Origin of the sequence: Streptomyces sp. NPDC046909 (genome assembly GCF_040644695.1) — a bacterium.
GTDB lineage: Bacteria > Actinomycetota > Actinomycetes > Streptomycetales > Streptomycetaceae > Streptomyces.
The window spans coordinates 56347-168387 of the sequence record NZ_JBEYXC010000022.1 but is presented as its reverse complement, the minus strand read 5'-3'; the positions used below and the strand labels follow the sequence as shown (position 1 = coordinate 168387).

The following is a 112041-nucleotide window of genomic DNA, read 5'->3' as shown; positions in this document are numbered from 1 at the left end:
AGAACGGTGGAGATCCACGAAGGATGCGCCATCCGGGGGACATTCCCACGACGGTATGAATCTCAGTCCGGAGCGGAACCCTCCGTATTGCCGCGCGTCCGAGGATGCCCGGTGGATCAACCGGCCACACCGTGACGTACCGCCCACAACGCGGCCTGCGTGCGGTCCGCCAGGTCGAGTTTCATCAGGATGTTCGAAACATGCGTCTTGACGGTCTTCTCGGAGAGGACGAGGGCGCGGGCGATCTCCCGGTTGGAGCGGCCGTCCGCTATCAGGCCGAGGACCTCGCGCTCCCGCTCGGTGAGCGAACCCGCCCTCCCCTGGCCGTTGTTGGCCTCGTCCTGGGAGAGCAGGGCGCCGGCGACCTCGGGCTGGAGCAGGATGTGCCCGGCGTGGACGGAGCGGATGGCGCCGGCGAGGGCGACGGGGTCGATGTCCTTGTAGACGTAACCGGCGGCGCCGGCGCGCAGGGCCGGGATCACCGTGCGCTGTTCGGTGAAGCTGGTGACGATCAGCACGCGCGCGGGGTTGTTCAGTTCGCGGAGCTTGCGGAGCGCGTCCACGCCGTCCATGCCCGGCATCTTGACGTCCATGAGGACGACGTCGGGTTTCAGCTCCTCGGCGCGGGCGACTCCTTCGGCGCCGTCGGCCGCCTCGCCGACGACCTCGATGTCGTCCTGTACTTCGAGGAAGGTGCGCAGGCCGCGGCGGACCACCTGATGGTCGTCGACGAGCAGCACCTTGATTGCGTCAGCCACCAGGGACCTCCATCTCGATCGTGGTGCCCTTGCCGGGCGCCGATTCCACGGTCAGGCCGCCGCCGACGCCGCTCGCCCGGTCCCGCATGGAGACCAGTCCGAGGTGGCGTCCCGCGCGGCGGGTCTGCTTCGGGTCGAAGCCGCTGCCGTCGTCGGTGACCCGGAGGACGGCACCACTGGCCCGGCGGGCGAGCGTCACGTCGACGTGCTCGGCGCCGGAGTGCCGCAGGGCGTTGTGCAGGGCCTCCTGGGCGACGCGCAGGACGGCTTCCTCCTGGGCGGCGGGCAGGGCGCGCACGCCGCGGCTGTCGAAGGTCACGCGCGCGGTGTGGGCGCGGTCGAGGACCTGGACCTGGGTGCGGAGGGTGGCGATGAGGCCGTCCTCGTCGAGGGCGGCGGGGCGCAGTTCGACGACGGCGGCGCGCAGTTCGTCGGCGGCCTCGGCGGCGAGCGCGGCGACCTGCTGGAGCTCGCCCTTGGCGCGGGAGGGGTCGCGGTCGACGAGGGCGGCGGCGGCCTGGGCGGTCAGCCGCAGGGAGAACAGTTTCTGGGCGACCGCGTCGTGCAGTTCGTGGGCCAGGCGGGAGCGTTCCTCGGCGATGGTCAGTTCGCGGCTGCGCTCGTACAGGCGGGCGTTGGTCAGGGCGATCGCGGCGTGCTGGGCGAGGATGGAGAGGAGTTCCTCGTCCTCGGCGGTGAAGCCGCAGCTGCCGTCCTGTTTCGGGCACGGGGGGTGTGGGGGGTTTCCCCCCACAGGACGCAGCTTGTTGGCCAGGAACAGCGCGCCGATGACCTCGTCGCCGTCGCGGATGGGCAGGCCCAGGAAGTCGGACATGTCGGGGTGGGCGGAGGGCCAGCCCTCGAAGCGGGGGTCCTTGCGTACGTCCGCGAGGCGCTCGACCTTCGCCTCCTGGAGCATCGCGGCGAGGATGCCGTGCTGGCGCGGGAGGGGGCCGATGGCCTTCCACTGCGCGTCGCTGACTCCGTCGACGACGAACTGGGCGAAGCCGCCGTGGTCGTCGGGGACACCGAGCGCCGCGTACTGGGCGTCGAGCAGTTCGCGGGCCGAGGCGACGATCGTCTTGAGGACGTCGCGCACCTCGAGATGCCTGCTCATGGCCAGCAGCGCGGAGCTCACCGCGGCGAGGCCGGACCTGGGGCCTTGACTCATGCCCTCACGGTACCGGCGGGGTGTGACAGTCCGTATCGGACCTGTGGCGGCGGCCGCCTAGGGCGGTGGGCCTAGGCCGAAGGACCCCGCTCTCTCGCGACCCCCGTCCGACGCGTCGGGCGCGGTCCGGTTCCTACGTTGAAGTCACGCCGATCTGGAGGCGTCGAGTTCAGCGAGGGGACGTTGTCATGGCGGTAGCGATCATCACGGGGGCCTCGAAGGGTCTGGGGCGGGCGCTCGCCGAGGTGCTGGCCGCGCGCGGCTGGGATCTGGTGCTGGACGCCAGAGGGCCGGAGGGGCTGCGGGAGGCGGCGGAAGGGCTGGAGAAGTACGGCACGCGTGTGAGGGCGCTGCCGGGGGATGTCACGGACCCCGGGCACCGGGCCGAGCTCGTCGGCGCGGCGCGGGGGCTGGGCGGTCTCGGTCTGCTGGTGAACAACGCGGGGGTCCTGGGCGCCGAGCCCCTGGTGCCCCTCGACCGCCATGCGCTGGACGCCTTCCGCGCGGCGCTCGAGGTGAACGTGGTGGCGCCGCTGGGGCTGCTCCAGGAAGCGCTGCCCCTGCTGCGCTCCTCGCCGGACGGTGCCGTGGTCAACGTGAGCTCGGACGCGGCCGTGGAGGCGTACCGGACGTGGGGCGCGTACGGGGCGACGAAGGCCGCCCTGGACCAGCTGTCGGCGGTGCTGGCGGTGGAGGAGCCGGAGCTGCGGGTGTGGTGGGTCGACCCGGGCGGGATGCGCACGGACATGCTGGCCGCCGCCGAGCCCGAGGAGGATCTGTCGGTGACGCCCGCGCCGGCGGACGTCGCCCCTGCCTTCCTGCGGCTGCTCGACCGGCGCCCGGCGAGCGGGCGGTACACGGCCGACGCGTTGCTGGAGGCACGGTGACCCTGTCGCTGCGGGTGCCGGAGGAGCTGTCCGCCCGGATCCCGGCCGAGCAGCGCGGCCCTGGGCTCGACCGGGACGCCGTACGACTGCTGGTGTCGTCCGGGACGGAGGTCTCGCATCACGCGTTCGCGGATCTTCCGCGGCTGCTGCGGGCCGGGGATCTGCTCGTCGTCAACACGTCGCCGACGCTGGCCGCGGCCGTGGACGGGCGGATCGGGCACGCACGCGTGGTCGTGCACTTCTCCACGCGCGGCGACGACGGGCGCTGGGCGGTCGAGCTGCGGGACCCCGACGAGCGAGGCACCACGCGCGCGCGTACGGGCGGCCCCGCGGGTACGGAGGTACGGCTGCCCGGGGGTGTGCGGCTGTGCCTGGAGGGGCCTCTGAGCGCCACGAGCGGGCGGCTGTGGTGGGCGCGAGTGTCGGGGGCCGGGAGCGGCGGAAGCGCCTCCGAGCGCGCGGCGGTCGCGCGCGGCGGGCCGGGTGGCGTGGTCGCCGGGCTGTTGCGGGAGTACGGGCGGCCCATTCGCTACTCCTACACCGAGCGGGATCAGCCGCTGTCCGTCTATCAGACGGTGTTCGCGCTGCCCTCCCCCGGCGGGGCCGGGAGTGCGGAGATGCCGAGTGCGGCTCGGCCGTTCACCGCGCGGCTCGTCGCGGAGCTGGTGAGCCGGGGGGTGCAGTTCGCGCCGGTCGTGCTGCACACGGGGGTGGCTTCGGTGGAGGCGCACGAGGCGCCGTATCCGGAGCGGTTCGCGGTGTCGGAGGCGTCGGCGCGGCTGATCAACGCCGTGAAGGCGGGGGACGGGAGGGTCGTGGCCGTGGGGACCACCGCGGTGCGGGCCGTGGAGTCGGCGGCCGGCGTCGACGGGGTCGTACGCGCGCGTGCGGGGTGGACGGATCTCGTGGTCACCCCGGAGCGCGGGGTGCGGGTGGTGGACGGGCTGCTGACCGGGCTGCACGAGCCGGAGGCGTCCCATCTGCTGATGCTGGAGGCCGTGGCGGGGCGGGCCGCGGTGGACCGTGCCTACGGGGAGGCGCTGCGCGGGCTCTACCTGTGGCACGAGTTCGGGGACGTGCACCTCATCCTCCCGGAGGAGGGTCCTCACACAGAGCATTGCTTCAGCAACTGCTGGTGAGACTGTTACGCGGTCGATGTGAGCCCGCGCATAGGGCGCACATCACGTACGAAGGTGAATAGGAGATAAAGCGGTCCCCGGTGAGCGGGACAGACGTTCCTGTCTGTCCCGTTTTGCCCTTCCCTGATCCACTACCCGGGATCGTAGGTCACACCTTTGCCACAGATTTTTGCGGCCGCTAAGAATGGCTGCCGTCGCTCAGCGCCGCGGGTTCCCCCCGCGGCTTTTGTACGCAGAGCGGCCTCCGCGCTATTCGAAGAGGTCCATCCGCATGTCCAAGAAGAGCCACAGTCGCGCGCTGACCAAGCGCCACAAGGTCGCCATCGCCGGTGTCGCCGCCCTCGGTGCCGCCGCCCTCGCGTTCTCCGCCGTGCCCAGCAACGCGGAGAGCACCACGAGCGAGGCCGCTTCCTCGGCCGCGGTGGCGTACAGCTCCGAGCAGCTCAAGGACCTGCGGTCGGACGTCACGGAGCAGCTGGCCGACACGAGCCTGCAGTCGCAGGCCGCCGAGGCCGCCGCCGAGAAGAAGGCCGCCGCGGAAGCCGCCGCGAAGAAGAAGGCTGCTGCGGAAGCCGCTGCCAAGAAGAAGGCCGCCGCCGAGCGTGCGGCGAAGGCGGCCGCGAACCGGTCCGCCCAGCGCGCCAAGGTCAAGGCCGCCGCCACGAAGACCTACGCCAACAACCTCGACGGCTGGATCAAGAAGTCCCTGGACATCATGAAGTCCAAGGGCATCCCGGGCACCTACAACGGTCTCTACCGAAACATCATGCGGGAGTCCTCGGGCAACCCGGACGCGATCAACAACTGGGACGTCAACGCGATCAACGGCACCCCGTCGATCGGTCTGCTCCAGATCATCAAGCCGACCTTCGACGCGTACCACGTCTCCGGCACGGCCTTCAGCCAGTACGACCCGGTCGCCAACATCGTCGCCAGCGCCAACTACGCCGCCGACAAGTACGGCTCGATCGACAACGTCAACGGCGCGTACTGAGGCTGCGCGGACCTCTCGCAGTACGCCGAAGGGCGGCACCCCCACCGGGGTGCCGCCCTTCACCGTCGTACGGGTCCGTCGTACGGATCCATGCCGTACGGGTGTGACTACTTGCGCATGACCTCGGGCTCGTGGCGGCGCAGGAAGCGGGCCACCAGGAAGCCGCAGATCACGCCGAGGACGATCAAGGCGATCATGTCCATGCCCCAGGCGCCGACGGTGTGGGCCCACAGCGGGTCGTCGCTGTCGCCCTTGGCGGGCGGGCTGATCCTGTTGAAGTCGAGCGTGGCGCCCGCGGCGGCGACTGCCCAGCGCGACGGCATCAGGTAGGAGAGCTGGTTGACGCCCACCGAGTTGGCCAGCGGGAACAGGCAGCCGGTGAAGACGACCTGGACGATCGCGAACATGACCAGCAGCGGCATGGTCTTCTCGGCGGTCTTCACCAGGGCCGAGATGATCAGGCCGAACATCATCGCGGTGAAGCCCAGCGCCATGATCGGGATGCAGAGTTCGATCAGGACGGGGACCTTGCCCTCGCCGAGGATGAGGCCCTTCTCCGGGGTGGTGCGGCTGGAGAAGCCGATGATGCCGACCAGCAGTCCCTGGAACATGGTGACCAGGCCGAGCACGAAGACCTTGGACATCAGGTACGCCGAGCGGGACAGGCCGGTGGCGCGCTCCCGCTCGTAGATGACCCGTTCCTTGATCAGCTCACGCACGGAGTTGGCGGCCCCGGCGAAGCAGGCGCCCACCGCGAGGATCAGCAGCACGGTGAGAGCTGTGCTGTTGGTGGCGGGCTTCTGGTTGCTCGGGTTGATCTCCGTGTTGACCAGCAGGTCCTTGCCGGAGTCGATGAGCAGGCTCACCGAGCCGAGGACGAGCGGCAGGATGATCGACAGGGCCAGGAAGCCCTTGTCGGAGGCGATGACCGAAACGTAGCGGCGCACCAGAGTGCCGAACTGGGACATCCAGCCCTGCGGCTTGGGCGGCTTCATCGCCTGCATCGGCGGCATCTGTACGGACTGTGGCGCGACGGCGTCGATGTCCGCGGCGTACATCTGGTAGTGCTGGGAGCCCTTCCAGCGTCCAGCCCAGTCGTAGTCGCGGTAGTTCTCGAAGGCGGAGAAGACGTCGGCCCAGGTGTCGTAGCCGAAGAAGTTCAGCGCCTCCTCGGGCGGGCCGAAGTAGGCGACCGACCCGCCGGGGGCCATCACGAGGAGCTTGTCGCAGATCGCCAGCTCGGCCACCGAGTGGGTGACGACGAGGACCGTACGGCCGTCGTCGGCGAGGCCGCGCAGGAGCTGCATGACGTCGCGGTCCATGCCCGGGTCGAGGCCCGAGGTGGGCTCGTCCAGGAAGATCAGGGACGGCTTGGTGAGGAGCTCCAGGGCCACCGAGACGCGCTTGCGCTGGCCGCCGGAGAGGGAGGTGACCTTCTTCTCCTTGTGGATGTCCAGCTTCAGTTCGCGCAGCACCTCGTCGATACGGGCCTCGCGCTCGGCGCCGGTGGTGTCGGCGGGGAAGCGGAGCTTGGCCGCGTACTTGAGGGCCCTCTTGACGGTCAGCTCCTTGTGCAGGATGTCGTCCTGCGGGACCAGACCGATGCGCTGGCGCAGCTCGGCGAACTGCTTGTAGAGGTTCCGGTTGTCGTAGAGCACGTCGCCCTGGTTGGCGGGACGGTAGCCCGTCAGCGCCTTGAGCAGCGTCGACTTGCCGGAACCGGACGGTCCGATGACCGCGATCAGTGACTTCTCCGGGACGCCGAAGGAGACGTCCTTGAGGATCTGCTTGCCGCCGTCGACCGTGACGGTCAGATGGCGGGCCGAGAAGGAGACCTCACCGGTGTCGACGAACTCCTCGAGGCGGTCGCCCACGATCCGGAACGTCGAGTGACCGACACCGACGATGTCCGCCGGCCCGAGCAGGATCGAGCCGCCCTTGGGGATCGGCTGACCGTTGACGTAGGTGCCGTTGTGCGAGCCGAGGTCGCGGATCTCCATACGGCCGTCGGGCGTCGAGTGGAACTCGGCGTGGTGACGGGAGACCTGGAGGTCGGAGACGACCAGTTCGTTCTCCAGGGCACGACCGATGCGCATCACGCGGCCGATCGAGAACTGGTGGAACGTGGTCGGGCTGCGGTCGCCGTAGACCGGCGGCGCCCCCGCGCCGACGCCGGCACCCTGCTGCGGCGGGATGTTCGCGGCGGGCTGCTGCGGCTGCTGCCAGCCGGCCTGCGGGGCCTGCTGCGCCGGTGCCGGCTGGGCCCAGCCGGGGTTCGCGGCCGGAGCCGCACCCTGGGCGCCCTGGGCGACGTACGGCTGCTGCTGAGGCTGTGCGGCGGGTGCCGCGGTGCCGGACAGGCTCACGCGCGGGCCGTCGGTCGCGTTGCCGAGGTTCACCGCCGAGCCGGCGCCGATCTCCAGCTGGTGGATCCGCTGGCCCTGCACGAACGTGCCGTTCGTGGAGCCGTGGTCCTCGATGACCCAACTACGGCCGCTCCAGCTGATCGTGGCGTGCCGCCAGGACACCCTGGCGTCGTCGAGCACGATGTCACCCTGCGGATCGCGTCCGAGGGTGTAAGGCCTGGACGGATCGAGCGTCCAGGTGCGTCCATTCAATTCCAGTACGAGTTCCGGCACTCCATGCCCCATGAGTAGTCCCCCGAGTTACCCCCAACACAGGGAGTCTAGGGATGTCGAACATCGTCGGGAACTATTTCAGGCTCGCCCCCCTGACCGAAAGTCGGGCCTTGTGAAGACCACGCGCACACGCTTCGACTGGTTCCGTTGACGGGGTTGAAACCGACCCGGAGAGTGGTAATCCACGCGAGGGGGACATGCGCGGCGATCGCCGCGCCGCGGATCGGGGGGTCTGCCGTGAGTGCGTCCATGAGCATCGACACCAGGAAGCACGGCGCGAAGTTGCCGTGGGGAGACATCCTGCTGACCGCGATCGCCGCGGTGAGCTGGGCGTTGATCGGGATGGCGGGGGTCGCCGCGCTCGGTCTGCACCTGCTGGAAGCGGACTCCGCGGCATCGCTCGGCCCGATGACGGCGGCGGTTGTGGCGCTTGGGGCGGGTGGTTCGGTGACACCGTCCGGCGATGTGTCCGCATTCGGCCTCACCGGCGCGGAGGCGGCGACGGCCATCGAGATCACGCCACTGGGTGTGAGCCTGGTAGGTGCTGTGCTTTTGTCATGGTTCTTCCTACGGTCCCTGCGGACGGCCGGAGTTGGGATCACACCGGCCGAACTCCTCGCCCGCGCGGGCACGGTGGTGGCCCTCTTCGTGGCCGTGCTGGGCGGTCTGGCCTGGGCGGGTCACGACGTCATCACGATCGACGGCGGCGCGCTGGGGCTCGACAACCTGCCGGGGGGCGGGGGCGGCGGCGGAGGCCTGAACATCCCCGGTCTCGGGGACATCGGGGACATCGGCGGGCTGCTCCCCGACCAGATCGGCGACCTCATCGACGCGAAGGCGGCGGTCGGCTTCACGGTCGACACGGTGCCGACACTGCTGGGCGGGTTGGGCTGGTCGGCGGGCATTCTGTTCATCGCCTTGCTGGCTTCACGCCGTACGCCGTTGCCGCGCGGCTGGGAAGCGGTGCACCGCGTCGTACGGCCGGCCGTGTCCGCCCTCGTGACCGTCCTTCTGGTCGCCGTGGCGGCGGGACTCGCGGCGGCGGCGTACGCGTCGATCGGCGACGACCACCCCAAGCGGATCGCGGGCGCGGCCCTCCTGGGCACACCCAACGGAACATGGCTGGGCATCCCGATCGGCCTCTTCGTCCCCTGGGACGGCCGCGCGACGGGCCCCCTGACCAACTTCCTCCCGTCCCCCCTGGACGACCTCCTCAGCTCCGAACGCGACCAGTCCGTCTCCCTGTCCCGGCTGGCCGAACTGGACGGGCGGGTATGGCTGCTGGGGGTCGCGGCGGCGGTGATGATGCTGCTGGCGGGGGTGTTGGCGGCGGTTCGGACGCCGGTGGGGGTGGGGGCGGCGCCGGGTGCGGGTTGGGGGACGGGGGCTGCGCCGGGTGCGGGTTTGGGGTCGGGGGGTGCGTACGTACGGGGTTCAGGTGCCGGTGCCGTGGGGGGTGCGGGGTCTGCGGGGGTACGGGATCCGGGTGCGCTCGGTTTCGCCGGGCGTTGTGCGCTGCGGCTGGGGGTTGTCACCGCGTTGGCGTTGCCGTTGCTCGCGTGGCTGACGGAGGTGTCCGTGGACGCCTCGCTGTCGGTGTTCGGCGTCGATGCGTTCGGCGCCGGGGTCGAACTGCATGGGCAGCTCGGTATGGCGTTGCTGCTGGGTGCCCTTTGGGGGGCGGGCGCGGGGGGCGCGGGGGCGTTGCTCGCCTATGCGACGGGGGCAGCGGGGAATCGGGCGGCTCCGTTGGCACTCGGCGACGTGGGCGGCGGGGCCGGGGGCGGGGAGTCGCGGTTGTCTAGCGGGGCGGGGGGCGCGGGGTATGTGAGCGGGGCGGGGCTGTATCCGGGTGGGGCGGTGGGTGGTGCGTACCCGGGTGGGGCGGGGAGCGGGCCGTACTCGGGGGAGGGTGAAGGTGGTCAGTACTCGGGTGGGGCGGGGAGCGGGCGGTACCCGGGCGGGGGTGAAGGTGGTCACTACTCGGGCGGGGTGGAGAGCGGTCGGTACCCGGGTGGCGGTGTAGGTGGTCGGTACCCCGGTGAGGGTGAGGCGGGGGCGTCGCGGACGGGGCCTTATGCGGGAGCGTCCGGGGCGGGCGGGGCGGGGTCGTATGGGGGTGGTTCTGGGGCCGGGCCTTATGCGGGGGACTCCGGGGCCGGGCCCTACACGGGAGACTCCGGGGCGGGGTCCTACACGGGAGACTCCGGGGCCGGGCCCTACACGGGAGACTCCGGGACGGGGCCGTACGCCGGAGGTTCTGGTGCGGAGCCTTATGCGGGGGAGCCTGGGGCGGAGCCCTATTCGGGGGGCTCCGGGGCGGAGCCGTATGCGGGGCGCTCTGGGGCTTCACGTGCGGATGGCGGTGCGGGAGGGGCGCGTTCGGGGGGCGAATCCTGGGGGGCGCGTGGGGGCGCCGAGGGTTCACCTTCGGGCGGTGCCGCGGGGACTTCGCGCTCGGGTGGCCAGGCGTGGGGGTCGCGTGCAGGGGGCGACGCCGAGAGTTCGCCTTCGGGGGGTGCCGCTGGGGCTTCGCGCTCGGGTGACCAGGCGTGGGGGTCGCGTGCGGGAGGCGACGCCGAGAGTTCGTCTTCGGGTGGGGAGTCGGGGGCTTCGGGGGCCGGTGGTGGGTCCGGGCCGTACGTGCCTGGCAGGCCGTATCGGCCGCCGAATCCTGCCACCAATCCGTATCTACGGGTGCCGGAAGAGCTGCGGGAACCGGAGGACGCGCGGCCGTCTGGCGCTGGGGGCCCCGGGGGGACGGTTCCACCTCCCGAAGACGCCCGGACGCCTCGCGATGCACCGCCCGGACGTCGGCAACCGCCTGGTGGTGCGGCGTCTGGGCGGGGGGCGCCGGCCGGGGAGGGCACTCGGCGGGCAGGGCAGGGAGGAGAAGAGCCACCCTCGGAAGGTGCGTGGCGGGCGGGGCCCGGGGCACAACCGGCGCAAGGCGGCTGGGGGGCGGGGCAGGAAGGCCGGTCATCTGAAGGTGCCCGGCAGGCAGGGCAAGACGGGCGGTCGCCCGAGGGTGCCTGGCGGCCAGGACCAGAAGGGCCGTCACCGGAAAACGTGCGGCGGGCCGGGCAAGAAGGGCAGTCGCCGGAGGGTGCTTGGCGGGCAGCACCGGAAGGACCATCTGCGGAAAGCGGCCGGCGAGCAGGGCAAGACGGGCGGTCGCCGGAGAGTGCCTGGCGGCCAGGATCGGAAGCGCAGCCAACGGAGGGAGTCTGGCGGCCGGGGCACGCGGGTCAGGCCGCGGAGGGCTCCTCGCGTCCGGAGGCCGGGGCGCAATCCGCCGAAGGCAACTGGCGGCCCGGGCAAGAGGCGCAGCCTACGGAGGGAGTCTGGCGGCCAGGTTCGGGGGTGCCTCCCGGGCGGGGTCGGGTGCCCCGTAGCGGTCCGCCGGCTGGTGGGGCGCGGCCTCCTGGCGGTACGCCGCCATCGGGTGAAGGGCAGCAGGCTGAGGAGCCGCCCGCTGGATCTCCCCCGTCCGGCGACGACATTTACGCCGCGCCCACGATGGCACGGCCCATCGATCCGCCACCACGGTCACGGCGCAAGCCTCCGGGGGCCCGGTCCGGAGAGGGGAAGCCCTCCGCACCGGACGAGGGATCACCGCCACCACCTCCTCCCCCTCCCCCGCCTCCCCCTCCGCCACCGGGGAGGCCGAAGCGCCGTAGGTGATCCGGAAGCATCAGGGAGCGGGGCACAGCAAAGCCGCGCGGAGTGCTCGAAGCGCAGGACCCGACGCGAACCACCTCCGCCCGCAGCCTCGCCGCGCCGCACCGCACCGCTCCCCGATGCTGCTGCATCCCGGCTCCCGCTCTCGGTTCCCGGCGCTTCGGTCCCGGTTCCCTGGCTCCACGGCGCTCCGGTCTCGGCTCCAGAGCACCACAGCACCACAGCACCACAGCACCACAGCACCGGTCTCGGTTCCCGGCCTCCAGCGCCCCATCCCCCCGACCCCGCCCACCCCAACACGCCCACCCCCTGGCCGATATCCACCCCTCCACCCACCCCGCATCCACCCGGCACCCACCACACCCCCGTACCCACCCCGTAAGCCCCCCGCCACCTGCGCGACACGGAGTGTTCCCTGTCCGCCAGGCGGACCTCAGGGGCGGAAGGCACTGGGTGCCGGATACGGTGGGTACACCATGAGCGCTTCGCAGACCTCCGACGTCCCCACCCTTCTCGTCAAGATCTTCGGCAAGGACAGGCCGGGCATCACGGCCGGGCTCTTCGACACTCTCGCCGCCTACTCGGTCGACGTGGTCGACATCGAGCAGGTCGTCACCCGTGGCCGGATGGTCCTGTGCGCGCTCGTGACCGAGCCGCCGCGTGGGCTGGAAGGCGATCTGCGGGCCACCGTCCACAGCTGGGCGGAGTCGATGAAGATGCAGGCCGAGATCATCTCCGGGCTCGGCGACAACCGGCCCCGTGGGCTCGGCCGTTCCCTCGTCACCGTGCTCGGGCATCCGCTCACCGCGGAGTCGACCGCGGCGATCGCCGCGCGGATCACGAAGGCCGGCGGCAACATCGACCGTATCTTCCGGCTCGCCAAGTACCCGGTGACGGCGGTGGAGTTCGCGGTGTCCGGTGTGGAGACCGAGCCGCTGCGGACCGCGCTCGTGACCGACGCCGCCGCGCTCGGTGTCGATGTCGCCGTCGTCGCGGCCGGGCTGCACCGGCGGGCGCAGCGGCTCGTCGTCATGGATGTCGACTCCACGCTCATCCAGGACGAGGTCATCGAGCTGTTCGCCGCGCACGCGGGCTGTGAGGACAAGGTCGCCGAGGTCACCGCGGCCGCGATGCGCGGTGAGTTGGACTTCGAGCAGTCGCTGCACGCGCGCGTGGCGCTGCTGGAGGGGCTCGACGCGTCCGTCGTGGAGAAGGTGCGTACGGAGGTGCGGCTGACCCCCGGCGCCCGCACCCTCATCCGTACCCTCAAGCGTCTCGGCTACCAAGTAGGTGTCGTGTCCGGTGGGTTCACCCAGGTCACCGATGATCTGAAGGAGCGGCTGGGGCTGGACTTCGCCCAGGCCAACACCCTGGAGATCGTCGACGGGAAGCTGACCGGCCGGGTCACCGGGGAGATCGTGGACCGCGCGGGCAAGGCGCGGCTGCTGCGCCGGTTCGCCGCCGAGGCGGGGGTGCCGCTGGCGCAGACCGTGGCGATCGGCGACGGCGCCAACGACCTGGACATGCTCAACGCGGCCGGCCTCGGTGTCGCCTTCAACGCCAAGCCGGTGGTGCGGGAGGCTGCCCACACCGCGGTGAACGTGCCCTTCCTGGACACCGTGCTCTATCTGCTGGGCGTGACCCGCGAAGAGGTCGAGGCGGCGGACACGCACACGCACGACGACGTCCTCTGAGGCGCGCCCCCGGAAGCCACGCCCGGAAGCAGGAGGAGGGCCCGGTGCCGTCATGGCGCCGGGCCCTCCTCATGTCGATCTCATGCCGATGTCACAGCCGCCTCACAGCGGTCGGATCATTCGGAGGGTGCCCAGTAGTCGAGGAGGGTGGCCACGCCTGGCTCCAGCGCCTTCCAGGAGCCGGTGAAGGACAGGACGGCGAACGCGGCGGCGGGGAAGCCGCGGCGGCTCATCCGCTCCCGCACATCGCCCTCGGCCGCACCCGCCAGGATGTCGGCGAGGCCCTGCACGCCGGGGTTGTGGCCGATGAGGACCACGTTCTGCGCGTCGTCGGGCGTCTCGTTGAGCACGGCGATCAGTTCGCCTGGCGAGGCCTCGTAGACCCGCTCCTCATAGACGGTTTTCGGCCGGTGCGCGAACTCCTGCACGGCGAGTTTCCACGTCTCGCGGGTCCGGGTCGCGGTGGAGCACAGGGCCAGATCGAAGGGGATTCCGGTGTCGGCCAGCCTGCGTCCGGCCTCTGCGGCATCCTTCCGGCCCCGGTCGGCGAGCGGCCGCTCGTGGTCGGTCACCTGTGGCCAGTCGGCTTTCGCATGCCGGAAGAGGACAATCCTGCGGGGTTCTGCGACGCTCATGGGTCCCAGCTTCGCATGAAACACGCCAACGGGCGCAGGGAGTTGACTTGCGGCTTCGCGAGTGCGGGGCGCCTGTCCGGACAGGTCGGCCGAGGGCGCGCTCAGCGCGTGGCCAGCTGCTGTATGCGTTCGAAGAGCTGGGCGATCGCGGGGTCGCCCGCGGCGGCGTGCGCGTCGGACGGGTTCAGTATCAGCGCGAGCAGCGTGATGAAGGCGAGCGTGGGCAGGGCGAGGGCCCACCAGGGCAGCCGGATGTCGACGCGTCCCCGGGTCGCCGGGTGGGGCGGGGTGTGCGTTGGGGCCGACATGGGTGCCTCCGCGTCTTCGAGTGGGCCGGTGGTCCGCTGTGCCGCGGTCACATCTCGAAGTTACGGAATCCCGGGCCCCCAACCCATCCGGTGATCCACCCAGTTGACCCTGAGACTCGCCCCCTAGGGGATGGTGGGGCTAGCCTCACCCCCGCCGGTTCAGGGTGAGGCGATCGACGCGATGACGGCGATGATCACGAAGATGGCGAGGAACGCGCCGAAGACGAGCAGCATCTTCTTCTGGCCGTTCTGCGGGTTCGGGTCGAGCACTGGCATACGGCAAGTCTCGCACCCGCTACCGGCGCCGGAACCGTCGGGGTCTCGTCAGCGGAGCGGCGGGGGGCGTCACCGAAGCGGCCCGGGTGGCGTCCCCGGCCCGCGAGCTCGCGTCAGCGGGTCGTCGCCTCGTCCTCGACCGTCCTGTCGCGTCCCGCCAGGACGCCCACGACCATCTGCGGGACCATCAGGCCCGCCATGAGGGCGATCGGCAGCCCCCAGCCGCCGCTGTGCTGATAGAGCACGCCCACCAGGAGCGGGCCCGGGATGGAGAGCAGATAGCCGGTGCTCTGCGCGAACGCGGACAGCTGGGCGACGCCCGCGCCGGTCCTGGCCCGCATCCCGACCATCGTGAGGGCCAGCGGGAACGAGCAGTTGGAGACGCCGAGCAGCAGGGCCCAGACCCAGGCTCCGCCGGCGGGAGCGAAGTAGAGGCCCGCGTATCCCACGAGACCGCAGACGCCGAGCACGAGGACGATCGGGCCCTGGTGCGGCAGGCGGGCGGCCACGCGCGGGATGACGAAGGCGAGCGGGACGCCCATCACCATCGTGACCGCCAGCAGCAGTCCGGCCGTGCTCGCGAGCACCCCCGCGTCCCGGAAGATCTGCGCCATCCAGCCCATGGTGATGTAGGCGGCGGTGGCCTGGAGTCCGAAGAAGACGGCGAGCGCCCAGGCGGTACGGCTCCGGGTGATCCGCAGCGCGGGCTCTTGCCGCTCCCCGCGCGCGGGCGCCTGTTCGGCGGGCGCCGCCCCTGGACGCCGTACGAACGGAAGCCACGGCAGTACGGCCGCGGCGGCGAGTCCCGCCCAGACCGCGAGGCCGGTCTGCCAGCTGCCGCCCAGTCTGTCGGTCACCGGCACGGTCACGGCGGCCGCGGCCGCGGTGCCCAGGGCGAGGGCCATGGAGTAGAGGCCGGTCATGGAGCCGACGCGGTCCGGGAACCAGCGCTTGACGATGACGGGCATCAGGACGTTGCTGACGGCGATGCCCATGAGGGTGAGGGCGCTGGCGGCCAGGAAGCCGGCCGTGCCGCCCGCGTAAGGCCGTACGAGCAGGCCCGCCGTGATGGCGACCATGCCGGCGCACACCACCGCGCCCGGGCCGAAGCGGCGGGCCAGGCGTGGCGCCATGACGCCGAAGACGGCGAAGCAGAGCGGGGGCACGGAGGTCAGCACCCCGGCCACGCTGCCGCTCATGCCGAGTCCGTCGCGGACCTCCTCCAGGAGGGCGCCGAGGCTGGTGATGGCGGGGCGGAGGTTGACGGCGGCCAGGACGATGGCGAGCACGAGCAGCCGTGTCGTCCACGCGCGCGTGGCCGGTTCCGGGGACTCGCTCTCCGCCGAGCCCTGTGTCCGCGGTGTCCGTCGTATCCGTGTGGACGTCGTCGTCCGGGTTTCCTCGCTTGCCATGACGCCCATCATAGAATCATGGGATGATTGGTTGTCCATCCCCCGGCCGCCCTGAGCCGGTGTTCTCGTGCGAAGGTGTGCCATGCCTCTGAGCCACCCCCGCCGCTCGGCGCTGTCCGAGCAGGTCATCGCCGCGCTGCGGCAGCAGATCACCTCGGGCGAGTGGCCGGTGGGCTCCCGTATCCCGACCGAGCCCGAGCTGGTCGAGCAGCTCGGGGTGGCCCGCAACACGGTCCGTGAGGCCGTCCGCGCGCTCGCGCACAACGGTCTGCTGGACATCCGCCAGGGCTCCGGCACCTACGTCGTGGCGACCAGCGAGCTGGCCGGGGTGATGCACCGCCGGTTCGCCGACGCCGACCCCCGGCACATCGCCGAGCTGCGCTCCACGCTGGAGTCGGCCGCGGCGAAGCTGGCCGCCGAGCGGCGTACGGAGAAGGACCTCAAGCAGCTCGACGCGCTGCTGCTGCGCCGCGAGCAGGCGTGGGAGTCGGGCGACAAGGAGGCGTTCGTGGCGGCGGACGCCACGTTCCATCTGGCGGTGGTCTCCGCGTCCCACAACGACGTGATGACGGCCATGTACGCGGACCTCGGCGAGGTCCTGCGGGACTGGCTGCGCGACGACGTGGGCGAGGAGCTGACGCCGGAGACGCACCTGGACCACTCGGGGCTGGTGGACGCGATCCGCGCGAGCGACGCGGAGGCGGCCGCGCTGCGGGCGGCGAGCTATCCGTTCCAGTGCCGACCCGGGCTGTTCACCGCTTCTGATGGCTGACCCAGACCGAGCGGACTTCCTTCCAGCAGCGGCCCTGCAGCCGTACCGTCTGGGCCGGTCCGGCCTCGACCGGGGCGCCGTCGCTGTCGACGTCCCACCAGCGGTCGCACTCGATGTGCAGCCGGACCCGGTCGACGTCGGGGTAAGGGTTGTGGCAGTACGCGGTCACATGGGAGCCGGTGACCTTGCTGTAGCAGGCCGCGCCGAACAATTGCGGCCGTTCGGCCTTCGGGGCGGCCACGCGTGCGTGCGGTGACGCGTCGTGCGGCAGGGTCAGCAGGAGAGCTACGGCGACGGTCGCTGGGGCCAGGCTGCGGGACAGGCGCACAAGGGGGACCTCCTCGGCCGTGCTGGGGAGGGATGCGTGGTGAACGCGTAATCCAGAGTGCCCAGTTGTGCCGCCCGCCCGCCCGCCCGGATGGGCCGAACGAGTGAGGGCCCGCGTTCCTGGGAACGCGGGCCCTCACCGTGGGAGTGTGTCAGGCTCCGATGGCGTGCAGACCACCGTCGACGTGCACGATCTCGCCCGTGGTCTTCGGGAACCAGTCGCTCAGCAGGGCGACGACGCCCTTGCCGGCCGGCTCCGGGTCCTCCAGCTTCCACTCCAGCGGGGAACGGCTGTCCCAGACGGCCGCCAGCTCGGCGAAGCCGGGGATCGACTTCGCGGCCATGGAGCCGATCGGACCCGCCGAGATCAGGTTGCAGCGGATGTCGTGCTTGCCCAGGTCACGCGCCATGTAGCGGTTCGTGGCCTCCAGGGCGGCCTTGGCCGGGCCCATCCAGTCGTACTGCGGCCAGGCGAACTGCGCGTCGAAGGTGAGGCCGACGACGGAGCCGCCCTCGGTCATCAGCGGCAGCAGCGCCATGGTCAGCGACTTCAGGGAGAAGGCGGAGACGTGCATGGCGGTGGCCACGGACTCGAACGGCGTGTTCAGGAAGTTGCCGCCGAGCGCGTCCTGCGGCGCGAAGCCGATGGAGTGCACCACGCCGTCGAGCTTGTCGCCCAGGTGCTCACGGACCTGGCCCTCCAGGCGGGCGAGGTGCTCGTCGTTGGAGACGTCGAGCTCCAGGACCTTGACCTTCTCCGGCCGGGGCAGCTTCTTGGCGATGCGCTCGGTGAGGGTCGGACGCGGCCACGCGGTGAGGATGATCTCCGCGCCCTGCTCCTGGGCCAGCTTGGCGGTGTGGAAGGCGATGGAGGACTCCATCAGCACACCGGTGATGAGGATCTTCTTGCCCTCGAGGATTCCAGCCATGGTGTTCAGTGACCCATTCCCAGTCCGCCGTCAACCGGGATGACGGCTCCAGTGATGTACGAGGCGTCGTCGGAGGCGAGGAACCGCACCGTCGCGGCGATCTCCTCCGGCTGCGCGTAACGACCGAGCGGCACCTGCTTCACGATGTTCTCGCGCTGCTCGTCGGTGAGGGCCTTGGTCATGTCGGTGTCGACGAAGCCGGGCGCGACGACGTTGAAGGTGATGTTGCGCGAGCCCAGCTCACGGGCGAGGGAGCGCGCGAAGCCGACCAGGCCGGCCTTGGAGGCGGCGTAGTTGGCCTGGCCGGGACCGCCGAACAGACCCACGACCGAGGAGATGAGGACGACGCGGCCCTTCTTGGCGCGCAGCATGCCGCGGTTGGCGCGCTTGACCACGCGGAAGGTGCCGGTGAGGTTGGTGTCGAGGACGGACGTGAAGTCCTCCTCGGACATGCGCATCAGGAGCTGGTCCTTGGTGATGCCGGCGTTGGCGATCAGGACCTCGACCGGGCCGTGCGCGTCCTCGATCTCCTTGTAGGCCTGCTCCACCTGCTCGGGGTCGGTGATGTCGCACTTGACGGCCAGGCAGCCCAATTTCGTCAGGGCGGCAGGTGGCTCACCCGAGCGGTACGTGATCGCGACCTTGTCGCCGGCATCGGCGAAAGCGCGGGCGATGGCGAGGCCGATGCCCCGGTTGCCTCCGGTGACGAGAACCGAGCGGCTCAACGGATCACCCTTTCGATAGCGGTCTGACACACCCGCCCGGAACCTCGAAGGCAGGCGGCTTCCTTCGAAACCTATCGGTCTGCCTGGGCGTGCGGACATTCGGGCACCGACAGTGGCTAACGGGACTCACTGTCGGGTCCCTACAGAAGAGGCCGATCGCAGACGGAAACTTATGGTCCCCGGACCCGCCCGCGCGACATGATCGGAGTCCACAGGTCACGACAGCAGGGAGATATCTCCGGTGCCTCATACCATCGACGAAGCCTTCACGGCGCTTCCTCTACGCGCCCTCGCCGACGCCGCGCTGGCACGCGCGCGTGCGCTGGGCGCCGAGCACGCGGACTTCCGGTTCGAGCGGGTGCGCAGCGCCTCCTGGCGGCTCAGGGACGCCAAGCCCGCCGGATCGTCGGACACCACCGACCTCGGGTACGCGGTACGGGTCGTGCACGGCGGTACCTGGGGTTTCGCGTCGGGCGTGGATCTGAGCATGGACGCGGCCGCCCGGGTCGCCTCGCAGGCGGTGGCGATGGCCAAGCTGTCCGCCCAGGTGATCAAGGCCGCGGGATCGGACGAGCGGGTCGAGCTCGCCGGGGAGCCGGTGCACGCCGAGCAGACGTGGATCTCGTCGTACGAGATCGACCCGTTCACCGTGCCCGCCGAGGAGAAGGCCGGGCTGCTCGCGGACTGGAGCGCGCGGCTGCTCGCGGCGAACGGCGTCAACCACGTCGACGCGTCGCTGCTCACCGTCCATGAGAACAAGTTCTACGCCGACACCGCGGGGACCGTGACCACCCAGCAGCGGGTGCGGCTGCACCCGTCGCTGACGGCGGTGTCGGTCGACGAGTCGAGCGGCGAGTTCGACTCCATGCGGACCATCGCGCCGCCGGTCGGCCGCGGCTGGGAGTACCTCACGGGCACCGGCTGGGACTGGGAGAGCGAGCTGGCCGAGATCCCGGAGCTGCTCGCCGAGAAGATGCGGGCGCCGAGCGTCGAGGCGGGCCTGTACGACCTCGTCGTCGACCCGTCCAACCTGTGGCTGACCATCCACGAGTCCATCGGCCATGCCACCGAGCTGGACCGCGCCCTGGGCTACGAGGCCGCCTACGCCGGCACCTCCTTCGCCACCTTCGACCAGCTCGGCAAGCTCAAGTACGGCTCCGAGCTGATGAACGTCACCGGTGACCGCACCGCCGAGCACGGCCTCGCGACCGTCGGCTACGACGACGAGGGCGTCGCGGGCCAGTCCTGGGACCTGGTCAAGGACGGCACGCTGGTCGGCTACCAGCTGGACCGGCGGATCGCGAAGCTGACCGGCTTCGAGCGCTCCAACGGCTGCGCGTTCGCCGACTCCCCCGGCCATGTGCCGGTGCAGCGCATGGCCAACGTGTCCTTGCAGCCCGATCCGGCCGGAATGTCGACCGAGGATCTGATCGGCGGCGTCGACCGCGGTATCTACGTCGTCGGCGACCGCTCCTGGTCCATCGACATGCAGCGCTACAACTTCCAGTTCACCGGACAGCGCTTCTTCAAGATCGAGAACGGCCGGATCACCGGTCAGCTGAGGGACGTCGCCTACCAGGCGACCACCACCGACTTCTGGGGTTCCATGGCCGCCGTCGGCGGACCGCAGACCTACGTCCTGGGCGGCGCGTTCAACTGCGGCAAGGCCCAGCCGGGGCAGGTCGCGGCGGTGTCGCACGGCTGCCCTTCGGCCCTCTTCAAGGGCGTCAACATTCTCAACACCACGCAGGAGGCCGGTCGATGAGCGCCCGCACCAACAAGCCGCACGAGATCGTCGAGCGTGCCCTGGAGCTGTCGCGGGCCGACGGCTGTGTCGTCATCGCCGACGAGCAGTCGACGGCGAACCTGCGCTGGGCCGGCAACGCGCTCACCACGAACGGCGTCACGCGCGGGCGCACGCTCACCGTCATCGCGACCGTCGACGGCAAGGAGGGCACCGCCTCCGGAGTCGTGTCCCGGGCCGCCGTCACCGTGGACGAGCTGGAGCCCCTGGTCCGGGCCGCCGAGGAGGCCGCACGCGGGGCCGCGCCCGCCGAGGACGCGCAGCCGCTGGTCAGGGACGTACCGGTGTCGCCGGACTTCACGGACGCGCCCTCCGAGACCTCCTCCGCGGTGTTCGCCGACTTCGCCCCGGCGCTCGGTGAGTCCTTCGCACGCGCGCGTGCGGGCGGCCGCGAGCTGTACGGCTTCGCCAACCATGAGCTGGTCTCCAGCTATCTCGGTACGTCGACGGGGCTGCGGCTGCGGCACGACCAGCCCAACGGCACTCTGGAGCTCAACGCCAAGTCCCCGGACCGTACGCGCTCGGCCTGGGCGGGCCGCTCCACCCGGGACTTCAAGGACGTCGACCCGGCGGCGCTGGACGCCGAACTCGCCGTACGCCTGGGATGGGCCGAGCGGAAGCACGATCTGCCGGCCGGGCGGTACGAGACGCTGTTGCCGCCGACCGCCGTGGCGGACCTGCTGATCTACCAGATGTGGTCGGCGTCGGGCCGGGACGCGGCCGAGGGCCGGACCGTGTTCTCCAAGCCCGGCGGCGGCACCCGGCTCGGCGAGAGGCTGACCGAGCTGCCGCTGACGCTGCGCAGCGACCCGAACGAGCCGGGCCTGGAGTCCTCGCCGTTCGTCCTCGCGCACTCCTCCGGCGGCGACTCGTCGGTGTTCGACAACGGGCTGCCGCTGACGGCCACCGAGTGGGTGCGCGGCGGTGAGCTGAGCAATCTGCTGACCAGCCGGCACAGCGCGGGCCTGACCGGGCTGCCGGTGGCGCCGGGCATCGACAACCTCATCCTGGACGGCGGCGAGGACCGCTCCCTGGAGGAGATGGTCGCGAACACCGCGCGCGGGCTGCTGCTGACCTGCCTCTGGTACATCCGCGAGGTCGACCCGGCCACCCTGCTGCTGACCGGGCTGACCCGGGACGGCGTCTACCTCGTCGAGAACGGCGAGGTGACCGGCGAGGTCAACAACTTCCGGTTCAACGAGTCGCCGGTGGACCTGCTGGGCCGGGCCACCGAGGCCGGGCGCACGGAAAAGACGCTGCCGAGGGAGTGGAGCGACTGGTTCACTAGGGCTGCGATGCCGGCGCTGCGGGTGCCGGACTTCAATATGAGCTCTGTCAGTCGGGGCGTATAACCTCGTAGCTGGTTGTCACCCGACCGCCGAAGATCATCCGAGGAGACAAGAGAACCGTGACGGACATCGTCGACGAGCTGAAGTGGCGCGGGCTGATCGCCCTCTCCACTGACGAGGACGCATTGCGCAAGGCGTTCGCGGACGGCCCCGTCACGTTCTATTGCGGCTTCGACCCGACCGCGCCCAGCCTGCACCTCGGCAACCTCGTGCAGATCCTGACGATGCGCCGGATCCAGGACGCGGGCAACCGTCCCCTGGGCCTGGTCGGGGGTGCCACCGGCCTCATCGGTGACCCGAAGCCGAACTCCGAGCGCACGCTCAACGCCCCCGAGATCGTCGCCCAGTGGGTCGAGCGGCTGCGCGGCCAGATCGCCCCGCTGCTGGACTTCGAGGGGCCGAACGCCGCGGTCATGGTCAACAACCTCGACTGGACCCAGGGGCTGTCGGCCATCGAGTTCCTGCGGGACGTCGGCAAGCACTTCCGGGTCAACAAGATGATCGCGAAGGAGGCCGTCTCCCGGCGGCTCAACTCCGACGCGGGCATCAGCTACACCGAGTTCAGCTACCAGATCCTCCAGGGCATGGACTTCCTGGAGCTGTACCGCAGGTACGGCTGCACGCTCCAGACCGGCGGCAGCGACCAGTGGGGCAACCTCACCTCGGGCACCGACCTGATCCACCGGGTCGAGCCGGAGGCCGTGGTGCACGCGCTGGGCACTCCGCTGATCACCAAGGCCGACGGCACCAAGTTCGGCAAGACGGAGTCCGGCACGGTCTGGCTCGACCCCGAGATGACCACGCCGTACGCCTTCTACCAGTTCTGGCTGAACGCGGACGACCGGGATGTCTCCAAGTTCCTGCGGATCTTCAGCTTCAAGTCCCGCGAGGAGATCGAGGAGCTGGAGCGGCAGACCGAGGAGCGGCCGCAGGCGCGGGCCGCGCAGCGGGCGCTGGCGGAGGAGCTGACGACGCTGGTGCACGGGGCGGACCAGACGGCCGCCGTGGTCGCCGCGAGCCGTGCGCTCTTCGGTCAGGGCGAGCTGGCGGAGCTCGACGAGAAGACGCTCACCGCGTCGCTCTCCGAGGTGCCGCACGTCCAGGTCGCCGAGCTCGGGCTCGTGGTCGATCTCTTCGCCGAGGTCGGTCTGGTCGCCAGCAAGTCCGCTGCGCGGCGGACCGTGAAGGAGGGCGGGGCCTACGTGAACAACGTCAAGGTCACGGCCGAGGACGCGGTGCCTGCGACGGAGGAGCTGCTGCACGGTCGGTGGCTGGTGCTTCGGCGGGGGAAGAAGAACCTTGCCGCTGTCGAGGTCGTCGGGGCGTAAAGCGCCGTAGAACGCCGTAGGGGCGCGGAGGACTGCGGGCTGCCACTCTCGTCGTGGTTGCTCGCGCAGTTCCCCGCGCCCCTGTAGGGCACGATTCGGCTAGGCCTGCTGCTTCTTTTTGCCCAGCGTTGCCATGTACAGCATGTCGCCCACGCCCACGATGATGATCGCCGCGATCAGCTGGAATGCGTGGCGGCTCCAGTCGATGCCGGAGGTCGCGTCGACGCCCGCCCAGCGTGCGATCGCGTTGCCGACGATGGCGCCCAGCATGCCGAAGATGGTCGTCAACCACAGGGGACTGTGCTGCTTGCCGGGGATGATCGCCTTCGCGATCAGGCCCAGCACGAATCCCACGATGATCGCCCACAACCAGCCCATGGCTGCCTCCTAGTACGGCTCGACGTGAGCATTACGCCCAGTGTCGGCCCATGCGCCGTACGGCGCATGTCGAGTAAGCCGTACGTGCTACGGCGCAGTTCGTTCGCCCAGGCGGGAGGTGCCCCGGTCTCGTAGGCGGCGGAGGCGCGGCGTAACGTAGGACGTGTCCGGGTCCGGTACTTCTGCCGGGGGCGGGGCGGGTACGGGCCGGGGAGAGTCCGATGCGGGCGGATGGTGGAATGTGATGCGGAAGCAGCACGCGGCAGGCAACGCCGAGGTTTTCCGGATCACCGGGGCCCGGCAGAGCCTTCAGGACGATGTGCGTGGCCGGCAGCGGCGGTATGTGATCTCGATGTCCGTGCGCACGCTGTCGGTGATCCTCGCGGCCACCCTCTGGAACGTCGAACGGCACGTCGCGATCGTCGCGTTGGTTCTGGGGGCACTGCTCCCCTATATCTCGGTCGTGATCGCCAACGCCGGGCGGGAGAACGCGCCGTCGTTGCCGTCGACGTTCGTGACCGCGCCGACCCGGCCGATGATCGCACCGCCCAGGGCTCAGGACGCATCCGCGGAATCGTTCCCGGAAGACGGTGTGGGCGATCCGGAGGCGGGTGTCCGGGGGTAGCCGCGCCCGCGGACGTGACCTCGGCGGAGGCGTCGGCGGAGGCGTCGGATCCGGAAGTCGGCCCCGCACCAAGCTCAAGAAAAGCTCAGATCAATCATGTTGTTCCAGTGCCGGGCGACGGGTTACCCGTGACATACTTCCTACGCGCTCCGCATCCCCCGTCGGAGCGACAGACCGACGCCGGGCAGCTCCCCCCGTGGCTGCTCGGCGTCGCCTTGTTTGGCGCACTTTGTGAGACGAGTCAGTGACTGAAGAAACCGCCCCGATCTGCTCGGCCAAGGGTTGCCGGCTGGACGCCGTCTGGGTCCTCGCGTGGAACAACCCGAAGATCCACACGCCGGAGCGGCGGAAGACCTGGCTGGCGTGTGAGGAGCACCGGGAGCATCTGTCGCAGTTCCTCGGGGTGCGAGGGTTCTTGAAGGATGTCGTCCTGCTCAAGGAGTGGGAGGACTGAGTCTGCGGGCTGGTGGGGGCTGGTCGCGCAGTTCCCCGCGCCCCTAGGTACGTCTAGCCACCGATCGCCGACATGGGCCTGTCCGGCTGTACAAATGTCGGGTCATCCAACCCTGCGCCTGCCTTCTTGCCCCACATCGCCGTCCGCCAGATACCGGCGATCTCCTCATCCCCTGCCCCGGATCGCAGCGCCGCCCTCAGGTCCGTCTCCTCCGTTGCGAACAGGCAGGTGCGGACCTGGCCGTCGGCCGTCAGGCGGGTGCGGTCGCAGGCCGCGCAGAACGGGCGGGTGACCGAGGCGATGACGCCCACGACATGCGGGCCGCCGTCGACGATCCAGCGTTCCGCCGGGGCCGAGCCGCGCTTCTCCGAGCCCTCTTCCGTGAGGTCGAAGCGGGTGCGGAGCGAGGTCAGGATGTCGCCCGCCGTGATCATGCCATCGCGCTTCCAGCCGTGCTGGGCGTCCAGGGGCATCTGCTCGATGAAGCGGAGTTCGTAGTCGTGCTCGACCGCCCAGGCGAGGAGGTCGGGGGCCTCGTCGTCGTTCAGGCCCGGCATCAGGACCGAGTTCACCTTCACCGGGGTCAGGCCGGCCTCGCGGGCGGCGTACAGGCCCTCGATGACGTCCTTGTGGCGGTCGCGGCGGGTCAGGGTCTTGAAGACGTCCGGGCGGAGGGTGTCCAGGGAGACGTTCACCCGGTCCAGGCCCGCCGCCTTCAGGGCCGTGGCGGTGCGCTTGAGGCCGATGCCGTTGGTCGTCAACGACATCTGCGGGCGGGGTTCGAGAGCCGCCACGCGCTCCACGATGCCCACCAGGCCCGGGCGCAGCAGCGGCTCGCCGCCCGTGAAGCGGACCTCCTCTATGCCGAGCGAGGTGACCGCGATGTCGATCAGGCGGACGATCTCGTCGTCCGTGAGGAGGTCGGGCTTGGCCAGCCACTGCAAGCCCTCCTCGGGCATGCAGTACGTACAGCGGAGGTTGCACCGGTCGGTCAGGGAGACTCTCAGGTCGGTGGCCACTCGGCCGTAGGTGTCGATGAGCACGTGGGCCCCCTCCCTCGTCGCGGAGCTTTCTCTTTCCGTCACTTGTGAGCCTACGTGACCGCACTGACATCGACAGAGCCCGATCACACGACGTACTGAGCGGCCGCGTCGTAGAGACCTACTACGCGGCCGCTCAGCGGGCGTTTCTCAGCGGCTCTTCTCAGTGACTGTTCTCAGCGGCTCTTCTCAGTGCGCGCCGGTGCCGGTGAGGGAGCGGACCTCCAGCTCGGCGTACTTGCCGGCGTCGGGCTCCTCCTTGGACAGGACGGTGCCGAGCCAGCCCATGGCGAAGCCGAACGGGATGGAGATGATGCCCGGGTTCTTCAGCGGGAAGTAGGCGAAGTCGACGTCGGGGAACATCGCCTTCGGGTCGCCGGAGACGACGGGCGAGAACAGCACCAGGCCGACGGCGACGATCAGACCGCCGTAGATCGACCAGAGGGCGCCTTGAGTGGTGAACCTCTTCCAGAAGAGGCTGTACAGGATCGTCGGCAGGTTGGCGGAGGCGGCGACCGCGAAGGCGAGGGCGACCAGGCCGGCCACGTTGAGGTCGCGGGCGAGGGCGCCCAGGCCGATGGAGACGATGCCGATGAAGACGGTCGCCCAGCGGGCCGCGCGGACCTCCTCCTTGCCGGAGGCCTTCCCCTTGCGGATGACGTTGGCGTAGATGTCGTGCGCGAACGAGGACGACGAGGCCAGGGTCAGACCGGCCACCACCGCGAGGATCGTCGCGAAGGCCACCGCGGAGATGGTCGCCAGCAGGATCGCGCCCCACGCCGAGTCGACGCCGCCCAGGTGCAGGGCGAGCAGCGGTGCGGCCGTGTTGCCGGACGGGTTGGACGCGATGATCTCGTCCTGGTCGATGAGGGCCGCGGCGCCGAAGCCGAGCGCGATCGTCATCAGGTAGAAGCCGCCGATGATGCCGATGGCCCAGTTCACGGACTTACGGGCGGCCTTGGCGTTGGGCACCGTGTAGAAGCGGATCAGGATGTGCGGCAGGCCCGCGGTGCCGAGGACCAGGGCGATGCCCAGGGAGATGAAGTCCAGCTTGGAGGTGCCGGTGGCGCCGTACTGGAGGCCCGGCTCCAGGAAGGCGGTGCCCTTGCCGCTGTTCTCGGCGGCCGTGCCCAGCAGGTCGGAGATGTTGAAGTTGAACTTCAGCAGCACCAGGAAGGTGATCAGGATGGTGCCGCTGATCAGCAGCACCGCCTTGACCATCTGGACCCAGGTGGTGCCCTTCATGCCGCCGATGGAGACGTACACGATCATCAGGACGCCGACGAGGGCGACGATGCCGACCTTGCCCGCGTCGGAGGTGATGCCGAGCAGCAGCGAGACGAGGACGCCCGCGCCGGCCATCTGCGCGAGCAGGTAGAAGATCGAGACGACGATGGTGGAGGTGCCGGCCGCGGTGCGGACCGGGCGCTGGCGCATGCGGTACGCCAGAACGTCGCCCATGGTGTAGCGGCCGGAGTTGCGGAGCGGTTCGGCGACCAGGAGCAGGGCCACCAGCCAGGCGACCAGGAAGCCGATGGAGTACAGGAAGCCGTCGTAGCCGAAGAGGGCGATGGCGCCCGCGATGCCGAGGAACGACGCGGCCGACATGTAGTCGCCGGAGACCGCGAGGCCGTTCTGGAAGGCGCTGAACTGGCGTCCGCCGGCGTAGAAGTCGGCGGCGTCCTTGGTCTGGCGGCCCGCCCAGACGGTGATGACGAGGGTCGCGAGGACGAACACCGCGAAGAGGCTGATGATCAGCGGTCGGTGCTCGCTGGCCTCGCCGGCCGCCAGGACGCTCTGCTGCGCGATGCCGCTCATGCGTCGCCCTCCATGCGGGACTTGATCGCCTCGGCCTTGGGGTCGAGCTTCGCGGCGGCGTGCCGCGAGTACCACCAGGCGATGAGGAACGTGGTGAGGAACTGGGCGATGCCCAGGACGAAGGCGACGTTGATGTTGCCGAACAGCTTGGTGCCCATGAAGTCGCCCGCGAAGTTCGACAGCAGGACGTACAGCAGGTACCAGGCGATGAAGGCGACGGTCAGGGGGAAGGCGAAGGAGCGGTAGGAGCGGCGCAGTTCACCGAACTCCGCGCTCTCCTGCACCGCGGCGAACTCCTCGGTGCTGGGGAGTTTGTGTTGCTCTTTCGAGGGGGGCGGTGCGTCGGTTGCCACGGAGTCTCCTCGCGTTGCGGGCGCTGTTGCCACGGTGGATGCGGTCTGGTCGGGGGTCGGGGACGGGTTGGGTACGACGGGCATGTGACGGCTCTGTTCCTCGCGGTTGTCAGGGGGCTCGATCGTGCTCGTGCTCCCTGCCCAAGGTCACGGCGGCACGCGAGAGCCGGTTCAACTGGGTTTGCTTCTTCTTGAAGTCATCCCGGGAAGGTCATTGCTGGCCAGCGACTGCGAGAGATAACTTCGCCCTGCAACACCCGTCATGTACCTGCCCGAGCACCACCTGTGTCTCGGGCGGTTTCGTTTCCGGATGATGTGGAGACCCCATGTCCCGTCTGCGTTCCAGACGTCGTCTCGCTCTCGCCGTACCTGTCGTGCTCTCGCTGACCGCCTCGCTCGGCTTCCTGCCGGCCGCCGCGTCGGCCGCCCCGTACGCGGAGTCGACCGCACAGGCCGCGGACTCGCCCAACCTGTCCTACGTCGTCAACACCAAGGTGGACCGGCACACGATCGAGTCCGTGAAGAAGGCCGTCGCCGCCGCCGGCGGCACGGTCGTCATCACGTACGACAAGATCGGTGTGATCGTCGTCCACTCGGCCAACCCCGACTTCGGCGCGCAGATACGCGCCGTGCGCGGCGTCCAGTCGGCGGGTGCGACGCGCACCTCGGCGCTGACCCCCGCGAGCACCACGGACGAGGGCGCGGCGCAGCTCCTGACGAAGGAGCAGGCCGAGAAGATCGAGGCCGCGTCCGCCGCCGACGCCGGGAGCGAGCCTCTTGAGGCCGACCAGTGGGATCTGCGCGCGATCGGCGCCGACAAGGCCGCGCAGATCAACCCGGGCAGCAAGAAGGTGACGGTCGCCGTCATCGACACCGGTGTCGACGACACCCACCCGGACATCGCGCCGAACTTCTCCGCCTCCCAGTCGGCCAACTGCGACGGCGGCGTCCCGGACACCACCGAGGGCGCCTGGCGGCCGTACACCGCGCAGGACTACCACGGCACGCACGTGGCCGGTGAGATCGCCGCCGCCCGTAACGGCATCGGTGTGGCCGGTGTCGCGCCCGGGGTGAAGGTCGCGGCCATCAACGTGACCGACCCGAGCAACGGCCTCTTCTACCCGGAGAGCGTCGTCTGCGCGTTCGTGTTCGCCGCCGACCACGGCGTGGAGATCACGAACAACAGCTACTACGTTGACCCGTGGCTGTACAACTGCCTGGACGACCCCGACCAGCGCGCCATTGTTGATTCCGTCAACAGGGCTTCCCTCTACGCTCAACACAAGGGCACCCTCAACCTGGCCTCGGCGGGCAACTCCAACGACGACCTCGACTCCGACGCGCTCGTCGACGACAGCAGCCCCGACGACTCCACCGCGGTGACGCGGACCGTCGACCCGCACGAGTGCTTCGACGTGCCGACCCAGCTCCCGGGTGTCGTCACGGTCAGCGCGACGGGCGTCAACAACCTCAAGTCGTACTACTCCTCGTACGGTTACGGCGTCATCGACGTCGCGGCCCCGGGCGGCGACCGGCTCTACCAGATCCCGGACACCCCGTCGAAGAACGGCCGCATCCTGTCGACCATGCCGAACAATTCGTACGGCTTCCTCCAGGGCACCTCGATGGCGTCCCCGCACGCCGCGGGCGTCGCCGCGCTGCTGAAGTCCACGCACCCGTGGGCGACCCCGGCCCAGCTCCAGGCGCTGCTCAAGGCGCAGGCGACCAACCCGGGCTGCCCCGACTCTTACGACCAGAACGGCGACGGCACGCAGGACGCGACCTGCGTGGGCGGCAAGCGGGTCAACGGGTTCTACGGCTTCGGCATCGTCAACGCGCTGCGCGCGGTCAAGTAGCGCGCGAGCAGCACCCGCACGGTCCGCTCGTACCGCGAACGAACTGGAGATCTGAAATGACAGCGCCTCACGCGCGCTATCGCCGTGCGATGGCCGTCCCGGTCGGGATGGCCATGGCGACGGCACTCGCGTTCCTGCCGAACGTCTCGGCGTCGGCCGCGGAGGAAGCCCCGGCCGCCGACGCCACCTCGCTGAGCTATGTCGTCAACGTCAGCCCCGGGCACGGGCCTTCGAAGCATGTGAAGAAGGCGATAGCCGACGCCGGTGGCTCGATCGTCACGTCGTACGACCAGATAGGCGTGATCGTCGTCCACTCGGCGAACCCCGACTTCGCGAAGATCCTGCGCACGGTGCGCGGGGTGGAGTCGGCCGGCAACACGCGCAACGCGCCGCTGCCCGCCCAGTCGACGACGGATGTGGGCACGCCGAAGGTGCTCGACGCCGACGACCTCGCGGACGTCGAGGCCGCCGAGGGGCAGGATCCGCTCGAACCCCTTCAGTGGGACCTGCCCGCGATCAAGGCGGACAAGGCGCACGAGAAGTCGCTCGGCAGCAGCAAGGTGACCGTCGCCGTGATCGACACAGGCGTCGACGACACGCACCCCGACATAGCGCCGAACTTCGACCGTGCCGCGTCGGTCAACTGCGTGACGGGCAAGCCCGACACGACCGACGGGGCATGGCGGCCGACGACGGGCGAGAGCCCGCACGGCACGCACGTCGCCGGTGAGATCGCGGCCGCCAAGAACGGCATCGGCATGACGGGCGTCGCGCCCGGCGTGAAGGTGTCCGGCATCAAGGTGTCCACGACGGCCGGTTACTTCTACACGGAGGCCGTGGTCTGCGGTTTCGTGTGGGCGGCCGAGCACGGCGTCGATGTGACGAACAACAGCTATTACACCGACCCGTGGTACTTCAACTGCAAGAACGACCCGGACCAGAAGGCGCTCGTCGACGCCGTCTCCCGGGCCTCGCGGTACGCGGAGAAGAAGGGCGCGGTCAATGTCGCCGCGGCCGGCAACGAGAACTACGACCTCGCGGCCGACGAGATCACCGACCCGGTCTCCCCCAACGACGCCACGCCCTCGGACCGGGTCATCGACCCGTCCGAGTGCTACGACATCCCGACCCAGTTGCCGGGTGTCGTGACGGTCGCGGCGACCGGCGCGAAGGGCATCAAGTCGTCCTTCTCCAACCACGGTCTGGGCGTCATCGACATCGCCGCCCCCGGCGGCGACTCGACCCGCTACCAGACCCCCGCCCCGCCGGCCACCAGCGGTCTGATCCTGGGCACGCTGCCGGGCGGCGGCTGGGGCTACATGGCCGGTACGTCGATGGCGTCGCCGCATGTCGCGGGTGTCGCCGCGCTCATCAAGTCGACGCACCCCAAAGCCTCCCCGGCCCTGGTGAAGGCCCTGCTGTACGCGGAGGCCGACGCCACGGCGTGCACCGACCCGTACGACATCAACGGCGACGGGAAGGTCGACGCGGTGTGTGAGGGGCCGAAGAACTACAACGGCTTCTACGGGTGGGGTACGGCGGACGCGCTGGACGCGGTGACGCGGTGACGCGGTGACGCGGTGACGCGGTGACGCTCACGCGCGCGTGATGTGAAGGGCCGGGCGGGTGCCGCCCGGCCCTTTCGCGTGGTGCGGCAAGATCTCCGGCATGCATGTGTATGAAGACCCCGCCACGTGGACGCCGGAACGGGTCCGGCCCAAGGGGCAGTTGATCGCCCGTTTCGTGTTGACGGTGCTGTACACCCCCGTCCAGATCGTGATGTGGATCGTGGCGCTCGTCGTCTTCCTCGCCGTCGGGCTCGTCACGGAGATCATCACCGTGTTCAGCACGTCGTACGAACAGGGCTTGTTCAAGGCCATGGACCGGGTGATGGATCCCTTGTCCAAGTGGCCCAAGTGGTGCGTGAGCTGGCCGGAGCTGCGGCACGAGGGGGACAGCGCGTACTACAGGGCGCGGGTCGAGAAGAAGGTCGGCCGCTGGACCAAGAAGGCTTCCGTCCCGCACAGGCAGGGCAAGCCGCGGCCTCCGGTGGAGTGCGCGATACCGCTGCGGGACTACCGGGGTGTGGGCGGGTGGTACGTCGCTCAGGTGGCCGGTGCGCAGGGGTGGGAGCTGCGTCCGACCGATGTGCGCAAGGAGGTGCGTCTGTGGTGGTCCGCCGCGTCAAGGGTTGATGGCCTGGGCTGACGGCACTGACCGATGACATAGGTTGATTGAATCAATACTGCATAGTGAAGTCATGACTGGAATCAAGTCCGAGGGTCTTCTTCAGTCGCGGCTTCCCGTGCGGGAGTTGGCGCGGGCCTGTGTCGGTGCGTGCGCGCGGGCCGCCGCCGAGCTGGGGGCTCGGCGGGCCGGGCTCGCCGAGGTGCCCGCGGTCCGGGTGGACGACGGCGCGATCGCGACCGCGTTCGTGAGCGAACGGCATCTGTTGATCAATGGTCGGGCGCCGGTCAACTTCGCCCCGCTGTCCCGGTTCTGGCGGACCGCGGACGGGTGGGTGCGGACCCACGCCAACTACCCGCACCACCGGGAGCGGTTGATCGCGGTGATGGGTCCGCCGGACACCCTGGAGGCGGCGTTCGCCGAGCGGTCCGCCCTGGAGGTCGAGGACGCCGTGTGCGCGGCCGGTGGTCTCGCCGTCGCGCTGCGGACGCCCGAGGAGTGGGCGGCCCATGAGCAGGCGGTGGAGCTGGCGAAGCGGCCCCTCGTGGAGCGCGAGCGGCTCGACTCCGCCCCCGCGCGCGTGCTCGCGCCGATCGACCGCGCTCCCCTGCTGCCCGCCGCGGGGCTGCGCGTCCTGGACCTCACCCGGGTCATCGCGGGTCCCGTCGCCACCCGCACGCTCGCCCTGCTGGGCGCGGACGTCCTGCGGGTGGACTCGCCCCGCCTGCCCGAACTCCCCGACCAGCACGCCGACACGGACTTCGGGAAGCGGTCGGCGACGCTGGACCTGGCGGGCGGCCGGCGCACCTTCGAGGACCTTCTGAGCACCGCGGACGTCGTCGTCACCGGGTATCGGCCGGGCGCTCTGGACCGGTTCAGGCTGTCGCCGGAGGCCTTGGCGGAGCGGCGGCCCGGGATCATCGTGGCGCAGTTGTCGGCGTGGGGCGCGTACGGGCCCTGGCGTGCGCGGCGCGGGTTCGACAGTCTCGTACAGGTGGCGACCGGGATCGCGGCCGTCGAGGGGTCGGTGGAGCGGCCGGGTGCGCTGCCGGCGCAGGCCCTCGACCACGGCACGGGGTATCTGCTGGCGGCGGAGGTGCTGCGGGCGGTGCGCGAGCAGACGGAGGAGGGTGGCAGCCGGTTCGTGCGGCTGGCGCTGGCGCGGACGGCGGCGTGGCTGATGAACGACATCGCGGCCGAGCCCCGGGAGGACGGCCCGTACGGCGGGCCCGACGCCTGGCTCTCGGAGGTGGACAGTGGGGTCGGGCGGTTGCGGTACGCCCTGTCGCCGGTGTCCTTCGCGGGCGGGCCGGTGGACTGGGCGCGGCCGCCGGGGCCGTGGGGGACGGACCCCGCGCGGTGGGTGTGAGCGGTCGCCGGCGGGAAGCCGTGGGTGTGAGCGGCGGTCGGCCGGAAAACGTATCCCTGGGCGGAATGCCGTACCGCCAGTTGTTTTCCTGGACTTGCCCGGTTCTGTGGCGGCTGGTGAAGATCATGAGGTGACCTTGACAAGACCCACGGCCGGGGCCGCCGACGCGTCCGGTCCGGCGTCGCGCCCCGGTACCGCGCGTGCCGTCGCCGTCCTCGTCCTGGTGGCCCTCGGCGCGCTGATCCCGCTGCTCGGCCCGTCCGCCGCGCTGCACGGCACCGGGGAGGCCGCGGCGCCCGGGGTCGGCGGCATCGCGCTGCTGCGGGCGGTGCTGTTCGCGGCGCTGTGCGTCCCGGTGGGCGAGCTGTTCGTGAACCGGGTGGCCCGCGCCGTGCCCGGCGCTCCCGCGGCCGCGCCGCGCAGCTGGGCCCCGTACACGGCCGCCGTCGGTTTCGTCGCCGCGCTGGGGCTCGCCTCGGTCGTGGCGACCGGCAACCTCGTGCCGCACAGCCTCGCCGAGATCGACGTCGGCGGGCTGTACGAGTCCCGGGACGGCAAGCTGGCGCTGGTCGAGGTCAACGCGTTCCTCGCGGCGGGGCTGTGCGCCCGCTCGGGGCGCCCCGGGACCCAGGTCTGGCCGTTGGCCGCGGTGGTGGTCGCGGAGGCCCTGCGCGCCCATCCCACGACCGAGCACGGCCCGTTGACGGGGTCCGGGCTGACGCTGGTCCATCTGACGTGCGCGGCGCTGTGGGTGGGCGGCCTGCTGCATGTCCTGCGGACGCTGCGGGGGTGGGGGGCGGGGAGGGGCTCCGGAGCCGGGGTGAGACGGAGAGGACCGGTCCCGGGAACCGAGCCGGAACCCCGGGAGGCAGGCGCGGAAGCCGAAGAGCCGGGCGCGGAAGCCGAAGAGCCGGGCGCGGCAACCGCCGGCGGAGGCCTCCGTCCCGCCGGCGGACCCGCGCAGGCGGGCGCCGCGCTGCTCGGCCTCTACGCGCGCGTGGCCGCCGTGCTGCTGGCCGCCATCACCGCGACCGGTGTCTGGAGCACGCTGCGTCGGATGCCGTCGGAGACCGTCCTCGATCAGCTGACGACGACCGGGTACGGGCGCGTGCTGCTCGCCAAGGTGCTGCTCGTGTGCGCGGTCGCCGTCCTCGCGTTGTGGGCGCGGGTCCGGCTGCGCCGCGCGGCCGACCCGCTGACCGCCTGCTCCCCCGCGCGGGCGGAGGTCGCCGCGCTGGGGGTGGTGGTCGTGGTGTCGGGGCTGCTGACGGCGCTGCCGGTGCCGATCCGCTGGTGAGGGGCTCTTACGAGTTCAGGGGTCAGCCCGCGACGAGCACCTTGAGGGCCGTCCGCTCGTCCATCGCCTTGTAGCCCTCCGGGACGGCCTCAAGGCCGACGGTGAGGTCGAAGACGGGCGACGGGTCGATGGTGCCGTCCAGGACGTCGGGGAGCAGCTCGGGGATGTACGCGCGGACCGGCGCGACGCCGCCGCGCAGCGCGATGTTGCGGTCGAACATGACGCCGAGGTCGAGCCCGGTGGCGCTGCCGTGCGGCACGCCAACCCAGCCGACGGTGCCGCCGTCGCGGGTGACGCCAATCGCCGTGCGCATGGACTGCTCGGTGCCGACGGCCTCGACGACGGCGTGCGCGCCCTGGCCGCCGGTGAGTTCGCGGACGGCCTCGACGGCGGCGTCCCCGCGCTCGGCGACGACGTCGGTGGCGCCGAAGCGGCGGGCGATGTCGGTGCGGACCTGGTGGCGGCCGAGCGCGATGATCCGCTCGGCGCCCAGCCGCTTGGCGGCGAGCACCGCGCACAGGCCGACGGCCCCGTCGCCGACGACGGCGACCGTGGCACCCGCGCGTGCTCCCGCGCCGAGGGCGGCGTGGTGGCCGGTGCCCATGACGTCGGACAGGCTCAGCAGGGCGGCCAGCAGCCGGTCGTCGGAGGCGGCCTCCTTGGGCAGCTGGACGAGGGTGCCGTCGGCGAAGGGCACGCGCACGGCCTCGCCCTGGCCGCCGTCGTAGCCGACGGAGCCCCAGAAGCCGCCGTGCTCGCAGGAGGTGTTCAGGCCCTCGCGGCAGTAGGCGCAGACGCCGTCGGACCACATGAAGGGCGCGACGACCAGGTCTCCGCGGCGGACGGTGCCCACCTCGGAGCCGGTCTCCTCGACGATGCCGAGGAACTCGTGCCCGATGCGCTGCCCCGGCTGCCGGGTCGCCTCACCGCGGTACGCCCACAGGTCGCTGCCGCAGATGCAGGAGCGCAGGACGCGGACCACGGCGTCGGTGGGCAGCTGCACCACGGGGTCGGGCACGTCCTCCACGCGCATGTCGAAGGGGGCGTGGATGGTGGTGGCGCGCATGGCGAGGGTCCTTCTCGTCTCGGGTGGTACGTGCGCTCAGGGGGTGGTCGAGCGCACTTCACCGTACGCCGCCCCCGCCGGCCGGCGCTCGCCGAGTATGCCGGTGACCAGCAGCGACTGCGCAGCGATATAGGTGAGCATGATCCACAGGTCCGGCCGGGGCGGCTGCGGCCACTCCGCGACGCCGGTCGCGATGAGGGTGTCGGAGAGCACGAAGAGGGCGCCGCCGAGTCCGGCGACCCGCCCGAAGCGGCTGCCCACGCCGTACGCCATGGCCGTGAGCAGGACGCTGTAGGCGGCGACGGGCACACGGAGGCCGGTCGGGAGGTCGGGCCAGAGGGCCGGCACCGTGGCGGTCAGTACGACGCAGTAGGTGGTGAGCAGGAACGTGTGGTGGGCGTCAGCCCGGCCGCGCGTCCTGGCCAGGGCGAGATAGCAGACGTGTCCGGCGGCGAAGGAGGCCATCCCGGCGAGGAACGCGGGCTCGGCGTCGAACAGGAGCAGGGTGTCCCCGCCCCAGCCGAGGAGAAGGGCGGCGATCAGCAGCCGGGGTGCGCCCGACAGGGCGGCGTACCCGGCGAGCAAGGGCATCAGGAGGGGCTTGGCCGCGATGTGCCCGGGCTCCCAGTCCACCGCCAGCGAGACGAGGTCGGTGACGGCGGCGACGCCGAATACGGCGAGCGGAAGGCGTCTCACGCGGCCACGGTCTCCTCGGCCGGTGCCGCCGCCGGAGCCGGTTTCCATCCCGGTCCCCGGAAGACCCGCCCCGCGCGTTCGCGCCAGCTGTGCGCCGCCTTGATGTCCTTGACGATCGCGACGTACTCATGAGTGGCGACCTTGATCGGGTTGAACGTGTTGATGTTCTTCGTCAACCCGTAGACGGGCCGTTCGGTCTCCGCGACGAACGACCCGAAGAGCCGGTCCCAGACGATGAGGATGCCGCCGAAGTTGCGGTCCAGATAGCCGCCCTGAGAGGCGTGGTGGACGCGGTGGTGGGAGGGCGTGTTGAGGACGAACTCGAACCAGCGGGGCATCTTGTCGATGCGCTCGGTGTGGATCCAGAACTGGTAGACGAGGTTCGCGGAGGAGCAGAAGGCCAGCGCGGCGGGGTGCACGCCGGCGGCGATGAGCGGGACGTAGAACGGCCAGACCGTCAGCGTGGTCCACGGCTGGCGCAGGGCGGTGGTGAGGTTGAACTTCTCGCTGGAGTGGTGGACGACGTGGCAGGCCCACAGGATGCGGATGACGTGGTGGCCGCGGTGCGACCAGTAGTAGAAGAAGTCCTGCCCGAGCAGCATCAGCGGGACCGTCCACCACAGCACGGGGACGCGCAGGGGCGTGAGTTCGTAGATCGCCGTGTAGACGGCGACGATCGGGATCTTCCAGAGGAAGTCGAAGACGAGGCTTCCCAGGCCCATGCCGACGCTGGTCGCGGCGTCCTTCGTCTCGTATCCGGCGGCCTCCTCGTCGGGGTGGATCCGGACGCTGATCATCTCGACCACGGTGAGCAGCACGAAGGCGGGTATCGACCACAGCACGACATCGGGCAGGTTCGGCATAAGGGGACCGTAGAACCGCTGGTCGGCTGCGGCTAGACGTTGTTACTGACAAGTATTACAGCGAGTACGCGCTTACTTGTTGGCGATCTCCACCAAAGCCACCACCAGCGAATTCAGACTCCGGTTCAGACTCCGGCCGCCCCGAGCAGTGTCCCCGCCGCATATGTCACCCCCATCGCCAGCGCCCCGCCGACCACGTTCCGCAGCGCCGCGCGGACCGGGTCGGCGGCGCCGAGGCGGGCGCTGCTCCAGCCGGTGAGGACGAGGGCGGCGAGGGAGGAGACGACGGTGACGGCCAGGCGCCAGTCGGTGGGCGGCAGGACGATCGCGAGGAGCGGGAGCAGGGCGCCGACCGTGAAGGACAGGAAGCTCGCCCAGGCGGCGTGCCAGGGGTTGGTGAGCTGGTCGGGGTCGATACCGAGTTCCACGCGTGCGTGGGCGCGCAGCGCGTCCCGCGCGGTGAGCTGTTCGGCGGCCTCCATGGCCACGTCCCGGGACAGGCCGCGCGCCTGGAGGAGTTCGGTGAGTTCCTCCAGTTCGGCCTCGGGCTGCTCGCGCAGCTCCCGCTTCTCGACGGCGAGGGCGGCCTTCTCCGAGTCCCGTTGGGTGGAGACGGAGACGTACTCCCCGGCCGCCATCGACATCGACCCCGCGAGCAGCCCTGCCAGCCCGGCCGTGAGGAGGGCCGAGCGGTCGTCGGTGGCACCGGCGACGCCGACGACGAGGCCGGCGGTGGACACGATGCCGTCGTTGGCCCCGAGGACGGCGGCGCGCAGCCAGTTCAGCCGCTCGGCGAGCGCGCCGCCGCCGTGGGCCTCGTCATGCGTGGGTTCGGTCACAGACCGGAGGATCGCACCCCGGGTTCCGTCGGGACCGGACCGACGCACGCCGGTCCGGCCCCGGCACTCCCCCGACCGCGCCGGGCCTCACCGACCGCGGCGTCGCGACGATCGCCTCCCCGACGTGCCGCCGGCCACCCCGGCCCTCACCAGACCCGTACCGACGCCCCCTTGGCGAACACCGGGCTCGTCGCGTCCGCCGGTGGCTCGGTGAGCGGCTCGGCGATCTCCTCGGCCGTCGGGCCGACCTTGGCCGCGATCGGGTCGAGGAGGTCGAGGTCGAAGCCGTACACGCGCGCGGCGTTGCCGCCGACCATGGCGGCGACTTCGGCACGCGGCACGCGCGCGTACGCGAAGCGCAGGCCTTCCCGGGAGTAGGGGTACGTCCCCTCGTCGTGCGGGTAGTCGCTGCCCCACATGATCTTGTCGACGCCGATCCGGTCCCGCAGCGGCACCTCGTGCGGGCGCATGAAGCTGGCGCCGACGAAGCAGTTGTCGCGCCAGACCTCGGAGGGGGCGTCGCCCATGCGGGCGGCGAGGCCCGCGCCGAACTTGGACTCCGCCGTGGAGGCCCTCGTCGCGGCGGCCACCAGGCGCCCGTGGTAGTAGTCCAGCATGTCCAGGACGCCGGGGATCCAGCCCGAGCCCTGCTCCGTGAGCACCAGCCTCAGCTCCGGGTGCCGGCGGAAGGCGCCGCCGAACACCAGGTGCCACAGCGCCCGGTGGGAGAACCAGGTCGTCTCGACCATGAAGACCGCGCGGGCCGCCGGTTCGTCGCCGAGCGGCGGGGAGGCCGAGCCCGCGTGGTGGTTGACGGGGACGCCGAGCTCCGCGCAGACGGCCCAGATGGGGTCGTACGTCGACGAGTAGAGCTCCGGGAGGCCGCTGCCCGGCGGAGTGCCGGGGAGCAGCAGGCCGCCCTTGAGGCCCGCCTCGACGGCCCAACGGATCTCCTTCACCGCCTCCTCGACGTCGTTGAGAAGGATCTGGAAGACACCCGCCCTCCGCCCCGGTGCCGCCGCGCAGAAGTCCGCGAGCCAGCGGTTGTGGGCGCGCAGCCCGGCCCAGCGCCGCTCGAACTCCCCCGGCTCCGGCGCGGGTGCCATGAGCGAGCCGGACGGGAAGAACGGCGGGATGGTGTTGGGGAAGACCACCTCCGCGACGATCCCGTCCTCCTCCAGCTCCGCGAGCCGCCGCTCGGAGTTCCAGTTCTTGTCGGCCGTGTCGGCGAGCAGGTCCTCGTAGGGATTGACGTACGTCGCCGCCCACGCGTCGAAGTCGTCGTGGTACCGCCGCTCCAGGTAGGGCTTGTAGTCCAGCAGGTCGGCGCCCGCGTGGCAGTCGGCCGAGATGACCGTGTAGCGCTCCTCACCCGCGGAGCTCATGGCGTCACCCCCAGGGTCGGGAAGTCGTGGTCGGTCAGCCAGTGCCGGCCGACCTCGCGCGAGCGCGCCCAGGACGCCTCCACGGCCGTCTGGTCGGCGGACTGGCCGAGTTCGGCGGGGGTGGGTCCGATCCGGCGGGCGAGCGGGGTCAGCTTCTCCACGTCGAAGCCGAAGACCTCGGCCGCGGCAAGGCCGAGCATGCGGCGGGTCTCGGCGACCGGGATGTCGTGGAAGGTGCGCTTGAGCCACGCGCGCGTGTCGGGCCACGTGCCCTCGGGGTGCGGGAAGTCGCTGCCCCAGAGGATGTTGTCGACGCCGATCTCGTAGCGCTGGGCGAGTTCGCGGCGCTTGGTGTTGGTCGCGCAGACGAAGATCTGCCGGTCGAGGTACTCGTGCGGCGGGCGCTTCAGCTCCTGGAAGGGCGAGAGCTTCTTTCCGCCGTGGGCGCCGAGGTAGAGGCGGTCCATGAACCACAGGAGGTTCGGCAGCCACCAGCAACCCGACTCGGCGACACCGAACTTGAGCCCCGGGTGGCGTTCGAAGACGCCGGACCAGAGGAGGAACCAGAGGGGCCGGGCCGGCCACCAGGTCACCTCGCTCACATAGATCCCCAGGTGGTCGCCGTACTCGTGGCGCGGGGCCGCCCCGGAGTGCGTGACGACCGGCATCCCGCACTCGGCCGCCGCCGCCCACACCGGGTCGTAACGGCGGTCGTGGTAGGGCTCCTTGTCGACCCACATGGACGGGATCATCAGCGCGCCGAGCCCGGACTCCTTGGCGCGGTGGATCTCCGCGACGACCTTGCCGGTGTCCGCGGTGACCGGCAACAGGGCCACCCCGCAGTGCCGTTCGGGGTTCTCGGAGACGAAGTCGGCCAGCCAGCGGTTGTGCGCCTGCGCGCCCGCCATGCCGAGCTGCGGGTCCTGGTCGCCGGAGAGCCCGAGGCCCACGCCGAAGGGCGCCGCCGTCTGGCTGTCGACGGCGTCGGCGTCCGGGAAGACGACCTCGGCGGCCACTCCGTCGCCGTCGAGCTCCTTGAGCCGCTGAGCGGTGTCCCAGCCGCCGCGCAGGCCCTCCTCGTTGTCCTGGAACCACTTGGCCGCGAACGCCTCGTTGCGGATGCCGAGGCGGGTCATCTCCTCGCGGCGCCGGTCGCGCCCGGCGAGGAAGTCGTCGAACTCCCGGTGGAAACGGGCGTCCAGATAGGGCCGGTACTCCTCGGTGGGCAGCCCGGCATGGCAGTCGGAGGAGATGATCAGGTACGGGTCCTGGTCGGTCACGGCGGTCCCCCTCTCAGTCCAGGATGAAGTTCTCGAGGTACGACGGGTTCGCGCGCTCGAGCATCGACCGCGCCCGCGCCCTGATCTGGCCGTCGCTGTGCTCACTCGCCGGCAGCATCCAGAAGCGGTCCGCGCGGATGCCGTCGACCACCGTCCCGGCGACCTCCTCGACCGGGGTGAACTCCACCTCCCGGCCCGCCTCCCTCATCGCGGCCTCCCACTGGTCGAGGCTGCGGTACGGCGTCCTGCGCGGCCGTTCCTTGGCGTACCGCTCGGGGCGGTTGCGGTGCGACTCCCACAGGCCGGTGCGGAGCATGTGCGGGCCGGGGAAGAGGACGGAGGCGCCCACACGCGCGTGCTCGGCCTTCAGATGGGCGTACAGGGACTCGGTCATCGTCACGACGGCCGCCTTGGTGACGGCGTACACGGAGGCGGTCGGGAGCGGGGCGATGCCGCCGTCACCGGAGGAAGTATTGACCACATGACCGGGTTGACCCGACTTGATCATGTGGGGAACGAACGCCTGGATGCCATGGAAGACACCCCACACATTGACGGAGAACGCCCACTTCCAGTCGTTCGGCTCGTGCTCCCACATCCGCCCCTCGGCCCCCGAGCCGACCCCGGCGTTGTTGCACAGCACATGGACGGCCCCGTACGTCTCGTAGGCGAACTCCGCGAGCTCCAGGACCTGTTCGCGCTCGCCGACGTCCACCACGCGCGCGTGCGCGTCGGCACCGTCCGCGCGGAGCCCCGCCACCGCCTTCTCCAGGGCGCCCTCCTCGACATCGGCGAGGACGACCTTCAGCCCCTCGGCGGCGAACCGCCGGGCCAGCGCGAGCCCGACACCGCTGGCGGCCCCGGTGACGACGGCGACCTGCCCTGCCCTCAAATCCACAGCCGCTCCTCTCCCGACCTCGCTCGGACCGACCCCTCTTCCGGCCGGGGGTCCGGGGGTTGTCCCCCGGGAAGACACAGCATCAGGCGCTCCCTTCCGGAGGCGCGTCCAGGACCTGCGCCGGATCGTCGTACCGCTGGTGGATGTACGGCAGCAGCGCCCGTGCGTCGACCCGCTCGACGACCTTGCCGCGCTGGTCACTGGTCTTCTCGCCGATGGTGATCTCGACGAGGCGGCGCACCGGCAGGTCGGCCACCGGGTCGTACATCGACTCGCGCAGGACGACGTCGCCGGTGATCCGCTCCAGCTTGCGGACTTTCTCGTTGCGCAGGCAGTGCACGAGGACCGGGTCGGCGTCGAAGCCCGAACCGTCCACGGCGGGAAGGAACTTGAAGTAGAAGTCGGTCTTCTGGACCGGCTCCGGCAGCGGCAGCTCGCCGGCGACTGCGCCCCGCACCTCGACGAAGGCGATGCCGTGCCGGGCGAGGTGCGCGCGGACGACCAGGCCGTCGCGCTCGACGACCACCTCGCCGAGCTTCTTGGGTTCGCCGAAGACCTCACGGCCGCCGATGAGGGCGCGTTCGTGGGTCATCGGCATGACGAGGGGGTACCAGCCCTCGACGCCGTCATGGGCGGCCGCGACCGCGAACGAGCCCGCGCCGAGCGGGTATCCGGGCAGGTCAACCTTGCTGATGTTGACGCGGGCCAGTGGTCGGCCCGTGGGTTTCAGGGGCGGCGGCAGGACTGCCGCGACCGCGTCCGGGTCGGTCTCCCAGATCGCCGCCACACCGGTGGACCAGATGTCGGGAAGCCTGGAACTCGCGGTGCGCGCGGCGGCGATCTCCGCCTCGGTCCGTGCGCCGTACCGTACGCGTGCCATGTCGTACCGCCCCTTCTTCTGATGGGCCGTCACCTGTAACACAGTTACAGCACACCCCCTTCCGGGTAAATACGCGTGCACGAGCCGGACTTGGGAGCAGCACATGGCGAGACCGTCGCTCACCCGGGACGAGATCCTGGACACCGCCGCCGACCTGGTGAAGCAGCACGGCCCCGAGGCCCTGACCATGCGCAAGCTCGCTGCCGAGCTGGGCACCGCCGTCACCTCGATCTACTGGCACGTCGGCAACCGGGAGTCCCTGCTGGACGAGCTCGTACGGCGGACGGTGGCCGATCTGGGCGAGTTCCGGCCGGTGGGACGCACCCCGACCGAGCGTGTCGTCTCGGTGGCCCGCGTCCTGCGGCGGCGGCTGCGCGCGCATCCGCATCTGATCGCGATGGTCCATGAACGCGGCCTGACCGAGCGGATGTTCATGCCCGCGCGGCAGGCGCTGGTGCGCGAGGTGCACGCGGCCGGGCTGCGCGGCGCCGCGGCGGCCGAGGCGGTGCGGGCGGTGCAGTTCCAGGTCGTGGGCTTCGTCCTGGTGGAACGCAATCGTGAGCGCGCGCCGGTGCAGCAGCCCGCGGAGGAGGCGACGACGGCGTACGAGGACCCGGCGCTGGCCCGGGCGTTCGCCCGGCCGGTGAACCAGGAGCGGCTGTTCGTCACATCCGTACAGGCGTTGACGCGGTCGCTGCTCGAAACCCCGTCCGAGACCCCTCCTGAGACCCCGCCCGAAAACAAATAGCTGGCGCCCCGATCCGCGCCCTCCTAAAGTCACGATCGCGGGGGCGGCTCCGCAAGCGTGCTTCCTTCTCACTTTCTGACACCCACAGCGCGCTCACTCTCCGCCCCTCGCCTTCTTCCTCTCTTCCTTCCCGCCGGGGGCCTCCGCTTGTCCGTACTGTCGTCCGTGCTGCTCCGCCGCCTTCGTACCGTCTACGTCGACCAGGCCGGGCCGCGCCCGGGCGACCCGTCGACGACACCAGGGCTCGTCGCGCTCGAAGCCGAGCTGCTGGACCGGGGATTCGCGCCGACGGCGGAACTGCACGCGGCGCTCGCCTGGCTGGGGCCGACCGGGCTCGGGGACGCGGGCAGGCAGCTGATCCGGCACATCGACGCCGAACTGGGCGCGGACCGCACCCATATGCCGATGTTCCGCAGCTTCCCGGCCTCGGTGCCGGACGACACCTTCCAGCTGTTCGTCGACCGGGTCTTCACCCTGCTGCTCCAGTGGCCGGCCCAGCCGTGCGTGCTGTGCGGCACGGTCGGCAGCGTGCATCCGGTGTCGCCGTGCGCGCATCTGGTGTGCCGGGAGTGCTGGGACGGCGCGGACTACGCGGGCTGCCCGATCTGCCATCGCCGTATCGACCGCGCCGACCCCTTCCTGAAGCCGGAGCACCCGCGAGACAAGCCCGAACTCGCCGTCGGCCCCCTGAAGTTGCTCACGCTCGGCAAGGACGCCAGGGCGGACGCGGTCCGGGCGCTGCTGAGGCTGCTGGCCCGGCGCACTCCGCTGCCGCCGCAGGACCGGGACGACGTGAAGATCCTGCTGGCGCACGCGCCGGCCGGCCTCGGCTGGTTCCCCGAGGACATCCCGGTGCGCCAGACCAAGGCGCTGGTCCTCGGCACGCTGCTGCTCGACCGGCACACACGCGTGGCGGCGACGGAGCTCCTCGGCACGCAGCTGACGACCGCGACGGACGTACTGCGGCTGCTGTGCGTGTGGTCCGGCGGCGAGGCCGATCTGCTCGAACCGCCCCGGATGCGCTCGCTCCCGCGCGGGCTGCGCCGACAGCTGCTCGGCGTGCTCGACGGCCTGGCGATGCCGTCGCTCGTCGAGGACGTGCTGCGACACCCCGGCGCCTGGAAGCGCGCCGCCGAGATCCTGCACCCCTACGAGCGGCACGCGCGCCACCCGAAGGCCGCGCTCGCCTTCGCCGTCCTGCGCGCCACGGACACGTCGCGCGGCGACCTGGGCGAAGCGCTGCTGCGGACGGCCGCCGAACACCCGGACGCGGTGCGGGTCGACGGCGTCCGCGTCAAGCCGGCCACCTGGACGGCACGCGTCGAACAGGCGCTGCACGAGAGGGACGCAGAGGCCGCTCTCGCCCTGCTCGCCCAGCGCCCGGGCGAACTCCTGCGCCGGCTCGACCATCTGCTGCGCCTGCGCGAACTCGACGTACTGCCGGAGGGGTTCAGGGACGTCCTGCGGCGCGTGCTGCCCAAGGCAGGGCCGGGGCCGCTGCTGGCCGCGCTCGGGCGGATGCGGATCCGTCATCTCCCGGGCGGGCGGCGGGTGTTCTTCCCGCGCGGGCAGGTGACCCACTCCTTCACGATCGACGACACGCGCGTGCCGCTGTCGTCGAAGGTGACGGACGAGGTGTGCGCGCTCCTCGAAGCCGAGGCGCTGCGCCGGCTGTCCGACGGGCCGCGGCTGGACCTGGCCGTGCTCGACTCGGCGCTCACCGGGCTCGCGGTGCCGGCCGCCGAGAGCGCCGCCGCGAAGGCCCTCGTCACGGTGCCGCGCGGCAGCACCCAGCCGCTGCCCGAGGGCGAGGTCCTGCGGCTCTTCCTGCACTGGATGGAGCCCGCGGGAACCCGGGTCGACCTGGATCTGTCGGTGGCGCTGTACGACGCCGACTGGAAGTTCGCGGGCCTGTGCGACTACACCAGCCTCGTGTACGAGGGCCGTTCGGCGGTCCACTCCGGAGACCTGGTCTCGGGGCCCGCGCCGGGCGGGGCGACCGAGTACGTCGACCTGGACCTCGGCGCGCTCGCGGACCGCGGGGTGCGGTTCGCGCTGCCCGTCGTCTTCAGCTTCAACGACGTCCCGTTCGAGGAGCTCCTGGACGCCTTCGCCGGCTTCATGGCCCTGCCCTCCGAGGCTCTGGAGGCCCGCGACGCGTCGTACGACCCGCGCACGGTCCGTCAGCGCTACGACCTGGTGGGCGACTCCCGCATCCACGTCCCGATGCTGGTCGACCTGGACCACCGGACGTTTCTGTGGACCGACCTGCACCTGCCGGCCGCCGAGGGCTTCCACAGCCTGTTCGTGCACGGCGCCGATCTGGGCCGGGTCGCCGAGGATCTGCACCAGTACTTCTCCTGCGGCCGTACGACCCTGTGGGACCTGGCCGTGTGGCGGGCGGCCGCGCGGGGCGACGAGGTCGCGGTGGTACGGCGCGCGCCGCATCCGCGCGCGCTGGACGAACTCTGGCACTACCGGCGGCGCGCCGGAGAGCCGGACACCGCGTTCGCGGCACGCGTGCGTGCCCTGGAGCCGCCGGAGCGACGGCAGCCCTCGGAGGACGCCGACACCCTCGCGGGTGAAGCGGCCGCGCGGAAGCGGGTGTTCCTCGCGCTGGTGCACGGCGGCGTGGCGCCCGAGGGCGCGACCGGGTCGGCGTACCGGCTGCTGCCGGGGCCGGTCGACGGGTGCGGCCTTGAGGCGCTGACGGCGGGGGATCTGGTGGCGGCGCTGGGATGAGGTCCGGCGGCGGCCCGGGCCGAAGGGGGGAAGTGCCGGGCAGCGGACCCGTGTTGTGCGACCCCCCGCCGGTGCACGGGCCACACGGCCGGGTGCGCGCAACGCTGTCAGTGGGGGCCCGTATCCTCAGGGACCATGCTCGAAGACCGTACGACCGCAGCGTCCTCCCCCACTGTGTGGCCGGCCGCGTATCCGCAGGGGTACGCGGTCGTCGACGTGGAGACCACCGGGCTCGCCCGGGACGACCGGATAATCTCCGCGGCCGTCTACCGGCTGGACGCGCGCGGCGAGGTCGAGGACCACTGGTACACGCTGGTCAACCCGGAGCGCGACCCCGGCCCGGTGTGGATCCACGGTCTGACGAGTGACGTACTGGAGGGCGCGCCCCTCTTCCAGGACATCGTCGAGGAGTTCTCGGCGCGGCTCGACGGCCGGGTGCTCGTCGCGCACAACGCGGTCTTCGACTGGCAGATGATCGCGCGGGAGTACGCGCGCGCGGAGCGCGAGGCACCGGTGCGGCAGCGGCTGTGCACCATCGCGCTCTCCAAGGAGCTCGCTCTGCCGCTGCCCAACCACAAGCTGGAGTCGCTGGCCGCGCACTTCGGCGTCGTGCAGCAGCGCGCCCACCACGCGCTCGACGACGCGCGCGTGCTGGCGGAGGCGTTCCGGCCGAGTCTGCTGGCCGCGGCCTCACGGAGCGTCCGGCTGCCGCTGCACGAGTGCCGGCCGCTCACCGAGTGGACGGACCGCGCGGTGCCCCGGCAGCAGCCGCAGTCGGGCTACGGCAGCTACCGGCCGACCAGTTGGCGTCCGGCCCGCAAAAGGCCCGCATGCCCCTATCCCAACCCAGGACGTTACGAAGAGGGCAAACCTCTCAAGCAGGGCATGCGGATCGCGTTCTCCGGGGACACCTCGACCGAGCGCGACCTCCTGGAGGACCGCGCCGTCGAGGCCGGGCTGCATGTCGCCACCAGCCTCTCCCGGCTGACCAGCCTGCTCGTCACCAACGACCCCGACTCGGGCACCTCGAAGGTGGTCAAGGCCCGGCAGTACGGCACCCCGGTGGTCGACGAGGCGGCCTTCGGACAGCTGCTCGGCAATGTCGCACCGGCCACGGAGGGATGACCGTACGGACGGGTGATTGCGCCGCGACTCGCCCGCCGCCGTCTCGCCCGCGCCGTACCGACGGCCCACCCTGTGGCGCATGGCGACTTGCGAAGTATGCGGAAACAACTACGGCATGACCTTCGAGGTGCACGCGCAGGGCGCGGTGCACGTCTTCGACTGCTTCTCGTGCGCGATCCACCGCATGGCCCCGATCTGCGAGCACTGTCGTGTGCAGATCATCGGGCAGGGTGTCGAGGTCGAGGGCCACTGGTTCTGCGGCGCCCACTGCGCCCGCGCGGAGGGAAAGGTGGGCATCGTCGACCGCGTCTGACCACAGTGGTCGACCCGTCCGACCACACCCCTGTGCGAACACCCCATGGCCCGAGTTGTACGGTCGTGGGGTGTACCGCTTCCTGTTGTCCCGGCAGTGGGTGATCCTCACGCTGGTCGCCCTCGTTCTCATCCCCACGATGATCCGGCTGGGCATCTGGCAGATGCACCGCTACGAGGAGCGCAGCGCCCGCAACCAGCTGGTCTCCGACGCGCTGTCCGCCGACCCGGTGCCGGTGGAGGACATGACGTCCGCCGGGCACACGGTCACCCGCGAGGAGCGCTACCGGTCGGTGACCGCGAAGGGTCACTTCGACACCGAGGACGAGGTCGTCGTCCGCCGCCGCACCAACTCCGACGACGAGGTCGGCTACCACGTCCTGACCCCCTTCGTCCTGAACGACGGCAAGGTGCTCCTGGTCAACCGGGGCTGGGTCCCCACCGGCGCGACCCAGACCGCTTTCCCGAAGGTCCCGGCGGCGCCGGCCGGCGAGGTCACCGTCACCGGGCGGCTGATGCCCGACGAGACGACCGAGGCGAGCGGCATCAAGAACCTCAAGGGTCTGCCCGACCGCCAGATCATGCTGATCAGCAGCGAGCAGCAGGCGCAGCGGCTCGGCAAGCAGGTCCTCGGCGGCTACATCGCCCTGACCACCCCCGAGCCCAAGGGCGACACCCCCGAACTGCTGGGCAAGCCCGGCAAGGAGAACGCCCCGCTGAACTACGCGTACGCCTACCAGTGGTGGCTGTTCGCCGCCGGCGTCCCCATCGGCTGGGTCGTCCTGGTCCGGCGCGAGCTGCGGGACCGGCGGGAGGCGGCGGAGAAGGAGCCGACGGAGACCGCCGAACCCGCCTCGGTCTGACCCCGCTCCCGCTCACCCCGCGTCCGCACCCCCTCGCCCGCCGGAGCACATCACTCCCCCGGCCGACCCCCTGATTGCCCCCGCCGTCCACCGGGAACCCGCATTCCCGTGCCCCGTATCGAGGATTACGCCCTCATCGGCGACGAACAGACAGCGGCCCTGGTCGGCAAGGACGGCAGCGTCGACTGGCTGTGCCTGCCCCGGTTCGACTCGGCCGCCTGCTTCGCCAGACTGCTCGGCGACGAGGACAACGGCCACTGGCGCATCGCGCCCAAGGGCGTCGACGGCGAGTGCGCCCGCCGCGCCTACCGCCCCGGCACCCTCGTGCTGGACACCGAGTGGGAGACCGACGAGGGGGCGGTGCGGGTCACCGACCTGATGCCGCAGCGCGACCGCGCCCCCGACCTCGTACGCGTCGTCGAGGGCCTGCGCGGCGAGGTGACCGTCCGCAGCACGCTCCGGCTGCGCTTCGACTACGGCTCGATCATGCCGTGGATGCGCAGGTCCGACGGCCATCGGGTGGCGGTCGCGGGACCGGACTCGGTGTGGCTGCGCAGCGAGCCCGCGGTGCGGACCTGGGGCGAGGACTACTGCACGCACTCCGAGTTCACGGTCAAGGAGGGCGAGACGGTCGCGTTCGTGCTCACCTGGCACCCCTCGCACGAGCCGCGCCCCCCGCAGATCGACCCCCACGACTCGCTGCGCGCCAGCGTCGAGGACTGGCAGGCCTGGTCGGACCGCTGCCGCTACGACGGCCCCCACCGGGACACCGTCCTGCGCTCCCTGATCACCCTCAAGGCCCTCACCTACGCCCCGACCGGCGGCATCGTGGCCGCCCCCACCACCTCGCTGCCGGAGGAGCTGGGTGGCGTCCGCAACTGGGACTACCGCTACTGCTGGCTGCGCGACTCCACGCTCACCCTCGGCGCGCTGCTGTCCTGCGGCTACCAGGAGGAGGCCGAGGCCTGGCGCGACTGGCTGGTGCGCGCGGTCGCGGGCGACCCGGCGGACCTCCAGATCATGTACGGCCTCGCGGGCGAGCGCCGGCTGCCCGAGTTCGAGCTGCCGTGGCTCAGCGGGTTCGGCGGGTCGAAGCCCGTACGCATCGGCAACGAGGCCGTGAAGCAGCTCCAACTGGACGTGTACGGCGAGGTCATGGACTCCCTCTCGCTGGCCCGGCATTCCGGTCTGCCCGTCAAACCGCACATGTGGTCCCTTCAGTGCGCCCTGATGGAGTTCCTGGAGTCCGAGTGGCGGCAGCCCGACGAGGGGCTGTGGGAGGTGCGCGGCGGGCGCCGGCAGTTCGTGCACTCCAAGGTGATGGTGTGGGTGGCCGCCGACCGCGCCGTACGCACCCTGGAGGCGCACCCGAAGCTGAAGGGTGATCTGGAGGGCTGGCGCGCGATGCGCGACGAGGTCCACCGCGAGGTCTGCGAGAAGGGCTACGACGCCGAGCGCAACACCTTCACCCAGTCCTACGGCTCCCGGGAACTCGACGCCTCGCTCCTGCTCATCCCCCGCGTCGGCTTTCTGCCGCCCGACGACCCGCGCGTCGTCGGCACCGTCGACGCGATCCGCGACGAACTCGGCCACGGCGGCTTCCTGCGCCGCTACAGCACCGACGGCACCACGGTCGACGGGCTGCCCGGCGACGAGGGAACCTTCCTCGTGTGCTCGTTCTGGCTCGCGGACGCGCTGCACATGACCGGCCGCACCAAGGAGGCCCGCGCGCTGTTCGAAGAGCTCGTCGGGCTGACGAACGACCTGGGGCTGCTGTCCGAGGAGTACGACCCCGTGCACCGCTGCCACCTCGGCAACTTCCCGCAGGCGTTCAGCCACATCGGACTGGTGAACACCGCCCTCGCCCTGTTCGGGGACGAGGAGGCAGGATAGGGGCCATGGATCTTGGACTGAAGGACCGCGTGTACGTCGTCACCGGGGCCACCCGTGGACTGGGCAACGCGTCCGCGCGCGAGCTGGTCGCCGACGGGGCGAAGGTCGTGGTGACCGGGCGGGACGAGAAGCGGGCGGCCGACGCCGCCGCCGAACTGGGGCCGAACGCGGTGGGCGTGGCCGTCGACAACGCCGACCCGGACGCGCCGGCCCAGCTGATCGCCGCCGCGCGGGAGCACTTCGGGGGGTTTGACGGGATCCTCATCAGCGTCGGCGGTCCGGCGCCGGGGTTCCTCGCGGACACCACGGACGAGCAGTGGGCCAAGGCCTTCGACTCGGTCTTCCTGGGCGCGGTCCGGCTCGCCCGCGCGGCCGCGGCCGAGTTGGACGCGGGCGGTGTCATCGGGTTCGTGCTGTCAGGGTCGGTGCACGAGCCGATTCCGGGACTGACGATCTCCAACGGGCTGCGTCCCGGACTCGCCGGCTTCGCCAAGTCGATCGCCGATGAGCTGGGCCCGCGCGGGATCCGGGTCGTCGGATTGCTGCCGTCCCGCATCGACACGGATCGCGTACGCGAGCTGGACGGGTTGTCGGCGGATCCGGAGGCCACACGCGCGGCCAACGAATCGAGGATCCCGCTGCGGCGCTACGGCACGCCGGAGGAGTTCGGGCGCACGGCGGCGTTCCTGCTGTCCCCCGCCGCTTCCTACCTGACAGGGATCATGGTGCCGGTCGACGGCGGGATGCGGCACGGGTTCTAGGTCTCTCAACTCACCCTTTCCGCCCTGTGCTTGACCGCCTTCATGCGGACCTCCGCCGGCAGTGATGCCAGCCCCGCCGAATTGCGTGCGTGCGTCAGCGCCTCCTCCGTCAGGTGGTGCAGTGCCGTCCCGGGGTCCACGTGCGGTTCCAGCAGGAGTCGTACGCGGGTCTCCGGGGCGTTGCGCCTGCCGGTCAGCTGGACCTGGGCGTGGGAGACGCCGTCCAACTCCGTCGCCTCGTTGGCCAGTACGCCCTCCAGGGCGCGGCCCCGGAGGAGTGCGCCCTCGCCGTCGCCGGTGTCGACCAGGACCTCGGTCAGCCGGTGGCGGCGGAGGTTCGCGGTCAGCCACCACAGGGCGAGCAGGACGAGGACGGCCAGGACGGCGAGCACGGTCGGCCACCACCAGCCGTGGCCCTCCCAGCGGGTGCGTTCGCCGGCGTCGAGGAGTACGTCGTGGCGGCTGTCGTGGATCCACCAGGACGGCGGGTTCAGGCCCAGGCCCACGGCCAGTACCGAGCCGCCGAGCAGCAGCAGGACGAGTCCGATCAGCCCGAGCAGGACCCGGTTGACGATCCGGAGCATCGGCCTCACCCCTTCTTCCCGGGCCGCCGCACCTGGAGCGACAGAGCGGGCGGCCGGGCCAGCCCCAATCCCCTGATCGCCTCGGTGAGGGTGGCGTCCAAGTCGGCGCGTACGTCGTCCAGTTCGCGGAAGTGGGAGACCGCGCTGACGTCGGCCTTGGCCCGGCCCAGGCGGACGCGTACCGACTGGACGCCGGCGACCTCGACGGCCCGGTCGCGCAGGACGAGGGCGGCGGCCTCGCGGTGGAGGCCGGCCCGCACGTCGGTGTGGGTGCGGCGCATCGTCAGGAGGCCGCGCAGACCGGGGGTGGCGGCGAGGACGATGAGCCAGACGCCGAGGGCGGCGGCGATGCCGGCGCCGACGAGGACCCAGGTGTCGTCGAGGGGGCGTTCGGCGAGCTGCGTGGCCAGTTCGCGGCGCCAGCGCATGGCGGGCTGCTCGGCGCGGACGGCCGCGATGTCGTAGAGGAAGAGTCCGGCGAGGGCGAGGAGCAGGAGTGCCGCGACGGCGGCCGGGACGCGCCGCGGCGACCAGAAGCGGCCCTCGTGCCCGCCCGCCAGGACGGGTGGCGGCGATGGTGGTGTGGTGTCCGGTTCGGTCGCCTTCTCCAGTACCGGCAGCCGTTGTGTCGTGCCCTCGGAGCCCTGGGGCTCGCTCATCGCGTCCTCCCCTGTGCCGCGCCGTGTGCCGGGTGCAGCCGTTCCACTTGGACGGCGACTTCCGGCACCTCCATTCCCACCAACGCGCGTACCCGCTCCACGACATGTCGACGCACCCGGGCACAGCGGGCGCCGATGTCGGTGGGGTAGTCGAGTTCGAGGTGGACGCGGACGCGGGCGGTGTCGTGGTGAACCACGACGGTGGCGTGCGGGGGTGCGGCGTCCTCGGGGACCTCGCCGATGGCCTCGCGGGCCGCCTGGGAGGCGATCTTCGCGACGACGCGGTCGGCGATGCGGGTCGCGCCGCGTTCGCCGGGCGGTACGACGGTCGGGGGTCTGCGGAGCTCACCGGTCTCGGTGGTCACTCAGGTCACCGCCGGTCGCGCCGGTCGTCACGCGTGCGGAAGAAGTCGCCTAGCTCCAGGTCCCCCTCCAGGAACCGTCCGACGACGAAGCCGATGGCGCCCAGCGCCGCCACCAGCAGGAAGGCACCGAACCCGCCGAAGTACCCGGCGAAGCCCAGCGCCATGCCGGCGATCATGCCGACGACGGCCATGCTCATGGTGCGCTCCCCTCAGCCCTGTCGGTCCTCACTGGATCCGGGGCTCCGGCTCCTCGTCCTCTTCCTCGGGCAGCTTCACATCGCTCACGGCGATGTTGACCTCGACGACCTCAAGACCGGTCATCCGCTCCACCGCCGCGATGACGTTCTCCCGCACGGCCCGCGCCACGTCGGCGATCGACACCCCGTAGTCGACGACGATCTCCAGGTCGAGCGCGGTCTGCACCTCGCCGACCTCGGCCTTCACGCCCCGGGTCACGGACTTCGACCCGCCCGGCACCCGGTCCCGCACCGCCCCGAAGGTCCGCGAGAGCCCGCTGCCCATCGCGTGCACTCCCAGGACGTCCCGGGCGGCCAGCCCGGCGATCTTCTCCACGACGCCGTCGGCGATGGTGGTCCGCCCCCTGCTCGCCGGGTCCCCGCCGCCGCGCTTGACGGCCTTGCGCGGCTGTACACCCGGCTCCGCCTCAGGGGTCTGTGTCGTGTCGGTCATCGCCGTACGTCCTCCCGTGTGGTCGTCGTCCTGTGACCACCGTAAGTGGGGTTGCGCCCCCGCGCGCCGGTGATGCGGCAGGCTGGAGCAATGACGGCGGACCGGTGGACTGGGATCGGGGGGCGGCGCGAAGCGCCTTCGAACAGGGCGGTGGTGGGCGACGGGCGGGCAGTGCGGCATCAGCTGGGCCTCGGCAGGCTGCTGCCGCTGGGCGGCGCGCGCGACGGCGCGTGGATCGCGGAGGAGGCGGCCGATGCGGTGCTGCGGAGTGCCGCACGGGAGCTGCGGGGCGTACGGCTGGACGGGCTGCGGATCGCCCTCGCCGATCCGGAGGACGCGCACGACCCCGTCGTACCGCCGCCGCCCAGCGCGCTGCCGCCGGGCCCCTTGCGGGTGACGGCGGATTTCGCGGCGACGGCCGACGCGCCGCTGCCGACGACGGCGGCCCTGCTGCGCACCGCCCTGGCGACGGCCGCGACGGAACGGCTCGGTCTGAAGGTGAGCGAGGTCGACCTGCGGGTGACGGCCCTGCTGGACGAGGAACCGGAGGCCGGTCCCGTACGGCGGCCGGAACCGCCGCTGGAGGAGGCCGCCGGGGATCCGGCCGCCGTCGCGGCGCTGTCGGTGCCCGGCGTGACCGGGCTGACGGCCGCGCTCGGGCGGGCGGTGCAGGTCGAGGAGCGGCAGGGCGAGCGGGCCCTGGCGCGGCGCCACGTCCGGGTGGAGGTGGCGGTGGACGCGGAGCGCCGGGCGGTGGAGGTCGCCCGGGCGGTCCGCAAGGAGGTGGCGAAGGCGCTACCGGGCCACCCGACGGTGGCGGTCCTGGTGACGGCCGTCGTTTAGGAACCGCGGCCCGACTGCCGGCCTGGCTGTGGGCAGTCGTTCCGCAGGGCGGAACGGGTGGGCACAGCCCCGGACGCCGGGCGCCGCTTCAGATACGGCTCATTCGCCCAGCCCGGCGAGCTCACGCAGACGCCGCGCCTGAGCGCCCCGCTCAGCCGCACGCTGCTCGTCGTACGTCCGGTCCTGCGCGCCGCGCAACAACGCCTTGGTCTCGATCACCGCGTCCCGAGGCGCGGCCAGCAGGGCTCCGGCCAGGTCCTGGACGGCGGCGTCGAGCTGGTCGAGCGGTACGGCGATGTTGGCGAGGCCGGTGTTCACGGCTTCCTCGGCCGTCACGAAGCGCCCGGTGGCGCAGATCTCCAGCGCCCGGGCGTAGCCGACCAGCGAGACGAGGGGGTGCGTGCCCGTGAGGTCCGGGACGAGGCCGAGGCTGGTCTCGCGCATGGCGAACTGCACGTCGTCGGCGACGACGCGGAAGTCGCAGGCGAGCGCGAGCTGGAAGCCCGCCCCGATGGCATGCCCCTGGACGGCGGCGATGGACACGATGTCGCTCCGCCGCCACCAGGTGAAGCCCTCCTGGAACTCCGCGATGGCAGCGTCGAGTTCGGCGTCGCCACTGCGGGCGAGGTCGATGAACGACGGCTCGCCCTCGATCCCCTCCGGCGTGAACATCTGCCGGTCGAGCCCCGCGGAGAAGGACTTGCCCTCACCACGGAGCACAACGACACGGACGGAGCCCGGCACGAGCCGACCCGCCTCGGCGAGCGTGCGCCACAGAGCGGGGCTCTGGGCGTTGCGCTTGGCGGGGTTGGTCAGCGTCACCGTGGCGAGCGCGTTGTCGACGGTGAGCCGTACGCCGTCCTTGTCGAGCAGGGGAACGAGTTCCTGGCCCATGGGGCGCCTCCGATGAGTGCGGTCATCCGCCGTGCCTCATGGCACAGCTAAGTGACTGCACAGTAACCACCCGGGCGATCAGGGGATCGACCGGGTGGCCACCATCGAAGCCGAGGGGCCGCCCGGAATCAGGACGACGCGGCCTTCTTGCCCCGGGTCGCGCCGCCACGCCCACGAAGCGTGACGCCGGACTCGCTGAGCATCCGGTGTACGAAGCCATACGAGCGGCCGGTCTCCTCGGCCAGCGCCCGGATGCTCGCACCGGAGTCGTACTTCTTCTTCAGGTCTGCCGCGAGCTTGTCGCGCGCGGCGCCGGTTACCCGGCTGCCCTTCTTCAGAGTCTCGGCCACCCGTGCCTCCTCATGGGAAGTGCGCTCTGGTCCCCTCATGATCACCCCTCCGGGGCTTCATGGCCACCCATTCGGCAAGGTCCGTAAGACAAGGTTGTGACGACAGGAGCGAGTCCCCACATACGGAATCCATGATTCCGCGACGGGCCGTTCGTACCGCCGAACGGGTTCTTTTGTGAATTCCCAGGTCAGCGACGCGGCGCGGCCGAGCCCTTGTCGATAAAGGGATCGGCCGCGAAATGGATGTAGGACACACCTCGGTACGAGGAGATCTCACACAGATGATGGATCACCGGTAAGCCGAATGATCCATACCTAGTTGATCAACCGTTCGATCAAGCGAGGGCGACGAGGTCCGCGTAGTCGGAACCCCACAGATCCTCGACGCCGTCGGGCAGCAGAATGATCCGCTCCGGCTGGAGCGCCTCGACGGCGCCCTCGTCGTGCGTGACCAGGACGACGGCGCCCTTGTAGGTGCGCAGCGCGCCGAGGATCTCCTCGCGGCTGGCGGGGTCGAGGTTGTTGGTGGGCTCGTCCAGGAGCAGCACGTTCGCCGAGGAGACGACCAGGGTGGCGAGGGCCAGCCGGGTCTTCTCGCCGCCGGAGAGGACCCCCGCGGGCTTGTCGACGTCGTCGCCGGAGAACAGGAAGGAGCCCAGCACCTTGCGGACCTCGACCAGGTCCAGGTCGGGGGCGGAGGAGCGCATGTTCTCCAGGACCGAGCGCTCCGGGTCGAGGGTCTCGTGCTCCTGCGCGTAGTAGCCGATCTTCAGCCCGTGACCGGGGACGACGGCACCGGTGTCCGGCTGCTCGGCACCGGCGAGGAGTCTCAGCAGGGTCGTCTTGCCGGCACCGTTGAGCCCGAGGATGACCACCCTCGACCCCTTGTCGATGGCCAGGTCGACATCGGTGAAGATCTCGAGCGAGCCGTAGGACTTCGACAGTCCCTCCGCTGTCAGCGGGGTCTTGCCGCAGGGCGCGGGCTCGGGGAAACGGAGCTTGGCGACCTTGTCGGAGACCCGCACCGCGTCGAGCCCCGCGAGCAGCCGGTCGGCCCGCTTGGCCATGTTCTGCGCCGCGACCGTCTTGGTGGCCTTGGCGCGCATCTTGTCGGCCTGCGAGTGCAGGGCCGCGGCCTTCTTCTCGGCGTTCTGCCGCTCACGCTTGCGGCGCTTCTCGTCGGCCTCGCGCTGCTGCTGGTAGAGCTTCCAGCCCATGTTGTAGACGTCGATCTGGGCGCGGTTGGCGTCCAGATAGAAGACCTTGTTGACGACCGTCTCGACCAGGTCGACGTCGTGGGAGATCACGATGAAGCCGCCGCGGTACGTCTTGAGGTAGTCGCGCAGCCAGACGATCGAGTCGGCGTCGAGGTGGTTGGTGGGCTCGTCGAGCAGAAGCGTGTCCGCGTCCGAGAAGAGGATCCGCGCGAGCTCGATACGGCGGCGCTGACCACCGGAGAGCGTGTGCAGCGGCTGGCCGAGCACCCGGTCGGGCAGGTTCAGCGCGGCGGCGATGGTGGCGGCCTCGGCCTCGGCGGCGTACCCGCCCTTGGTGAGGAACTCCGTCTCCTGGCGCTCGTACTGCCGCAGGGCCTTCTCGCGGGTGGCGCCCTGGCCGTTGGCGATCCGCTGTTCGTTCTCGCGCATCTTGCGGATCAGTACGTCGAGCCCGCGCGCGGAGAGGATGCGGTCGCGGGCGAGGACGTCGAGATCCCCGGTACGGGGGTCCTGCGGGAGGTAGCCGACCTCACCGGAGCGGGTGATCTGGCCTGCGGCGGGGATGCCCTCGCCGGCGAGGCACTTGGTGAGGGTGGTCTTGCCCGCGCCGTTGCGGCCGACCAGACCGATGCGGTCGCCCTTGGCGACACGGAAGGTGGCGGACTCGATGAGGACTCGGGCGCCGGCGCGCAGCTCGATACCGGAGGCGGAGATCACGGACAGACTCCAGGGCGGTTGTGTGGCGGGATGTGGACGGCTGAGGACGTTCCCGCCGTCTAATGCGCGAGGAGAATGGCCATGGGCCAAGTCTAACGGGGCGATGCAAGCACTTTTCCTGGACTCGGACGTTCGAACGGTGTCGCCCGTTCGGGCCAGCGCCCGAAGCCCCGCCCCGGGGTGCGGGTGACGATGACGGCATGCAGTTCGACGACGACGCCAAGCTGGACACCTCCGAGGTCCAGGACGTGCGCGGCAGCCGCATCCCTGGCGGCAAGGCGACCGTGGGCGGTGGCATCGCGGGGCTGATCGCCCTGCTTCTGGGGCTGTTCCTGGGCGTCGGGCCGAACCAGCTCGGGCTCACCGACGAGGGCGGCGGACAGCCGGCGGCCACCGCGTCCGCTTTGGCGCAGGTCCAGCAGTCCTGCCGGACCGGGCAGGACGCGAACACCCGGGACGACTGCCGCATGGTCGCGGTGGTCAACAGCGTGCAGGACTACTGGGACCAGGAGTTCCAGCGGCGCAGCGGCAGCTACTCCCGCTCCCCCACGGTCTTCTTCAGCCAACGGGTCGGTACGGCGTGCGGGGCGGCGACCTCAGCGGTCGGACCGTTCTACTGCCCCGGAGACCGGAAGGTCTATCTGGACCTCGGCTTCTTCGACGAGCTGAGGTCGAAGTTCGGCGCGAGCGGCGGCGCCTTCGCGCAGGCCTATGTCGTCGCGCACGAGTACGGGCATCACGTGCAGGACCTGATGGGCACGCTGAGCCGGTCGCAGGACGGGCGCACCGGCGCCAACAGCAACGCGGTCAAGGTGGAGCTCCAGGCGGACTGCTACGCGGGCGTGTGGGCGCACCACGCGACGACCACGAAGGACGAGTCGACCGGACGCCCCCTGATCACCAGCCTCACCGACGCCGACATCACCGACGGCCTCGACGCGGCGGCGGCCGTGGGCGACGACCGGATCCAGGAACGGTTCCAGGGGCGGGTGACGCCGGAGTCGTGGACGCACGGGTCGGCGGCGCAGCGGCAGGGATGGTTCCGGCAGGGGTACGAGAGCGGGGACATGGCCCGCTGCAACACCTTCAGCTGAGGCGGCGGTGGTGTTTTTCCTGGTCAGGGGCGGTTGTCAGTGGTGGCTGCAAGACTGTGGGGCATGTCGGATTCCCGGCAATTCCGGTATGTGATCACGAGGGAGTGATCGGCATGGCAGGCACGGGCGGGGCAGGCACGGGCGGTGGGCGGCCCAGCATCTATCCGACGCTGCTGTACGCGGACGCCAAGGCGGCGATCAGGCAACTCACGGAGGCCTTCGGCTTCAGCGAGCTGGCGGTGTTCGAGGGGGAGGACGGCTCGGTGCAGCACGCCGAGCTGGTCCAGGGCAACGGCGCGGTCATGCTCGGTTCGAAGGGGCGCGGCGGTGCCTTCGACGCGGCGATGAAGGACGCGGGCACCACCGGGGTGTACGTCGTCGTGGACGACGTCGACGCACACCACCGGCGGGCCGTGGAGCGGGGTGCCGAGATCCTGATGCCCCCGACGGACCAGGAGTACGGGGCGCGGGACTACATGGCCCGGGACCTGGAAGGCAACATCTGGAGCTTCGGGACGTACGCGCCCGAGATACGGGGCTGACCCGTCTTCAGCTGCCCCCCGTGTGCACCTGGAAGGCCGCCCGGCGGACCGCCTTGGCGAGCGCGGGGTCGGGGTGGGCGGCGGCGAGCGCGACCAGGACCTGCACGGTGCGGGGGTGACCGACGGCGCGCACCTCGTCGAGGAGCATGGGGACGGTCGGCTGCACCGCGGACTCCAGGTGCCGCACCAGCAGCGGTGCCTCACCGTGGTCGGCGACGGCGGCCGCGGTGTCGACCCACAGCCAGGTGGCCTCCTCCCGGGTGAGCACCTCGTGGGCGTCCTCCGGGTCGGCGCCGTCGTGCACGGCGAGCCACAGCAGGGCGTAGGGGCGCAGGGTCGGCTCGTCGACCACCGCGCGGACATCGGGCTCGGCAGGGGCGCCGACGACGCGCAGCGCCTCGAAGGCGAGGCCGCGCAGCAGGGCGTCCTCGCCGCGGGCGGCGCCGAGCAGCTCGGTGACGGCGCTGCCGACGGGTCTGGCGGCGAGCCAGGCGCGGTACTCGTCGCGGGCCGCCTTGGGGCGGAGCTGGGCACAGCCGCGGAGCATCTCCTCGGCGACGGCCTCGATGTTTCCGGCGGGGCTCTGCGCGGCGACGCAGATCTGCTCCAGCTTGACCCAGACCGCCCAGCTGCCGAGCGGGGTCAGGGTGGCCTGGGCGTCGCCGTAGGTGAGGGCGCCGACGGAGGCGAGGGCGTGCAGGGCCCAGTCGAGGAGGGGTTCGAGGGGGGTGTCCTCGGGGTCGGCGTGACCGGGGTCCGCTTGGTGGGCGTCCGTCTGACCGGGGTCGGCCTGCTCAGGGGCCGCCTGCTCAGGCTCGGGCTGCGGGCCGAAGGGGATCTCGCAGCGTTCGGTGCGCAGCTCGGTGACCCGCTGCTCCAGGAGGTCCAGGAGCTGCTCCACGGGCACGGGTCCCGCGGAGAGCTGGAGGAAGGAGAGCACCTGCGGCATGGCCGAGACGACCTCGGCGACGGCGGCGGCCTCCTGCTCCGGGGGTTCCGGGTGGGCGAGGGACCAGGCATCGAAGAGGGCGACCCAGCCGCGCAGTACGGCGCTGTCGTCGCGGTCCCAGGCGCGCAGCCGCCAGCCGGGGCGGGCGCTGTCGCCGTGCACCTCGACGAGGCCGGCGAGACGCGCGGTGTCCCAGTCGGCGCGGACCTGAGCCACGGTCAGGCCCAGGTCGGCGGCGGCCCGTTCGGCGCTGGCGTCGGAGAGGGTGGCCTTGCCGTCGTGCTGCCCGGCGTCCCGGCCTGGGCCCAGGGCGGCGTCGGCCCAGTGGGCGACGCGGGCGGCGCCGGCCAGTTGGGAGCGAGCCATTCTGGCCAGCTCGGCCTGGGCCGGGGTGCCCTCCGGTGGGCGGGGTGCGGGGCGGCGCGAGGGCCGCTGGGTCATCGCTCGGGGGGCGGCGGCCAGGGGTCGCGGTCGGACGAGTCGAAGCCTGGAGTCGCGCGGGATACGGGACGTCACGGGTGCAGTCTTCCGGTTGACGGTCCGAAAACCCAAACGGAATGTAACGGCGGGCGACGGAGAGGGCCAAGGGAGGGGGCGCGGCGGGCGGTCGGGGACCGAGAACTGGCCAGTGGTACGCCCTTAAACGGAACCGGTGGATGTGTCTGCCGGGGGCGGACGGAGGGCGGCCGGGGGCGTTACATCAGCGGGGTGGGAGGGCGGCGGATGTCACCGCCGAGGGCCGGCGAAGGGTTTCGGGTCGGCAGGGCCGGAGAGGGGCGGGTGACCGCGCCGGGGCGGGCGAAGGGCTTCAGGTCAGAAGGGCCGGAGGGCGATGGGTGGCCGCGCCGAGGGCCCGCGAAGGACGTGGGGTCGGCAGCGCCGGAGAACGGTGGGTGGCCGCAGCGGGGCCCGCGAAGGGCTTCAGGTCGGCAGGGCCGGAGAGGGGCAGGTGGCCGCGCCGGAGCCCGCAACGGGCTTCAGGTCGGCAGGGCCGGAGAGCGGCGGGTGACCGCGCCGGAGCCCGCAACAGGCGTCACATCAGCGAGGCCCGAGAGCGGTGGGGGGCCGCGCCGAAGGCTCGCGAAGGGCGTCACATCAGTGGGGTCAGGAAGCGGCGGAGTGCCTCTTCGTAGCCTTTCGGGTCGGCGTTCCACATGGCTCCGTGCGGGGCGTGCGGGACGGTGTGGAGGGCGATCAGGTTGGGGCGGGCGGCGGCGAGGCGGCGGGAGAGGGTCCAGGGGGCGATGGTGTCGTCGGGGCCGTGGAGGATCAGGGTCGGCACCTTCAGGAGGCTCGGGTCGGCGCCCTCGGCGGCGGCGTCGGCGTGCAGGCCGGTGCGGCCCTGGGCGGCGCGGACGGCCAGGGGCAGCAGGGCGCCCGGGGTGCGGCGGGCGGTGGCGAGGGCGCGCAGGGTGGTCTCCCAGCTGAGCACCGGGGAGTCCAGGATCAGCCCGGAAATCCGGTCGCGGACGCCGGAGTGCGCGGCGGCGCGCAGGGCCATCGTCGCGCCGGTGGACCAGCCGTGCAGGACGACCTTCTTGGCGCCGTAGCGGACGGCGTAGCGGATCGCCGCGTCCAGGTCGCGCCACTCGGTCTCGCCGAGGTGGCCCAGGCCGTCCGGTGGGCGGGGCGCGCCGAGGTCGCCGCGGTAGGCGAGGGCGAGCACCGGGAAGCGGCGGGCGGTGAGGAACTCCATGACGTTCAGGGAGAGTTCGCGGGTGGTGCCGAGCCCGTGCACGGAGATGACCCAGGTGCCGCGGACGCCGGGGACGAACCACGCGGGCAGGGCGCCGAGTTCGCCGGGGACGTCGACGTCGGCGTGGTCGAGGCCGAGGGCGGAGCTCGGGTTGCCGATGCGGGTGTTGGGGGTGAGCCACACCTTGTCGCCGGGCTTGAGAGTGCCGTGGGTGACGCGCTCCAGGCGGCGGACGACGGTGTCGGCGGAGTGGGCCGCGGTGCCGAGGACGGGGCCGACGACCGCGTGGCTGCCGTCACCGGCGAGGCCGTAGGTGCCGGGGCGCAGGGCGGCCAGGTCCCGGGTGAGCGCGATCTGGCCGGCCGCGGTGGCGTGCACGGTGAGCCGGGGTTCGTTGGGCAGGGGCCGACCCGGGGGCGCCTTCAACGCGGCGTCGCTGGCGAGTCGTCCGGCGGCGACGCTCGCGGCGCCGGCGGCCAGGGCCACGGTGACGGCAGCGGCCGTCGCTTTGACAGTGCGCACCCGTCCAGTGTCCTGGCGTACCCGCTCACCGGCCAGCGGGAGGACGGTGGAGAGTGACGCCGCACAGCAAGAGACAGCAAGAGAGGGGGCGGGCCGCGGCGGGCTCGTCACTGCCGCTGCCCGTACCCCCGCAGCTTCTCCCCCGCCTCCCCCACCTGTTCCTCCGACAGCAGGCTCGGGCTCAGGCCCGGTACCGAGGACGCCGTCAGCCACAGGCGGCACATCCACTCCAGCTGGGCGGTGCGGTCGTAGGCCTGGGTGAGGGTGGTGCCGTAGGTGATCGTGCCGTGGTTGCGGAGGAGGCAGCCGGTGCGGTCGGCGAGGGCGTGGAGCATGTTCTCGGCCAACTCCTGGGTGCCGTACGTCGCATACGGGGCAACCCGGACGGCGCCGCCGAGGGCGCCGGACATGTAGTGGATCGCCGGGAGCTCCGGAACGAGCGTCGAGACGGCCGTCGCGTGGACGGCGTGGGTGTGGACGACGGCGCCGGCGTCGGTGGCGCGGTAGATCGCGAGGTGCATGGGGAGCTCGCTCGTCGGGACGAGCCGGCCGAGGACCTGCCGGCCGTCGAGATCGACGCCGGTGATGTCGTCCGGTGTCAGCCGGTCGTAGGGCACTCCCGAGGGCGTGACCAGCACGGTGTCGCCGACGCGCACGGAGACGTTGCCGGAGGTGCCGACGACGAGCCCCTCGGCGACGGTGCGACGCGCGGTCGCGACGAGCTCCTCCCAGGCGGTCGCCTCCTCGGCGCCCACACCCCGCCGCCACGGCTCCGGCACATCCTGTGCGCCCTCCCCGGCACCCCGTACGTCCCGCTGGTCGCGTCGCTGCTCAGCCATGCCGCGATCCTGTCAGGTGCGGCCCCGAAGTGCCGCCGGGCGGAGGCACTTTAGGGCGGAGGCCCGGCGTCCGGAAGGGCGCAAATGCGGATACTTCACCCTCCGCGGAGGCTTGGCCGTAGATCGACTAGCTTTCACCGATCTTCCAGTAATCTCTGCCTGATTTGTCGTGCACGTCGCCATTCCGGGGGGAAATATGGCCCGTGATCGCAAACCTTCCCGTCACCGCGCCCGCCTCATAGCGGCTTCCGTGGCAGCGCTCACCCTCACGGGGACCGCGCTGGCCGAGTATCCGGCTTCGGCGGCCGGTAAACCCAAGGGGCACGACGTCTCTTCGCACCAGAAGAACGTCAACTGGCAGAGTGCGAAGTCCAAGGGGGCGAAGTTCGTCTACATCAAGGCGACCGAGTCCCACACCTACCGCAACCCGTATTTCGACCAGCAGTACAACGGCTCGCGCGATGCGGGCCTGATCCGCGGGGCGTACCACTTCGCCCTGCCGAACAAGTCGTCGGGCAGGACGCAGGCGCAGTACTTCGTGCGCAACGGCGGCGGCTGGAGCGCGGACGGCTGGACTCTGCCGCCGGCGCTCGACATCGAGTACAACCCGTACGACGCCAAGCACAAGTGCTACAGCATGAAGAAGGCGGCGCTGGTCAGCTGGATCAAGTCCTTCAGCAACGAGGTGAAGCGGCTCACCGGGCGCCGTCCGGTGATCTACACGACCGCCCACTGGTGGAACGTCTGCACCGGCGGCAGCACCGCCTTCGCCGCGAATCACGCACTGTGGGTCGCCCGCTACAACTCGGCGGACGCCGGGGCCCTGCCCAAGGGCTGGGGGTACTGGACGATCTGGCAGTACGACAACAGCGGCAGCCTGCCGGGTGATCAGAATCTCTTCAACGGCTCCATGACACAGCTGAGGAAGTTCGCCCGGGGCTCGTGACCCCTGGGGCGGCTGGGCCGTACCGGACCGCGCCGGAGGATCGGAGGGGAAACCCTCGGTTCCGGACACCGTGCGGCCCGCCTCAGTTCACCTTCCGTTCACCCTGGTTACCTACGTTCGACCAGCCAATGACGCTCGAACGATTGCCTGGGTAAATGGAAAACTTCTCGCTGATCCTCGCGATTGTGGTCGTAACCGCACTCGCGTTCGATTTCACGAACGGTTTTCACGACACCGCGAACGCGATGGCCACCACCATCTCGACCGGTGCGCTCAAGCCCAAGGTCGCGGTGGCCATGTCCGCCGTGCTGAACCTTGTAGGCGCCTTCCTCTCCGTGGAGGTCGCCAACACGATCTCCAAGGGTCTCGTCGACGAGAGCGGCATACGTCCCGAGGTCATATTCGCCGCCCTGGTGGGCGCGATCCTCTGGAACCTGCTGACCTGGCTGGTCGGACTCCCCTCCAGCTCCTCGCACGCCCTCATGGGCGGTCTGATCGGCGCCACCATCGCCTCGGCGGGCATGGGCGCGGTCCACGGTGACGTCCTCGTCACCAAGGTCCTCATCCCGGCGATCGCGGCGCCCGTCGTCGCGGGCCTCGCCGCCATGCTGGCAACCCGCCTCTCCTACACCCTCGGCAAGAAGGCCGACGGCAAGGCGGCGGCCAAGGGCTTCCGCGCGGGCCAGATCGCCTCGGCCGGCCTGGTCTCCCTCGCCCACGGCACGAACGACGCGCAGAAGACGATGGGCATCATCACCCTCGCCCTCGTCGCCGGCGGCGCCGTCGCCCCCGACTCCGACCCGCCCACCTGGGTCATCCTCTCCGCGGGTCTGGCCATCGCGCTCGGCACCTACCTCGGCGGCTGGCGCATCATCCGCACGATGGGCAAGGGCCTGACCGACCTCCAGCCGCAGCAGGGCTTCGCCGCCCAGACCAGCGCCGCGACGGTCATCCTCGCCTCCTCGCACCTGGGCTTCTCCCTCTCCACCACGCACTCCGTCTCCGGTTCGGTGATGGGCGCCGGCCTCGGCCGCAAGGGCGGCGTGGTCCGCTGGTCCACGGCGACCCGCATGTTCGTGGCCTGGGGCCTGACGCTCCCGGCGGCAGCCCTCGTAGGCGCCCTCGCGGAGTCGGTCACCGACCTCGGCGACTGGGGCACGGCGGTCGTGGCGGTCTTCCTGATCGCCTCCAGCGCCGCGATCTGGAAGATCTCCCGCCGCGAGGTCGTGGACGCGTCCAACGTCAACGACACCGACGGCGAGCCGGCCGGCGTGGTCACCACGGCGATCGCGGCCGTGACCCCGCCGCCCACCGGCACGGTCGCGGACGACCTGACCGCCACCATCCCGTCCCCGGCCGCCACCACGGAGCCCGCGGCCCCGCCGGCCGCCGCCGTCTGAGCCGCCCGCACCCAGCAGCAACGAAGGAATCACCCGCATGGAAATCGACTGGGCAGCACTGGGCTCCGTCTTCGGCGTCAGCCTCGTGGTCACCGTGGCCCTCGTGGCCCTCTTCACCCTCGGCATCATGGGCCTCTCCCGCCAGGAGCGGGCAGTGGCCCAGGGCGGCACCGCGGCCGCCGCGGTGGCCGGCGCCTACGCCTGCTTCGCGGCGTGCGCGGCGGCCGTGGGGTACGGGATCTATCTGATCGTCGCCTGACGCGACGACCGGACATCCGGTGGGGTGCGGGACGGTTCACCGTCCCGCACCCCACTCTTTTGTGACGGCTGTGACCGGCCGCATGTGGGCCTCGGCACACTCTCCCGTCGCAGGTCAACAGCAAGTTGACGGCCCTTCCGGGCCCATGGTGGACTGCCGGAGCCATGTACGACGGCAGAAGAGGAAGCCGGTGGAAGTCCGGCGCGGTCCCGCCACTGTCACCGGGGTAGGTAGCCCCGGGAGCCAGGAACTCTCGCCGTCGGTCTCGTCGAACCAGGGCGTGGACACCCTGAGTGAGGACATATCGCCATGCTCGCCTGCCGTTTGAGGTACCGCACCAGGTCGCTGCCCGACCCCACGGCCGGCTGAGCCGATGCGTGCCGATCGCGTCTTCGCGTACGGCGCCGCCGCCGGGCTCGTCGGGGATCTGCTGCTCGGTGATCCGCGCCGGGGGCATCCGGTCGCCGCGTTCGGGCGGGCCGCGGGTGCCGTGGAGCGGGTGCTGTGGCGGGACCACCGCGCGTGGGGGGCGCTGCATGCCGTCGTCTGTGCCGGGGGTGCCGTGGTCACCGGGGCCCTCGCGCAGAGAGTCGTACGGTCCTCCGCCGCCGCTTCCGTCGCGCTGACCGGGGTCGCCACCTGGGCCGTCGTGGGCGGGACTTCGCTCGCGCGCGAGGCCCGGGTCATCGGGCGGGCCCTGGAGGCCGGGGACGTCGAGGGTGCGCGGGAGCGGCTGCCGCATCTGTGCGGGCGGGATCCGCAGGCCCTGGACGCGGACGGGATCGCGCGGGCCGTGGTGGAGTCCGTTGCCGAGAACACGTCCGATGCCGTCGTGGGGGCGCTGGTGTGGGGGGCGCTCGGTGGGGTTCCCGGGCTGCTCGGGTTCCGGGCCGTCAACACGCTCGACGCGATGGTCGGGCACAAGTCCGCGCGGTACCGGCGCTACGGGTGGGCCTCCGCCCGGCTCGACGACGTCGCCGGGTGGCCGGGGGCGCGGCTGACCGCCGTACTCGCCACGGCCGCCGGTGGTGACCCTCGCGGTGCCGTGCGGGCGTGGCGGGAGGACGCCGGCAAGCATCCGAGTCCCAACGCCGGGCCCGTGGAGGCCTCGTTCGCGGGGGCGCTCGGGGTGCGGCTCGGCGGGACGCTGTCGTACGCCGGGCGGGTCGAGCACCGGCCCGTGCTCAACACCCGGGGACGGGCCGTCGCCACGCACGACATCGAGCGCGCCGTACGGCTCTCCCGGCGCGTCGGACTGCTCGCGCTCGGCGTCGGTGTCGCCGCGCGGGCCCTGGGGAAGGGACGTACGTCATGAGCGGGGGGCTGCTCGTCGCCGGGACCACCTCCGACGCCGGCAAGAGTGTCGTCACCGCCGGGATCTGCCGGTGGCTGGTACGGCAAGGGGTCAAGGTCGCGCCCTTCAAGGCGCAGAACATGTCCCTCAATTCGTTCGTGACGAAGGAAGGGGCTGAGATCGGGCGGGCTCAGGCCATGCAGGCCCAGGCCTGCCGGGTCGAGCCGACCGCGCTCATGAATCCCGTGCTGCTCAAGCCCGGCGGTGAGCAGAGCAGCCAGGTCGTGCTGCTCGGGAAGCCCGTGGGCGAGTTGAGCGCCCGGGGGTATCACGGGGGGCGGCAGCAGCGGCTGCTCGGGACCGTGCTGGACTGTCTCGCCGAACTGCGGGGCACGTATGACGCGGTGATCTGTGAGGGGGCCGGGAGCCCGGCCGAGATCAATCTCCGGCGGACCGACATCGTCAACATGGGGATCGCCCGGAACGCCGGGCTTCCCGTGCTGGTCGTCGGCGACATCGACCGCGGGGGCGTCTTCGCCTCCTTCTTCGGGACCGTGGCGCTCCTCTCGCCCGAGGACCAGGCCCTGGTCGCCGGGTTCCTCGTCAACAAGTTCCGCGGGGATGTCTCCCTCCTCGAACCCGGGCTCGACATGCTCCACGGGCTCACCGGGCGGCACACCTACGGCGTCCTGCCCTTCCAGCACGGACTCGGGATCGATGAAGAAGACGGGCTGCGGGTGTCGTTGCGCGGGACCGTGCGGGAGTCGAACACCGCGCCCCCCGTCGGGGAGGACGTGCTGCGGGTCGCCGTCTGTGCCATCCCCCTCATGTCGAACTTCACCGACGTGGACGCCCTCGCCGCCGAACCGGGTGTCGTGGTGCGGTTCGTGGACCGGCCGGAAGAGCTGGCCGACGCCGATCTCGTCGTGATCCCCGGCACCCGGGGGACCGTCCGGGCACTGGAGTGGCTGCGGGAGAGGGGGCTCGCGGAGGCCCTCAAGCGCAGGGTCGCCGAGCAGCGGCCCGTCCTCGGCATCTGCGGCGGCTTCCAGGTGCTCGGCGAGCACATCGAGGACGAGGTGGAGAGCCGGCAGGGGCATGTCGAGGGGCTCGGCGTGCTGCCCGTACGCGTGCGGTTCGCCCGCGAGAAGACCCTCACCCGGCCGGTGGGGGAAGCCCTCGGCGAGCGGGTCGAGGGGTACGAGATCCATCACGGAGTCGCTGACATCAGCGGAGGCGAGCCCTTCCTGGACGGCATCCGCGTCGGCCACACCTGGGGCACCCACTGGCACGGCTCCCTGGAGTCGGACGGGTTCCGGCGGGCCTTCCTGCGCGAAGTGGCGGCCGCCGCGGGCCGCCGTTTCGTGCCGGCGCCCGACACCTCTTTCGCCGCGCTGCGCGAGGAGCAGCTCGACCGGCTCGGCGACCTCATCGAACAGCACGCGGACACGGACGCGCTGTGGCGGCTCATCGAGTCCGGCGCGCCGCAAGGACTGCCTTTCATTCCACCGGGAGCGCCCGCATGAGCACTGTGTTGTTGTTGTCGACCGCCGACACGGACCTGTTGGCGGCGCGGGCCGCCTCCGGTGCCGACTACCGCATCGGCAACCCGACCCGCGTGGACGTGGCCGCCGAGCTGCCCGCGCTCGTCGAGGGCGCGGACATCGCCGTCGTACGGCTGCTCGGTGGCAAGCGCGCCTGGGAGGACGGGCTGGCCGCGCTGAAGGCCGCCGGGATCCCGACCGTGCTGCTGGGCGGCGAGGCCGTTCCGGACGCCGAGTTGATGGCCGAGTCGTCCGTCCCGGCGGGTGTCGTCGCCAAGGCGCTGAAGTACCTGGTCGAGGGCGGGACCGCGAACCTCACCGAGCTCGCGCGGTTCCTGTCGGACACCGTGCTGCTGACCGGTGAGGGGTTCGTCGAGCCGCAGAAGATGCCGGAGTACGGCGTCCACGGCTCGTACGCCTACGAGGAGGGCCGGCCGACCGTCGGCGTGCTCTTCTACCGAGCCCATGAGCTGAGCGGCAACACCGGCTTCGTGGACACCCTGTGCGACGCGATCGAGGCGCGGGGGGCCAACGCCCTTCCCGTGTACTGCGGTTCGCTGCGCGGGGCGGACGCCGGGCTGTACGAGATCCTCGGGAAGACCGACGCGCTCGTCGCGACCGTCCTCGCCGCCGGTGGCACGCATGCCTCGCAGGCGTCGGCGGGCGGAGACGAGGAGGCCTGGGACATCGGGGCGCTCGCCGACCTCAACGTGCCGGTGCTGCAAGGGCTTTGCCTTACGTCGTCGAAGGCGGCCTGGGACGAGTCCGATGCCGCCCTCTCCCCCATGGACGCGGCGATGCAGGTCGCGATCCCGGAGTTCGACGGGCGGATCATCACCGTTCCGTTCAGCTTCAAGGAGCAGGGTCCCGACGACGTCCCGGTCTATGTCGCCGACCCTGAGCGGGCCGCTCGCGTCGCCGGGATCGCCGTGCGGCACGCCCGGTTGAAGCACCGGCCGAACGCCGAGAAAAAGCTCGCGCTCGTCTTCACCGCGTACCCGACCAAGCACTCGCGGGTCGGCAACGCGGTGGGCCTGGACACGCCCGCGTCGGCCGTCCGGGTGCTGGACGCGCTGCGGGACGCGGGGCACGTCGTCGAGGGACACCCGGACAACGGGGACGAGTTGATCCACCGGCTCATCAACGCCGGTGGCCACGACGTCGAATGGCTCACCGAGGAGCAGCTGGCCGCCGCCCCCGCGCGCGTGCCGCTCGCCGACTATCGGGCGTGGTTCGACAAGCTCGCCCCGGAGCTGCGGGACGGCATGCTGGAGGCGTGGGGCGAGCCGCCGGGCAGCCTCTACGTCGACGGGGACGAGATCGTGCTGGCCTCCCTCCAGTTCGGGAACGTCGTCGTGATGATCCAGCCGCCGCGCGGCTTCGGGGAGAACCCGATCGCGATCTACCACGACCCGGACATGCCGCCGTCGCACCACTACATGGCGGCCTATCGCTGGCTCGAGAACTCCTTCGGCGCCGACGCCATCGTCCACATGGGCAAGCACGGCACGATGGAGTGGCTGCCGGGCAAGGGCCTCGGCCTGAGCGGGGGTTGTGCGCCGGACGCCGTGCTCGGGGAGCTGCCGCTGATCTACCCCTTCATCGTCAACGACCCCGGCGAGGGCACCCAGGCCAAGCGGCGCGGGCACGCAACCGTGGTCGACCATCTCGTCCCGCCGATGGCCCGCGCCGACACCTACGGTGACCTCGCCAAGCTGGAGCAGCTCCTCGACGAGTACGCGCTCGTCTCCGACCTGGACCCGACGAAGGCTCCGGCCGTGCGGGCGCAGATCTGGACGCTGGTGAAGGCGGCCGAGCTCCACCACGATCTGCATGTCGAGGACCAGCCGGACGAGGACGACTTCGACGAGTTCGTCATGCACATCGACGGCTATCTGTGCGAGATCAAGGACGTGCAGATCCGCGACGGACTGCACATCCTCGGCGGCGGGCCGGTCGACGAGGCGCGGGTCAACCTGGTGCTCGCCGTCCTGCGCGCCTCGCAGGTGTGGGGCGGACAGGCGAACGCGCTGCCGGGGCTGCGGGCTTCCTTCGCCGCTCATTTCGGGCTGGTCGAGAAGGAGTTGCTCGCCGAGCCGGGGGCGCCGGTGAAGGTGCCGGTCGAGCTGACCGAGCTGGTCGAGGGGCCGTCCCGGAGTGCCGCCGACGCGATCGACCTGCTGGAGCAGCTGTGCCGGCGGGTCGCGGAGGGCATGGAGGCACGGGACTGGGACGTCACCCTCGCCCCGGCCGTGCTGCGTGGCGTGCTGGGGGTCGAACTCCCCGACGGCGTGGCCGTGTTGGAGTTCGCCTGCAATGAGGTGGTGCCGCGTCTCGCCCGCACCACCGACGAGATCGACCACATCCTCAAGGCCCTCGACGGCGGTTACGTCCCGGCGGGTCCGTCCGGTTCGCCGACGCGCGGGCTCGTCAACGTCCTCCCGACCGGGCGGAACTTCTACTCCGTCGACCCCAAGGCCATTCCGTCCAGGCTGAGTTGGGAGGTCGGGCAGTCGCTCGCCGAGTCGCTGGTCCAGCGGTATCTGGCCGACACCGGCGAGTACCCGAAGTCCGTCGGACTGACGGTCTGGGGTACGTCGGCGATGCGTACGCAGGGCGATGACATCGCGGAGATCCTGGCGCTGCTGGGGTGCCGGCCGGTGTGGGACGAGGCGTCGAGGCGGGTGACGGGCTTCGAGATCATCGGGCTTGAGGAGCTGGGGCGGCCGCGTATCGACGTCACCGTCCGGATCTCCGGGTTCTTCCGGGACGCCTTCCCGCACGTGGTCGGGCTGATCGACGACGCCGTCCGCAAGGTGGCCGAGCTGGACGAGCCCGCCGACGCCAACTACGTACGCGCCCACGCCGACGAGGACACCGCCGAGCACGGTGACCGGCGGCGCGCGACCGCTCGTATCTTCGGCTCCAAGCCGGGGGCATACGGGGCGGGGTTGTTGCCCTTGATCGACGCCCGCAACTGGCGGTCGGACGCGGACCTCGCCGAGGTGTACGCGGTGTGGGGCGGTTACGCCTATGGGCGCGGGCTCGACGGGCGGGCGGCGCGGGGGGACATGGAGACCGCGTTCAAACGGATCAATGTCGCCGCGAAGAACGTGGACACGCGCGAGCACGATCTCGTCGACGCCGACGACTACTTCCAGTACCACGGTGGCATGGTCGCCATGGTCCGGCACCTCACGGGCGCCAACCCCGAGGCGTACGTGGGTGATTCGGCCACGCCGGACCAGGTGAAGACGCGGACGCTGGGCGAGGAGACCCACCGGGTGTTCCGCGCCCGGGTGGTCAACCCGCGCTGGATGGCGGCCATGCGGCGGCACGGGTACAAGGGTGCCTTCGAGATGGCGGCGACCGTCGACTACCTCTTCGGGTACGACGCGACGGCGGGCGTGGTCGACGACTGGATGTACGAGAAGCTCAGCGCGGAGTACGTCTTCGATCCGGAGAACCGGGACTTCATGAAGAAGTCCAACCCGTGGGCGCTGCGCGGTATCACCGAGCGGCTGCTGGAGGCGGCGGACCGGGGCCTGTGGGCCGAGCCGGACGCGGACACGCTGGAGCGGCTGCGCGCCACCTACCTGGAGCTCGAAGGCGATCTGGAGGGCGACGACCAGTGACAACTCCCTTTCCCTTCACGGCCGTTGTCGGCCAGGACGATCTACGGCTCGCGCTGCTGCTGAACGCCGTGTCGCCGGCGGTCGGCGGTGTGCTGGTGCGCGGCGAGAAAGGCACGGCCAAGTCGACGGCGGTGCGGGCGCTTTCGGCGCTGCTGCCTGAGGTGGCGGTGGTCGCCGGGTGCCGTTTCTCCTGTGATCCCGCGAAGCCGGATCCGGGGTGCCCGGACGGGCCGCACGAGGCCGGGCCGGGTGCCTTTCGGGCGTCGCGGATGGTCGAGCTGCCCGTCGGTGCGTCCGAGGACCGGCTCGTCGGCGCGCTCGACATCGAGCGGGCGCTGGCGGAGGGCGTCAAGGCCTTCGAGCCGGGGCTGCTCGCCGACGCGCATCGCGGCATCCTCTACGTCGACGAGGTCAACCTCCTCCACGACCACCTGGTCGACCTGCTGCTGGACGCGGCGGCGATGGGCGCGTCGTATGTCGAGCGCGAGGGTGTCTCCGTACGGCATGCCTCCAAGTTCCTGCTCGTCGGGACCATGAACCCCGAAGAGGGCGAGCTGCGGCCGCAGTTGCTCGACCGGTTCGGGCTGACCGTGGAGGTCGCGGCCTCGCGGGAGCCGGATCAGCGGGTGGAGGTCGTACGACGGAGGCTGGCTTATGACGACGATCCGTCGTCCTTCGCCACGCGTTGGGCGGATGAAGAGGCTGCCATACGGCAACGGATCGTCGCCGCACGGGAGTTGTTGCCGTCGGTGCGGCTCGGGGACGGTGCGCTGCGGCAGATCGCGGCCACCTGTGCCGCGTTCGAGGTGGACGGCATGCGGGCCGACATCGTGATGGCCCGTACCGCCACGGCTCTTGCCGCTTGGGCCGGGCGGACCGAGGTGCTCGCCGAGGATGTGCGGCAGGCGGCTCTGCTCGCGTTGCCGCATCGGCGGCGGCGTAATCCCTTTGACGCGCCGGGACTTGACGAGGACAAGCTCGATCAGACGCTGGAGGAGTTCAGCGGCTCCGATACCGAGGACGAGGATCCTGATCCTGACGGGCCCGGCGGGGGTGGCGGGCAGCCGCCGTCCGAGGGGCCCTCGCAGGACGACGGGGGTTCCGGTGCGCAGCCCGAGGCCGGTGACGGTGGTGAGCCGCAGGCCGGCGGGGCCGGTGCGGGTGAGCAGTCCGCCGTACGGGCTTCCGAACCGTTTCGTACCAAGGTGCTCAGTGTTCCCGGGCTCGGGGACGGGGCCGCCGGGCGGCGTTCGCGGGCGCGGACCGAGCAGGGGCGGACCACGGGGGCACGGCGGCCTCGGGGGGCGCTGACCAAACTGCATCTGGCCGCCACCGTGCAGGCTGCCGCGCCGCATCAGCGGGCTCGTGGGCGGTCCGGGCCCGGCCTTGTGCTGCGGCGGGACGATCTGCGGCAGGCGGCCCGGGAGGGGCGGGAGGGGAACCTCGTGCTGTTCGTGGTCGACGCCTCCGGGTCGATGGCCGCCCGGCAGCGGATGAGTGCCGTGAAGGGGGCCGTGCTGTCGTTGCTGCTGGATGCGTATCAGCGGCGGGACAAGGTGGGGCTGGTGACGTTTCGGGGGGCGGCGGGGGATGTGGCCCTGCCTCCGACTTCGTCCGTGGATGCTGCTGCGGCTCGGCTGGAGACGCTGCCCACCGGGGGGCGTACTCCGCTCGCGGCCGGGCTGTTGAAGGCCCATGAGGTGCTTCGGGTGGAGCGGCTTCGGGATCCCGCGCGGCGGGCGCTTGTCGTCGTGGTGACGGATGGGCGGGCCACCGGTGGGCCCGAGCCGGTCGCTCTTGCCGCGCGGGCGGCTCGGTTGTTCGCCGCCGAGGGGGTGGCCTCCGTCGTCGTCGACTGTGAGTCGGGGCCCGTGCGGCTCGGGCTCGCCGGGCAGCTCGCCGGTGAGTTGGGGGGTACGGCGGTGACGCTCGACGAGTTGCGGGCCGACTCCATCGCCGGGCTGGTCAAGGACGTACAGAGGAGGGCCGCGTAATGCCTCAGGGGCAGCCGAGTGTGGTGCCGGACGATGGGCTGACCACTCGTCAGCGGCGTAATCGGCCTTTGGTCGTGGTGCATACGGGGATTGGGAAGGGCAAGTCGACCGCTGCGTTCGGGCTTGCTCTCCGGGCCTGGAATCAGGGGTGGCCCATCGGGGTGTTCCAGTTCGTCAAGTCGGCGAAGTGGAAGGTCGGCGAGGAGAACGCTCTTCGGGTGCTGGGTGCGTCCGGGGAGGGCGGGTCGGTCGACTGGCACAAGATGGGTGAGGGGTGGTCCTGGGTTCAGCGGGACGCCCAGATGGACAACGAGGAGAAGGCCCGGGAGGGCTGGGAGCAGGTCAAGCGGGATCTCGCCGCCGAGACGTATCGGCTTTATGTGCTGGATGAGTTCGCTTATCCCATGCACTGGGGGTGGGTGGACACCGATGAGGTGATCGCTGTGTTGCGGGATCGGCCCGGGACTCAGCATGTGGTCATCACCGGGCGGAACGCTCCTGAGAAGCTTGTCGACTTCGCCGATCTCGTGACCGACATGTCCAAGGTCAAGCACCCCATGGACGCCGGGCAGAAGGGGCAGCGGGGTATCGAGTGGTGATGTCCTCCTCGTCCGTTTCCGGCGGCTCCGGTGTCTCCGTCGTCTCCGTCGTCTCCGTTCCTCGGCTGGTCATTGCCGCGCCCTCTTCCGGGAGTGGGAAGACCACCGTTGCCACGGGGTTGATGGCCGCGTTCGCCGCGCGGGGGCTTGTCGTGTCTCCGCACAAGGTGGGGCCGGACTACATCGATCCCGGGTATCACGCGCTCGCGACCGGGCGGGTGGGGCGGAATCTCGATGCGTATCTGTGCGGGCCGGAGTTGGTCGGGCCGCTGTTCGCGCATGGGGCGCGGGGGTGTGACATCGCCGTCGTCGAGGGGGTGATGGGGCTGTACGACGGGGCCGCGGGGGAAGGTGAGCTGGCGTCGACGGCTCATGTGGCCAAGTTGCTTCGGGCGCCGGTGGTGTTGGTGGTCGATGCTTCTTCGCAGTCTCGGTCTGTTGCGGCGCTGGTGCATGGGTTCGCTTCGTGGGATCCGGAGGTTCGGGTCGGGGGCGTGATTCTCAACAAGGTCGCTTCGGATCGGCATGAGGAGTTGTTGCGGGAGGCGTTGGACTCGGCTGGGGTGCCTGTGTTGGGGGTGTTGCGGCGGGTGGCTCAGGTGGATACGCCTTCTCGGCATCTGGGGTTGGTGCCGGTTGCCGAGCGGCGGGCGGAGGCGCTGGATGCGGTGGCGGCGATGGCTGCGCAGGTCGAGGCGGGGTGCGATCTGGAGGCGTTGGCTGGGCTGGCGCGGGGCGCGGGGGCGTTGTCGTGTGCGGCTTGGGATGCGGCTGAGGCTTTGGTTTCCTCGCCCCCTCCGCCCCTTCCCGACCCGAAACTGGGGGCTGCCGCCCCCAGACCCCCGCTGTCGGCCCTGAACGGGCCTCGTCCTCAAACGCCGGACGGGCTGGAATTGGCTGGGCCTGCACTGGGAAGCGAAGGCTCCCCCGTCGTCGCCGTCGCCGCCGGCCCCGCCTTCACCTTCTCCTACGCCGAGCACACCGAACTCCTCACCGCCGCCGGTGCCCTCGTCGTCCCCTTCGATCCCCTTCGCGACGAGCAACTCCCCGAAGGAACCCGTGGCTTGGTCATCGGGGGTGGGTTTCCCGAGGTGTACGCCTCCGAGCTGTCCGCCAATGAACCGCTGCGTAAGGCCGTTGCCGCGCTCGCGGAGTCCGGGGCTCCCGTCGCCGCCGAATGCGCCGGGCTGCTCTACCTCTGTCGTGAGCTCGACGGGCAGCCCATGTGCGGCGTGCTCGATGCCACCGCGCGGATGAGCGAGCGGCTCACCCTCGGGTATCGGGACGCCGTGGCCGTCAGTGACAGTGTGCTCGCCGTGGCGGGGACGCGGATGCGCGGGCACGAGTTTCATCGGACCGTCGTCGAGCCCGGCTCGGGGGCGGCTCCCGCGTGGGGAGTGCGCGCCCCTCGACGCGGGGTCGAAGGTTTTGTACAGCAAGGTGTGCACGCGAGTTATCTGCACACGCACTGGGCGTCGCAGCCCGGTGTCGCCCGTAGGTTCGTGGAGAGGTGCCGGACGTCATGAGCAGCAAGAGGTTGATCGGAGTCGGGGTGGGCCCGGGCGATCCCGAGCTGGTGACCGTCAAGGGCGTCAATGCTCTGCGGGGCGCCGATGTCGTCGTTGTCCCCGTTATGGACACTGGGGAGCGGGGGCGCGCCGAGGCGACCGTCCTGCACTACGTGCCCCAGGAGAAGGTCGTACGGGTCGTGTTCGCGCTCAATGAGCGGAGCGACCGGGCGTGGCGGGAGGCCGCTTGGGACGCTGCCGGGGAGCGGGTCGCCGAGTTGCTGGCCCTCCATTCCTCCGTCGCGTTCGCCACCATCGGGGATCCGAATGTGTACTCCACGTTCACCTATCTCGCGCAGACCATCGTCGAGCTCGTACCCGGCACTCTCGTCGAGACCGTTCCCGGTATCACCGCCATGCAGGATCTCGCGGCCCGTTCCGGTGCCGTGCTCACCGAGGGGACCGAGCCGCTGACCCTGGTGCCAGTCACCGCCGGGGCCGCCGCGCTCAAGGAGGCCCTCGCCGGGCCCGGGACCGTCGTGGCGTACAAGTTCGGGCGGCAGGCTCAGGAGGTCGCGGAGGCGTTGCGGGAGACCGGGCGGATCGGGGATGCCGTGTGGGGGTCCGCGCTCGGGCTGCCCGAGGAGTCCGTGCGGCCTGCCTCCGAGCTCGGTGACGAGCCGCTTCCCTACCTCTCCACGCTCATCGCGCCCGCCCCGCGCGACGGCGGCCGGGGCGGCAAGCTGTGATACCCGCCCCCCTGGGCTCAGTCGGCGATGCCGACCACCAGCCAGATGAACGCCACGCCCGCGACCGTGCACAGCAGGGTCGAGCGGGCGGGGTGTTCGTGGTGTGCCTCGGGGAGGATCTCGGCGGCCGCCAGGTAGAGGAGGGCGCCGCCGAAGAAGCCCAGATAGGCGCCGAGGAGCCGCTCCGGGATCGTGAAGAACAGGGTGGACGCGGCTCCCACCACCGGGGCCGCCGCGTCCGCGACCAGCATCGCGATGGCTCGGCGGCGGGCGTTCCCGTACAGGCTCGTGATCGTGTACGTGTTGAAGCCGTCCGCGAAGTCGTGGGCGATCACCGCCAGGGCCACGGCGGTGCCCATGCCGCCGCCCACCTGGAAGGCCGCGCCGATCGCCACGCCGTCCATCGCGCTGTGGCCGACCATGGCGGCCGCGGCCGTCAGGCCCACCTCGGGGACGCGGCCGCCGTGCGCGGCCGGGTCGGCGGCCTCCTCGCCGCCGTGTGCGGCCTGGCGGCCCGCCAGCAGACGTTCCACCATATGGGCGACGAGGAAGCCGGCCACGAACAGCAGGAGCGCCGCCGGTACGCCGAACACCTCGGTGCCCGCCGCCTCCAGCGCCTCCGGCAGCAGGTCGAGGCCGACCACGCCCAGCATCAGGCCGCCTGCCAGGCCGAGGACCAGGTGGCGGCGGTCGGTCACCCGCTGGGCCGTCCAGCCGCCGGCCAGCGTCATCAGGAACGCGCCGAGCGCGACGAACACCGCCATGGGCCCTTCGTATCCGATCAGCCCCTGTGCACGCACATCCAGATCCCCGGTGAAGCCCCGTGATCATCAGTTCGAGAGGACCCCACACCATGGCTGACGCCCCTGACGGCAAGGTGACCTTCGTCGGTGCCGGCCCCGGCGCCGCCGACCTGCTGACGTTCCGTGCCGCGCGCGCGATCGCCGAGGCCGACGTCGTGATCTGGGCGGCCAGCCTGGTCCAGGCGGAGGTCCTGGAGCACGCGCGGGAGGGCGCGGAGATCCTCGACTCGGCGACCATGTCCCTGGAGGACGTCGTCGCCGTGTACGAGCGGGCTCTGGCCGAAGGGCTGCGGGTCGCCCGTATCCACTCCGGTGACCCGGCCCTGTGGGGCGGTACCCAGGAGCAGCTCGACCGGTGTGCCCGGATCGGGATCGCCACCGAGGTCATCCCCGGTGTCTCCGCCTTCTCCGCCGTCGCCGCGCTCGCCCAGCGCGAGCTGACCATCCCCGAGGTCGCCCAGTCCGTGGTCCTCACCCGGCTCGGCGGCGGCAAGACGCCCATGCCGCCCGGTGAGGAGGTGCGGGAGTTCGCCAAGCACGGGACCACCATGGCGATCTTCCTGTCCGCCGCGCGCAGTGGGCAGCTCGTGCGGGAGCTGCTGGAGGGCGGCTATCCGACCTCCACTCCCGTCGTCGTCGCCTACCAGGCGACCTGGCCAGAGGAACTCGTCGTGCGGTGCACGATCGAGACGCTTGAGGAGACGGTCAAGCAGCACAAGCTCTGGAAGCACACCCTCTTCCTCGTCGGCCCGGCGCTCTCCGCCGAGGGCACCCGCTCGCACCTCTACCACCCCGGCCACTTCCACGGGTACCGCAAGGCCGACCCGGAGGCCCGTCGGGCGTTGCGGCAGCGGGGTGCGAGTACATGATCACGGTCTTCGGTACGGGGACGGGGGCGCCGGTTCCCGCCGACGTGCTGGCCGGGGCCCGGCTGGTCGTGGGCGGGCGCCGTCATCTGGCGTCCGCGGCGGTGCCGGAGGATGCCGAGCAGGTCGTTCTCGGGCCGCTGGCACCCGCGTTGGACATCATCGAGCGGCATCTCGACAAGCAGGACCGGGTCGTCGTGCTCGCCTCCGGTGATCCCGGGTTCTTCGGGATCGTGCGGGTGCTCGCCGAGCGGTTCGGGAGCGAGCGGCTCGATGTGCGGGCGGGGGTGTCCTCCGTCGCCGCCGCGTTCGCGCGGGTGGGGCTGCCCTGGGACGACGCCGTGGTCGTCAGCGCGCACGGGCGGGATCTGCGGACGGCTGTGAACGTCTGCCGGGCGCGCCCCAAGGTCGCCGTCCTCACCGGGCCGGGGGCCGGGCCCGCCGAGCTCGGGGCCGCGCTGAGGAGCGACGACCGGGTCCTCGTCGTCGCCTCCGCGCTCGGGTCCGAGGACGAGCGCGTCGAGCGGGTCTCCCCCGCCGAGGCCGCCGCCCGCGACTGGGGTACGTCGGTGAGCGTGATCCTGTGCCTCGACGAGACGCGGGCGCTCGGTGCCGTGCGGACCGTCGCGGGCGCGCCCGTCGGGCCCACCCAATGGGCCCTGGATGAGGGCGAGTTCGCCCACCGCGACTCGATGATCACCAAGTTCGAGGTACGGGCGCTCGCGCTGGCGCGGCTCGGGCCCCGGCTCGGCGAGCTGGTCTGGGACGTCGGCGCCGGGTCCGGGTCCGTGGCCGTGGAGTGCGCGCGGCTCGGGGCCGCCGTCGTGGCCGTCGAGAAGACCCGGGACGGTGTCGAGCGGATCCGGGCCAACGCCGCCGCGCACGGTGTCGACGTACGGGCCGTGCACGGGGCGGCGCCGACCGTGCTGTCCGATCTGGACGATCCGGACGCCGTGTTCATCGGGGGCGGGGGGCGTGAGCTGCCCGCCATCGTCACCGCGTGTGCGCGGCGGGCCCGGCGGACGGTGGTCGTGGCGATGGCCGCGCTCGACCGGGTGCCGGCCACGCGCGAGGCGCTCACCGGTGCCGGGTTCAGCTGTGACGGGGTGCTGGTGCAGTCCTCGCGGCTGGCGCCGCTGCCGGGGGACGTGACCCGGCTCGCGGCCACCAACCCTGTTTTTCTGTTGTGGGGGTACCGAACCCCCGTTTCTCATGAGGGAGTTGCTCTGTGATCGGCCTCATTTCCGCCACCTCGGCGGGGGCGGCTGCGCGGGACCGGCTGGCCGCTGCGTGGCCGGAGCGGACGCGTGTGTACGAGGGTCCTGTCGGGGACGCCGTACGGGCCGCGTTCGCGGAGTGCGAGCAGCTCGTGTGCTTCCTCGCGACCGGCGCCGTGGTGCGGCTGGTCGCGCCGCTCCTCGGGGACAAGACGTCCGACCCGGGTGTGGTGTGTGTCGACGAGGGCGGGCGGTTCGCCGTGTCGCTGGTCGGCGGGCACGGCGGGGGTGCCAATGAACTCGCCCGTGAGGTCGGGGAGTTGCTGGGTGCGGAGCCGGTCGTCACCACGGCCACGGATGCCGTCGGGCTGCCTGGGCTCGACACCCTCGGCTTCCCCGTCGAGGGCGATGTCGCCGCCGTGTCGCGGGCGCTGCTCGACGGTGAACCGGTCGCCCTGAAGGCGGAGTTGGCGTGGCCGTTGCCCGCGCTCAAGGTCACGGCCGAGGGCGCCTACGTCGTCCGGCTCACCGACCGTCTCGTCGAGGCCGCCGAGCGCGAGGTCGTGCTCCGGCCGCCGTCCCTGGTCGTCGGGGTCGGTGCCTCGAAGGGGGCGCCCGTCGACGAGGTGCTCGGGCTGATCGAGAGCGCGCTCAAGGAAGCAGGCCTCTCCGCCCGCAGCCTCGCCGAACTCGCCACCGTCGACGCCAAGTCCGAGGAGCCCGGCATCGTCGAGGCCGCCTCGCGGCTGGGCGTGCCCCTGGTGACCTACTCCGCCGAGGAGTTGGCGGCCGTCGAGGTGCCGAACCCCTCCGACGCGCCCCTCGCGGCCGTGGGTACGCCTTCGGTGGCGGAGGCCGCGGCACTCGCCCGGGGCGGCGAACTCCTCGTACCCAAGCAGAAGTCCACGCGCGAGGACGGGCTGCCCGCCATGGCGACCGCGGCCGTCGTACGGCGTCCCGCGCGCGGCCGGCTCGCGGTCGTCGGGCTCGGTCCCGGCGCCCGTGACCTCGTCACGCCGCGCGCGAAGGCGGAGTTGCGGCGGGCTTCCGTGCTGGTCGGGCTCGACCAGTACGTCGACCAGATCCGCGATCTGCTGCGGCCCGGCACCCGGATCCTGGAGTCGGGGCTCGGGGCCGAGGAGGAGCGGGCTCGGACGGCTGTGGCGGAGGCCCGGAAGGGGCAGGCCGTCGCGCTGATCGGCAGCGGGGACGCGGGCGTGTACGCGATGGCCTCCCCCGCGCTGGCCGAGGCGTCCGACGACATCGAGGTCATCGGCGTACCGGGGGTGACCGCCGCCCTCGCCGCCGCCGCGATCCTCGGTGCGCCGCTCGGCCACGACCACGTGTCCATCAGCCTCTCCGACCTGCACACGCCCTGGGAGGTCATCGAGCGGCGGGTGCGCGCGGCGGCCGAGGCGGACATCGTGGTCACCTTCTACAACCCCCGTTCGCGGGGCCGGGACTGGCAGCTGCCGAAGGTGCTCGCGATCCTGGCCGGGCACCGGGAGCCGACGACGCCGGTCGGTGTCGTACGGAACGCGTCGCGGCCGGACGAGTCCAGTCGTCTCACGACACTGGGGTCCCTGGATCCGGCGACGGTCGACATGATGACGGTGGTGACCGTGGGCAACACGGCGACCCGTGACATCGCGGGGCGCATGGTGACACCGCGCGGCTACCGCTGGCAGACGGCAGAGGAGGGCGCCAAGTGATCCGTGAGGTCCATCCGATCGAGGTGGAGTCCTACCGGCGGCTGCGCGCCCGCCTGGACACCTCGCACTTCCCGCCGCTGACCCGATCGGTGGTGGAGCGGGTCATCCACTCCGCCGCCGATCTGGAGTACGCGGACGATCTCGTCATGGACGAGGGCGAGCTGGAGAAGGCGCATGCCGCGCTGCACGGCGGGGCGCCCGTCGTCGTGGACGTGGAGATGGTCGCGTCCGGGATCACGCGGCGCGAGACCGTGTGCCGGCTGCGGGACGCGGTGGCCGGTGACGGGCTGACCCGTTCCGCGCACGCGATCCGGCTCGCCTACGAGCAGGTGGGGCCGGGCGCGCTGTGGGTGATCGGCAACGCCCCCACCGCGCTGGAGGAGTTGCTGACCCTGGACGCCGCTCCGGCGCTCGTCATCGGACTGCCCGTCGGGTTCGTCGGCGCGGTCGAGTCCAAGGCCGCGTTGCGCGAGAGCGGGCTGCCCGCCGTGAGCAACGTGTCCGAGAAGGGCGGCTCCGCGGTCGCCTCGGCGGCGCTCAACGCCCTGCTGTACCACCCCCTTTCGTCTTCCGTGTCGTCCTCCGAGGAGAAATCGTGACCACCCCCCAGCCCGCTCTGCTCATCGCCGGACATGGCACCCGGGACGACGGCGGGGCCGAGGCCTTCCGTGACTTCGTCCGGGAGCTGGGGCGCCGGCACCCCGATCTGACGGTCGCGGGCGGCTTCATCGAGCTGTCCCCGCCGCCGCTGGGCGAGGCCGTCACCGAGCTGGTGGAGAAGGGCGTACGACGGTTCGCCGCCGTTCCGCTGATGCTGGTGTCCGCCGGTCACGCCAAGGGCGACATCCCGGCGGCGCTGGCCCGCGAGAAGGAGCGGCATCCGGGGATCTCGTACACCTACGGGCGTCCGCTGGGTCCGCACCCGTCGCTGCTGAACGTCCTTGAGCGCCGTCTCGATCAGGCGCTGGGCGGCTCGGAGCGCTCCCCCGGCGACCGCTCCGACGTGACCGTGCTGCTCGTCGGGCGTGGCTCGACCGACCCCGACGCCAACGCGGAGGTGTACAAGGCGGCCCGGCTGCTGTGGGAGGGGCGCGGGTATGCGGGGGTGGAGACGGCGTTCGTGTCGCTGGCCGCGCCGGACGTGCCGAGCGGGCTCGACCGGTGTGTACGGCTGGGCGCGAAGCGGATCGTCGTGCTCCCCTACTTCCTGTTCACCGGCATCCTCCCGGACCGGGTCCGGCAGCAGACCGAGGGCTGGGCGGCCGCGCACCCGGAGGTCGAGGTGCGCTCCGCCGACGTGATCGGTCCGGAGCCGGAGCTGCTCGATCTGGTGATGGAGCGGTACCAGGAGGCCCTCAAGGGCGATCTGCGGATGAACTGCGACTCGTGCGTGTACCGCATCGCGCTCCCCGGCTTCGAGGACAAGGTGGGTCTGCCGCAGCAGCCGCACTTCCACCCCGACGACGACGGTCACCACCACCACGGACACGGCCACCACCACCATGGCAGCACCCACTCCCATGCCCACTGACAGAACGCACCGGCAGCACGTCGAGAGCCATGACCTCCGGCACCACGGTGACGCGGAGGTCCGTGACGACGGGGCGCGGCTCACCGACCTCGCCGTGAACGTCCGCGCGGACACGCCCCCGGCCTGGCTGCGGCAGCGGATCGCCGAGTCGCTCACCGGCCTGGCCGCCTACCCGGACGGCCGGGACGCCCGGGCGGCGGTGGCGGCCCGGCACGGCCTCCCGGCGGAACGGGTGCTTCTCACGGCGGGCGCGGCGGAGGCCTTCGTCCTGCTCGCCCGCGCCCTGACGGCCCGTCACCCCCTGGTGGTGCACCCGCAGTTCACGGAACCGGAGGCGGCACTGCGGGACGCGGGCCACACGGTCGACCGGCTCCTGCTGCGCGAGGAGGACGGCTTCCGTCTCGACCCGGCGGCCGTCCCCGAGGACGCGGACCTGGTGGTGATCGGCAACCCGACCAACCCGACCTCGGTCCTGCACCCGGCGGACACGATCGCGGAACTCGCCCGCCCCGGGCGGACGTTGGTCGTGGACGAGGCGTTCATGGACGCGGTCCCGGGTGAGCGGGAGGCCCTGGCGGGCCGCACGGACGTACCCGGGCTGGTGGTGCTCCGCAGCCTGACCAAGACCTGGGGCCTGGCCGGGCTGCGCATCGGCTACGTCCTCGCCGCCCCGGAGACCATCGCCGCCCTGGAACGCGCCCAGCCCCTGTGGCCGGTCTCGACCCCGGCCCTCGCGGCGGCCCAGGCCTGCGTGGAGCCGCAGGCCCTGGCCGAGGCCGCCCACGCGGCCCACCGCATCGCCGCCGACCGGGCCCATCTCGTGGCCGGGCTGCGGGAGTTCGGCCCGGACGGACTACGCGTCACCGAACCGGCCGAGGGCCCCTTCGTCCTCATCCGCCTGCCGCGCGCCGCCGCCGTACGCCGTCATCTGCGCACCCTCGGTTTCGCGGTACGGCGCGGGGACACCTTCCCGGGCCTCGACGAGGAGTGGCTGCGGCTGGCGGTGCGGGACCGGACGACGGTCAACTCCTTCCTCCAGGCGCTGGACCAGGCGATGGCGCTCGCGAAGGGGTAGGGGCAGTAAGGGCCATGAGGAAAGCAGCCGAGCGTCAGCCCGGCAGGCTCTCCGCGGTGGCCCGTACCGACCGCACCACCGAGGGCAGTACGTTCCTGGCGTCCAGGGTGTCGGCCAGGGCGTTGGTCAGGCGGGCCGCCTCCTGGGCCGGGCGATCGCCGGTTGCCGCGAGGGCGACCGCCACCTGTTCGACCTGCTGGGTCAGCCGGATGTGGCCGAGGGTGTCGGCGGCGGCGTCCGGGTCGCCGTACGCCTTCCGCAGCAGGGGCAGGGCGTCCGCCGGATCGGGTACGACGGTGCTGAACTCCTTGACGCGCGGGTCGTCGGGGTTCTGGACGAGGATCTGGCCCGGCACGGCCGCCGTGCGGCCGAGAGCGGCGGCGGCGTGGACGGCGAGCGCGCTGTCGGGGAGTCGTTCCACGGCCTCCCGCAGTACGTCGTTGGCGCGGTCGAGGGCGGGGGTGTGGCCGCGGCTGCCGCCGAAGGCGAGCACACGGCCGACCTCGTCGGAGTAGACGTCCGGGGCGAGCAGTTCCTCCTCGCGGCTCCTGGGCCGCCCAATCTCGACACTCAGGGGTGCGGAGAGGATCGCGCCGGAATCGGTGCCCAGCATCGCGCGGATCCGGTAGTGGCCTGGTTCGGCCAGGTCGAATCCGTTGAGTCCGGCGCTCAGGAACAGCGGCGCGTACAGCGATTCGCCGGGCTGGAGGACGTGCGGGTCGGCCAGGTAGCAGTGCCGGGCGTACGGCACCCACTGGCGGGCGTCCCGGCCGTCGGCCGCGATGATCACGCTGAGCCGTTCCCCGAGCAGGGCGTTGCGGTCCACCGCGACCGGCACGAACGAGGTGTTCCGCAGCTTCACCTCGGCGACCACGGGCTCCAGCGCCTCGAAGCGGGCGGTGGGCCGGTTGACCCGCACGGTGAGTTCCAGGACGTTCGGTGTGGCCTGCCGCACCTGTTCGAAGGCGTGCTCGTGGAACCAGGGGGCGGCGCCCTGCTTGACGACCCGTTCCGGGGCGTGGCGCAGGAAGAGGAGTTCGTTCTCGCTGAATCCGTACCGGAAGTCGGCGAAGAACGCGTTCTCGCCGCCGGGGTAGGCGAAGGGGTAGTTCATGTAGCTGAGGGCCAGCGGCTCGTTCGCCAGGGGGATCCAGGGGGAGCCGAAGTTGATGTCCTTCTGCCAGGAGTGGGCGAGGTTGAAGGTGTGCCCGATCTCGTGCACGGCCGTCCAGAAGCGCAGCCTGCGCACGGCCTCGTCCGACTGCGGGTCGCCCGGGCGGGGGTCGGAGATGAAGGAGTTGCTGAAGATCGCGCAGCCCTGGCGCTGGGCCGTGCCGATGTCGTCGAACATGATGCCGCCGAGCGTGCTGCCCTGGATGTGCCGTCCGGCGAACAGCGTCCAGATCTGCCACTGGGGTACGTCGGCCCACTTGGACCAGTGCACCTGCATGGCGTCGTGCATCTCGATGTCGGTCCACAGGCTGTCGCTGCCCGCCTTGATGACCGGCACGACGTCGTCGCCGCCCGTCTTGGTGACGGTGACGCCCAGCCGGGTGAAGGCGTCCTCGATGCTCAGGGTGGTGTCGGGCAGGTCGGCGGGCCGGTTGGGGTGCGCGTGCAGCGGATAGCTGGTGACCGCGGTGGCGTCGTCGACGCGGTCGTACTCGATGCCCACTTCGCGGAAGGCCGCCCGCCGGTAGACGAACGTACGGGTCACGTCCGGGTGCCCGCCGCCGGTGAACGTCACCCGTGCCTTGCGCTGCCCGACGAGGGGCAGCCCGGACAGCTTCACCCGCACATCCGTGTGCGGTTCCAGGGACGCGTTCCCGTCGCGGTAGAAGATCGCCCCGGTCCACGCCTGTTGTACGGGGTCCCGGTGCACCCGCGCGATCCATGTCACGCTGCCGCCGATGAGCAGGGCCCGGGTGCCGCTGACGGTCATGGTCGGCATCAGGCCGTCCACGTCGACGCGGAGTTCCTCCACCACCAGCCCGGCGGCGGTGTGGTCGCCCTCGACGCCCGGGGCCGGTTCGGTGTCGCCCGCGGACGGCGTCGGGCCCGCGGGGAACCAGGAAGGCTGGAGGGTGTAGACGCCGCTGCGCCGGAACGGGAACGGAACCACGGACTGCTCTGTCTCGGACGGCTCTGTCTCGGTCGACTCCACGCGGTCGAGATCTTCGATGCTCATGCGATTTCTCCCCCGATGATGCCGGGCTGCGGGCACAGTGCCCGAAGCCCCGTCGGCCCACCCTCATCCTCGGGCGATTGCCCGTCAATGCGCTGAAAGACGCATTGACCGGGACACTCCGCCTCTACTCCCCCAGGGCCAACGGGACTTACGACGCGCCTCGGAACGGAGGCGCGTCCCTCAGCTCTTGCTGCGCCGCGCGAACACCACCGCTCCCCCGCCGGCGACGAGGAGTGCGAGGGCTCCGCCCGCGAGGTACGGGGTCATGGAGCTGCCGCCGGTCTCGGCCAACCCGGCCTCGTCCGGGGCGCCTTGGGGCTTGACGTCACCGGCCGGGGTGGTGGGGTCCGGCGACTGCGGATCGGCGGCGGCCGGAGCGGCGGGTGCCTCGCAGGTGGCCTTCGCGAGGGTGAGGGTGCCCTCGACCTCGGCCACGTTGAGCTTCAACGGGTTGACGGAGACGGTGAGTTCGAGGGCGGTGGCGGCCGCCGTGTTCGTCGTCGTCTCGGTCTTGGACAGGTCGAGGCGGACCTCGCCGACGCCGGGGACCTTGACGTCGACCGGGCCGCCAGCGGTGAGCGTGACCTGCTTGCCGAGCACGGTCACCGAGCCCAGCAGGTTGGAGGTGGCGGTCGGGGTCTTGCCGGCCTCGCAGGTGGCCTTGGAGGTGACCGTGCCGAGCTCGATCAGCGACAGCAGGGGCAGACCGGGGACATGCAGCTTGGCGTGGGCGAGGGTCGTGGACGCCTCGGCCTTGGCGTCGGTGACGTCCGCCTTGGCCTGGGCGACCTCGGCGTCCAGCACGCTGAAGGGCTGGCCGCCGTCGACCCCGTTCAACTGGGCCGTCAGCGCGGTCTTCTGGGCGCTCTGCGGCGCCTGCACTTCGTTCAGGGAGACCGCGAGCGGGACGTTCACGGTCTTGTTGAGCAGGGATACGTCGAGCCCGGTACGCAGGACGACGGCGCTCGCGCGCCCTTCGTCACCGGTCGCGTGCGCGGTGCCGGCACCGGCCAGGACCGCGGGACCGGCGGCCAGGGCCGTCGCCGTCGCGACGGTCGCGAGACGGCGTGCGGGCATGCGTGCGGACATGCGTGCGGGCATACGGAAGTTCTTGCCGTTCAAGGTGGGGACCCCTCAGAGGAGACTTGCTCGGGACCCGGCAAGAATTTCGTACGAGGAGTGAATGGTCAGCAAGCTGACGAGGGTTCACTCCAAAGTGACATTTCCGCGCACGCCTTCGATTCCTCAGGCACGCACGTTCTCCACAGTCACCCGTTCATCCCTGGACCCGCCCGTTCAGTACCACCCTCCTGGGCGCCGCCAGTACCCGTACGTCCGCCCGCGGATCCCCCTCGTACACGACCAGGTCGGCCGTCGCGCCCTCCTCCAGGCCGGGGCGCCCCAGCCACTCACGGGCCCGCCATGTCGTCGCGGCGAGCGCCTCGACCGTCGGGATGCCCGCCTTGGTCAGCTCCTCCACCTCGGCCGCGACCAGGCCGTGCGGCAGGGTGCCGCCGGCGTCGGTGCCGACGTAGACCTGGATGCCGGCGTCGTAGGCGTTGCGGACGGTGTCGTAGCGGCGCTCGTGGAGGCGGCGCATGTGGGCGGACCAGCGGGGGAACTTGGACTCGCCGCCGTCGGCCAGTTTCGGGAACGTGGCGATGTTGACGAGGGTCGGGACGATCGCGACGGCGCGCTCCGCGAAGAGGGGGATCAGGTCGTCGGTGAGGCCTGTGGCGTGCTCGATGCAGTCGATGCCGGACTCCACGAGGTCGCGGAGGGAGGACTCCGCGAAGCAGTGGGCGGTGACTCGGGCGCCCTGCTTGTGGGCCTCCGCGATCGCCGCCTCTGCCACTTCTCTCGGCCAGCTCGGGGCCAGGTCGCCGAGGTCGCGGTCGATCCAGTCGCCGACGAGTTTGACCCAGCCGTCGCCTCGGGCCGCCTCTTGGGCGACGTATGCGACGAGGTCTTCCGGTTCGATCTCGTGGGCGAAGCCTCGGATGTAGCGGCGGGTTCGGGCGATGTGCCGTCCGGCGCGGATGATCTTGGGGAGGTCTTCGCGGTCGTCGGTCCAGCGGGTGTCCGAGGGGGAGCCCGCGTCTCGGATGAGGAGGGTGCCGGCTTCGCGGTCGGTGAGGGCCTGCTTCTCGGCGACGTCCTCGGGGACGGGGCCGTGGGGGCCGAGGCCTACGTGGCAGTGGGCGTCTACCAGGCCGGGGAGGGTCCAGCCCTCGACGGTACGGACGTCTTGGGCGCCGACTGGGCGGTCGTAGGTGATGCGGCCGTCGATGACCCAGAGTTCGTCTCGGACGTCCTCTGGGCCGACTAGGACCTGGCCTTTTACGTGCAGCACCGGCAGATCGTTCATGGCACGCACGATAGTTCGTCGGGTGCGGGAGCGTTGGGGCTGGTCGCGCAGTTCCCCGCGCCCCTAAGGGGCGCTCCTGTCCTCGTCCTCGACATCAGCCATCGCTGGGTCCAGTAGCCGTGAAAGGAAGTGTCTCGTGCGCTCGTGACTCGGGCTGCCGATCACCTGGGCCGGCCTGCCGTCCTCGACGATTACCCCGCCGTCCATGAACACCACTCTGTCGGCGACCTCCCTCGCGAACGTCATCTCGTGCGTGACGACCATCATCGTCATGCCCTCCTGGGCGAGCATGCGCATGACCGCCAGAACGTCGCCCACCAGCTCCGGGTCGAGGGCCGAGGTCGGCTCGTCGAAGAGCATCACCTCCGGGCCCATCGACAACGAACGGGCGATGGCCACTCGCTGCTGCTGGCCGCCGGAGAGGGAGGCCGGGTAGGCGTTCGCCTTCTCCGACAAGCCCACGCGTTCCAGGTTCTCCGCGGCCACCTTCGCCGCCCGCGCCTTGTCCCGCTTGAGGACCCTTCGCTGCGGGAGCGTGAGGTTCTCGGTCACCGTGAGGTGGGGGAAGAGGTTGAACTGCTGGAAGACCATGCCGATACGGCGGCGTACGGCGTCGATGTCGACGTCGGGGTCCGTGAGTTCGGTGCCGCCGACGAAGACCTGGCCCCTGGTGGGCTGTTCCAGGAGATTGACGCACCGCAGCAGCGTCGACTTGCCCGACCCCGACGGGCCGATCACGCAGACGACCTCGCCCTGACCGATCTCCAGGTCGATGCCCTTGAGGACCTCGTTGGCGCCGAACGACTTGTGCAGACCGCGTACTTGGATTTCAGGACGGGTCATTTCACGGCCTCCTGGGCCTTCGCCTCCATGCGGCGTACGACGAAGCCGAGCGGGATCGTCACCAGCAGGTAGCACAGGCCGGCGACGAGGATGGGGGTGGAGTTGGCGGTCGTACTGGCCAGGTCGCGGCCGTACTTGGAGAGTTCGCGCTCCTCCAGGGTGACGCCGAGGAAGAGGACCAGCGAGGAGTCCTTGAAGAGGAGGACGAGTTCGTTGGTCAGCGGCGGGAGGATGATGCGGAACGCCTGCGGGACGATGATCGAGATCATGGCGCGCGCGGGTGAGAAGCCGAGGGAACGGGCCGCTTCCATCTGGCCCTTGGGGACCGCCTGGATGCCGGCGCGGATCGTCTCCGCCATGTAGGCCGCCGCCACCAGGCCGAGTGCGAGGGCGACCTTGCCGTAGGTGCCGCCGGGGATCTCCGTGCCCGGGAAGGCCAGGGGGACCGCGACGCCGATGAAGATGAAGATCAGCAGAGCCGGCAGGCCGCGGAAGATCTCGATGTAGACGCCGGCGAACCAGCGGTACGGGCCCACCGACGACAGCCGCATCAGCGCTATGACCATGCCGAGGACGAGTCCGAAGGCAAAGCCGGACAGCGTGTAGAGCACGGTGTTCTTGAGGGCGAGCGTGATGACGTCCGGGAACATCTCCTTGGCGATGTCCCACTGGGCGAACTGGTTCTTCAGCCGGTCCCAGTCGGCGGCGGCCGCGAAGGCGATCACGGCCCCGACGAAGACGACGTACTGCGCGCCGCGCGACAGGCTGCGCTTCTGACTCCGGGTCAGACCCTTTTTCCGGGGCTGGAGTTGTGCGTCGGCCCCACTCATGAGGCGGACGGGGAGGCGGAGGTCGCGGACGCCCCCTCTGTCGCAGAAGCGACGTATGGACCGATCCACTTCTCGTACAGCTTCTTGTACGTGCCGTCGGACTTGGCGTCGGCGAGGGCCTTGTTGATGGCGGCGAGGAGCTTGGTGTTGCCCTTCTTCACCGTGAAGCCGTACTGCTCACCGGTGTTGATCTGCTCGGCGAGCTCGAAGGCGTCGGCGTTGGCCTTGGTCTTCAGCCAGCCCTGGACGACCGGGTAGTCGATGACGACGGCCTTGACCTGGCCGGAGCGCAGTCCGTTGAGGACGGCGTCGGAGGACTCGAAGGAGACCGGGTCGAAGCCCTGACTCTTCGCGTAGTCCTCGCCGGTGGTCTGCGCCTGGGCACCCAGCTTGACCTTCTTGGACTTGGCGTCGGCGAGGGACGTGATGCCGCTGCCCTTGTCGACGAGGAGGGCCTGGGTGGCGTCGAAGTACGGGTCCGAGAAGTCGACGTTCTTCTTGCGCTCCTCGGTGATGGTCATGCCGGCGGCGGCCAGGTCGCACGCGCCGGAGTTGAGGAACGCGCCGGTCTTGAAGTTCTCGAACGGCGTGTCGAGGATGACCTGCTTCACGCCGAGGCCCTCGGCGACGAGGTCGATGAGCGACACGTCGAAGCCCTGCACCTTGCCGTCGATCTCCGACTGGAAGGGCGGGTAGGGCAGGTGGGTGCAGGTGGTGAGCTGCCCCGCCTTGACGAGTTCGACACCGCCGGCGGCGGTCTTGGTGCCGCTGCCGCCGTCGTCGTCCGAGGAGCAGCCGGCCACGAGCAGCAGCCCGGCCGTCGCGGTGGTGGCGGTCAGGATGCGGGTCCGGCGCCCGAGGGTCGTCTTCACGGGGGAGCCTCCTGTGGGGGAACTGTGGGTTCCGATTATAAGGAAAGGTTTGGGTCTCTCAAATCAAAGCGATGGTTCCGAGGCCGTTCAGCCTAAGAAGCACCGGTCGGCGCGGGGTGTCGCGCTCCGGTTACCCTCGATCACGTCTACCCCAGTGAGCGAAAGAGCACCGCCGTGACGCATCCGTTCCTTGACCTGGCCCCGCTCAGCGCGGCGCACTTCGCGTCGATCGAGGACCGCGTGGCGCGGCTGCTGAGCACCTCGCAGGACGTCGTGATCATGCAGGGGGAGGCGCTGCTTCCGCTGGAGGGGGCGATCCGGGCGACCGCGGGGCCGGGGACGGTCGCGCTGAACGTCATCACCGGTCCTTACGGGCAGACCTTCGGGGACTGGCTGCGGGACTGCGGGGCGACGGTGATCGATCTGGCGGTGCCGTTCCATACGGCGGTGACGGCCGAGCAGATCCGGGAGGCGTTCGCCGAGCATCCCTCGATCGACTTCGTGTCGCTGGTGCACGCGGAGGCGGCCACCGGCAACACCAACCCCGTCGCGGAGATCGGGGAGGTCGTACGGGAGCAGGGGGCACTGTTCTACCTGGACGCGGTCGCTTCCATCGGGGCCGAGCCGGTGCTGCCGGACGCGTGGGGTGTGGACCTGTGTGTGATCGGGGCGCAGAAGGCGATGGGCGGGCCCGCGGGGGTCTCGGCGGTCTCCGTGAGCTCGCGGGCGTGGTCGCGGATGGCGGCGAATCCGCTCGCGCCGCGGCGGTCGTATCTCTCGCTCCTCGACTGGAAGGAGCGGTGGGTCGACGGCGGCCGCAAGGCGCTGCTGCACGCTCCCGCGCAGCTGGAGATGCTGGCCCTTGAGGCGTGTGTCGAGCGGATCGAGGCGGTGGGGCTCGACGCCGTGATGGCCCGGCACGCGTCGGCCGCGGCGGCGACCCGGGCGGGGGCCGTGGCGCTGGGCGGGGGGCTTGAGCCGTATGTGTACGAGGCTCGGGACGCGGCGCCGGTCGCCACGACGCTGCGGGCGCCGGCGGGGGTGGACGCGTCCGAGCTGGTGGCTCGGGCGTTGGCCTCGGATCCGGTGCTGCCGCTCAGCGCGGGCGGGGGTGCGCTGGCCAAGGAGATGATCCGGGTCAACCACTACGGGGCGGACGCGACTCCGGGCGCGGTCCGGGCGAGCCTCGCGGCGCTCGGGGCGGCGTTGAGCGAGAAGGGGCTCGATGTGGATGTGGAGGGGGCGCTGCGGGCGGTGGAGGAGAGCTGGCGGTAGGTCCGGCGGCCGCAATCGCGGTGCGGTCGGCCGTGCGCGCCTCTTATCGTCTCGGCATGCATCGCACGGACATCACTCGGGACGACGGCACCTGGGCAGGCCTCTCCCTGGACGTGGGAGCGCGGCGGCAGCCGGATCTGTGTCTGTTCAGCGCCGAGCGGCGGCTGCTTCTCACCCAGCGGTCCCGGCCGGTCCTTCTCGCCGCCGTCGAGGAGGACCACTGCGGGGTGGAGTTCTGGCGCACCGACGGCTACCGCTCCCCCGTCGCACCGGTACGCGCGGAGACGGCACGAGCGCTGGCCGGCCGCCCCGATCGCTGGGCGCACCGGTTCGCGCAGGCGCTGGCCGAGTCGGCGGACGGCCCGCTGCACGACGGCCGGTGGCTGCTGTCGCCCGAGAGTCCGCTGCTGCGCTGGAATCATGGCCGTCTGCCGGAGGGGGAGTACTGGGGGTCGATGGTCGTCGAGGGGCATCCGGACGGGTACATCGACTGGTTCGTCCACTCGGGTTCCTGGGAGCTGCTGCCGCTCCGCCCGCTGCCCGACGCCGACGACAGCAGGGTCAAGGCGTATCGCAAGCAGGCGCGTGACGGCACGCTGCCGCCGGTGCTGTTGTGGTGGGTCAGCGGGCTGGACTGTCATCTCGTCCTGGACGGTCACGCGCGGCTCGCGGCGGCGATCGCCGAGTCGGTCGCGCCCTCGGTGCTGCATCTGCACCGGACCGCGCCGGGCGACGAGGTGGACGCGGGCACCGAGGAGGCGGTGCGGGTCTATGAGGGCGAACTGGCCCGCTTCGCCGAGCTCCGCGCCCTCCATGGGACCGGGGTCCCGGACGGGGCCGCTGTCGCGGGGGCGGCTCTCGCCCGGCGTCTTCGGGAACTGCGGACGGGTCAACGGCCCTCCTGGGCCTGGCCGTTGCCCGGCGGTGAGGCTCAATGGCGGCGCGTCGCCCGTGAGGTGACTGCCCCCGGGTCATGGGCCCGTGCCATGCTCGGCCCATGACCACCGACAAACCGCTTACGCTTCCCGACGGTCGGCCCATTCCTCTCACATCCGGTGATGAACTGCCCATGCTGGAAAGCTGGTTGGACTTCCACCGGGCCACTCTGGAGATCAAGTGCGCCGGGCTGGACGACAGTCAGGTGCGGCTCGCCTCCGCCGAACCCTCCGCCCTGACACTGCTCGGGCTGGTGCAGCATCTCGCCGAGGTCGAGCGGAACTGGTTCCAGCGGGTGGTCGCGGGGCTCGATGTACCGCCGGTGAACGGCGAGGCCACCGGGTATGTGCTGGACCCGGGGCGGACGCTCGCGGACGCGCTCGTCGTGTGGCGGCGGGAGATCGCGCGGGGGCGGGAGATCCTCGTCGGGCGGTCGCCGGACGACGTCGGGCGGGTGGCCGAGGGGCCCGTGCCCGGAATGGAGGTCAGTCTGCGGTGGGTGCTCATTCACATGATCGAGGAGTACGCCCGGCACAACGGGCACGCGGACATCTTGCGGGAACGAATCGACGGGGTTACCGGGGCCTAATTCAGAGGTAATTCCTGAATTTTCAGGAGGGTAGCTTCCCGTATTCTTCTGCCCGCTTTCCCCGGTCCTAAACGCAAAGATTTCGCGAACGCCAACCGGCTGAATTCGGGCAGATCTCGTGGGGATTACATGGGTGTGACGCGTTACACATGCGGGGTGATTCACCCCTTTTGCCACACCCAAAACCTCCCATACCTCACACCTCTCACGCACCCACCCGCGCCCGCGCGATAACACAGTCCCCTCCGCCATGTAACCCCTCCCAGCGATGCATTTTTGAATTTCCCTCGGTAAATTCAATCCGCATGACTGCCGCACCAGCAGACACGCCAGCCGAACTGCAAATCGACCGTCCGTCCGTGGCGGACGGCGCCGCATTGTGGCGGATAGCGCGGGACTCGAAGGTTCTCGACCTGAACTCGTCCTACAGCTATCTGCTGTGGTGTCGGGACTTCGCCGCCACGTCGGCCGTCGCCCGCGACGGGCGCGGGGAGCCGGTCGGCTTCGTCACCGGTTACGTACGGCCGGACCGGCCGCGCACCCTGCTCGTCTGGCAGGTGGCGGTGGACGAGGAGTATCGCGGGCGCGGGCTGGCGGCGGCGCTGCTGGACGGGCTCGTCGCGCGGGCCTCGGCCGAGCAGCGGATCACCGCCGTCGAGACCACCATCACGCCCGGCAACACCGCTTCCGAGCGGCTGTTCGGCGCGTTCGCCGAGCGTCATGAAGCCGGTCTGGAGCGTGAAGTGCTGTTCGACACCGGCCTGTTCCCCGACGGGCCGCACGAACCCGAAGTCCTGTACCGCATCGGCCCCCTCTCCCTCTGACGATCTCGGCCGATCCCGGCTGATCTCCGCCGATCTCCGCCGATCTCTGCCGATCTCTGACGACCCCCACGCACTCCCCCCACGCAACGAGGAGCGATTCGTCGTGACCATCACCCAGCCCGACCTCAGTGTCTTCGAGACTCTCGAGTCCGAGGTGCGCAGCTACTGCCGCGGCTGGCCCACCGTCTTCGACCGTGCGCACGGCAGCCGCATGTACGACGAGGACGGCCACGAGTACCTGGACTTCTTCGCCGGCGCCGGATCCCTGAACTACGGGCACAACAACCCCGTCCTGAAACGCGCGTTGATCGACTACCTGGAGCGGGACGGCGTCACGCACGGGCTCGACATGTCGACCACCGCCAAGCGCGCCTTCCTCCAGACCTTCCAGGACCTGGTGCTCCGCCCGCGCGATCTGCCCTTCAAGGTCATGTTCCCCGGGCCGACCGGCACCAACGCCGTCGAGTCCGCCCTCAAGCTGGCCCGGAAGGTGAAGGGACGCGAGGCCATCGTCTCCTTCACCAACGCCTTCCACGGGATGTCCCTCGGCTCCCTCGCCGTCACCGGCAACGCCTTCAAGCGGGCCGGGGCCGGGATACCCCTCGTGCACGGCACGCCGATGCCCTTCGACAACTACTTCGACGGACAGGTCCCGGACTTCCTGTGGTTCGAGCGGCTCCTGGAGGACCAGGGGTCGGGGCTGAACAAGCCCGCCGCGGTGATCGTCGAGACCGTGCAGGGCGAGGGCGGCATCAACGTGGCGCGGCCCGAGTGGCTGCGGGCGCTCGCCGAGCTCTGCGAGCGGCAGGACATGCTGCTCATCGTCGACGACATCCAGATGGGGTGCGGGCGTACCGGGGCCTTCTTCTCGTTCGAGGAGGCGGGCATCACGCCCGACATCGTCACCGTCTCGAAGTCGATCAGCGGGTACGGACTGCCCATGTCCCTCTGCCTGTTCAAGCCCGAGCTGGACATCTGGGAGCCGGGCGAGCACAACGGCACCTTCCGCGGCAACAACCCGGCGTTCGTCACCGCGACCGCGGCCCTGGAGGCGTACTGGGCCGACGGGTCCGCGATGGAGAAGCAGACCCGGGCGCGCGGCGAGCAGATCGAGCAGGCGCTCATCTCCATCACGGAGGAGAACCTCGCCGATGTGAAGGAGTACCGCGGGCGCGGGCTCGTATGGGGGCTCGAGTTCCACGAGAAGGCGCGGGCCGAGCGGGTCGCCCGCCGCGCCTTCGAACTCGGGCTGCTCATCGAGACATCGGGCCCGGAGAGCGAGGTCGTGAAGCTGCTTCCCGCGCTCACCATCACCCCCGAAGAGCTGGACGAGGGGCTCAGCGTCGTCGCCCGCTCCGTACGGGAAACCCTCTGACCCCGTTCGACACCGTCTATCTAGGAGGCATCGCAGCACCGTGATCGTCCGTTCGTTCAAGGACATCGAAGGCACCGACCGTCATGTGAGGTCCGCGTCCGGCACCTGGGAGAGCAAACGCATCGTCCTCGCCAAGGAGCGGGTCGGCTTCTCGCTGCACGAGACGATCCTGTACGCGGGTACGGAGACGTCGATGTGGTACGCGAACCACATCGAGGCCGTCGTCTGCGTGGAGGGCGAGGCCGAGCTGACCGACCACGAGAGCGGGCGGACCCACTCGATCACGCCCGGGACCATGTATCTCCTGGACGGGCACGAGCGGCACACGCTGCGGGTCAAGGAGGACTTCCGCTGCATCTGTGTGTTCAACCCGCCCGTGACCGGCCGGGAGGACCACGACGCGAACGGCGTCTACCCCCTGCTCACCGAACCCGAGGAGGTGTGACCGCATGACCACCGTCACCGATCTCTACCCCAGCCGCGGCGCCACCGAGGTGTCCCTCCCCCGCAAGGACCCGGTCGTCTGGTCGGCGCCCGGTACCCCCGGGCCGATCCCGACGGCCGACCTGGAGTCCTTCGAGCGCGACGGCTTCCTCGCCGTCGAGGAGCTCATCGGCCAGGACGAAGTGGCCCTCTACCGCGCCGAGTTGGAGCGGCTCGTCACGGACCCCGCGATCCGCGCCGACGAGCGCTCGATCATCGAGCCGAAGTCCAAGGAGATCCGCTCCGTCTTCGAAGTGCACCGGATCAGCGAGGTGTTCGCGAACCTGGTGCGCGACGAGCGGGTCGTCGGCCGGGCCCGGCAGATCCTCGGCTCGGACGTCTACGTCCACCAGTCGCGGATCAACGTCAAGCCCGGCTTCGGCGCCTCCGGCTTCTACTGGCACTCGGACTTCGAGACCTGGCACGCCGAGGACGGCCTGCCGAACATGCGGACGGTGTCCGTCTCCATCGCCCTGACGGAGAACTACGACACCAACGGCGGCCTCATGATCATGCCGGGCTCGCACCGCACGTTCCTCGGCTGTGCGGGGGCCACGCCGAAGGACAACTACAAGCAGTCGCTCCAGATGCAGGACGCGGGCACGCCCTCGGACGAGGCGCTGACCGCGATGGCCGGCGAGTACGGCATCAAGCTGTTCACCGGCAAGGCCGGTTCGGCGACCTGGTTCGACTGCAACTGCATGCACGGCTCCGGGGACAACATCACCCCGTTCCCGCGCAGCAACGTGTTCATCGTGTTCAACAGCGTGGAGAACGCGGCCGTCGAGCCGTTCGCGGCTCCCGTACGGCGGCCCGAGTTCATCGGCGCCCGGGACTTCACGCCCGTCAGGTAGCCGAAGCGACTCTCACAGCCACGCCAGCGACGCGGCCCGCTCCAGTACGTTCCGTACGGCGGCCGCGTCGCCCGTGCTGTCCCTCGGCACCTCGTCCGGCCTGTACCGTCCGCCCACCAGCAGGCAGAAGTCGACGGGATCCAGGGTGAGTTCGGCCCGTACCGGCTCGTCCTCGGAGCCCAGCACCCACTGTTCGACGCCCGTCACCGAGAAGAGCACCGGCGCGGCCTCCCGCTCCAGGGCCAGGCCGAGGATGCGGACGGCGAGGCGGACCAGCTGCCACAGGTGTTCCGGGGGCGGCGGCGGGACGGCGAGGCCCAGGGCACGGCCGAGGTCGTCGGTGTGGATCCACGCCTCGAAGGCGCGCGCCACATAGTGGTCGGCGACCGGAAGCCGCGCGCCCATCAACGTCACGGCCCGGGCGGCGAGTTCGGGATCGTGCGCCTCGGGTGCGGCGAGCAGTGCGTCCGCCTGCTCGGCCCAGTCGGTGGCGGTCTCCCCGGGCGTACGGGCGTGTTCGTGGTCGATGATCTCCCTGGTCCGCAGGTCCCAGGCCGCGCCCCAGTGGGTGTCCGCCGGGATCCGGGAGGCCGGCAGCGCGGTGTCCAGGCCGAGCAGGCGGGCCAGGTGCTCGTCGGCGGCGAGGAGATGGGCGACGGTGGCGTGCGCGTCCCAGTCGTGCACGACCGGGATGCTCCAGCGGCCCTCGATCTCGGGCAGCAGCGCCTTCAGCCCGGCCACGGCGGCGGCGTAGGGGGCGGCGTGCGGGGCCACGTCCGGTGCGGCGGGGCGGGTGCGCAGGGCGCCGGAGAGGATGCCGGCGGCGGGGCGGCGGCCCGAGCCGTCGGTCGCGGGGCCGTCGAGCAGACGTACCGTTTCGCGCAAACGTTCCGCCTCGGCCGCGCAGTCCTCGCACTCGGCCAGGTGCAGCGGGACCGTCCTGCGGTCGGCGGGCTCCAGCGCGCCGAAGGCCCAGGCGGCCAGCAGGTCGCGTACGCCGTCGTGTTCAGTGGTCACCGTGCACCCCCTTTCGCGGATCCCTTTCCATCATGCGCCCCTTTCGAGCGCGGGGTCGGGCGGGTCGGCCAAAGACTCGGCCAAGGTGCGTAAAGCCGTGCGCAGCCGGGTCTTGGCCGTGCCCTCGGGGATGCCGAGTTCGACGGCGGCCTGGCGGTAGGTGCGGCCCGCGAAGTAGGCCAGGTGCACCACCTCCCGCTGGGGCTGGGGGAGTTCGGCGAGGGCGGAGTGCAGCAGGAGGGAGCGTTCGCGGTCGACGACGGTCTCGTCGGGGCCGGGGCCGGGCTCGGGGATGGCCTGGAGGGCGGAGTCGTCGGCGCCGGCGTCCTTGCGGTGCCGGGCCTCGCTGCGCACCCAGTCCACGGCCCGCCGGTGGGCGAGCATGGAGAGCCAGGTGCGCAGGGTGCCACGGCGTGCGTCAAAGGCGTACGGCCTGCTCCACAGCTGGGCGAAGACCTCCTGCGCCACGTCCTCGGCGGCGCCCGCGCTGCGCGTGACCCGCACGGCGACCCGCCGCACCAGACCCCCGTACGCCTCGTACGCCTCGGCCAGCGCGGACTCGTCGCCGTACACGAGCCGCCTGTGCAGCTCCGCGTCGGCGGGAGGCCGCACTGACGTATCGCCCGCGTGTTCCACCGGCACCACCACCCCTGGTGCCTTTCCTAGCGCCCTCGCCGGGCCCGCGCCAGCGGTTCACGACAACAAGCCATGGCCAATGCTGCGTTTCCCGGGGGACGACCCCCGGACCCCCGGCAGAAGGGCAGGCCGGCCGCGGTGACCGGCGAGGAGATCGCACAGCCAGCCCGAGCGTAGATCAGTCGGACAGGACGTCCAGGAGACGATCGACGTCGGCGGGGGTGTTGTAGAGGTGGAAGGAGGCGCGGAGGTTGCCGGCCCGGTTGGAGACCTCGATGCCGGCCGCGCTCAACTCGGGCTGTTTGACGCCCAGTCGGGGCACCGAGACGATCGCCGAGCCGGGCGCGGGCACGGGTTGGTGGCCGAGGGCGGCCAGTCCGGCGCGGAAGCGGTCGGCGAGGGCCAGGTCGTGCGTGTGGACGGCGGTGACGCCGAGTTCCTCGATCAGGGAGAGGGATGCGCGCAGTCCGGCGTACACGAAGAGGGCGGGGCTGATGTCGAACCGGCGGGCGGAGTGGGCGAGTTCGGCGATCGGGCCGTAACAGCTGTTCCAGGGGTTCTCCCCCGCCACCCAGCCGGCCAGCAGGGGTGCCAGTGCGCCGAAGTCTTCGGGGACCGCCAGGAAGGCGGCGCCGTGCGGGCCGAGCAGCCATTTGAAGCCGGTGGAGACGGTGTAGTCGTACCGCGTGGCGTCCATGGCGAGCCATCCGGAGGCCTGCGAGAAGTCGACGTACGTCCGCGCCCCGTGCGCCCGGGCCGCCTCCCGCAGGGCGGGCAGGTCGGCGACGCGGCCGTCGGCGGACTGGGCGGCGCTGACGGCGACGAGCGCGGTCTCCGGGCGGACGGACTCGGCGAGCCGCTCCAGCGGCACGATGCGGACCTTGAGGTCGCCGCGGGCGTGGAAGGGGTTCACGACGGAGGTGAAGTCGTCCTCGGCGGTGAGGACTTCGGCGCCGGCGGGCAGCGAGGCGGCGACGAGGCCGCTGAACGTGGAGACCGAGGCGCCCGCGGCCACCCGCTCGACGGGGACGTGCGCCAGCCGGGCGAAGGCGGCACGGGCGGCCTCCACGTCCTCGAACAGCGGGTCCAGCGGCCTGCCCTCGGCCCGGATCAGCGCGGCCTCCGTCAGGGCGGCCACGGTGCGGGCGGGGAGCAGACCGCTGGACGCGGTGTTGAGGTAGGTGTTCTTCGGGGCGAACTCAGCACGGACGAGGCTCTCGAAGGTCTCCATGGATCCCACTGTGAAGCCCTTGGAATCATCAGTCCATTGCGAATTTTTACGTGATTCCCCTAAGGGATTCTTATATATCCGCCCCGACCTGCGCCGCCTTACTTCTGCGCGGCCTTACTTCTGCGGCACCGCGCATCCGTCGGGACCGCAGGCCTCCGCGCCGCCGTCCTCGATCAGCTGGAGCGGCGGACGCGCGCCCCAGGCCTGGGTGAGGGCCTGGGTGAAGACCTCGGCGGGCTGGGCGCCGGAGACGCCGTACTTGCGGTCGAGGACGAAGAACGGCACGCCGTTGGCACCGAGTTCGGCGGCCTCGCGCTCGTCGGCGCGGACGTCGTCGGCGTAGGCGGAGGGGTCGGCGAGGACCTTGCGGACGGCGTCGGCGTCCAGCCCCGCGGCGACGGCCAGCTCCACGAGCCGCTCGTCGCCCTCGGCGAAGACGGAGCGCTCCTCGGCGAAGTTGGCCTTGTAGAAGATCTGGATGAGCTCGTCCTGCTTGCCCTCGGCCTTGGCGAGATGGAGCAGGCGGTGCATGTCGAAGGTGTTGCCGTGGTCGCGGTCCCGGGTGCGGTAGTCGAGGCCCTCCGCGGCGGCCTGCGCGCCGAGGTTCTCCTCACCGGCCTGGGCCTGCGCCTCGCTCATGCCGTACTTCTTGGTCAGCATCTTGATCACCGGCTGGACGTCACCCTTGGCCCGCCCCGGGTCCAGCTCGAAGGACCGGTGCACCACCTCGACCTGGTCGTGGTGCGGGAAGGCCGCGAGCGCCTTCTCGAAGCGGGCCTTGCCCACGTAGCACCAGGGGCAGGCGATGTCGCTCCAGATCTCGACGCGCATGTCTTCGGCTCTTTCCAGGTCGTACGGGTACGGAGACGCCCTCCGGTTAGTGGGTGAACGTTCAAGGAGTCGGGATCATTCCCCCGGTCGCGACCCGGTCATGCCCCAGCCACGTCGAAGGTCATGGGCAGATGATGGTCCCCCGGCTCCACCACACCCGGAGTCCAGCCCAGCCGCCGGTAGAAGGCCTGGGCCCGCCGGTTGTCGACATGCACCTCCAGCACGGCCGTCCGCTTCCCGTCCGCCTGCCACTCCTCGACACAGGCCGCGTGCAGGGCCGTACCGACGCCGGAGCGCCAGCGGTCGGGGTCGACATGGAACTGGAAGAGCATGACCGTTTCCGCCGGGGCGTCCTCGGGGGTGCGGAAGGAGGCGAGCCCGACGATGTGCCCGTCGTCCACCACGCACAGGACGTGCCCCTCGGGCCGGGCGATGGCCGCCCGCCAGGCGGCGAGCCAGTCGGTGCCGTCGTCCGGGATGCCGTCGGGGTAGTAGGTGGCCCGCGCGCGGGCGTGAAGCGCCGTGATGGCCTCCGCCTCGGCCGGTACGACGGTCCGGATGACCCGGGGTGCGACAACTCTGTCACTGATCATGCAACGGAGGACGAGACCTCGGCCGCTCCGGTTCCCAGACGGCTGAACTGCGCCCGGTACGCGCTCGGCGTGAGCCCGGTCCGCCGGACCAGGTGGGCGCGGAGCGAGTCGGCGGTGCCGAGGCCCGCCGCGCGGGCGACCTGGTCCATGGGCAGGGCGGTGGTCTCCAGCAGCTCCTTCGCCCGCTCGACGCGCTGGTGGAGCAGCCACTGCAACGGGCTCATCCCGCTCTCGGCGTGGAAGCGGCGGGTGAGGGTACGGACACTCACGCGCGCGTGCCGGGCCAGGTCGGTGAGGGTGAGGGGCTTGTCGAGGTTGCGCATGGCCCAGCCGCGGGTGTCGGCGCAGGCGGTGCCGCGCTCGGGCGGCAGCGGGGTCTGGGTGAACTGGGTCTGGCCGCCGGGCCGTACCGGTGCGACGAGGGAGAGCCGGGCCACCTCGTTGGCGACGGCGGCGCCGTAGTCGGCGCGGATGATGTGCAGGCACATGTCGATGCCGGCCGCGTATCCCGAGGAGGTGAGGATCTGGCCGTCCTGGACGTAGAGGACATCGCCCTGGAGGTCGAGGGACGGATAGCGGTCCCGCAGCTCGTCGGCGAGCTGCCAGTACGTGGTGGCGCTGCGGCCGTCGAGAAGGCCCGCCTCGGCGAGCACGAAGGCGCCGCTGCAGATGGAGGTGACGCGCTTCCCGGCGGCGGCCGCCTCCCGCACGGCCGCGACGGTGCGCGGGTCGGGCTCGTAGCGCCGCCCGGTTCCGGCGACGAGCACGGTGTCGGCGCCCCGGACCGCGTCCAGCCCGCACTCCACATGCAGGGCGAGGCCGCCGGTGGTGGCGACGGGACCCGGATCCGGGGTGCACACGACCACCTCGTATCCCGGCCCGCCGTCCACCTCGACCTTCTCGAAGAGCAGCTCGGGGATGGCGAGGTTGAACATGGTGACCGGCGAGGGCGCGATGACGACGACGCGGTGCGGGATGCGGGGCATGGCCAGAACCTCCGGGGGTATGGCGTTCCGGCCACTACTGTAGAACGGCGGAGATCCGCAGCATGGGGGCATGCCCATGACTCGCCTTGAGCCCGACATCCGTCAACTGCCCGCCGCGTCCCCCGGCTTGACGCTCACCGCCGCCCTCCTCGGCTTCGCGCTGATCACCCTCGACGCGTCCATCGTGAACGTGGCCCTGCCGTCCGTCGGCGCGGCGCTGGGCGGCGGGATGTCCGGTCTCCAGTGGGTGGTGGACGCCTACACCCTCGCCTTCGCCGCGCTCATGCTGTCCACGGGCGCCTTCTCGGACCGGGTCGGGGCGAGCCGGGCGTTCGGGATCGGTATCGCGCTGTTCACGCTCGCCTCGGCGGCCTGCGGGCTGGCCCCGAACCTGCCCGCGCTGATCGGGGCGCGGGCGGTGCAGGGCGTGGCGGCGGCCGTGGTGCTGCCTGCCTCACTGGCGCTGGTGCGGCAGGCGTACCCGGATCCGGCCCGCCGGGCGCGGGCGGTGGCCTCGTGGGGTGCGGGTGGTTCGGTGGCGCTGGCGCTGGGCCCGGTGGCGGGCGGCGCGCTGACGATCGGCTGGGACTGGCGGGGGATCTTCTTCATCAACCTGCCGCTGGGCGCCGTGGCCCTGGCCCTGCTGGTACGGGCGCCACGCTCGGAACGCCGGCCGGCCCCGCTCGACCTGCCCGGCCAGCTGACCGCCATGGTCACCCTGACCGCGCTGGCCTTCGCGGTGATCGAGGGCGGGGCGACCGGGCTCGTCGCTCTCGCGGTCGCGGTCCTCGCCGCCTTGGCCTTCCTGCGGATCGAGGCACGGCAGGCCCACCCGGTGGTCCCGCTCGGCCTGTTCCGCGACCGGACCGTCTCCGTGGCGGTCGCCGCGGGCATGTCCGTCAGCACGGCCTTCTACGGTGTGGTGTTCGTCTTCTCCCTCTTCTTCCAGCAGGTGCAGGGCCGTTCGGCGCTCTACGCCGGCCTGATGTTCCTGCCGATGAGCGGCCTGATCGGGGTGACCAACGTGCTCTCGGGAAAACTGACGGCACGTTACGGCGCACGACTCCCGATGCTGATCGGCCAAGGGCTGGCCGCCACGGGGCTGTTGCTTCTGCTGTACGTCGACGCCGGCACATCTCCCGTGCTGGTGGCCGTTCTCCTCGTACCGATGGCGCTCGGCTGCGCGCTGGCCGTACCGCCGCTGACGTCCGCGATGATGGACGCCGTACCGGGTGAACGCGCCGGGCTCGCGGCGGGTGTCTTCAACGCCGCCCGCCAAGTCGCCGGCGGTCTTTCAGTCGCGGTGTTCGGGGTGCTGGTCACCGACGGCTTCGAGCCCGGAATGCGACGGGGTCTCGCGATCAGCGCCGGGCTCCTGCTGGTGACGGGCCTGCTCAGCTTCCGTCTCTCAGGTCCTTCGGCCAGTCGGGCCTGAACTCCAGGTGGTCGTAGGTCACGACACACCCCTCGCCCAACGGCGACTGCGTCATGAAGCCGACGAGCGCGGCGTCGCTCTCCTTCTCGTCCCCGAGCGTGAACAGCCGGACGAATATCCAGCGTTCACCGTCACGGGAGGCATGAAAGGCGAAGGCACGGCCGGTACGGCTGACTCTCAGCCACACCGAACTCCCCTCCACCGTGAAGGAGTTGGCGTCGTCCGAGTGCCCCCGGGTGACCACCGTGCAGATGGTGGCCACGTCCGGGGAGTACTCCAGACAGAGCTTGGCCCAGGCCCGGTCACCGACATGGACGTACAACACCCCGGCATCGAAGGACGCGTTGAAGCCGACGGTGACCCGGGCGATGAGCTGGAAGTCGCCTTCGGGGGCGCCGAGGAGACGGGGTGCGTCGGAGGCGGGGTCGAGGGCCTCACCGGTGGGAGACACGAAGCGGTCCTGTCGTGGACCGGCCCATCCGGTGAGGATCCCGTCCTCGTACGACCAGTGCCCGTCGGGGCCGTAGGTACGGAGAGGGAAAGGGAGTTCGGGAAGTTCCACGTCCATCGTCAGAGTTTCCCAGGTTCCCTTTCCCCGTGCGGCCCTGGGGGTCAGCGTTCGAGGTGGTTGTTGAAGCGGCGGGGCAGGCCCAGCGGGTTGTCGTCCCTCAGCTCCTGGGGAAGCAGTGCCTCCGGTGTCGTCTGGTAGACCACCGGCCGCATCCAGCGCTCAATGGCCGTACCGCCGACCGAAGTCGACGTCGACGTCGTGGCCGGGTACGGGCCGCCGTGATGCTGGGCCGCCGCGACAGCGACGCCCGTCGGCCAGCCGTTGACCAGGACGCGCCCGGCCAGCGGCGTCAGCTCCGCCAGGATCTCCGCGCCGCGCCCCTTGCCCTCGGTCTCCTCGGTCGACAGATGGACCGTCGCGGTGAGGTTGCCCGGAAGGCGGGACAGCACCTTGCTCGCCTCGGACGGGTCGGCGTAGCGGGCCACGACGGTCACCGGACCGAAGCACTCCTCCAGCAGCAGGTCGTACGCGCCCTCCTGCGCCAGCTTGTCCGCCGGCACCGTCAGGAACCCGGGGCTGACCGTGTGCTCGCCGCCCGCACCCGGCGTCACCGGCGTCTCCACGTCCGCCAGCTCCGCGCGCTCGGCGACCCCGGCGATGAAGTTGTCCCGCATGCGGTGGTCGAGGAGCACGCCCGAGTCGGTGTCGCTGACGGCGTCGGTGAGGGACTTGACCAGGCCGTCACCGGCGGCGCCGGACGGCACCAGCACCAGGCCCGGCTTCACGCAGAACTGCCCGACGCCCAGCGTCATGGAGCCCGCGAGCCCCGTACCGATGGCCTCGGCGCGCTCGGCGGCGGCGGCCTCCGTGACGACGACGGGGTTCAGGGAGCCCAGTTCGCCGTGGAAGGGGATCGGGACCGGGCGGGCGGCGGCCGCGTCGAAGAGGGCCCGGCCGCCCCGGATCGAGCCCGTGAAGCCCGCCGCGGCGATCAGCGGGTGCTTGATCAGCTCGATGCCGGCCTCGAAGCCGTGGACGAGGCCGAGGACACCGTCGGGGATGCCGTGCTCGGCGGCGGCCCGCCGCACGACCGCCGCGACCAGCTCGGACAGGGCCGGGTGGTCGGGGTGGGCCTTGACGACGACCGGGTTGCCGGCGGCCAGCGCGCTCGCGGTGTCGCCGCCGGCGACGGAGAACGCGAAGGGGAAGTTGGACGCCGAGTAGACGGCGACGACCCCGAGCGGCACCTTGTAGCGGCGCAGGTCCGGGATCGGCGGGGTCGCGGTGTCGTCGGGGTGGTTGATCACGACGTCGAGGAAGGCGCCCTCGTCGACGATCGCGGCGAAGGCCCGCAACTGGTAGCAGGTGCGGGCGAGTTCGCCGGTGAGGCGGACCGGGCCGAGCGCGGTCTCGGCGTCGCCGGCCTCGACGAGCTGGTCCTTGGCGGCCTCCAGCTTGTCGGCGGCGGTGCGCAGGAAGGCCGCGCGGACCGTGCGGTCGGCGAGGGCGCCGCGGGCGTCGTGCGCGGCACGGACGGTGGCGTCCACCTCCTGGGCTGTGGCCTCCACCGCAACCTGTTCACGCTGCTTCCCGGTTCGGGGGTCGACACTCCAGACTGGTGCTGCTGCCACCGCGGGTCCCTCCACACAGTTCCTGGGTCATCCACCAGGGTTGTTCGATATACTGAACGCTGTCTCTGATGGTGAATATGCTGTTGGAGACTATTTCCCGTCGAACGAAGGGGTCAAGGGCGATGTCGGCTGGCGAGACGGGGGGCGGCGCGCAGGTCAAGTCCGCCGTACGGACGGTTGAACTGCTCGAATACTTCGCCGGACGCCCCGGTATGCACTCCCTCGCGGCGGTCCAGGAGGCCGTCGGATATCCCAAGTCCAGCCTCTACATGTTGCTGCGCACGCTCGTCGAGCTGGGCTGGGTGGAGACCGACGCGACGGGCACGCGGTACGGCATCGGGGTGCGGGCCCTGCTGGTCGGCACCTCGTACATCGACGGCGACGAGGTCGTGGCGGCGGCGCGTCCGACGCTGGACCGGCTGTCGGACGACACGACGGAGACCATCCACCTCGCGCGTCTGGACGGCACCAACGTCGTCTATCTCGCCACCCGCCAGTCCCAGCACTACCTGCGCCCCTTCACCCGGGTCGGGCGCCGGCTGCCCGCCCACTCCACCTCCCTCGGCAAGGCGCTGCTGAGCACGTACTCCGATGAACAGGTCCGCAAGATGCTCCCGGAGACGCTGCCCGCGCTGACCGAGAACACGATCACCGACCGGGAGAAGCTCATCGAGGAGCTGCACCAGGTCCGGGAGCAGGGCTTCGCGGTGGACCGCGAGGAGAACACGCTGGGGCTGCGCTGCTTCGGCGTGGCGATCCCCTACCGCACCCCCGCGCGGGACGCGATCAGCTGCTCGGTGCCGGTCGCGCGGCTGACGCCCGCGCACGAGCAGATGGTGAAGGACGCGTTGTTCGACGCGCGGGACCGGCTGACACTGGCGACCCGTAGGCTCTGACGCATGCAGATTGCCCTCCGTGCGGTCCATGACAGTGATCTGCCGGTGTTCTTCCGGCAGATGAACGATCCCGAGGCCTTGCGCATGGCCGCGTTCACCCCGAAGGACCCGGCCGACCGGGACGCCTTCGAAGCCCACTGGAAACGGATCCGCGCCACCGTGGACGTGAACCGGGCCGTCCTGGTCGACGGGGACGTGGTCGGCCACGCGGCCGTGTACGGAGAGCCGGGCGAGCGCGAGGTGACGTACTGGATCGACCGTGCCTACTGGGGGCGCGGTATCGCCACGGCCGCCTTGCGGGCTCTGGTCGTCGAGGTTCCCGAGCGCCCGCTGTACGCGCGGGCCGCCGCCGACAACGCCGCTTCCCGGCGGGTGCTGGAGAAGTGCGGGTTCCGGGTGACGGCCCAGGACAGGGGCTTCGCGAACGCACGGGGCGAGGAGATCGACGAGGTCGTGCTGAAGCTGGACGCCTGACGACGTCCTACATGAACACCCCATGAGAAAACCGGGCGGATGGGAACGATTCCCATCCGCCCGGTCGTCTACCCGGGTGGAATGAACAAGACGATCAGGCGGGCATCGGTCTTCGCGCTGCTCCTGGTGTTCGCTCTGCTGGTTCGGGCGACCTGGGTGCAGTTCTACGACGGCCAGGCACTCGCGGACGACAGCGACAACCGGCGGAACGCGATCGAGACGTACTCGTCGCCGCTGGGGAACATCATCGTGGCCGGTGAGTCGATCACCGGTTCCGCGAAGACGACAGGGAGCGACCTCAAGTACAAGCGCACGTACAAGGACGGCGAGCTGTACGCCGCGGTGACGGGCTACGCCTCGCAGGCGTACGCACCGACCCAGCTGGAGGGCATCTACTCCGACCTCCTCAACGGCACGGACAGCCGGCTGAAGTCGGTCATGGACACGGTCACCAATGAGCGGGCCGAGCCGGGGAACGTGGTCACGACGATCGACCCGGACGTCCAGAAGGCCGCCTATGACGCGCTCGGCGACAAGAAGGGCGCGGCCGTCGCGATCGACCCGGAGACCGGCAAGATCCTCGCCGTCGTGTCGACACCGTCGTACGACCCGTCCTCGCTGACCGACGCCAATACGGCGGGCAGCGCCTGGAAGAAGCTCAACGCGGACGAGGACAAGCCGCTGACCAACCGCGCGCTGCGGCAGCCGGTGGCGCCGGGTTCGACGTTCAAGCTGGTCGTGGCGGCGGCCGCGCTGGAGAACGGGCTGTACTCGTCGGTGGACGAGAAGACCGACAGCCCGGACCCGTACACCCTGCCGGGCACGGTCACCCCGCTGGAGAACGAGAACAAGTCCGCGCCCTGTGAGAACGCGTCGATCCGCACCGCGCTCCAGTACTCGTGCAACAACGTCTTCGCGAAGATGGCGTACAACCTCGGCCAGGACAAGCTGCGGGCGATGGCGGAGAAGTTCGGCTTCAACGACGAGTCCCAGGATGTGCCGGTCCGGGCCTACACCAGCGTCTACCCGTCGGACATGAACGACTCGTCCACGGCCCTCACCGGCATCGGCCAGTTCGACGTCACCGCGACCCCGCTCCAGATGGCCATGGTCTCCGCGGCCATCGCCAACGACGGCAAGATGGTCACGCCGCACATGGTGTCGCAGATCACCGACAGCGGTGGCGACACCCTGGAGAACTACGACGACGAGGCGTCCACGACCCAGGTCGTCAGCTCCGGCACCGCCGAGCAGCTCCAGTCCGCGATGCAGACGGTCGTCGAGGACGGCACCGGCACGAACGCGAAGATCGACGGCGTGACGGTGGGCGGCAAGACGGGTACGGCCCAGCACGGCGAGAACAACAGCGAGACGCCGTACGCCTGGTTCACGTCCTACGCGAAGTCCGGGGACAAGGAGGTCGCGGTGGCCGTTCTGGTGGAGCAGTCGAACGCGGCCCGCTCGGAGGTCAGCGGCAACGGCCTGGCGGCGCCGGTGGCGAAGGCGATGATGGAAGCGGCGGTCAAGAACTAGGCATGAGGGGTGGCCCCTTCAAGGAGCCACCCCTCACGTCACTTCACGCCCAGGATCTGCTCGATCGGGTCGATCGCGAAGTACACCAGGAACAGCACCGAGGTCCCCCACAGCAGCCAGTGGATCTCCTTCGCCTTCCCCAGCACCACCTTGATCACGACGTATGCGAGGAAGCCCGCCCCGATCCCGTTGGTGATCGAGTACGTGAACGGCATCACGGCGATCGTCAGGAACGCCGGGATCGCGATGTCGTACTTCTCCCAGTCGATGTGCTTGACCTGGGTCATCATCAGGAACCCGACGGCGACAAGCGCGGGCGCGGCGGCCTGGAGCGGCACGATGGTCAGGAGCGGCGTCAGGAACAGGGCGAGTCCGAACAGGCCACCGGTGATCAGGTTCGAGAAGCCCGTGCGCGAACCCTCGCCGACACCCGCCGCCGACTCGATGTACGACGTGGCGGAGGACGACGACGCCGCGCCGCCCGCGACCGCCGCCGCACCGTCGATGAGCAGCACCCGGCCGAGGTTGGGGACCTTGCCCTCTTCGTCCAGCAGCCCCGCCTCCGCGCTGATGCCGACGACCGTGCCCATGGTGTCGAAGAAGTCGGACAGGATGAGGGTGAAGATCAGCAGGACGACGGTGACGACACCGACGTCGGCCGCACTGAACGCCCCGAACAGGCTGAAGTGACCGATCAGTCCGAAGTCGGGGGTGTCGACCAGCTTGTCGGGCCACGCGGGCGTGGTCAGACCCCAGCTCTTCACGTCGGCGGCCGAGTTGATGATGACCGCGACGACCGTCATGGTCACGATGCTGATGAGGATCGCGCCCTTGACCTTGCGGGCGAGCAGCCCGATGGTCAGCAGGACGCCGAGACAGAAGACGAGGATCGGCCAGCCGGTGAGCCTGCCGGTGCCGCCGAGCTGGACGGGCACGGTGGTGTTCGCGATGTCCGGGATACGGCTCACGAAGCCCGCGTCGACAAAGCCGATGAAGGCGATGAACAGGCCGATACCGACACTGATCGCCTGCTTGAGCGGCTGCGGGATCGCGTGCATGACGGCCTCGCGCAGACCGGTCACCACCAGGACGCAGATCAGCAGGCCTTCGAGGACCACGAGGCCCATCGCGTCGTCCCAGCTCATCAGCGGAGCGATCTGGAAGGCGACGACTGCATTCAATCCGAGGCCCGCGGCGAGGGCGAGCGGGAGGTTGCCGCCGACGCCCATGATGATCGTCATCACCGCGGCCACGAGGGCGGTGGCGGTGGTGAGCTGGACCGGATCGAGGGTGTCGCCGAACTTGTCCTTGGCGCTGCCCAGGATGATGGGATTCAGGACAAGGATGTACGCCATCGTGAAGAACGTGGCGAAGCCGCCGCGTATCTCACGGGCGAAGCTGGACCCCCGCTCGGAGATCTTGAAGAACCGGTCGACGCCGTTCACGCCAGGTGGCGTGGCGTCCTGCCGGTCAGCCACCTTCTCGGTTGTGGACATGGGGACACTCCTTGTTGCCTGAACTGATCTGTGTGCGGATGCTGGCTGGATTGTTCCCGCGTTGAACGCGTTTCAGGTTTTCATCGTGTTACGGAATCGGGGTCGGCCCGCCAGACTCCGTTCGAAGCCCCGTACGAACCGAACCGTTGATCACTGCTACGCTTCCGGATCTCATCCGGGCCCACCTCCGGATGATCACATGTCATTCACATGACAGACACAGGGAGGTTTCGCCCGTGGGCACGGTCGTCGACGACGCAGCCTCCGTGGAGTTCCACGCCTTCTTCGAGCGCCACTATGCCGAACTGTCGCGTCTCGCCCGCCTGTTGACCGGCGAGTCGGACGCGGCGGACGATCTCGCGGCGGACGCGCTGCTCGCGCTGTGGAACCGCTGGGACCGGGTACGCGCGGCCGATCACCCGGCGGCGTACGCCCGTGGCGTCGTCGCCAATCTGGCCCGCACCCGCATCCGCAGCGCGGTCCGGGAGCGGCGGCGGATCGCGCTGTTCTGGTCGCAGCGCGAGGAGAAGACGGAGAACCCGGACATAGCGGGTGTCGTCGATGTCCAGGAGGCGCTGCGCAGGCTGCCGTTCCGCAAGCGGGCGTGCGTGGTGCTGCGGCACGCGTTCGACCTGTCGGAGAAGGACACCGCTCTCGCCCTCGGTGTTTCCGTGGGTACGGTTAAGTCCCAGACGTCCAAGGGCATGGCCGAACTGCAACGGCTGCTCGGCTCCCAGGGCGTACCCCAGAAGGTGGCCGTGGCCATGGCGCGCGGCGGCGAGACCGGAGGACGGACCCGATGAGGCAGCAGGACGTGCATGACGAGCTGCGCGCCCGGCTGCACGAGGCGGCCGGACAGCACGAGCCGGACCGCGCGCGCATCCTGGCGCGGGTGGAGCGCGGCATGGCCGAGGAGACCCGCCCCGACCACCGGGCCACCCGGCCGCCGGTGTTCGGCTGGGTGCGGGTGGTCAGCGCCACGGCTGCGGTCGCGTGTGTGCTCGGCATCGGCGGCTACGCGGTGGCCTCGGCCGTGAAGGACGACGGCCCGCAGCAGACCGTGGCGACCACGGCGACGCCCGAACCGTCCCCGGACGCGACGAGCCGGGCGCCGATCAGGACGGCCGAGCCGTCACCGGGCAGGACCGAGCAGGAGTCCCAGCCCAGCAGCACGCCCTCGGCCCGCCCCGACGCGACGGCGACCGCTCAGCCGCCCGCCGCGACCGCCGACGGCGAGGAGGACGGCCCGCTCTGGTCGGACGGCTCGGTCGACCCGCACAGCAACGACTTCTGGGCGCAGAGCAACATCACGCTCAAGACGTCCGAGGAACTCACCGCGCTCACCGTGCAGTTGAAGGTCGCGCAGACCGGCGGGGTCACCTCCACCGGGGCCTGGCGCTCGCTGCCGGAGGACGACTTCACCCTCACCACCGAGGAGAAGGACGGCTTCCTCGTCTACACCTGGACGCTCAAGGAGGGCCGCAAGGTCGCCAAGGGCGAGTGGGTGTTCGCGGGGCAGTACGACCATGAGCGCGGCGGGCGGGACGCGGCCGGCGACACGTACACGGCGACCGGCACGGCGGGCGGCGAACAGCTCGCGGTGAAGGGCGACTTCGCGGCCCACAGCGGCGACGACGCGTCGGACGACGGGGACTCGTAAGCGAGCCGTCCAGGACCCGTAAAAA

At 71.1% G+C, this 112041-nt stretch carries 103 protein-coding genes, 1 pseudogene and 1 riboswitch; of the genes and pseudogenes, 55 read left to right on the top strand and 49 right to left on the bottom strand.

Annotation, left to right across the window (positions count from 1 at the left end; translation table 11 throughout):
* Nucleotides 1-116 precede the first annotated feature (116 nt).
* Complete coding sequence (locus ABZ928_RS46720; protein ID WP_361533951.1) at nucleotides 117-758, bottom strand: response regulator transcription factor; 642 nt, start codon at nucleotides 756-758, stop codon at nucleotides 117-119.
* Nucleotides 751-1929 (bottom strand): GAF domain-containing sensor histidine kinase, encoded by a 1179-nt coding sequence (locus tag ABZ928_RS46715; RefSeq protein WP_361533948.1) that lies wholly within the window; start codon nucleotides 1927-1929, stop codon nucleotides 751-753. The genes ABZ928_RS46720 and ABZ928_RS46715 overlap by 8 nt, the downstream gene beginning before the upstream one ends.
* 188 nt (nucleotides 1930-2117) lie before the next feature.
* Here ABZ928_RS46715 and ABZ928_RS46710 point away from each other — a divergent pair, with 188 nt between their 5' ends.
* From ABZ928_RS46710 to ABZ928_RS46700, 3 genes are all read left to right on the top strand, one after another.
* Nucleotides 2118-2816, top strand: a complete 699-nt coding sequence (locus ABZ928_RS46710; RefSeq protein ID WP_361533945.1) for an SDR family NAD(P)-dependent oxidoreductase — start codon at nucleotides 2118-2120, stop codon at nucleotides 2814-2816.
* Entirely contained in the window at nucleotides 2813-3955 is a 1143-nt protein-coding gene (locus ABZ928_RS46705) for an S-adenosylmethionine:tRNA ribosyltransferase-isomerase (protein ID WP_361533942.1), read from the top strand. The genes ABZ928_RS46710 and ABZ928_RS46705 overlap by 4 nt, the downstream gene beginning before the upstream one ends.
* 271 nt (nucleotides 3956-4226) lie before the next feature.
* Nucleotides 4227-4949, top strand: a complete 723-nt coding sequence (locus ABZ928_RS46700) for a transglycosylase SLT domain-containing protein (protein ID WP_361533939.1) — start codon at nucleotides 4227-4229, stop codon at nucleotides 4947-4949.
* Between the two features lie 107 nt (nucleotides 4950-5056).
* Here the strand turns inward: ABZ928_RS46700 and ABZ928_RS46695 are convergent, their stop codons facing one another.
* On the bottom strand, nucleotides 5057-7600 hold the full coding sequence (locus ABZ928_RS46695) for an FHA domain-containing protein (protein WP_361533936.1): 2544 nt from the start codon (nucleotides 7598-7600) through the stop codon (nucleotides 5057-5059).
* A 237-nt stretch (nucleotides 7601-7837) separates the two neighbouring features.
* On the opposite strand from ABZ928_RS46695, the pseudogene ABZ928_RS46690 reads away from it, so the two are divergent.
* Together ABZ928_RS46690 and serB are read left to right on the top strand one after the other, a co-directional pair.
* A pseudogene (locus tag ABZ928_RS46690) lies at nucleotides 7838-9358 on the top strand (streptophobe family protein); the annotation flags it as partial.
* A 2387-nt stretch (nucleotides 9359-11745) separates the two neighbouring features.
* Nucleotides 11746-12963, top strand: coding sequence for a phosphoserine phosphatase SerB (serB, locus tag ABZ928_RS46685; protein WP_361533933.1), 1218 nt, complete (start codon nucleotides 11746-11748; stop codon nucleotides 12961-12963).
* Between the two features lie 116 nt (nucleotides 12964-13079).
* Here serB and ABZ928_RS46680 read toward each other — a convergent pair whose 3' ends face one another.
* The 4 genes from ABZ928_RS46680 to ABZ928_RS46665 all read right to left on the bottom strand — a co-directional run bounded on the left by ABZ928_RS46680 (nucleotide 13080) and on the right by ABZ928_RS46665 (nucleotide 15606).
* Nucleotides 13080-13598, bottom strand: coding sequence for a histidine phosphatase family protein (locus ABZ928_RS46680; protein ID WP_361533930.1), 519 nt, complete (start codon nucleotides 13596-13598; stop codon nucleotides 13080-13082).
* Between the two features lie 101 nt (nucleotides 13599-13699).
* Nucleotides 13700-13906 (bottom strand): hypothetical protein, encoded by a 207-nt coding sequence (locus ABZ928_RS46675; RefSeq protein WP_361533927.1) that lies wholly within the window; start codon nucleotides 13904-13906, stop codon nucleotides 13700-13702.
* Between the two features lie 159 nt (nucleotides 13907-14065).
* Nucleotides 14066-14182, bottom strand: coding sequence for an SGM_5486 family transporter-associated protein (locus ABZ928_RS46670; RefSeq protein ID WP_266829118.1), 117 nt, complete (start codon nucleotides 14180-14182; stop codon nucleotides 14066-14068).
* A gap of 113 nt (nucleotides 14183-14295) precedes the next feature.
* The gene (locus tag ABZ928_RS46665; protein WP_361533924.1) at nucleotides 14296-15606 is read right to left on the bottom strand and encodes a CynX/NimT family MFS transporter; all 1311 of its coding nucleotides are present in this window, start codon (nucleotides 15604-15606) and stop codon (nucleotides 14296-14298) included.
* 70 nt (nucleotides 15607-15676) lie between these two features.
* Here ABZ928_RS46665 and ABZ928_RS46660 point away from each other — a divergent pair, with 70 nt between their 5' ends.
* Nucleotides 15677-16366 carry a FadR/GntR family transcriptional regulator gene (locus tag ABZ928_RS46660; RefSeq protein WP_361533922.1) on the top strand — a complete coding sequence of 230 codons (690 nt, stop codon included), beginning with the start codon at nucleotides 15677-15679 and terminating at the stop codon, nucleotides 16364-16366.
* Here the strand turns inward: ABZ928_RS46660 and ABZ928_RS46655 are convergent.
* The 3 genes from ABZ928_RS46655 to fabG form a co-directional block, all read right to left on the bottom strand.
* Entirely contained in the window at nucleotides 16347-16694 is a 348-nt protein-coding gene (locus tag ABZ928_RS46655; RefSeq protein WP_361533919.1) for a hypothetical protein, read from the bottom strand. The two genes, ABZ928_RS46660 and ABZ928_RS46655, sit on opposite strands and share 20 nt — an antisense overlap.
* A gap of 151 nt (nucleotides 16695-16845) precedes the next feature.
* Nucleotides 16846-17622, bottom strand: coding sequence for an enoyl-ACP reductase FabI (gene fabI / locus ABZ928_RS46650; protein WP_361533916.1), 777 nt, complete (start codon nucleotides 17620-17622; stop codon nucleotides 16846-16848).
* A gap of 5 nt (nucleotides 17623-17627) precedes the next feature.
* Nucleotides 17628-18347, bottom strand: a complete 720-nt coding sequence (fabG, locus tag ABZ928_RS46645; RefSeq protein WP_361533913.1) for a 3-oxoacyl-[acyl-carrier-protein] reductase — start codon at nucleotides 18345-18347, stop codon at nucleotides 17628-17630.
* A gap of 241 nt (nucleotides 18348-18588) precedes the next feature.
* Here fabG and ABZ928_RS46640 point away from each other — a divergent pair, with 241 nt between their 5' ends.
* From ABZ928_RS46640 to tyrS, 3 genes are read left to right on the top strand one after another with little or no spacing between them, the layout of a single operon-like run.
* Entirely contained in the window at nucleotides 18589-20112 is a 1524-nt protein-coding gene (locus ABZ928_RS46640; protein ID WP_361533910.1) for a TldD/PmbA family protein, read from the top strand.
* On the top strand, nucleotides 20109-21503 hold the full coding sequence (locus ABZ928_RS46635; RefSeq protein WP_361533907.1) for a metallopeptidase TldD-related protein: 1395 nt from the start codon (nucleotides 20109-20111) through the stop codon (nucleotides 21501-21503). The genes ABZ928_RS46640 and ABZ928_RS46635 overlap by 4 nt, the downstream gene beginning before the upstream one ends.
* A gap of 56 nt (nucleotides 21504-21559) precedes the next feature.
* Complete coding sequence (gene tyrS / locus ABZ928_RS46630; RefSeq protein ID WP_361533904.1) at nucleotides 21560-22828, top strand: tyrosine--tRNA ligase; 1269 nt, start codon at nucleotides 21560-21562, stop codon at nucleotides 22826-22828.
* A gap of 99 nt (nucleotides 22829-22927) precedes the next feature.
* Here the strand turns inward: tyrS and ABZ928_RS46625 are convergent, their stop codons facing one another.
* Complete coding sequence (locus ABZ928_RS46625) at nucleotides 22928-23206, bottom strand: GlsB/YeaQ/YmgE family stress response membrane protein (RefSeq protein WP_361533901.1); 279 nt, start codon at nucleotides 23204-23206, stop codon at nucleotides 22928-22930.
* Nucleotides 23207-23450: 244 nt separating this feature from the next.
* Between ABZ928_RS46625 and ABZ928_RS46620 the strand changes: the two genes are divergently transcribed.
* Entirely contained in the window at nucleotides 23451-23831 is a 381-nt protein-coding gene (locus tag ABZ928_RS46620) for a DUF3099 domain-containing protein (protein WP_361533898.1), read from the top strand.
* Nucleotides 23832-24075: 244 nt separating this feature from the next.
* Nucleotides 24076-24285, top strand: a complete 210-nt coding sequence (locus tag ABZ928_RS46615; protein ID WP_361533895.1) for a hypothetical protein — start codon at nucleotides 24076-24078, stop codon at nucleotides 24283-24285.
* Between the two features lie 53 nt (nucleotides 24286-24338).
* Here the strand turns inward: ABZ928_RS46615 and moaA are convergent, their stop codons facing one another.
* The 3 genes from moaA to ABZ928_RS46600 all read right to left on the bottom strand — a co-directional run bounded on the left by moaA (nucleotide 24339) and on the right by ABZ928_RS46600 (nucleotide 27496).
* On the bottom strand, nucleotides 24339-25328 hold the full coding sequence (moaA, locus tag ABZ928_RS46610) for a GTP 3',8-cyclase MoaA (RefSeq protein ID WP_361533892.1): 990 nt from the start codon (nucleotides 25326-25328) through the stop codon (nucleotides 24339-24341).
* Between the two features lie 186 nt (nucleotides 25329-25514).
* Nucleotides 25515-27143 carry a cation acetate symporter gene (locus tag ABZ928_RS46605; protein ID WP_361533889.1) on the bottom strand — a complete coding sequence of 543 codons (1629 nt, stop codon included), beginning with the start codon at nucleotides 27141-27143 and terminating at the stop codon, nucleotides 25515-25517.
* Entirely contained in the window at nucleotides 27140-27496 is a 357-nt protein-coding gene (locus ABZ928_RS46600) for a DUF485 domain-containing protein (RefSeq protein WP_361533886.1), read from the bottom strand. Before ABZ928_RS46600 ends, ABZ928_RS46605 begins: the two co-directional genes overlap by 4 nt.
* Before the next feature lie 326 nt (nucleotides 27497-27822).
* Here ABZ928_RS46600 and ABZ928_RS46595 point away from each other — a divergent pair, with 326 nt between their 5' ends.
* The 5 genes from ABZ928_RS46595 to ABZ928_RS46575 all read left to right on the top strand — a co-directional run bounded on the left by ABZ928_RS46595 (nucleotide 27823) and on the right by ABZ928_RS46575 (nucleotide 34205).
* Nucleotides 27823-29352 (top strand): S8 family serine peptidase, encoded by a 1530-nt coding sequence (locus ABZ928_RS46595; protein ID WP_361533883.1) that lies wholly within the window; start codon nucleotides 27823-27825, stop codon nucleotides 29350-29352.
* A 56-nt stretch (nucleotides 29353-29408) separates the two neighbouring features.
* On the top strand, nucleotides 29409-30920 hold the full coding sequence (locus tag ABZ928_RS46590; RefSeq protein WP_361533880.1) for a S8 family serine peptidase: 1512 nt from the start codon (nucleotides 29409-29411) through the stop codon (nucleotides 30918-30920).
* A 100-nt stretch (nucleotides 30921-31020) separates the two neighbouring features.
* Nucleotides 31021-31560, top strand: a complete 540-nt coding sequence (locus tag ABZ928_RS46585) for a hypothetical protein (RefSeq protein WP_361533877.1) — start codon at nucleotides 31021-31023, stop codon at nucleotides 31558-31560.
* A gap of 52 nt (nucleotides 31561-31612) precedes the next feature.
* On the top strand, nucleotides 31613-32908 hold the full coding sequence (locus ABZ928_RS46580; protein WP_361533874.1) for a CoA transferase: 1296 nt from the start codon (nucleotides 31613-31615) through the stop codon (nucleotides 32906-32908).
* 130 nt (nucleotides 32909-33038) lie between these two features.
* A complete protein-coding gene (locus tag ABZ928_RS46575) occupies nucleotides 33039-34205 on the top strand; it encodes a CopD family protein (RefSeq protein WP_361533871.1) in 1167 nt (388 codons plus the stop codon).
* Nucleotides 34206-34227: 22 nt separating this feature from the next.
* Here the strand turns inward: ABZ928_RS46575 and ABZ928_RS46570 are convergent, their stop codons facing one another.
* The 8 genes from ABZ928_RS46570 to ABZ928_RS46535 all read right to left on the bottom strand — a co-directional run bounded on the left by ABZ928_RS46570 (nucleotide 34228) and on the right by ABZ928_RS46535 (nucleotide 42112).
* Nucleotides 34228-35271: a zinc-dependent alcohol dehydrogenase family protein gene (locus tag ABZ928_RS46570; protein WP_361533868.1), complete on the bottom strand. Its 1044-nt coding sequence runs from the start codon at nucleotides 35269-35271 to the stop codon at nucleotides 34228-34230.
* A 36-nt stretch (nucleotides 35272-35307) separates the two neighbouring features.
* Nucleotides 35308-35967 carry a lysoplasmalogenase gene (locus tag ABZ928_RS46565; protein ID WP_361533865.1) on the bottom strand — a complete coding sequence of 220 codons (660 nt, stop codon included), beginning with the start codon at nucleotides 35965-35967 and terminating at the stop codon, nucleotides 35308-35310.
* Nucleotides 35964-36830 (bottom strand): sterol desaturase family protein, encoded by an 867-nt coding sequence (locus ABZ928_RS46560; protein ID WP_361533862.1) that lies wholly within the window; start codon nucleotides 36828-36830, stop codon nucleotides 35964-35966. Before ABZ928_RS46560 ends, ABZ928_RS46565 begins: the two co-directional genes overlap by 4 nt.
* Nucleotides 36831-36955: 125 nt before the next feature.
* On the bottom strand, nucleotides 36956-37669 hold the full coding sequence (locus tag ABZ928_RS46555) for a VIT family protein (RefSeq protein WP_361533859.1): 714 nt from the start codon (nucleotides 37667-37669) through the stop codon (nucleotides 36956-36958).
* A 146-nt stretch (nucleotides 37670-37815) separates the two neighbouring features.
* Nucleotides 37816-39054 carry an amidohydrolase family protein gene (locus ABZ928_RS46550; RefSeq protein WP_361533856.1) on the bottom strand — a complete coding sequence of 413 codons (1239 nt, stop codon included), beginning with the start codon at nucleotides 39052-39054 and terminating at the stop codon, nucleotides 37816-37818.
* Complete coding sequence (locus tag ABZ928_RS46545; protein ID WP_361533853.1) at nucleotides 39051-40334, bottom strand: amidohydrolase family protein; 1284 nt, start codon at nucleotides 40332-40334, stop codon at nucleotides 39051-39053. Before ABZ928_RS46545 ends, ABZ928_RS46550 begins: the two co-directional genes overlap by 4 nt.
* A gap of 13 nt (nucleotides 40335-40347) precedes the next feature.
* Nucleotides 40348-41232, bottom strand: coding sequence for an SDR family NAD(P)-dependent oxidoreductase (locus ABZ928_RS46540; protein ID WP_361533850.1), 885 nt, complete (start codon nucleotides 41230-41232; stop codon nucleotides 40348-40350).
* Nucleotides 41233-41314: 82 nt separating this feature from the next.
* Nucleotides 41315-42112: an acetoacetate decarboxylase family protein gene (locus ABZ928_RS46535; protein ID WP_361533996.1), complete on the bottom strand. Its 798-nt coding sequence runs from the start codon at nucleotides 42110-42112 to the stop codon at nucleotides 41315-41317.
* A gap of 103 nt (nucleotides 42113-42215) precedes the next feature.
* Here ABZ928_RS46535 and ABZ928_RS46530 point away from each other — a divergent pair, with 103 nt between their 5' ends.
* The 7 genes from ABZ928_RS46530 (at nucleotide 42216) to ABZ928_RS46500 (ending at nucleotide 50556) form a co-directional block, all read left to right on the top strand.
* The gene (locus ABZ928_RS46530) at nucleotides 42216-42860 is read left to right on the top strand and encodes a helix-turn-helix domain-containing protein (RefSeq protein WP_361533847.1); all 645 of its coding nucleotides are present in this window, start codon (nucleotides 42216-42218) and stop codon (nucleotides 42858-42860) included.
* 147 nt (nucleotides 42861-43007) lie between these two features.
* On the top strand, nucleotides 43008-45602 hold the full coding sequence (locus ABZ928_RS46525) for an MXAN_6230/SCO0854 family RING domain-containing protein (protein ID WP_361533844.1): 2595 nt from the start codon (nucleotides 43008-43010) through the stop codon (nucleotides 45600-45602).
* 135 nt (nucleotides 45603-45737) lie between these two features.
* Entirely contained in the window at nucleotides 45738-46727 is a 990-nt protein-coding gene (locus ABZ928_RS46520; RefSeq protein WP_361533841.1) for a DEDDh family exonuclease, read from the top strand.
* A gap of 79 nt (nucleotides 46728-46806) precedes the next feature.
* Entirely contained in the window at nucleotides 46807-47040 is a 234-nt protein-coding gene (locus ABZ928_RS46515; protein WP_079083468.1) for a hypothetical protein, read from the top strand.
* Between the two features lie 70 nt (nucleotides 47041-47110).
* Nucleotides 47111-47902, top strand: a complete 792-nt coding sequence (locus tag ABZ928_RS46510; RefSeq protein WP_361533838.1) for an SURF1 family protein — start codon at nucleotides 47111-47113, stop codon at nucleotides 47900-47902.
* Nucleotides 47903-48010: 108 nt separating this feature from the next.
* On the top strand, nucleotides 48011-49795 hold the full coding sequence (locus ABZ928_RS46505; RefSeq protein ID WP_361533835.1) for a glycoside hydrolase family 15 protein: 1785 nt from the start codon (nucleotides 48011-48013) through the stop codon (nucleotides 49793-49795).
* A 5-nt stretch (nucleotides 49796-49800) separates the two neighbouring features.
* Nucleotides 49801-50556: an SDR family oxidoreductase gene (locus ABZ928_RS46500; RefSeq protein ID WP_361533832.1), complete on the top strand. Its 756-nt coding sequence runs from the start codon at nucleotides 49801-49803 to the stop codon at nucleotides 50554-50556.
* Nucleotides 50557-50561: 5 nt separating this feature from the next.
* On the opposite strand, the gene amaP is transcribed toward ABZ928_RS46500, so the two are convergent.
* From amaP to ABZ928_RS46475, 5 genes are read right to left on the bottom strand one after another with little or no spacing between them, the layout of a single operon-like run.
* Entirely contained in the window at nucleotides 50562-51140 is a 579-nt protein-coding gene (gene amaP / locus ABZ928_RS46495) for an alkaline shock response membrane anchor protein AmaP (RefSeq protein WP_361533829.1), read from the bottom strand.
* A gap of 5 nt (nucleotides 51141-51145) precedes the next feature.
* A complete protein-coding gene (locus ABZ928_RS46490; RefSeq protein ID WP_361533826.1) occupies nucleotides 51146-51799 on the bottom strand; it encodes a DUF6286 domain-containing protein in 654 nt (217 codons plus the stop codon).
* Entirely contained in the window at nucleotides 51796-52164 is a 369-nt protein-coding gene (locus ABZ928_RS46485; RefSeq protein WP_361533823.1) for a hypothetical protein, read from the bottom strand. The genes ABZ928_RS46490 and ABZ928_RS46485 overlap by 4 nt, the downstream gene beginning before the upstream one ends.
* Before the next feature lie 5 nt (nucleotides 52165-52169).
* The gene (locus ABZ928_RS46480) at nucleotides 52170-52361 is read right to left on the bottom strand and encodes a hypothetical protein (RefSeq protein WP_289916454.1); all 192 of its coding nucleotides are present in this window, start codon (nucleotides 52359-52361) and stop codon (nucleotides 52170-52172) included.
* Between the two features lie 28 nt (nucleotides 52362-52389).
* On the bottom strand, nucleotides 52390-52854 hold the full coding sequence (locus ABZ928_RS46475) for an Asp23/Gls24 family envelope stress response protein (protein WP_361533820.1): 465 nt from the start codon (nucleotides 52852-52854) through the stop codon (nucleotides 52390-52392).
* 171 nt (nucleotides 52855-53025) lie between these two features.
* Here ABZ928_RS46475 and ABZ928_RS46470 point away from each other — a divergent pair, with 171 nt between their 5' ends.
* Nucleotides 53026-53697 carry a nucleopolyhedrovirus P10 family protein gene (locus ABZ928_RS46470; RefSeq protein ID WP_361533817.1) on the top strand — a complete coding sequence of 224 codons (672 nt, stop codon included), beginning with the start codon at nucleotides 53026-53028 and terminating at the stop codon, nucleotides 53695-53697.
* 99 nt (nucleotides 53698-53796) lie between these two features.
* Here the strand turns inward: ABZ928_RS46470 and ABZ928_RS46465 are convergent, their stop codons facing one another.
* The 3 genes from ABZ928_RS46465 to ABZ928_RS46455 form a co-directional block, all read right to left on the bottom strand.
* A complete protein-coding gene (locus tag ABZ928_RS46465) occupies nucleotides 53797-54591 on the bottom strand; it encodes an enoyl-CoA hydratase/isomerase family protein (RefSeq protein ID WP_361533814.1) in 795 nt (264 codons plus the stop codon).
* A 128-nt stretch (nucleotides 54592-54719) separates the two neighbouring features.
* Complete coding sequence (locus tag ABZ928_RS46460; RefSeq protein WP_004002281.1) at nucleotides 54720-54941, bottom strand: helix-turn-helix domain-containing protein; 222 nt, start codon at nucleotides 54939-54941, stop codon at nucleotides 54720-54722.
* Nucleotides 54942-55276: 335 nt separating this feature from the next.
* Complete coding sequence (locus ABZ928_RS46455; RefSeq protein WP_361533811.1) at nucleotides 55277-56875, bottom strand: ABC-F family ATP-binding cassette domain-containing protein; 1599 nt, start codon at nucleotides 56873-56875, stop codon at nucleotides 55277-55279.
* Nucleotides 56876-57075: 200 nt separating this feature from the next.
* Between ABZ928_RS46455 and ABZ928_RS46450 the strand changes: the two genes are divergently transcribed.
* Both ABZ928_RS46450 and ABZ928_RS46445 read left to right on the top strand, forming a co-directional pair.
* Nucleotides 57076-57969, top strand: coding sequence for a neutral zinc metallopeptidase (locus tag ABZ928_RS46450; protein ID WP_361533808.1), 894 nt, complete (start codon nucleotides 57076-57078; stop codon nucleotides 57967-57969).
* Between the two features lie 113 nt (nucleotides 57970-58082).
* The gene (locus ABZ928_RS46445; protein WP_361533805.1) at nucleotides 58083-58511 is read left to right on the top strand and encodes a VOC family protein; all 429 of its coding nucleotides are present in this window, start codon (nucleotides 58083-58085) and stop codon (nucleotides 58509-58511) included.
* A 7-nt stretch (nucleotides 58512-58518) separates the two neighbouring features.
* On the opposite strand, the gene ABZ928_RS46440 is transcribed toward ABZ928_RS46445, so the two are convergent.
* From ABZ928_RS46440 to ABZ928_RS46430, 3 genes are all read right to left on the bottom strand, one after another.
* Nucleotides 58519-59976, bottom strand: coding sequence for a hypothetical protein (locus ABZ928_RS46440; RefSeq protein ID WP_361533802.1), 1458 nt, complete (start codon nucleotides 59974-59976; stop codon nucleotides 58519-58521).
* Nucleotides 59977-60550: 574 nt separating this feature from the next.
* The gene (locus tag ABZ928_RS46435; RefSeq protein WP_361533799.1) at nucleotides 60551-61678 is read right to left on the bottom strand and encodes an alpha/beta fold hydrolase; all 1128 of its coding nucleotides are present in this window, start codon (nucleotides 61676-61678) and stop codon (nucleotides 60551-60553) included.
* A gap of 107 nt (nucleotides 61679-61785) precedes the next feature.
* Nucleotides 61786-62517 (bottom strand): class II aldolase/adducin family protein, encoded by a 732-nt coding sequence (locus tag ABZ928_RS46430; RefSeq protein WP_361533796.1) that lies wholly within the window; start codon nucleotides 62515-62517, stop codon nucleotides 61786-61788.
* 196 nt (nucleotides 62518-62713) lie between these two features.
* Here ABZ928_RS46430 and ABZ928_RS46425 point away from each other — a divergent pair, with 196 nt between their 5' ends.
* The 10 genes from ABZ928_RS46425 to cobI all read left to right on the top strand — a co-directional run bounded on the left by ABZ928_RS46425 (nucleotide 62714) and on the right by cobI (nucleotide 76445).
* The gene (locus ABZ928_RS46425; RefSeq protein WP_361533793.1) at nucleotides 62714-63463 is read left to right on the top strand and encodes a lysozyme; all 750 of its coding nucleotides are present in this window, start codon (nucleotides 62714-62716) and stop codon (nucleotides 63461-63463) included.
* A gap of 155 nt (nucleotides 63464-63618) precedes the next feature.
* Nucleotides 63619-64863 carry an inorganic phosphate transporter gene (locus ABZ928_RS46420; protein ID WP_361533790.1) on the top strand — a complete coding sequence of 415 codons (1245 nt, stop codon included), beginning with the start codon at nucleotides 63619-63621 and terminating at the stop codon, nucleotides 64861-64863.
* A 37-nt stretch (nucleotides 64864-64900) separates the two neighbouring features.
* Nucleotides 64901-65122, top strand: coding sequence for a hypothetical protein (locus ABZ928_RS46415; RefSeq protein WP_361533787.1), 222 nt, complete (start codon nucleotides 64901-64903; stop codon nucleotides 65120-65122).
* A 131-nt stretch (nucleotides 65123-65253) separates the two neighbouring features.
* A riboswitch (cobalamin riboswitch) is annotated at nucleotides 65254-65396 on the top strand.
* A 99-nt stretch (nucleotides 65397-65495) separates the two neighbouring features.
* Nucleotides 65496-66437, top strand: coding sequence for a cobalamin biosynthesis protein (locus ABZ928_RS46410; RefSeq protein WP_361533784.1), 942 nt, complete (start codon nucleotides 65496-65498; stop codon nucleotides 66435-66437).
* Complete coding sequence (locus ABZ928_RS46405) at nucleotides 66434-67942, top strand: cobyric acid synthase (protein WP_361533781.1); 1509 nt, start codon at nucleotides 66434-66436, stop codon at nucleotides 67940-67942. Before ABZ928_RS46410 ends, ABZ928_RS46405 begins: the two co-directional genes overlap by 4 nt.
* Nucleotides 67939-71595, top strand: coding sequence for a cobaltochelatase subunit CobN (gene cobN, locus ABZ928_RS46400; RefSeq protein ID WP_361533778.1), 3657 nt, complete (start codon nucleotides 67939-67941; stop codon nucleotides 71593-71595). The genes ABZ928_RS46405 and cobN overlap by 4 nt, the downstream gene beginning before the upstream one ends.
* A complete protein-coding gene (locus ABZ928_RS46395; RefSeq protein ID WP_361533775.1) occupies nucleotides 71592-73589 on the top strand; it encodes a putative cobaltochelatase in 1998 nt (665 codons plus the stop codon). The genes cobN and ABZ928_RS46395 overlap by 4 nt, the downstream gene beginning before the upstream one ends.
* Nucleotides 73589-74188, top strand: coding sequence for a cob(I)yrinic acid a,c-diamide adenosyltransferase (gene cobO, locus ABZ928_RS46390; protein WP_361533772.1), 600 nt, complete (start codon nucleotides 73589-73591; stop codon nucleotides 74186-74188). Before ABZ928_RS46395 ends, cobO begins: the two co-directional genes overlap by 1 nt.
* Nucleotides 74188-75714: a cobyrinate a,c-diamide synthase gene (locus ABZ928_RS46385; RefSeq protein WP_361533769.1), complete on the top strand. Its 1527-nt coding sequence runs from the start codon at nucleotides 74188-74190 to the stop codon at nucleotides 75712-75714. Before cobO ends, ABZ928_RS46385 begins: the two co-directional genes overlap by 1 nt.
* Nucleotides 75699-76445 carry a precorrin-2 C(20)-methyltransferase gene (gene cobI, locus ABZ928_RS46380; protein ID WP_361533766.1) on the top strand — a complete coding sequence of 249 codons (747 nt, stop codon included), beginning with the start codon at nucleotides 75699-75701 and terminating at the stop codon, nucleotides 76443-76445. The genes ABZ928_RS46385 and cobI overlap by 16 nt, the downstream gene beginning before the upstream one ends.
* A gap of 17 nt (nucleotides 76446-76462) precedes the next feature.
* Here cobI and ABZ928_RS46375 read toward each other — a convergent pair whose 3' ends face one another.
* Complete coding sequence (locus ABZ928_RS46375) at nucleotides 76463-77209, bottom strand: ZIP family metal transporter (RefSeq protein ID WP_361533763.1); 747 nt, start codon at nucleotides 77207-77209, stop codon at nucleotides 76463-76465.
* Nucleotides 77210-77298: 89 nt separating this feature from the next.
* Between ABZ928_RS46375 and cobM the strand changes: the two genes are divergently transcribed.
* From cobM to cobC, 6 genes are read left to right on the top strand one after another with little or no spacing between them, the layout of a single operon-like run.
* Complete coding sequence (cobM, locus tag ABZ928_RS46370; protein ID WP_361533760.1) at nucleotides 77299-78117, top strand: precorrin-4 C(11)-methyltransferase; 819 nt, start codon at nucleotides 77299-77301, stop codon at nucleotides 78115-78117.
* A complete protein-coding gene (gene cbiE / locus ABZ928_RS46365; RefSeq protein WP_361533757.1) occupies nucleotides 78114-79346 on the top strand; it encodes a precorrin-6y C5,15-methyltransferase (decarboxylating) subunit CbiE in 1233 nt (410 codons plus the stop codon). Before cobM ends, cbiE begins: the two co-directional genes overlap by 4 nt.
* A complete protein-coding gene (gene cobJ, locus ABZ928_RS46360) occupies nucleotides 79343-81043 on the top strand; it encodes a precorrin-3B C(17)-methyltransferase (RefSeq protein WP_361533754.1) in 1701 nt (566 codons plus the stop codon). Before cbiE ends, cobJ begins: the two co-directional genes overlap by 4 nt.
* On the top strand, nucleotides 81040-81642 hold the full coding sequence (locus tag ABZ928_RS46355) for a precorrin-8X methylmutase (RefSeq protein WP_361533751.1): 603 nt from the start codon (nucleotides 81040-81042) through the stop codon (nucleotides 81640-81642). Before cobJ ends, ABZ928_RS46355 begins: the two co-directional genes overlap by 4 nt.
* On the top strand, nucleotides 81639-82574 hold the full coding sequence (locus ABZ928_RS46350; protein ID WP_361533748.1) for a sirohydrochlorin chelatase: 936 nt from the start codon (nucleotides 81639-81641) through the stop codon (nucleotides 82572-82574). The genes ABZ928_RS46355 and ABZ928_RS46350 overlap by 4 nt, the downstream gene beginning before the upstream one ends.
* The gene (gene cobC, locus ABZ928_RS46345) at nucleotides 82564-83649 is read left to right on the top strand and encodes an Rv2231c family pyridoxal phosphate-dependent protein CobC (RefSeq protein ID WP_361533745.1); all 1086 of its coding nucleotides are present in this window, start codon (nucleotides 82564-82566) and stop codon (nucleotides 83647-83649) included. Before ABZ928_RS46350 ends, cobC begins: the two co-directional genes overlap by 11 nt.
* 34 nt (nucleotides 83650-83683) lie before the next feature.
* Here the strand turns inward: cobC and ABZ928_RS46340 are convergent, their stop codons facing one another.
* From ABZ928_RS46340 to ABZ928_RS46315, 6 genes are all read right to left on the bottom strand, one after another.
* Entirely contained in the window at nucleotides 83684-85837 is a 2154-nt protein-coding gene (locus ABZ928_RS46340) for a hypothetical protein (protein ID WP_361533742.1), read from the bottom strand.
* 180 nt (nucleotides 85838-86017) lie between these two features.
* Nucleotides 86018-86926 (bottom strand): SCO1860 family LAETG-anchored protein, encoded by a 909-nt coding sequence (locus ABZ928_RS46335; protein WP_361533739.1) that lies wholly within the window; start codon nucleotides 86924-86926, stop codon nucleotides 86018-86020.
* Nucleotides 86927-87113: 187 nt separating this feature from the next.
* Complete coding sequence (locus tag ABZ928_RS46330) at nucleotides 87114-88205, bottom strand: amidohydrolase family protein (RefSeq protein WP_361533736.1); 1092 nt, start codon at nucleotides 88203-88205, stop codon at nucleotides 87114-87116.
* A 63-nt stretch (nucleotides 88206-88268) separates the two neighbouring features.
* Entirely contained in the window at nucleotides 88269-89048 is a 780-nt protein-coding gene (locus ABZ928_RS46325; RefSeq protein ID WP_361533733.1) for an amino acid ABC transporter ATP-binding protein, read from the bottom strand.
* The gene (locus ABZ928_RS46320) at nucleotides 89045-89878 is read right to left on the bottom strand and encodes an amino acid ABC transporter permease (RefSeq protein WP_361533730.1); all 834 of its coding nucleotides are present in this window, start codon (nucleotides 89876-89878) and stop codon (nucleotides 89045-89047) included. Before ABZ928_RS46320 ends, ABZ928_RS46325 begins: the two co-directional genes overlap by 4 nt.
* Complete coding sequence (locus ABZ928_RS46315) at nucleotides 89875-90750, bottom strand: transporter substrate-binding domain-containing protein (protein WP_361533727.1); 876 nt, start codon at nucleotides 90748-90750, stop codon at nucleotides 89875-89877. Before ABZ928_RS46315 ends, ABZ928_RS46320 begins: the two co-directional genes overlap by 4 nt.
* A 174-nt stretch (nucleotides 90751-90924) precedes the next feature.
* Here ABZ928_RS46315 and ABZ928_RS46310 point away from each other — a divergent pair, with 174 nt between their 5' ends.
* The 7 genes from ABZ928_RS46310 to thpD all read left to right on the top strand — a co-directional run bounded on the left by ABZ928_RS46310 (nucleotide 90925) and on the right by thpD (nucleotide 97086).
* A complete protein-coding gene (locus ABZ928_RS46310; protein ID WP_361533724.1) occupies nucleotides 90925-92025 on the top strand; it encodes an aminotransferase class V-fold PLP-dependent enzyme in 1101 nt (366 codons plus the stop codon).
* A gap of 56 nt (nucleotides 92026-92081) precedes the next feature.
* A complete protein-coding gene (locus ABZ928_RS46305) occupies nucleotides 92082-93026 on the top strand; it encodes a hypothetical protein (protein WP_361533721.1) in 945 nt (314 codons plus the stop codon).
* Nucleotides 93023-93550 (top strand): DinB family protein, encoded by a 528-nt coding sequence (locus ABZ928_RS46300; RefSeq protein ID WP_361533718.1) that lies wholly within the window; start codon nucleotides 93023-93025, stop codon nucleotides 93548-93550. The genes ABZ928_RS46305 and ABZ928_RS46300 overlap by 4 nt, the downstream gene beginning before the upstream one ends.
* 305 nt (nucleotides 93551-93855) lie before the next feature.
* A complete protein-coding gene (ectA, locus tag ABZ928_RS46295; RefSeq protein WP_361533715.1) occupies nucleotides 93856-94374 on the top strand; it encodes a diaminobutyrate acetyltransferase in 519 nt (172 codons plus the stop codon).
* 103 nt (nucleotides 94375-94477) lie between these two features.
* Complete coding sequence (gene ectB / locus ABZ928_RS46290) at nucleotides 94478-95749, top strand: diaminobutyrate--2-oxoglutarate transaminase (protein ID WP_361533712.1); 1272 nt, start codon at nucleotides 94478-94480, stop codon at nucleotides 95747-95749.
* A gap of 40 nt (nucleotides 95750-95789) precedes the next feature.
* Nucleotides 95790-96194 (top strand): ectoine synthase, encoded by a 405-nt coding sequence (locus ABZ928_RS46285; protein ID WP_361533709.1) that lies wholly within the window; start codon nucleotides 95790-95792, stop codon nucleotides 96192-96194.
* 4 nt (nucleotides 96195-96198) lie between these two features.
* Nucleotides 96199-97086, top strand: coding sequence for an ectoine hydroxylase (thpD, locus tag ABZ928_RS46280; RefSeq protein ID WP_361533706.1), 888 nt, complete (start codon nucleotides 96199-96201; stop codon nucleotides 97084-97086).
* A 12-nt stretch (nucleotides 97087-97098) separates the two neighbouring features.
* On the opposite strand, the gene ABZ928_RS46275 is transcribed toward thpD, so the two are convergent.
* The 6 genes from ABZ928_RS46275 to ABZ928_RS46250 form a co-directional block, all read right to left on the bottom strand.
* Nucleotides 97099-98103, bottom strand: a complete 1005-nt coding sequence (locus ABZ928_RS46275; RefSeq protein WP_361533703.1) for a maleylpyruvate isomerase N-terminal domain-containing protein — start codon at nucleotides 98101-98103, stop codon at nucleotides 97099-97101.
* Nucleotides 98104-98133: 30 nt separating this feature from the next.
* Complete coding sequence (locus tag ABZ928_RS46270; RefSeq protein WP_361533700.1) at nucleotides 98134-98751, bottom strand: sigma-70 family RNA polymerase sigma factor; 618 nt, start codon at nucleotides 98749-98751, stop codon at nucleotides 98134-98136.
* Nucleotides 98752-98917: 166 nt separating this feature from the next.
* A complete protein-coding gene (locus tag ABZ928_RS46265) occupies nucleotides 98918-99970 on the bottom strand; it encodes an aminotransferase class V-fold PLP-dependent enzyme (RefSeq protein ID WP_361533697.1) in 1053 nt (350 codons plus the stop codon).
* A 114-nt stretch (nucleotides 99971-100084) separates the two neighbouring features.
* A complete protein-coding gene (locus ABZ928_RS46260; protein WP_361533694.1) occupies nucleotides 100085-100801 on the bottom strand; it encodes a DsbA family oxidoreductase in 717 nt (238 codons plus the stop codon).
* A gap of 98 nt (nucleotides 100802-100899) precedes the next feature.
* Nucleotides 100900-101394 carry a GNAT family N-acetyltransferase gene (locus ABZ928_RS46255; protein ID WP_361533691.1) on the bottom strand — a complete coding sequence of 165 codons (495 nt, stop codon included), beginning with the start codon at nucleotides 101392-101394 and terminating at the stop codon, nucleotides 100900-100902.
* Entirely contained in the window at nucleotides 101391-102380 is a 990-nt protein-coding gene (locus tag ABZ928_RS46250) for a helix-turn-helix domain-containing protein (protein WP_361533688.1), read from the bottom strand. The genes ABZ928_RS46255 and ABZ928_RS46250 overlap by 4 nt, the downstream gene beginning before the upstream one ends.
* Nucleotides 102381-102450: 70 nt before the next feature.
* Here ABZ928_RS46250 and ABZ928_RS46245 point away from each other — a divergent pair, with 70 nt between their 5' ends.
* Nucleotides 102451-103815 (top strand): MFS transporter, encoded by a 1365-nt coding sequence (locus tag ABZ928_RS46245; RefSeq protein ID WP_361533685.1) that lies wholly within the window; start codon nucleotides 102451-102453, stop codon nucleotides 103813-103815.
* Here ABZ928_RS46245 and ABZ928_RS46240 read toward each other — a convergent pair.
* Nucleotides 103775-104383 (bottom strand): DUF1349 domain-containing protein, encoded by a 609-nt coding sequence (locus tag ABZ928_RS46240; protein WP_361533682.1) that lies wholly within the window; start codon nucleotides 104381-104383, stop codon nucleotides 103775-103777. The two genes, ABZ928_RS46245 and ABZ928_RS46240, sit on opposite strands and share 41 nt — an antisense overlap.
* 44 nt (nucleotides 104384-104427) lie before the next feature.
* Nucleotides 104428-105957, bottom strand: coding sequence for an aldehyde dehydrogenase (NADP(+)) (locus ABZ928_RS46235; protein WP_361533679.1), 1530 nt, complete (start codon nucleotides 105955-105957; stop codon nucleotides 104428-104430).
* Between the two features lie 122 nt (nucleotides 105958-106079).
* Here ABZ928_RS46235 and ABZ928_RS46230 point away from each other — a divergent pair, with 122 nt between their 5' ends.
* From ABZ928_RS46230 to ABZ928_RS46220, 3 genes are all read left to right on the top strand, one after another.
* Entirely contained in the window at nucleotides 106080-106853 is a 774-nt protein-coding gene (locus tag ABZ928_RS46230) for an IclR family transcriptional regulator (RefSeq protein ID WP_030956770.1), read from the top strand.
* A 3-nt stretch (nucleotides 106854-106856) separates the two neighbouring features.
* Nucleotides 106857-107327: a GNAT family N-acetyltransferase gene (locus ABZ928_RS46225; protein ID WP_361533676.1), complete on the top strand. Its 471-nt coding sequence runs from the start codon at nucleotides 106857-106859 to the stop codon at nucleotides 107325-107327.
* 81 nt (nucleotides 107328-107408) lie between these two features.
* The gene (locus tag ABZ928_RS46220) at nucleotides 107409-108860 is read left to right on the top strand and encodes a penicillin-binding transpeptidase domain-containing protein (protein ID WP_361533673.1); all 1452 of its coding nucleotides are present in this window, start codon (nucleotides 107409-107411) and stop codon (nucleotides 108858-108860) included.
* Between the two features lie 38 nt (nucleotides 108861-108898).
* Here the strand turns inward: ABZ928_RS46220 and ABZ928_RS46215 are convergent, their stop codons facing one another.
* Complete coding sequence (locus ABZ928_RS46215; RefSeq protein ID WP_361533670.1) at nucleotides 108899-110356, bottom strand: NCS2 family permease; 1458 nt, start codon at nucleotides 110354-110356, stop codon at nucleotides 108899-108901.
* Nucleotides 110357-110592: 236 nt separating this feature from the next.
* Between ABZ928_RS46215 and ABZ928_RS46210 the strand changes: the two genes are divergently transcribed.
* On the top strand, nucleotides 110593-111159 hold the full coding sequence (locus ABZ928_RS46210) for a SigE family RNA polymerase sigma factor (RefSeq protein WP_361533667.1): 567 nt from the start codon (nucleotides 110593-110595) through the stop codon (nucleotides 111157-111159).
* A complete protein-coding gene (locus ABZ928_RS46205) occupies nucleotides 111156-112016 on the top strand; it encodes a hypothetical protein (protein ID WP_361533664.1) in 861 nt (286 codons plus the stop codon). Before ABZ928_RS46210 ends, ABZ928_RS46205 begins: the two co-directional genes overlap by 4 nt.
* The last annotated feature ends 25 nt before the right edge of the window (nucleotides 112017-112041 follow it).

What these genes read in the sequence shown, in the direction of transcription:
- ABZ928_RS46715 (WP_361533948.1), bottom strand. Translation starts at nt 1,929, where the DNA reads ATGAGTCAAGGCCCCAGGTCCGGCCTCGCCGCGGTGAGCTCCGCGCTG.
- ABZ928_RS46710 (WP_361533945.1), top strand. Translation starts at nt 2,118, where the DNA reads ATGGCGGTAGCGATCATCACGGGGGCCTCGAAGGGTCTGGGGCGGGCG.
- ABZ928_RS46700 (WP_361533939.1), top strand. Translation starts at nt 4,227, where the DNA reads ATGTCCAAGAAGAGCCACAGTCGCGCGCTGACCAAGCGCCACAAGGTC.
- ABZ928_RS46695 (WP_361533936.1), bottom strand. Translation starts at nt 7,600, where the DNA reads ATGGGGCATGGAGTGCCGGAACTCGTACTGGAATTGAATGGACGCACC.
- serB (WP_361533933.1), top strand. Translation starts at nt 11,746, where the DNA reads ATGAGCGCTTCGCAGACCTCCGACGTCCCCACCCTTCTCGTCAAGATC.
- ABZ928_RS46680 (WP_361533930.1), bottom strand. Translation starts at nt 13,598, where the DNA reads ATGAGCGTCGCAGAACCCCGCAGGATTGTCCTCTTCCGGCATGCGAAA.
- ABZ928_RS46675 (WP_361533927.1), bottom strand. Translation starts at nt 13,906, where the DNA reads ATGTCGGCCCCAACGCACACCCCGCCCCACCCGGCGACCCGGGGACGC.
- ABZ928_RS46670 (WP_266829118.1), bottom strand. Translation starts at nt 14,182, where the DNA reads ATGCCAGTGCTCGACCCGAACCCGCAGAACGGCCAGAAGAAGATGCTG.
- ABZ928_RS46665 (WP_361533924.1), bottom strand. Translation starts at nt 15,606, where the DNA reads ATGATGGGCGTCATGGCAAGCGAGGAAACCCGGACGACGACGTCCACA.
- ABZ928_RS46660 (WP_361533922.1), top strand. Translation starts at nt 15,677, where the DNA reads ATGCCTCTGAGCCACCCCCGCCGCTCGGCGCTGTCCGAGCAGGTCATC.
- fabI (WP_361533916.1), bottom strand. Translation starts at nt 17,622, where the DNA reads ATGGCTGGAATCCTCGAGGGCAAGAAGATCCTCATCACCGGTGTGCTG.
- ABZ928_RS46635 (WP_361533907.1), top strand. Translation starts at nt 20,109, where the DNA reads ATGAGCGCCCGCACCAACAAGCCGCACGAGATCGTCGAGCGTGCCCTG.
- ABZ928_RS46625 (WP_361533901.1), bottom strand. Translation starts at nt 23,206, where the DNA reads ATGGGCTGGTTGTGGGCGATCATCGTGGGATTCGTGCTGGGCCTGATC.
- ABZ928_RS46620 (WP_361533898.1), top strand. Translation starts at nt 23,451, where the DNA reads ATGCGGAAGCAGCACGCGGCAGGCAACGCCGAGGTTTTCCGGATCACC.
- ABZ928_RS46605 (WP_361533889.1), bottom strand. Translation starts at nt 27,143, where the DNA reads ATGAGCGGCATCGCGCAGCAGAGCGTCCTGGCGGCCGGCGAGGCCAGC.
- ABZ928_RS46595 (WP_361533883.1), top strand. Translation starts at nt 27,823, where the DNA reads ATGTCCCGTCTGCGTTCCAGACGTCGTCTCGCTCTCGCCGTACCTGTC.
- ABZ928_RS46590 (WP_361533880.1), top strand. Translation starts at nt 29,409, where the DNA reads ATGACAGCGCCTCACGCGCGCTATCGCCGTGCGATGGCCGTCCCGGTC.
- ABZ928_RS46585 (WP_361533877.1), top strand. Translation starts at nt 31,021, where the DNA reads ATGCATGTGTATGAAGACCCCGCCACGTGGACGCCGGAACGGGTCCGG.
- ABZ928_RS46580 (WP_361533874.1), top strand. Translation starts at nt 31,613, where the DNA reads ATGACTGGAATCAAGTCCGAGGGTCTTCTTCAGTCGCGGCTTCCCGTG.
- ABZ928_RS46570 (WP_361533868.1), bottom strand. Translation starts at nt 35,271, where the DNA reads ATGCGCGCCACCACCATCCACGCCCCCTTCGACATGCGCGTGGAGGAC.
- ABZ928_RS46560 (WP_361533862.1), bottom strand. Translation starts at nt 36,830, where the DNA reads ATGCCGAACCTGCCCGATGTCGTGCTGTGGTCGATACCCGCCTTCGTG.
- ABZ928_RS46550 (WP_361533856.1), bottom strand. Translation starts at nt 39,054, where the DNA reads ATGAGCTCCGCGGGTGAGGAGCGCTACACGGTCATCTCGGCCGACTGC.
- ABZ928_RS46535 (WP_361533996.1), bottom strand. Translation starts at nt 42,112, where the DNA reads ATGGCACGCGTACGGTACGGCGCACGGACCGAGGCGGAGATCGCCGCC.
- ABZ928_RS46530 (WP_361533847.1), top strand. Translation starts at nt 42,216, where the DNA reads ATGGCGAGACCGTCGCTCACCCGGGACGAGATCCTGGACACCGCCGCC.
- ABZ928_RS46520 (WP_361533841.1), top strand. Translation starts at nt 45,738, where the DNA reads ATGCTCGAAGACCGTACGACCGCAGCGTCCTCCCCCACTGTGTGGCCG.
- ABZ928_RS46515 (WP_079083468.1), top strand. Translation starts at nt 46,807, where the DNA reads ATGGCGACTTGCGAAGTATGCGGAAACAACTACGGCATGACCTTCGAG.
- ABZ928_RS46500 (WP_361533832.1), top strand. Translation starts at nt 49,801, where the DNA reads ATGGATCTTGGACTGAAGGACCGCGTGTACGTCGTCACCGGGGCCACC.
- amaP (WP_361533829.1), bottom strand. Translation starts at nt 51,140, where the DNA reads ATGCTCCGGATCGTCAACCGGGTCCTGCTCGGGCTGATCGGACTCGTC.
- ABZ928_RS46490 (WP_361533826.1), bottom strand. Translation starts at nt 51,799, where the DNA reads ATGAGCGAGCCCCAGGGCTCCGAGGGCACGACACAACGGCTGCCGGTA.
- ABZ928_RS46480 (WP_289916454.1), bottom strand. Translation starts at nt 52,361, where the DNA reads ATGAGCATGGCCGTCGTCGGCATGATCGCCGGCATGGCGCTGGGCTTC.
- ABZ928_RS46475 (WP_361533820.1), bottom strand. Translation starts at nt 52,854, where the DNA reads ATGACCGACACGACACAGACCCCTGAGGCGGAGCCGGGTGTACAGCCG.
- ABZ928_RS46465 (WP_361533814.1), bottom strand. Translation starts at nt 54,591, where the DNA reads ATGGGCCAGGAACTCGTTCCCCTGCTCGACAAGGACGGCGTACGGCTC.
- ABZ928_RS46450 (WP_361533808.1), top strand. Translation starts at nt 57,076, where the DNA reads ATGCAGTTCGACGACGACGCCAAGCTGGACACCTCCGAGGTCCAGGAC.
- ABZ928_RS46445 (WP_361533805.1), top strand. Translation starts at nt 58,083, where the DNA reads ATGGCAGGCACGGGCGGGGCAGGCACGGGCGGTGGGCGGCCCAGCATC.
- ABZ928_RS46430 (WP_361533796.1), bottom strand. Translation starts at nt 62,517, where the DNA reads ATGGCTGAGCAGCGACGCGACCAGCGGGACGTACGGGGTGCCGGGGAG.
- ABZ928_RS46425 (WP_361533793.1), top strand. Translation starts at nt 62,714, where the DNA reads ATGGCCCGTGATCGCAAACCTTCCCGTCACCGCGCCCGCCTCATAGCG.
- ABZ928_RS46420 (WP_361533790.1), top strand. Translation starts at nt 63,619, where the DNA reads ATGGAAAACTTCTCGCTGATCCTCGCGATTGTGGTCGTAACCGCACTC.
- ABZ928_RS46415 (WP_361533787.1), top strand. Translation starts at nt 64,901, where the DNA reads ATGGAAATCGACTGGGCAGCACTGGGCTCCGTCTTCGGCGTCAGCCTC.
- ABZ928_RS46410 (WP_361533784.1), top strand. Translation starts at nt 65,496, where the DNA reads ATGCGTGCCGATCGCGTCTTCGCGTACGGCGCCGCCGCCGGGCTCGTC.
- ABZ928_RS46405 (WP_361533781.1), top strand. Translation starts at nt 66,434, where the DNA reads ATGAGCGGGGGGCTGCTCGTCGCCGGGACCACCTCCGACGCCGGCAAG.
- cobN (WP_361533778.1), top strand. Translation starts at nt 67,939, where the DNA reads ATGAGCACTGTGTTGTTGTTGTCGACCGCCGACACGGACCTGTTGGCG.
- cobO (WP_361533772.1), top strand. Translation starts at nt 73,589, where the DNA reads ATGCCTCAGGGGCAGCCGAGTGTGGTGCCGGACGATGGGCTGACCACT.
- ABZ928_RS46385 (WP_361533769.1), top strand. Translation starts at nt 74,188, where the DNA reads ATGTCCTCCTCGTCCGTTTCCGGCGGCTCCGGTGTCTCCGTCGTCTCC.
- ABZ928_RS46375 (WP_361533763.1), bottom strand. Translation starts at nt 77,209, where the DNA reads ATGGCGGTGTTCGTCGCGCTCGGCGCGTTCCTGATGACGCTGGCCGGC.
- cobM (WP_361533760.1), top strand. Translation starts at nt 77,299, where the DNA reads ATGGCTGACGCCCCTGACGGCAAGGTGACCTTCGTCGGTGCCGGCCCC.
- cbiE (WP_361533757.1), top strand. Translation starts at nt 78,114, where the DNA reads ATGATCACGGTCTTCGGTACGGGGACGGGGGCGCCGGTTCCCGCCGAC.
- cobC (WP_361533745.1), top strand. Translation starts at nt 82,564, where the DNA reads ATGCCCACTGACAGAACGCACCGGCAGCACGTCGAGAGCCATGACCTC.
- ABZ928_RS46340 (WP_361533742.1), bottom strand. Translation starts at nt 85,837, where the DNA reads ATGAGCATCGAAGATCTCGACCGCGTGGAGTCGACCGAGACAGAGCCG.
- ABZ928_RS46335 (WP_361533739.1), bottom strand. Translation starts at nt 86,926, where the DNA reads ATGTCCGCACGCATGCCCGCACGCCGTCTCGCGACCGTCGCGACGGCG.
- ABZ928_RS46330 (WP_361533736.1), bottom strand. Translation starts at nt 88,205, where the DNA reads ATGAACGATCTGCCGGTGCTGCACGTAAAAGGCCAGGTCCTAGTCGGC.
- ABZ928_RS46325 (WP_361533733.1), bottom strand. Translation starts at nt 89,048, where the DNA reads ATGACCCGTCCTGAAATCCAAGTACGCGGTCTGCACAAGTCGTTCGGC.
- ABZ928_RS46320 (WP_361533730.1), bottom strand. Translation starts at nt 89,878, where the DNA reads ATGAGTGGGGCCGACGCACAACTCCAGCCCCGGAAAAAGGGTCTGACC.
- ABZ928_RS46305 (WP_361533721.1), top strand. Translation starts at nt 92,082, where the DNA reads ATGCATCGCACGGACATCACTCGGGACGACGGCACCTGGGCAGGCCTC.
- ABZ928_RS46300 (WP_361533718.1), top strand. Translation starts at nt 93,023, where the DNA reads ATGACCACCGACAAACCGCTTACGCTTCCCGACGGTCGGCCCATTCCT.
- ectA (WP_361533715.1), top strand. Translation starts at nt 93,856, where the DNA reads ATGACTGCCGCACCAGCAGACACGCCAGCCGAACTGCAAATCGACCGT.
- thpD (WP_361533706.1), top strand. Translation starts at nt 96,199, where the DNA reads ATGACCACCGTCACCGATCTCTACCCCAGCCGCGGCGCCACCGAGGTG.
- ABZ928_RS46265 (WP_361533697.1), bottom strand. Translation starts at nt 99,970, where the DNA reads ATGGAGACCTTCGAGAGCCTCGTCCGTGCTGAGTTCGCCCCGAAGAAC.
- ABZ928_RS46260 (WP_361533694.1), bottom strand. Translation starts at nt 100,801, where the DNA reads ATGCGCGTCGAGATCTGGAGCGACATCGCCTGCCCCTGGTGCTACGTG.
- ABZ928_RS46255 (WP_361533691.1), bottom strand. Translation starts at nt 101,394, where the DNA reads ATGATCAGTGACAGAGTTGTCGCACCCCGGGTCATCCGGACCGTCGTA.
- ABZ928_RS46250 (WP_361533688.1), bottom strand. Translation starts at nt 102,380, where the DNA reads ATGCCCCGCATCCCGCACCGCGTCGTCGTCATCGCGCCCTCGCCGGTC.
- ABZ928_RS46245 (WP_361533685.1), top strand. Translation starts at nt 102,451, where the DNA reads ATGCCCATGACTCGCCTTGAGCCCGACATCCGTCAACTGCCCGCCGCG.
- ABZ928_RS46240 (WP_361533682.1), bottom strand. Translation starts at nt 104,383, where the DNA reads ATGGACGTGGAACTTCCCGAACTCCCTTTCCCTCTCCGTACCTACGGC.
- ABZ928_RS46230 (WP_030956770.1), top strand. Translation starts at nt 106,080, where the DNA reads ATGTCGGCTGGCGAGACGGGGGGCGGCGCGCAGGTCAAGTCCGCCGTA.
- ABZ928_RS46225 (WP_361533676.1), top strand. Translation starts at nt 106,857, where the DNA reads ATGCAGATTGCCCTCCGTGCGGTCCATGACAGTGATCTGCCGGTGTTC.
- ABZ928_RS46220 (WP_361533673.1), top strand. Translation starts at nt 107,409, where the DNA reads ATGAACAAGACGATCAGGCGGGCATCGGTCTTCGCGCTGCTCCTGGTG.
- ABZ928_RS46215 (WP_361533670.1), bottom strand. Translation starts at nt 110,356, where the DNA reads ATGTCCACAACCGAGAAGGTGGCTGACCGGCAGGACGCCACGCCACCT.
- ABZ928_RS46205 (WP_361533664.1), top strand. Translation starts at nt 111,156, where the DNA reads ATGAGGCAGCAGGACGTGCATGACGAGCTGCGCGCCCGGCTGCACGAG.